Genomic DNA, 88,179 nt, shown 5'->3' with positions numbered 1-88,179 from the left:
TGGATTTTCTCGCTTATTTTGTTTTAGGTGTTACTAGAAACTAATGTAATAGTCTTTTTTTATTCTTATCTTAGAACTAGTTATACTCGTAAAGTGGCAGGAACATACAAGTACCTAACTAACTTGTTTTTGTCATGACGTGTTGCCAAAAGTGAAAGTACTCTTCTTTTAAATCGATCGTGGCTAGTTCTGTCCAATAAATAAACTGGTCGTTTACATAAAAACCTTCTTCTGTCATCATGGACTGGATTTTTCCTTGGTAATGTTTACCGCTTTTTGTCAGGAGAGCAATCTCTTGCTTGGCGATATAAGCGGTGATGATCACTGTTTCAAAATGGGTATTGATCGTTTTCATAACGAACGCTTCCTTTTTTATTTAGTCGTATAGTCATTATCGGTGGGGAATTCTTGGTAAAATTCATCTTTGATCAACTGGATCTCTTCTTGTTTGTGCAATTGAGGCATACTATTGCTGATTTTTCCCATGGTAGTATAAGTAGAGAGATGCGACCATTTCTCTTCTTGCTTTAATTCGATATGGCGAATCTCTTGCCAAGGGATTTGGATATCATTGATCGTCACCTCATCTTCATCACTCTCACCAAGAAAGACGCCTTCAATATTTTCTAAATACCTGCCAAATTCATCCTTTGTATTTAATTGAATGGTCACTTTTTGGCGATAGAGAAAGGACTGTAACAGGACTTGGTCGATTTCCTCTCTGGTCATTTGCGATTGAGGTGGGAGGTCTTTTAAGGCGGCTTCTGCATTTTCATCGATCCCTTTAACCAGCTCATCCATGGCAAAAGCGGTTCCCCATTTCAAGCCAAAGGGTCGATCGCGGTACTCGTTATAATCGAGAAATTCTTTTTTCGTGCGTCGCATGTCCTTCACCTTCAATACCAGCCATTCCGCCTGCATGACCGCCGACAAGCGAACTGCGAGCGATTGCTCGACCACCTTCCAACAAACTATGTGCATGGACGATTGCTTTAAATCCATATTTTTGGCGAATTTTATCCACGATAAAGTCAACTTTTGCATGGTTCACTTGTTCTTTCGGATCATCAAAAAGATTCAATTGTAATCCAGTTGCATAAACGAGATGCGAACAATTGACGCCAATACTGCGAATGTCCTGTCGTTTGTAATGCTGGTCAAATATGCGTAATAATGCCTCGGCTAAATCTTGGCTCGCATTGGTCGGCGGTATTTTCAATTGTTGATGGAATCCTCTTTTACCAGAGGGGTCGATATATCCTAAGGAAAAACCGACCCAAAGACTGATGACTTGAGTTTTTGTTTCCGCACGCCGTAAGCGAGTCCCTAATTGATCTGCCATTTCTTTGATGACGATCTCGATTTCTGCTCGACGGGTGTAATCTCTGTTCAATATTTGACTATTTCCCATACTTTTTGATTTCGGTGTGTATGTTTCACCTAAAAAACTACGATCGATCCCCCAAGCATGGGCGTAAAGCTGTGTACCGATCACACCGAGTGCACTTTTTAATCGATAATAGTCTGTATGAGCTAAGTCATAAACGGAATAAATTCCTAATTTGTTCAAGCGTAAAGCCATTTTTCGACCGATTCCCCAAAAGTCAGTCAAATTGGGAATCTGCCAAACGGTGCTTTTGATATCTTCATAGCGCCATTCTGCAATTCGATCTGGCGAATCTTTCGAGGCATTGTCTAGTGCCAGTTTGGCCAATAAAGGATTGTCGCCAATACCGACAGTGGTGTAGATCCCTGTTTGATCCAATACATCTTGCTGGATCATTTGCGCAAGTTCTTTTGCTGTTTTTACCCCAAATAAGTTCAAACTGTTCGTGATATCTAAAAAACTTTCATCGACCGAATAGACATGGTGATTAGCTTCGTCTGCATATTTTTTATAGATTGCATTGATTTCTTTGTTTTTCTCCATGTAATAAGCCATACGTGGTGGGGCAATGTATAAATCTTTTGGGTAAGGAAAGGGGAGATCCCTTGCACGACTGATATTTGTAATACCGTAGGCTTTTTTTGCTGCTGGACTTGAAGCTAAAATCAACCCGCTCCCTCGTTCTTCCCAAGAATTTGAAGGGTAGGACATAACAACAAGCTTTGCTTCCAACGGATTTAACCCAAGTTCGACACATTCAACAGAAGCATAGAACGACTTGCAATCAATACATAAAATATCTCTAGAAGGTTCTTTCTGATAGTCAAATACAGGATTTTGGTTTTTAAACATAACAGTCACCTCTTCTATCTGATTAGAACACATGTTCGTGTTTTTTGTCAACGAAAAAATCAATAGGAACTTTAAAAAAACATCGGTCTTCTAGAGGATCATTGGCATAAAGAGAAAAAGATTTGAAAAATCAGTTGACTTATTTCAGAAAGAAATCTATACTTAAACTAATCTTAAATCAGTTTGGAGCGATTTCTTATGAAAATCACATTGAATTCACAACTGAATACGTATTACTTTAGCTATTTTAGATAGGTTTGTATTCATGACATTCATGGGTGCAAACACAACGTTTGTATCTATGATGGCTAAGGATGTTTGAGATGACTTGTCCGCCACATAGATGAAAATCTATAGTGGCTTTTTTGTTAGAATTGGTGAAGGCCCACTGTAGATTTGTCTACGGCGGGCTTTTTTTATACCTAACGAAAGGAGAACCACAGTAGTTCATTTTCCAACGAGTTATTTTAAGTAAACAACGAACGATTTTCCATTGTCGATCAAGTGTTCAAACAGTGATAAAAAAATAAAAATAAAAAAGGATGTTATCTTATGATTTTGATTATTAAACCAGGAATTGAAGTGAACCAACTAGAACCAGTACTTTCACGTATCAAAGAAGAGGGCTTGGACGTCCAGATCAACCATGGCAAAGATCGTCTTGTTTTAGGATTGATCGGTGATCCAAAAATTATCCAAGGTGTACCATTTGAAAGATACGACATGGTGGAGCGTGCAGTAAAAATCTCGAATACGTACAAACTGACTTCTCGAGAATTTCATCCGCAAGATACAGTCGTTGATGTGGATGGTCTGAAAATCGGTGATGGTAGTTTTGTGACGATGGCTGGTCCTTGTTCGGTAGAAGGCGAAGAACAAATCATGGAAACTGCTCGTATGGCGAAAGCTGGTGGGGCAACGGTCCTACGTGGAGGAGCCTACAAACCTAGAACGTCACCATACGCTTTCCAAGGATTAGGAGAAGAAGGACTGAAAATGATGCGTAAAGCAGCGGATCATTACGGCTTAAAAGTCATTACCGAAGTCATGGATGAAGCCCATATCGATGTCGTTTGTGAATACACAGATATCATTCAGATCGGTGCCAGAAATATGCAAAACTTTCGTCTGTTAGAAGCTGTTGGGAAAACAGGTAAACCAATTGGCTTGAAACGTGGGATTTCAGGAACAATCGAAGAATGGTTGAATGCGGCGGAATACATTGCGGTACAAAACAACCCAAACATCATCTTTATCGAACGTGGTATTCGTACTTACGAAACAGCAACACGTAATACCTTCGATCTAAGTGCTGTACCGATCATCAAAAAATTAAGTCATTTCCCGATCATCGTTGACCCAAGTCATGGTACAGGAGTTTGGGATCTTGTATCACCAATGGCAAGAGCCGGTGTTGCTAGTGGCGCAGATGGAATGATCGTAGAGATCCACCCTGATCCAATCCACGCATGGTCAGATGGACAGCAATCATTGAATGAAAAGAACTACCTAAGAATGATGGAAGAAGTCGAGATTTTAGTTGAAGCAATGAATAAAATCAAAGCCTTATAGAAAAGAGGAGCGTCATGTTAGAAGTTGTCTTACCAGAAAAAAGCTATGAGATCATCATTGAACGAAATGCACTCGATCATGTGTCTGAGTGGATCGAAGGAATCTGGAAAAATAAAAAAATCGCGATTATCAGTGATACGAATGTTTTTCCGATATACGGCGAAAAAATTTGTCAACAGTTGCGGGCAAGCTACGAAGTCGTCCACTATGTTGTTCCAGCTGGGGAGAGCAGCAAATCATTCGACATGGCAGCTAACCTCTATGCGTTTTTAGCAGAAGAACAATTTACGCGTAGTGATGCGGTGATTGCGCTTGGAGGAGGAGTGATCGGCGATTTAGCCAGCTTCGTTGCTTCCACCTATATGCGAGGGATCTCATTTGTCCAGATCCCGACTTCCTTACTGGCACAAGTCGATTCAAGCATTGGAGGAAAAACAGCAATCAATGCACCTATGGCGAAAAATATGATTGGGACATTTGCACAACCAGATGGGGTATTGATCGATCCAGAGACGTTAACCACTTTATCAGAACGTAGAATCCAAGAGGGGATCGCTGAGATCATCAAGTGTGGCGCAATCAGTGATGAAACGCTATGGCAAGATTTGGCAAGTTTAACAGGAGTTGCTGACTTACTGGCTAATAGTGAAAAAATCATTGAAAAGGCGTTGCGTGTGAAGAAACAAGTTGTTGAAGAAGATCAATTCGATAACGGGAATCGTTTGTTATTGAACTTTGGCCATACGATCGGACATGCCATCGAAAATACTGCTGGTTATGGTCAAATCAGTCATGGCGAAGCCGTAGCAATCGGCATGGTGCAAATCACCAAACAAGCCGAAAAGATGGGGCAATCACCAGTGGGTATCACTGCGCAATTGATCCAAATGATCGAAAAGTATCAGTTACCGATCAAGTACCAACCTTGGGAGGAGCAATCCCTTTATGATGCGATCACCCACGATAAAAAGGCACGTGGAAAGACATTGAAAATTATTTTATTAGATAAGATCGGACAAGCAAGAATCCAAGAAATCCCGCTTGAATCCGTGAAAGATTATTTAGAGGAGGGGAACTAAATGCGTTTTTTAACAGCAGGAGAATCTCATGGTCCACAGTTAACTGCCATTATTGAAGGTATCCCGGCAGGTTTAGAAGTTTCACTTGAAAAAATCAATGAAGATCTTGCAAGGCGACAAGGTGGTTACGGTCGTGGTGGCAGAATGAAGATCGAGAAAGATCGTGTCCAGATCACCTCAGGTATTCGACATGGCAAAACGCTTGGTTCGCCAATCACAATGATCGTGGAGAATAAAGATTGGAAAAATTGGCAGACGGTGATGTCAGTCGAGCCAATCGAAGAAGAACATGTCACGCGTCGTCGAGTAGCAAAACCTCGTCCAGGACATGCGGATCTAGTTGGTGGAATGAAATACCAACATCAAGATCTTAGGAATGTATTAGAACGGTCTTCAGCTAGAGAAACGACCATGCGTGTAGCAATCGGCTCTTTAGCAAAACAGATCCTAGCAGCACTAGATATTGAAATTGCCAGTCATGTAGCGGTTCTTGGAGGAATCCAAGCAACGATACCTGAAGTGCTACCTGTGGCGGTGATCAAGGAAAAAACAACGATCTCTGAAGTCAATATGGTAGACCTTGAGATCGAAGAACAAGTCAAAACATTGATCGATGAGACGAAAAAAGCAGGTGATACCTTAGGTGGTGTCGTCGAAGTCCGGGTTGAAAATGTACCGGCTGGTTTGGGTAGCTATGTCCAATGGGATAAAAAATTAGATGGAAAATTAGCACAAGCCATGCTAAGTATCAATGCCTTCAAAGGGGTAGAATTTGGGATCGGTTTTGATGCAGCGACTTTACCAGGTTCTAAAGTCATGGATGAAATCACCTGGGATCAAGAACAAGGCTACCGCCGGACAACGAACCATTTAGGTGGCTTTGAAGGTGGAATGACAAATGGCGAACAAATCATCGTTCGTGGTGTGATGAAACCGATCCCTACACTTTACAAGCCATTGATGAGTGTGGATATCGACACGAAGGAAGCATATAAAGCAAGTGTCGAACGTTCAGACAGTACCGCTGTGCCAGCAGCTTCTGTGGTGGCTGAACACGTCATTGCAACAGCACTTGCCGTGGAGATCCTTGAACATTTCCCAGCGGATAACATGGGTGAGCTGAAAAAATCTGTTGCCAGTCATCGGCAGATGATCCAAGACTTTTAGTGAGGAGACTGATATGAAGAAAAAGGTATTTGTCTTAGGTTTAGGTCTGATTGGTGCTTCGCTTTGCCGAGCCATCAAGGGATCGAATGTGACTCTTTATGGATGGGATCATTCAGCAGAAACAAGAAAAATTGCAGAAGAAGTCCAATTAGTGGATCATCTGGTGTCTGGGATCGAAGAAGCAAGTCAAATGGATGTCATTTTATTAGCGGTTCCTGTACAAGTTAGTTTGGACTATTTGCAACGATTAGCGGCACTTCCGTTAAAGGAAACTGTGTTGGTCAGTGATACTGGCAGTACGAAAGCAGCAATCATGACAGCGGCTAAGGAATTACCTTTTACTTTTATTGGTGGACACCCAATGGCAGGCTCGCATAAATCAGGGGTCAAAGCCGGTAATCCCAATTTGTTCGAGGAAGCTTATTATATATTGACCAATGATCATGAGAGTGATCGTGTAGCTGAACTGATGGAACTATTAGAACCGACTCGAGCAAAATTTGTGTTGATGGAAGCCAAAAATCATGACGAGATCGTTGGTGTTTTAAGCCATTTGCCTCATATCGTGGCTGCTGGTTTAGTGCAAACCAGTGATGAACTCAATCAGAAACATCCAAGAGCATCCCAACTTGCCGCCGGAGGATTTCGGGATATTACCCGAATTGCTTCTTCTGATCCAAAAATGTGGACAGATATCTTATTGACAAATCAAGAAATCATGCTGTCCTTACTAGCAGACTGGCAATCCTCCATGGAAACATTGAAAACAAAACTTGCGAGCAATGATGAAGATGCCATTTATCAATTTTTTGCACAAGCGAAGCAGACAAGGGATCAGTTGCCGAAGAAACGACAAGGAACGATTCCAGCGTTCTATGATCTGTATGTTGATATTCCGGATATTTCCGGTGCAGTTGCTAAGGTGACAACGGCTTTGAGCCAAGCAGATATTTCAATCATCAATCTAAAAATACAAGAAACTAGAGAAGATATTTTCGGAGTCCTTGAATTGTCCTTCAAAAATCAAACCGATTTAGAAAAAGGACAAGCATTGATTCAAGCGGAAAATTTTCACTGTTGGATCAGGAGTTGAGACAATGAAATTACTTAACGCAACACATGGGATCAAAGGTGAACTAACGGTTCCTGCAGATAAGTCGATTTCTCATCGCAGCATCATGTTTGGTGCAATCAGTCATGGAAAAACGACGATAACGAACTTTTTAAAAGCAGAAGATTGCTTGAGTACGATGTCCATATTTAGACAATTAGGTGTGAAAATAGAAGAGGAAGAGGAGAAAATCCATGTCTATGGTCATGGCGTAGAGGGATTACAAACACCAACAGAACGTTTAGATGCAGGTAATTCTGGTACAACGATCCGTTTACTTTTAGGGATTTTAGCTGGAAGTAAGATTTCGGCAGAAGTGTCTGGAGATGACTCCTTGAATCGCCGTCCAATGGGAAGAGTGATGAATCCTTTACGTGAAATGGGGGCAGATCTTAAAGGAATCGAACATCCAGACCTACCACCTTTACGAGTGACCGGAGCATCTTTGAAACCAATCGAATACGAAATGCCAATTGCCAGTGCGCAAGTCAAATCAGCGATTTTATTCGCAGCACTTCAAGCAGACGGTGAGACAACGATCATCGAAAAAGAACGATCACGGAATCATACAGAAGAAATGATCAAACAATTTGGTGGAGAAATCAGAGTAGAAGATAAAGTGATCACACTCGCTGGCGGGCAACGGTTAGTTGGACAAAACGTGGCGGTACCTGGGGATATTTCGTCAGCAGCCTTTTATCTAGTTGCAGCAAGTATTTTGCCAGATAGTGAAGTCTTGTTGAAACAAGTAGGGATCAATCCAACACGAACAGGGATTTTAGATGTATTGATCGAAATGGGTGCTTCGATCCAAGAAATGCAGATCGATCAACAAAATCAAGCGGCTGACTTAATGGTACGTTCTGCCAACTTACGGGCGTGTACGATCGAAGGAGAAATCATTCCTCGCTTGATCGATGAATTACCGATTTTAGCATTAGCTGCAACACAAGCACAAGGCACGACGATCATTCGGGACGCGCAAGAATTGAAAGTGAAAGAAACTAACCGCATCGATGCGACAGCGGAAGAATTGATAAAAATGGGCGCAAACATCGAAACAACAGATGATGGGCTGATCATTCATGGTCCGACACCTTTACATGGGGCAATTGTTGACAGTCATGGGGATCATCGCATTGGCATGATGTTACAGATTGCCGCGTTATTGACCAATGAACCAGTTGAATTGAACCACCCAGAAGCGGTAAATATTTCTTATCCTGAGTTCTTCACTGATCTAGCTGGTCTGATCAAGGAGAAAAACTAATGGCTGCAATTGTGCTGATTGGTTTTATGGGCGCCGGTAAAACAACAATCAGTCGCAAGCTTTCTATGCAGTTAAAGAAACCATTGATCGATATGGATACAAAACTAGTCGAGGAGTTTGGCTGCTCGATCAGTGAGTATTTTGAATTACATGGCGAAGCTGCCTTTCGACAGGAAGAAACGAAGCTGTTGAAAACCTCGTTGCAAGAAGAAGCGATCATTGCGACAGGTGGGGGAGTTATCCTCCAAGAAGAAAATCAACGATTGTTAGCAGATCATCTGGTGGTTTACTTAAAAGCTGATCCCGATCTTTTGATCAAACGTATCCGCCAAGATCACAAACAAGCCCGTCCGTTGGCACTTGATAAAGATGATACAGAGTTAAAAGAATTATTTTTCTCGCGGAAAAAACACTATGAAACATTAGCAGATCTTACGATAGAAACAACTGGTAAATCACCAGCAGAAATTGTCTCAGAAATCATAAAGCAGGTGATGAATCGATGAAAATTGGTTATCTAGGTCCAAAAGGTTCCTTCACATATAGTGCAGTAAAGAATTATTTCAACGAAGGCGATTGGTCTCCGTATCAAGCGTTAACGAATTTGATTGATGCCCAAATCGACGATGCAATCGATTATGCAATGGTACCGATTGAAAATTCCATCGAAGGTTCCGTATTGCCCACATTAGACCATGTCTATGAAACCTTACCAACGATCCAAGGAGAAATCGTTTTGCCGATCAAGCAACAATTGATGGTGCATCCTGAGCATCAACAGACGTGGCAAGAGGTAACGAAAATCTGTAGTCATCCGCAAGCGTTGGCACAATCGCAAGTATTTTTGAAGCAACAGTTTCCTAACGTGGAAATCGAGCAAATGGGTTCGACTGCCCAAGGTGCTCAACAGGTTGCCGAGCATCCTGAACAAAAAATCGCGGCAATCGGACCTAAAGAAGCTGCTGAACAGTTTGGTCTGATCATCGTTCAGCAAGATATCCAATCGATCCGCAACAATGAAACCCGTTTTTGGCTACTAGGTTCCTCACCGATGTCATCTCAGTTACCAGTCAGTACTTACAAAGCAACGCTATTTGTAGACTTGCCAGAAAATCGCCCAGGTGCGTTATATCAAGTACTTGCGGTATTTGCAGAACAAAAACTTAATTTGACCAAAATCGAGTCTAGACCGCAAAAAACCTCGTTAGGTGAATATTTTTTTGTGATTGAAGTAGAGATTGAACAAGCAGATACAAAATTGAACGAAGCAATCAAACTACTGGAAAAGCGAGCATTTCCGGTCCAATTGATTGGAGAATATCCAGTGTACCGTAGCCGTGAGGATAAAAAAGCGACATGCAGAAAATAAATCAAAGCAGCCGAACTTCGATAGCTGCTTTGGTTTATTTTTTATTGAATAATTTTTCTATATTTGCTTTTACACGTATAGCACGTATTTTTCTTTTATTTGCATGTTACACGTGTTAATGTAGATATGTTAGAGGGGATTGTGACAATGCAAATGACACCACAGGAAATGGTTGATTTCCATAGGTGGAAAAGGATCTCATGTAAAAGTGGAATTACCAGGAGTAAATCGACCAATCATTGTTCCTTCCAAGCTACCTAAAGGGACAAAACATGCGATACTGAGGCAGGCAGGGTTAAAATAGCTCTGTCCCTGCTTCTTGAGGGAGGAGGAGAATCATGCTTGTTTCATATCCGGCATTATTCTATTTAGAAACAAGTAAAGGCTATGACTCGGGATTTTCTGTTTTCTTTCCAGATTTTCCGGAGATGGCTGGTACAAGCGGAACTGACATTCCTGAAGCGCTCGAAAATGCCTCTGATTACTTAGGGATTCTTTTGGCGGCTGAGATAGAAGAAGACCGAACATTACCTGAACCATCTTTTATCAGTTCATTGTCACTTATAGAAAATAACCCTTTTAAAAGTGACTCCGAATTCATATTAGAATATGATGCTGAAAAATCATTTATTTCAATGGTCTCTGTAGATCTAACAGAATATTTAGGCTCAGAGGAACCTGTAAAAAAGACGTTAACGATCCCAAAATGGGCAGATAAGTTAGGTAAAGAAATGCATCTGAATTTTTCAAAGACATTGACCGAAGCGATTGTTCGTGAAAAATTAGGTGCTTAACTCTAGAAGAAAAATATTAGTTTTTCTTTTAAATAAAATAAGTTATAAATCATAAACAGATGATTTGCACACTTTTCTGAAATCCTTTAGGCTAGAATCAAGCGATAAGAAAGGAAGAGGAAAAATGGCAAAAAAAATTGCAGCAATCGTAACTGATTTAGTCGAAGATATTGAGTTGACTTCACCAAAAGAAGCATTGGAAAATGCGGGGAATGAAGTGACAACGATTGGTTTTGAAGCAAACCAAACGATCAAAGGCAAAAAAGGTGGCGAGTTCACGATCGATCGCAGCATTGATGAAGTTTCTCCTGAAGATTTCGATGCGCTCTTGATCCCTGGAGGATTTTCACCAGATCAATTACGTAAGGACCAACGTTTTGTTGATTTCGTTACTTACTTCTTGAAAAATGACCAACCGTTATTTGCTATCTGTCATGGGCCACAATTGTTTATCCAAACAGGTCTAACAGAAGGCAGAACAATGACTGCTTACGATACTGTTCGTCCAGATGTGGCTTACGCTGGCGCCAATGTCAAAGATGAAGCAGTGGTGATCGATAACCAATTAGTTACTAGCCGTACACCAGATGACTTGCCTGAATTCAACAAAGCAATTGTTGAGATCTTAGGTTAAACGATTGAACACTTTGTAGAGTTGCAAGTCAGAATAGTGATACTAGGAATAAAGAATTTTCGAATGATTGGGACAGAAAGAATGCAGATACATTCTTTCTGTCTTTTTATTGTGAAAAAAGAAATCTGATTGACTTTAGCTATTCTTCGAGTGACTAAGTATTTTAGTTAACAATATAATGGTGGGATCAACGCTAAGAAAATGAAGTATAGTAGAAATGGATATATATCGATACTATAATACATTTCCGCCAGCCTTTTGATTAAATCTTTGAAGCATAGTATATTATGCGTATAAACCCCTCAGAGGTGCCGCTGTTGATGCTAAAAAAAGAAAGAATTCAAATTTCTATCGAAAGTGAATTGAAAGTGAAAGCTGAAGATATTTTGCAAGAATTAGGAATGACTCCTACAATGGCAATTACTTTATTTTATAAAAAAATAATTGAAAAGAAAGGTTTGCCTTTTGAAGTGAATTTGCCTGAACAAACAAAACAAGTAAGAAGAATGGTTAGGCTAGCAAACAAGTCACCTAATATAACTAGAATAGAAGACAACGAGACTTTAGAAGCTTGGTTAAATGTTGATGAATAAAATCGTATCAATGTATGATGCCGGGACAAGAAATGAAGGAGAGTGTCAATAAAAGAATGATTATTTCATATTATATATTTGAGCAAGTTGATGATGAAGAACTCTACGTTTTCAAGTCATTACATGAAGATTTGGCTACAAAAGAGTTTTATAGTCATACAAAAGGAAAGAAACTAGAAACAAATTTATTTTTTTTGAGTCAGTCGATTTTACCTTTTATTGATAATCCTCAAGTTTTCAATTTATTGCGCACAGGAGATATAAAAAGTTTACCAATCATTGAAATCGATAACAAAATTGTAAAAACTGGTAGTTACTTAAGTTTGGCTGAATTGTCTGAAATAACTGGTATAGGAATGTCTATGCAGAGAACTGATTATTTAACCTAGATTCAAAATCATGATTCAATAAAACATGCGCCTGAGTTTGGTCGTTTGCCAAACTCAGACGCATGTTTCTGTTTTTTACTAAATTTTCGTCGTACCGCTTCCGATATGTGCCACATAAAACTCTGGCTCATATCCTACCACCTCTAAATAACGTGCATGGACATTTTCTTTAAAGTCAGGGATCGCTTCTTCTTTTACTAAGGCGATGGCACATCCGCCAAATCCTGCTCCTGTCATACGTGCGCCTAAAACACCAGGTTGTGCTTGTGCTGCGTCTACAAGTGTATCTAATTCGATGCCTGTGACTTCGTAATCATGACGCAGTGAGTAATGAGAGTCATTCAATAATTGACCAAATGCTTCTAAGTTTCCTTGCTCTAATTCAGCTTTTGCTTTTAATGTTCGTTGATTTTCAGTGACTGCGTGACGTGCGCGACGGATCAAGGTATCATCACCGATCAAGTCGGTATTCGCTTCGAAAGTCGCTTCATCCAATTCGCCTAAAGCTTTGATGTCTAGCTTCGTTTGTAGACGTTTCAAGGCTTCTTCACATTCACTGCGGCGTTCATTATACTTCGATTCTGCTAATTCACGTCGCTTATTCGTGTTCATGATAACCACAGCGTAGCCATCTAATTTAACTGGCACCATTTCATAGTGTAATGTATTCGTATCTAGCAAGATGGCATGGTCGATCTCACCAAAACCGATCGCAAATTGATCCATGATCCCTGAATTGACACCAATGAATTCATTCTCTACTTTTTTACCAGTTTGAACGAGCGTCAAACGATCGATGGCTAAATCAAATAAATATTCCAAAACAACCCCAACTAATAATTCTAATGAAGCGCTACTAGAAAGTCCGGCACCATTAGGGATCGTTCCTTCAATCACCAATTCAAAGCCATTTTCGATGGTATAGCCTGCTTCTTTTAATTTCAAGATCATTCCTTTGACATAATTTGCCCAGTTGTCTTTTTTATCAAATGACAGGTCATCAAGCGTGAATTCGATCACGCCGATTTCCTCAAAGTTTGTTGAGTAAACTAATACTTTGTTGTCTTCTCGGCGAGCAGCAACTCCGTAAGTGCCATAAGTGATCGATGCAGGAAAAACGTGTCCACCGTTGTAGTCCGTGTGTTCACCGATCAAGTTGATTCGACCCGGTGAAAAATAGTTTGTTGTTGGTTTTTCACCAAATAATTCGTTGAATTTCGTTGTTAAATGTGCTGTTTTATTCATCTGTCTTGTTCCTCTCTTGCTTCAAGTTTGAATTCTGTAATCGTCTCAAATGGTGTTTCCGGTGCCAAAGATATGTCGCCGAAAGAAGGGTAACGTTCTGCTCCTGGAGCGATTTGTGTTTCAAAAGTGATGCCGCCATGGTTCGCTAAACGTTGCCCGCGCATTTCAGGTGCATCTTCCCTAAAGTTGGCAGTGAAAATGACGATACTCGATGCATCCGTCCTGACGTTGACTTTGATTGTTTCATCTGGACTTAAAAGAGAAGCAACTGTTTTATCTAAGCCTGTTTCCTTTAAGAAGAATGGATGATCGATTCCATCAAATAATTCTTTTTGGGGAAAGTCACTGGTGAAAACAGTCGTGAGTTTTGTTGGTGTTTGAAAATCAAAAGGTGTTCCAGTCACTTCTATTTGTTCACCTGTCGGAATGCTGTCTGGTCGTAATTCAGCAAAGGCTTGACTGTTGACCCACAAAGTATGGTCATCGATTGGTTGCGTCACATCACCACTCAAGTTGAAATAAACATGATTGGTTGGGTTGAATAGTGTCAATTGATCACTGACCGCTTTCGTTGTTACACGCCAAATATTATCTTCTGTAAGGGTATAGCGAACTTCTACGGATAAATTCCCTGGAAAACCACGTTCTTTGTCGGGACTAGTCGTGGTAAAGATCACAGTGGCTTCTTGTTCGCCATCAATGATTTCGTATTGCCAGATTTTTTCTTCAAAACTTGGCGCACTGCCATGTAAGGAGTGACCAGTTGCGGGATCGACAGGTAGTTGATACGTCTGGCCGTCGAGGGTGAATTTGCCTGCATCGATCCGCCCAGCAGTTCGTCCGATCGTTGCTCCGATAAAGGCATCTTTTTCGAGATATTCTTCTGCTGAATCAAAACCTAGAATCAACTCTCTATCCATGAATGTCAAACTGACGATCCGTGCGCCTAAATCGGTAACAGCGAGGGTCGTACCCTGTTGATTGGTTAAAGTAATCAAATGTGCAGATTTTCCAAATGTTTTTTTAGTAATGTCCATTTAAGTAGTCCTTTCTTGGTGCTGGATTAGTAGTTGGTGTAGGCGTAATTTATACCTAGTCAAATTAACTATACCATTAAATGAAGCGTTTACAATCAGGTAGTTACTATTTTTACCATTCAATCATATCAAAGAAGAGCACTTACTTGAATGTATTTCTGTGAGCAGTATTTAACTTTTTGTTGCATCTATAGTAGAATAAAGAAAATACGAAAGAGGGTGCGTCAATGGAAAAAGCGATTTTTTTAAAAAAAGAACATCAATCCATCTCACAAGAACTATACTTTGATTTTTGCGGTTTTTCTAAAACATTGCCCTTTCATTCATTTGGACCAGCTATTCGTCAAGATTATATTTTGCATATCGTGATGGAAGGAAAAGGGGTCTATCGCGTAAAAGATCAGCAATATCAATTAAAAAAAGGCGATCTTTTTTTGATTAGACCGGGAGATTCTACTTTTTATTTGGCGGATGGTGAAGATCCTTGGGTCTACTGTTGGATTTCCTTTGGTGGGTCAGTAGCGGATAAAATCATTCAACATTCTTTATTCAAAGACGATCAATACACGATGGTTTCTTCAGAGATTGCTAGATATGTGGAGATTATCTTAGCATGTATGAATTACTCGACAAAAAATCTAGTCGATGAGCTGCAATTAAATGCGTTGACGTATCAATTGCTCGCTCTTTTATTAGAAGATGGTGGCTATGTTCATTTGGGAGAACAAAAAAGTTATTCAGCCCTCGCTGTTGATGCGGTCCAGTATATCGAAGAACATTACAGCGAGCGTTTGACTGTTGAAGAGATCGCCAAAAAATTATCCGTTAATCGAAGTCATCTCTCTCGTGTGTTCAAAAATCACATGGGGATCAGTATCAAAGAATATATGATCGGTGTTCGTATCAATCGGGCAGCGTTTCTCTTATCTCTGACGGAAGAATCCGTGGAAGCAATCGCTTATCAAGTCGGCTTTAATAGTTTGGTCGTATTTAGCCGCATGTTCAAGAAATTCACTGGTGAGACGGCGACAAACTATCGTAGACGAATGAATAACGAAAAGATCAAAGGAGTTTCCGCAGAACAATTAAAAAAGCAATTAGAAGAACAAGCCATCATTTCTTGGGCAACCTAAGCCATAAAGGCATCGTTGACTGGGTTTTTCTTGGGATATGCTAGACTAGAAAACGGGAGGAAAAAGCTATGAAAACATTGATTATTGTCAGCCATCCGACAATTGACACATCGTTGAACCAACAGTTTTTTAAAGAAGCATCCAGCCATTTATCGACTACTTGGCATCATCTAGAAGCTTGTTATCCAGATGGGGAAATTGATCTTCAAGCAGAACTTTCTTTATTGAAAGAGCATGACCGGATCATCTTCCAATTTCCTTTCTATTGGTATAGCGCGCCAGCCCATTTGAAAATGTGGCAAGACCAAGTGTTAGAAGCAGCAACAGAAGTCTTATCAGGTAAAGAATTAGGGATCGTCTTAACAACCGGCGTGAGTGAAAAAGAATACCAAGCAGGTGGGAAAGAAGAGTATACGATCTCGGAGTATTTGCGTCCGTACCAACGAATTGCCCATAAATTCCAGATGACCTTTTTACCTCCGTTTGTTTTAGCACAGTTCATGTACTTGACTCAAGAACAACGATTTGAACGCTTGATCAGTTATCAGCAATATCTCACATTAGTCGAAAAACCTTCATTGATCAATCGGATCGATTGGTTTATCGAACGATTTGCGCAAAATGAACGCATCAAGGAAAAAGCACCGATGAAGCAACAGATGATCGAAACGATGTTAGAAGAAGCCAAAGAAAACATTGAAGATCTGACATTTATACTACAAGAGATGAAAGGAAGGACCTTATAATGGATCAATGGTTAACAGAACAATTAGCCGAATTGAGTACACAAGCGGATTATGAGGGCAAAGCCTTACTTCATGAAATGTCACGCTTATTTGTCGAAATCAATGAACGGATCGAGCAGTTGCAAGGAGAAATCGATGGAGAATCTTGGAATCATCAAAAATGGTGATTTTTCTTCAGTAATAACATAATAAAAAATGTTCATAACGCTTATTATTTGCTACAATGGAACTACAAGAAAGTTGGTAACGCTATTTTTTTTACAGAAATAACAGGTGGTGAATGAAATGAATGAAGAAAATGAACAGCGTGGCAATGTTCGATCAGCTCGACGACAACAACAGAAACAAGCATCACGCATGCGTATGATGAAAATCGGTGCCGCTGTTGCAGTAGTCTTACTACTGGTTGGTGCAGGTACTGGATTATATCTCCATAGTAGAAACAATGCCAGTGAAAACTCGGTAGCAAAGACGAGTGAAACGACGCAATCGTCGACAGCTTCAACTACTGCTTCATCTGAAACTGAAGCAACACAAGAAAGCAGCGAAGCAACAGAACCTTCAGGAGCTATTTCTGAACAACTACAAGCAGTCGTTGCAGATTATTCGAAGAAAATCGAAGATAAAACCCCAGTGTTGATTGAAGAATACCAAGCAGAGATCCAAAACAATCAAGACGGTGTCAATGGTCTTTCGGTCATTGCCAACCGAAAAGCAAGAGAACTTCAAGCTTTATCGGATGAAGGAATCAGTAAATTAAGAGGGATGTACCAAGATGCTTCCAACAAGAAGGATATCGACCTAGATACCATGATCAATCAGCTATCTGCAAGTTACACGGCGCAGGTCGCTCGGATCTCCGACATTTATCTGCGAACAAGTGCGGAACTTCAAGCAGCGACACCTAGTAGCGAATCCTCTTCGGAAGCGACGACACCTTCGACGGAAGCGACACCAGAAACAACAGAAACGTCGGAGTCACAAGCCAATCAGTACACGGCACAGTCCACAGAAGATACAAGCAATCAAGCCAATCAAGCAGCTACAACCGTTGTACGTGAAGGCGAAGGTCCAAATCAAATTGCGCAACGGACGGGTGTGCCAGTTGAGACGATTTTGTCCTTGAATGGCATGACGATGGATGATTTCTTCTTTAACCCTGGTCAAGAATTACGTTTGAATTAGGAAAATCAAGAAGAAAGATTCAACTTCAATTGATTAGATGAAGTCACAAAAATGGTTCTTTTTGCCAATTTTTGTGGCTTTTTTGTTCTAAATACATTTTGTTCTCCACTGGCTCGTCATGAGTGGGTTGTGATTGGTTGTTTTTTTGTTAAGATAAAGAAGTGAAAGTAACCCGTAAAGGAGAAGATCATGAAAAAACGAGAATTCATCGTCCAAGATTTATTGAGTAAAATCTATCAAGAAGAATTTAAAGATGGAAAATTACCGAATCAACGAAAACTAGCGGAAATCTATCATGTTTCTCGCTTTACGATCCAACAAGCGATCAAAAATCTAGAAGAAATCGGTATTGTCCGTGTCGTTCAAGGATCAGGTATCTTTATCCATGAAAAATGGGTCAAAAATCCCTTGATCTTCAACTCGTTGACACGTACCCCTTATGATCGGATCCATTCAAAAATGATCAGTTTAAACAAAGCGCCAGCAACGGCTGATGAGCAAAAAATCTTTCAACTTGATGAAGGAGCCGAAGTTTGGACATTTGAACGTATTCGAATCGTTGATTATAAAATCGAGCAGTTAGAAATGTCAAAAATGCCGGTAGCAATGTTTCCCGACCTGTCCCAAGAAGTCATCGAGCATTCCATCCAAAAATATGTGGAACAAAAAGGCTATCGAATTTCTCACTATATCACGAGCTATGACCCAATCACGACTTCCAAAGAACAATCAAAAATATTGCTATGTAAACGCGGTACACCAGCCATGCAAATCACGAACCGAGCCATATTAGAAGATGGACAAGTCTATGAATACAGCAGTATCATTGCCATCGACTACTCAGTGACTTACATCCGCCCCTTTGACCGTGAGATCCATCGATCGAGGATTGATTGAGGGTTTGAGTAGTCTCAAAATAGCTTAAGGAAAAAACTTCTGTAAAAATATAGCTTTTTTGAAAGTTAAGGGAGAAAACATTAAAGCGAATTAGTTGATAGTGATTGTGAAGAAAGCACTGATGAAGCGTAAAACGCAATCATCAGTGCTTTTATTACAAGTGCTTGATAAGTGAAGTAAGTTATATCTATTATTTATAATAGAAAATATAAAACACAAAAAAATAACTTACAATAAGTATGAACCAAATAAGTCTTTCAACTATTTGAGCTATTGTTGATTGATTGTATGTAAAGATAATACCAAATTTATAGTTCCTGTTACTGCGTATAAAAATACTCTGTAAACCTAGAGAGAGCATGATAAGTAACTTCATGATCAGATTCGATAGCTGGTAGGATTGATCGTTAGTTGTTAGGAAAAAAGTATACAAAGTTAAAAGTTGTAACAACCAAATAACTTGAATAAGTTTACTCCCAGCTTGGGTTTTATTCGACATAGATGTTCATTCTCCTTAAAATTATTATTGTGATTTAAGTTGATTATATGCCTTTTTTAAGTCAATATTCAATAAGTTTTTAATGAGAATAGGGCGTTAAATAAAAGATTAAGAAGGTCTGAGACACTCTATTGATTTATTTTTGTATTAGTATCTTTTACGTTATAAAATTAGGTTTTACATAATAAAATTTGCTGTGTGAGGAGTGATAAATGATGTTTAATGTAAAAGCTCGTAAAGTAGGGAATTCTATCTCTATTTCAATTCCTAAACAGTATCAGGTTGAAGCTGGATCAGAATATGTCGTATATAAAACTAAGAATGGAGGATTAATATTCACATCCAAAATAGAAAATCCATTTTTATCGGATGAACCATTTCAAAAGGATGAAGATGAGGAATGGCAAACAATAGCAAAAGAGGAGATTGGGAAAAATGTATGAACCTCAACAAGGTGATTTGATCTGACTTAATTCTACGCCTTCTTTTAGCAGGTAAATAAGAGGGAAGCACCCAGCTTTAGTTGTTTCCTCAAATGCTTACAATAAAAAAGCGAACTATATTATTGTCTGTCCGGTAATGACTAGGGGAACAACTTTTCTGGGTATGTTTCTTTGAATGATTACAAGATACGTGGAAGAGTGAACGCTACACAAATTCATAGTTTTGATACTGACCGGATTATTAGTAAAGAATTTATTGATCGTCTAAGAGGAGACGATTTTCTTCAAGTCAAACAGATTTTAGATTATTCTTTAGAAACTGATTTTTGAAAAGTATGTTTTACATAAAAAGCTACTAAGGTTTACACGTGTATTCATTATTGTAATAATAGGAATATAGCGGAACCAAAAAAAGCTATCCTTACATGTTTCGTGTAAGGATAGCTTTTTTGGGAATTACGGTGTCACGATCGTGCCGTCTGGTGTACGGCTTTGTGTCCATTCGTGTGGGCGATAGACAACTGGAAATTCTGCTGCTTGTTCTTCATTGAATGTGACACCGATCCCGCTTTGTTCGATCGGGTAGAAAAAGCCTTTTTTTGGTATGGGGATATTTCCGAAAAGTTGTTTCGTATTTTCAGGAACATCGATGTTTTCTTGGATCGCCGCATTGTGCAAGTGGATGTTCAAATGCGTATTCACTGCTAAACCGATCGGTGTGATATCAGATGGCGTATGCCAAGCGATTCGTATCCCCATTGCTTCGCAAAAGTGTGCCAATTTCAAGGCAGGAGTGATCCCGCCGATTTGTGAGACATGGGCACGCATATAGTCGATTTGGCGATTGCGAACTAATTCTTTCCATTCCATGGGATTATTGAACAATTCCCCAGTAGCAATCGGTGTTGTCGATTGACTTCGTAATTGAGTCAACCATTCATTTTGGTTGGGCGGTAGAATATCTTCTAAAAAGAAAAGATTGTACTTTTCTGCTTTTTTTGCAAAACGGATCGCTTGGTTAGGATGCAAGCGTTCGTGAACATCATGTAACATTTGGAAACGATCGCCATATTTGTTTTGGATATGCTCAAACATGGATAGCGTAGTGCCCATGTATTCTTCTTGATCGAAATAAGAGCCGGCAAGTGGTTGTTCAGGTGTTGCTAAATTCGTTGGATTTCCCCCATAAAAACCTAATTGACAACGAATATAGCGATACCCTTGTGCGAGAAATGTGTCGATTTCACGATCGAGGTCCTCTAGATTATCTGCGACAGCATGCGTATACGCAGGAATTGCTGTTCGAGCTTTTCCGCCGAATAACTGATACAATGGCATATCAGCGATTTTTCCTTTGATATCCCAGAGCGCCATATCGACACCTGAAATAGCGTTATTTGTGATTGGACCATTCCGCCAGTAAGAATTGACATTCATGACTTGCCAAAGGTCTTCGATTTGATTTGCATCGCGACCAATCAGTAAAGGTTTTAAGTATTCTTCAACCACTGTCTGGACAGCCAAAGGACGAAATTGGAAAGTGCCGCAACCGAAGCCGGTCACGCCTTTATCTGTTTCAACTTTTACGACTAACAAGTTGTGACGATCTGGTTTGATTGCGTAACTTTTTATATTTGTAATGATCGTAGGTGTCATTTTTTTCACTCCAATATACATAAATATGAATCATGTGCATCCTCATTGAAACATGTGAAAGAACATCCTGTCAATTTGGTCTAATAAAAATATCTAAATCAACTAAAAAACAGTCCAATTTCCTTATCATTTATATTTAAACGTTGATTTAAAGGTGTTTGTCGCGTTTTTTATGCAAAAAGGACTGGTTTTACAAGTTGAGTTCCACATGCTACTATTTGGGTGAAAGCGGAAACAAGAATCATTGTTTGATGAGAATAAGGGGGAGAACAAGTGAAGCATGAAGAAATAGCAAAACAAATCATACAACACGTGGGTGGAGCAAGCAATATCAATAACGCTTGGCATTGTATGACACGATTACGGTTTGATTTAAAAGATGAGAAAAAAGTGGATTATGCTGCGTTGGAAAAAACACCTAAAGTGGTGGGAACAAAATATCAAAGTGAACAACTGCAAGTTGTGATCGGTACAGAAGTCGCTGACTATTTTGCGCCAATTGCGAAAGAATTAGGGTTAGATGAAACTAGTGAACGAAGTGAAGGAGAGAAAAAAGGGGTCGTATCCTTATTTATGGATACTGTTTCCGGTGTATTTGGTCCAATCGTACCAGCAATTGCTGGAGCAGGAATGATCAAAGGTTTGATGGCCGGTTTAGTGGCATTGAATGTCATTTCGAATCAGACGGATACGTATTTGATCATTGATATGATTGCGAGTGGTGTATTTACTTTCTTGCCATTTTTCGTTGCTGCTTCTGCCGCTCGAATCTTCAAAACGAATCCATATTTAGCGATTGCAATCGCTGCAACTTTACAATTTCCAACAATGACGACAGCGGTTGCTGAAGGTTCGATCTCTGCTTTCCAACTGTTTGGCATTATTCCAGTTCCTGTCTTTAATTATGCAGGAACAGTTATCCCAATCATTTTTGCAGTATTAGCACTTAGTTACATTTATCGTTGGGTGGATAAGCTATTACCACAAGTGTTACGAACGGTGTTCACACCAACCATTTCACTATTCGTTGCAGGTTTATTGACACTAACAGTGATTGGTCCGATCAGTATCCATCTCGGTAACCTCTTAGCAGCTGGTGTGGCATGGTTGTTCTCGATTTCGCCAGTGTTAGCTGGTATCGTGGTCGGTGCGATTCGCCCGATTGCGATCTTTACTGGGTTGCATCATGCAATGACGCCAATTGCCTTGCAGAATTTTGCGAATCAAGGCTATGACATGTTGATGCCAATGATGTTTATGGCAAACATGGCGATCACTGGGGCGACAGCGGCTATTTACTTGAAAGTGAAATCAAAAGAAGAAAAATCATTGGTTCTATCTTCTGCTGTTTCTGGTCTATTAGGGATCACTGAACCTGCGCTTTTCGGGATCTTATCAAAATACAAGAAAGCGTTTATGGCAGCTACGATCGGTAGCTCGATCGCTTCAGCGTTTATCAGTTTCTTCGGTGTTCGGATCTATGGCTATATTTTATCAAGTATTTTTAGCTTACCCGCCTATATTGGTCAGTATTTTGTTTTTGCGGTACTTGGGATAGTGATTGCCTTGGTTTCCTCTTTTGCGATCACTTATTTCTTAGTACCAAATGAACAAGCAGAAGATACTGAGTACACGAACGAAGTGAATCTACACGCTGTAGCTAAAGGGGAGTATATTCCTTTAGAAGATGTGCCAGATGAAGTTTTTTCAACGAAAATGATGGGGGATGGTTTTGCAATCGAGTCAATCGATGGCGCCATCTTTGCACCGGTCAGCGGAAAAGTCACTACGATTTTCCCTTCCAAACATGCGTTAGGAATTAAAACGAGTAATGGCGTCGAAGTATTAGTCCATATGGGAATCGACACTGTCAACTTGAATGGGGCAGGATTCGATGTACTTGTAAAGGTCGGTGATCAGGTGACCGTTGACACCAAAATCGCTCAAATGGATTTGCCGTATATCCATAGTCAAGGGAAAAAGAGTATGGTCATCGTCGTGATCACGAACATGGATCGCGTGTCGAAATTTTCAGGTGAACGAAACTTAGAAGGGCAGCACCAAGCTGGAGCGCTCTTAGAACGTGCTTTGTTGAATGGATAAATAAAAAATAGTATAAACAAAAAGGACATACATCGTCTTCAAAGGTCGATGTATGTTTTTTCTGTCGATAAGTCCAAGGAGAGAGGCGACTTGCCTGGTATGGTGGTAAATTATCCAGATCATTGATCGATTAGGATGAGAATTTACAACTTTTATTAAATTGTTATATATTTTATTTTAAATAGTTATTTAATTGGATGTGTTGAACGTGAGTGGATTTTTTGCTGTTTCATGATTCGACTAGTTCTTTCGCCCGTTATTGGCAATGATTTACTCGTTAATATTCATTTTAATATGTAGATAATTGGTTTTTTGTGCAGTTCTGAATGATATGATAAATTGGTGGGTAAGGGAAAACAGGGGAACAATCTATTTAGCCTGTGGTCCTCTTGAGTTGTTTTATTTGATGTTTTTTTAAAAATAAATTATCCTTATTTTAAGAAGCGGTAAGCGCTTTTTAAAATAATCTTAGGAGGAGATATGTATGACTGAAATTGACGGAGGGATCACTATCCCAGAATCGCCAACAATTACTGATGAACACAAGAAGCTGGTAGAAGAAGCTCGCAAAACGTTAGATGACAGTAGTGAAGCTATACCATTTGCGCTATTAGGAACACAAGTAGTTGCTGGGACAAACTATTGGATCTTGTGCAAAGTCAACATGTTTGGTCCCACACAGAGTGAAAAATTAGTGACTTACAAAATCAACAAAAATCTACAAGATGAAGTGACGCTTTTAGAAGCGACAACATTCGAATTTTGATTGACCCAACTTTTTAAAATACTTCCCCACTTTCCCATGCAGTCGATAAGAGAAGATGTTCATTCTACTATCAACTATATGGGATTTTTATTGTCTCAAGAACTGTCTCTACTGTGATAGAAAGGTCATCCTTCCATCATTTACAGAATCAATCTGCTATATCAGCTGAAAGACCCTCAACGACTTCATAATAATGGTCGCCCCAATCACAGATATGTTGTACGATCGTTGAGAGTTCACGCCCGATCTCAGTCAATTGATACTCTACTTTTGGCGGGACTACGGGATAGACTTTACGTGTGAGTAAATGATCGCTTTCTAATTCTCTTAATTGCCGAATCAACATCCGTTGGTTGATATCTGGTAACATTTTTTCGATCTCACTTAGTCGCAAAATCGGTTGTTGTAAAAAACACCAAATCAAGACGATCTTGTATTTTCCACTAAGGACATGCATGGCTAAGTCTTTCGTATTGGTAAACTCTTTTTCATGGTATTGATACATAAAGAACCTCACTTTGTTTTATTTATTCGAGAACAATAGTTGTTATTATACAAAGCTCACCAATAGAAGTAAAGAAATTGAGGATACTGACAAGTTTGTCAGTTTTGTTTCTCAGCACAGCCTATGATACGATGAGGTGGAAAGATTGCGGATTCGCTCAATAACTAAGAACCAGACGAGCGGAATAAGAAAGAAGGAAGAAAAATGAAAAGTAGAGCTGCCGTAGCATTTGAACCAGGAAAACCGTTAGAAATCGTTGAAATCGATGTGGCTGATCCAAAACCGACGGAAGTCATGGTAAAAATTTTGTACACTTCTGTTTGTCATACAGATGCGTTTACGTTATCAGGGGAAGATCCAGAAGGTGTTTTTCCTGCGGTCTTAGGTCATGAGGGTGCAGGGATCGTTGTCAAAGTTGGGGATGATGTGACTTCTGTTGAAGTGGGTGATCATGTGATCCCGTTGTATACCCCAGAATGTGGGAAATGTGAATTTTGTTTATCAGGAAAAACCAATTTATGCTCTGCTGTCCGTGAAACACAAGGAAAAGGTCTAATGCCAGATGGTACGACTCGTTTTTCTTACAAAGGCGAACCGATTTATCACTATATGGGTACGAGTACGTTTAGTGAGTATACCGTCGTCAATGAAATCAATTTGGTGAAAATCACAGAGGATGCTCCGTTAGATACCGTTCCACTATTAGGGTGTGGTGTAACAACAGGATTAGGCGCTGTGGAAAACACTGCGAAAGTCGAAGAAGGAGCGGTCACAGCTGTCTTTGGGCTAGGAGCGATTGGGTTAGCAGTGATCCAAGGCTTGAAAAAAGCCAACGCCAAACGAATCATTGCAATCGATATGAATCCAGAAAAATGGCCATTAGCGCAAAAAATGGGTGCAACGGACTTTGTTGATCCTAAAACACACGATCGTCCGATCCAAGAAGTCATTGTAGAAATGAGCCAAGGTGGCGTGGATTATAGTTTTGAGTGTATTGGTAATGTAGAAGTGATGCGTTCTGCGCTTGAAGCGTGTCATAAAGGCTGGGGCGAAAGCATCATTATCGGAGTAGCTGGAGCTGGAAAAGAAATCCACACGCGTCCGTTCCAACTGGTGACTGGTCGTGTCTGGCGTGGTTCTGCTTTTGGCGGTGTCAAAGGTCGAAGCCAATTGCCAGGTATGGTGGAGGATTACTTGAACGGTGGAATCGATTTAGATTCATTCATCACCCATCGTTTGGATTTTACACAAATCAATGAATCACTTGAATTATTGCATCGTGGTGAATCGATTCGCACCATGCTTACTTATGGAGGTGACACGGATGGAACTACAGAAAATTGAAACACATCGGTCGTTTGGCGGGCAACAAATCAAATACCGTCATCGGTCAGAAACGCTACATTGTGAGATGACATTCAGCGTGTATCTACCAGAAACCACCGTTGAAAATCAAGAAATCCCACTCATTTGGTGGTTAGCTGGTTTAACAAGTACAGATGATAACTTCAGTATCAAAGGTGGATTCCAACGCTATGCAGCAGAACAACAAATTGCCTTCGTCATGCCGGACACATCGCCTCGGGGAGATGTGGCTGACAGTGAGGATTGGGATCTCGGTCAAGGGGCTGGCTTTTACTTGAATGCCACACAAGAACCTTGGAAGAAAGACTTCCGGATGTACGACTATCTCACGAAAGAACTGACTGAGATCATCTACTCCTTAATCCCCAATCTTTCTGGAAAAGAAAGTATCATGGGTCATTCCATGGGCGGGCATGGTTCGTTAGTGATCGGTCTGAAAAATCCACCACGCTTTGCTTCGATCTCTGCTTTTGCACCGATTTCGACCCCCTCAAACGTACCATGGGGACAAAAAGCATTCACCGCTTATCTAGGTACCGACCAATCGGCATGGCAGGAGTGGGATGCAACTGAACTGATCAAAAAAGAAACAACCAGTCAACCGCCTATCCTGATCACACAAGGAACGGCTGATCCATTCTATGAAGTCCAGCTCAATGAAGAAGCTTTTTTAACAGCAGCAGAATCAGCGAAACACGAAGTTTTCTACCAAAAAGAAGAAGGCTATGATCATAGCTACTTCACCATTGCTACATTTGTAGAACAACATATTGCTTTTCATGCAAGCTATCTTAAATAGTCAAAAGATCATTGTAAGAGATGGAATATGAGTTAGGTGAACGAGCAACTAACTGGAAAATCAAAAGAAGACAGAAAGATGCAGCTATAAGCAATAAGCAGTGAAAACTGGAAATGCTTTTGAGAGATACCTATTTAGTTTGTCCAGATCGTGTACAGAGCCACGAAAGCCAATTAGTAAAAGTAGTTCTGCCGATACTAGCTTCAATTGTTTATATGGGTGTAATTCTGTGATTTAAAAATATAAAATAAAATTAACAGGTTTACTTTTTAGAATAGATGTGTTAACTTAATTAAAGTTTCGGAGGATCCAAAGGGATTAGATAAGAATATTCTTATCTAATCCCTTTTTGTGTTCTTGCATTAAAAATATTAGGAGGCTCATATGAAAAATCTATTCAAATATTTAACGATTACTTTGGGGCTATTGATACTATCAATTAGTATCAATATGTTTTTTGGCCCGCATTATATTGCTGCTGGAGGAACGAGTGGTCTAGGAATATTACTTGAATACCTTGTTCAAGTAGATCGTTCACTCATAGTGCTTGCGTTAAATTCGCTTATGTTGCTATTAGCAATCGTTTATTTAGGTAAACAAGTATTTATGAAAGTTTTATATGGTAGTTTAGTTCTACCGTTATTGTTAACTTATGTACCTAAAATAATGTTTACTGAAAATAAAATTGCATCGATCGTTTTGGGAAGTCTGATTTTTTCTATAGGTATGTCCATTGTCTATTCACAAAATTCTTCTAGTGGAGGAACGTCCATTCCAACAATAATTTTAAAAAAATATTTTAATATAAAACTTTCTACAGGTCTATTTCTCATAGATGGTATAGTCATACTGCTAAATTGGAGTATTTTTGGTTTCGATCAATTTTTACTTGCGTTGTCCTCGAATATTCTAGTTTTTCTAACGATGAATCTATTCTCTAAGATGTTCTATAAATCTATTGAGAGTAGACAAACTTCTTAGAGATAGATATTTTGATTATTCTTGGAGCTTAGGAAATACTGTAACGTTCTTTGACAATTTCGAGTGGCTCACCAAAGCGTTCAGCGATTTCTGAGTCAGAAGTGATTTTTTCACCCAATAATCTAGATCTTCTACTAAGTTTTTTCAGTCGTATGAGGTTTGGTCAGTATTTCTAAGTAGTACTGAAAACGTAATGTGGTCAACATCAGTTTTGGTAAAATGCCATGCAAGCTATTTGAAACAATGAATCACTGAGATAAAGTTTAATCCATCAGAAAAAAATATAGTCGCCAATGCTAAAAAACGGTATGTGGCGGCTAATCTTTTCATATGATCAGGCTAGTATGGCTTCGATAGATAAAGTTATGATAGTATACATATAAAAGTAGATAGAAAGGACTGGTTATTTGCTAAAAGGCTTTACTAGAGTGTTCATAAAAGACCAATCAGGCGACATTCTCGTATTAAAAGATAGAAAGGAACGTGGAATCTTCCAGGCGGAAAGCAAGAAGATGATGAAAGTCCAATGGAATGTGCGATACGAGAAGTAAAGGAAGAGCTTGCTTTAGAAATCTCAAATGTAGAAGAAATTTTCTGTGAGAAATTAACGTTTGCAGGAACTGACTGGTTGGGACATATTTATTTTGCGGGTTCGGCGAAAGGAAAACCAACATTGAATGAACCGAATAAAATCAAAGGTGTTCAATTCATCAGTGATTTTGATGTCGTTCAATTCCATGAAGGCTTAGATCCATTGTTTGAATATTTGGCCGAGAATAAGATACTAGATCAAAAATCGACAAAATGGATGTAGGTCAGATAGATTCTTTCGGGAGGGTATCAGTATATTGGAAAACAAAAAAGAGCAATCCAATAATTCTTAACTCGTGAATGAAGCGATTGGATTGCCTAGATATTCTAATTTTTATTATTCAAATGTTGACTGAAGATTCGTGCAGCAGATAGTTGATCGTTTATTGATTCATAAACTGCTTTTGGATCGTTTCTATTGAGTTGCCAAAGCGTTCAGCGATTTCTGGAAGGCTCAAACCTTGCGCATATAGACGATTGAAGACACCTTGAATGCTTTCTGAAACTTCAACGATATGTTTATCGTAGTCGTAAAAACGAAACACTTTTTGTCCCCAGTCATAGGTCAATGTATCGTGGATCACTTCGATTTCTGAATCAGAAGTAATTTTCTTCACCCAATAATCTAATTCTTCCACTTCAAAGTATAATTGGAAATTGTTTGGTTGAGATGTTACTCTCAGATTTCTACCAGTAGCTCTTTCTGCTTGATCGCCGGCAACGATCTGAATATAGGCATCTTTGTCATACAAAGTAAAACCACCTTCAAATTCAATCATGTCTTCAACTGCACTAATGACTTCTAGACCTAAGACATGTTCATAGAAATTTTTTGATTTTTTGATATCAGAAGTTGTAAGTAAAAAGCCTTCCCACTTGATTTTATTCATGATTTCATCTCCCTTAACTTGATAGAGCAACTATAGCATGAGAATTTTAGGCTGTATTGTAAAAACACGACATACCATCTAATCCAAAGGTTGTGCTTTGATCTCTTTACAAAGTTGGACAAATTCGAGTGGTGTGAAGCCGATATGCTTTTTGAAATCTTTGATCAAGTGAGACTGATCGTAGTAATGCAACTCGATTAACTCTTTTTCACTAGCGTTAGGATCAGTTAGTATTTTCAAGCAGTACTGAAAACGCAATGTAATCAACATCAGTTTCGGAGAAATGCCGTAATGCTTCTTAAATAACCGTTGACATTGCCGTGTGCCTACAGCTAATTCCTGACACAAATCTTGAATTGTAGAAGCAGGGATTTGACTAAATCGATCAATCAATTGGATAAACTGGTTTGGTGTATGCCCTTCAACCAATTGATGGAGGTAATCAATAAAATATTCTTTTTGTTGAGAATAGGATAAGGAGAAGAAATAGTCGAGGTTGAAAGGTATCTTAAACTCACTAATAGAAAGAAAAGAATCCATTACCTCAGTCGTCGGTCGTCCAGTAAGTTGTTCAAAAGCGCCAGGTTTCAGTGTAGCCGCTAAGTAAGATTCAGACGTATGGCTATAAAAATCATACTCTGTCTTACTGATACCTGAAAATTCGATCGATTGCTTTTTGAAATCAATGAAAAGATCAATACATCCATCTGGAATGATCAAATCATTCACTTCGTAGGAATCCTGAGTCAAGGATTGGTGTTCCCATAGACAAATCACAAAGTTTTGTAATGAGGGAATGACAGTTGCTGTATACTTGAAATATTTCTGATAGATCGGATTGACGATATAGGGTACTTGAATTGGAGAATACATAGCTCACCTACTTGTTTATGATTCTGTTCCTTTCTATCAATTATAGCATGTTGATGAGATGTATCTATCTATATCACTAAAGTAAGTACGCAATTGGGACTGTCGGTGATAGTGTCAGCGCATCGACAGGCGAAATGAAAAAAACGATGGATTGCTATTTGTCACTAAATAGAATGCTGGTGTGGAAAAAATCAAAGAGATAAGCAGAGATCTGTTAATTGCTAGAGGGATAAATGAGTGAATTGGCTAAGAAAAAAAGTATGTATGATTATGACCGAGGAAGACAGTAAAAACCTAGGATAGATACCACGGTGATCTCTGGTTCTTATCCTAGGTTTTTGACTATTCTAACTGGTGATAAGGTTACGCATTTGCCGTTCTGATTTCTCGTCTTCTGTTCAATAGGTAAGTGATCATTAAAGTGAATAAAATAGTCGTTGTTAATGTTAACAATATTGGTGGAAGAGAAAACTCTCCAGACTGATACCCAATCATTTTTTGTAAGACACGAACGATGTTTGTTTGAAAACCAGTACCACTTAGTTGCATAAATGTACTTATCGGAATAGGAAGTATTAGCAATACAAGAAGTCCAATAAATTTTACTGGCTGACTCAAGCGACCGTTTAATGTAGATAAAAGAAGCCCGATTGAACTAGGAAGGATCAATAGTAGTGAAAAAAAGAGCCAATCGACAAAAAAATTACCTTGAGAATAAAGCCTAATGAGAAAAATATCCCATTTAAGATGTGCAATCAAATTTGAGTTCAAGACCTCGATAAGTAGTAGCATGACCAAAGAAAAAATCACGGAGATAATCACATTTGTCAGTATATGGGTGAATAGAAGATGAACGCGGGATACACCGTTTTGGATAAATAGTTTGAAGTCCGAATTCATACCGATGTAAGACAAGAAAACCATGTAAATCATACATTCAATGATCCCATCTGAATTGATCATACGAGAAAAATCACTGACTAAGAAAATACCGATAAGTGGGAGGATGATCCCTAATAGGGTGAATAGCGCTAAGAATGCGGATAAAGCTAGTAATTGATATTTGAATCGATAAAGAAATGCTGCGCGGAACTTCATTCGATCATTCCTCCTCTCCGCTAGTAAGTTGAATAAAGTATTCTTGCAAGGTTGAAGGTAAGATAGAAATACCCTCTATTGGTTTTTCAGGCAACCGACCGTATACATAAGCAGTGAGGGAACCACCTAGTGGCTTTTGACCAAGAACCTGTAATGTTTCAATGTAAGATCCAACTAGTTCTTTTGGCCCAGAGACTATTCGCGCATACTGTAAGATTGTTTCGACGGAAGCTGCTTGGAGCAGTTTTCCTTCATATAAGATAATGACCTCTTCTAATAAATTAGCGATTTCTTCAATCAAATGAGTCGAGATCACAAAGGTACAAAAACGTTGTTGGTAAACTTCAATCAAGTAGGAATAAAAGATTTCACGATGTGTCGCATCCAGACCTAAAACAGGCTCATCAAGGAAGATGTATTCACAAGGAACGGATAATGCAATGATCAATTTTGTGATCGTACGGTAACCTGTTGATAGGTTTTTGAATCTCTGATCGGCGTTTAAACCGAATTTATGTAGCATTTCATCAGCAAGCGCCCAATCAAATGTACCGTAAAAGCGCTCAGTGATTTTGAATAGTTCTTTGATTTTAAAAAAAGAGGGGAATAAGTGATCTTCGCTCATCAAGTATAGCTGGTTTAAGGCAACTTCACTATCTGCGACAGGTACACCATTTAATAGTACTTCCCCTGAGGTAGCGAAACTCCGATTGTTGATAATATTCAATAGTGTGCTTTTTCCAGCGCCGTTTCTTCCTAATAGACCATAAATTTTTCCCTGTTCAAATTGAACAGAGATATTATCTAGAACGTTTTCATTTTTATGATTTTTACTTATGGATTTGACAACTAGGCTCATTCGGCATATCCCCTTTCAATTAACTCTTTTAGTTGTTCAGCGCTAATACCGATTTTTTTTGCTTCTATAATCAATGCCGAAACTTCTTTATTTAAAAATTCTTCTTTTCGTTGATGCCGAATTTTTTCTTGTGCGCCAGGTAAAACAAACATACCTAGGCCACGTTTCTTTTCAATCAAATGTTCAGCTACCAATAAGTTCATACCTTTTAAAACAGTCGCGGGATTTAGGTGATAAACTTTAGCGATTTCCGTAGTGGAAGGAATCTGGGTACCCTCTGCATAAGAGTTATTAAGTATTCCCTCGGAAATTTGATTGGCAACTTGTTGAAATAACGGTTTGTCTCCTGAAAAATCAAATTGCATGTTTACACCTCACTACACCTGTTAGCTACTTATTTAATTAACTATACAGACTTGTATTTGCTCTGTCAATTCAAGCTATAAAAGGGTACATACCAGCGACAAGCTCTTTTTAAAACTTATTTTACCGATCTGGCATTCCAATGAATGGAAAACTACTTTTTTTACTTATATATAATAGAAGAAAAAATATCGGAACTTCACATAAGGCATGTAGAAGTTCTGATATTTTTTTGCTGATTTACTCGATAAATCTATGTAAAAAACCAAGAGGTCTTTATTCAAAAGAATAGCTGTTTCAAAAAGTGTATCAAATCATTGGAGTTTCACTTGCTGTTCCATCCTCATCTATATATATAAAAGTTGCCTTAAATCAATCAACTGCTAAAAGGGAAAGTTCGAACTGATGAGGCATGAGGAATATTTGATTCTAAATAAATACACTACTTCCTGTGAGAATACGATAATCAATTTGCTATCAATAATAGACAAGTAGCTTTCTATTTTTTTTAGGATGTTCAATAGGCAGTTCACTTTATACACTAGGAAGCAAGAGAGAATATGATAATAATGAGTATTTCCTCAACAAAACCTCAATCAAACGAACTATAAAAGTTTTCGGAGTTCTAGAAAAATCAAATGATCTAGAAGATGAACTTCCGCGCTAACTATATAAATGTTTGAAGAGATTTTTTTTGATGATCGCTAGATCATTTAAAAAATTTTCGCCACCAGATGCAACAAAAACATGCTAGTTGATAATATTCAACAGTGCACTTTTACTGCAACGATTATGCTCTATTTGAGTATAAATCGTTTCTGGTTAAAAAATCATTCGAGTGTTTGATCCTCTTACAATAGCTTTTACTCAGTACTATTCAATCCAACTTTCCATTCCTTCTCTAAGGTTGTCGCATACTTCTTTGCTTAATATACTTGATTGTTTGTTAGCCATTGTATTTCCTCCTAGTATTTGTTTTCTTAAAGTTGGTTAACTACTCATGTAATTAACTATATAAGCAAAATTGTTTTGTGTCAAACAAAAAGTAGACCAGTGATGAATGATGTTGTTGGAACAATGAACTCCTCTGCTATCTATCGATATTATTTGCTCGCTATATGTGTAGTGCCTGTCAATTTATAGTGAGCCAAGGGGCGCTATAAAAATTTACAATCCATTTTTTTAAAGTTAATGAATGACTGGAAATAAATATCTGTCAGTTTTTCTCTACATCTGGAAAAATGATTTATTATTTTATCTTCAATTTGTTTCTATAGAAATAAATAAAAAATAATTTTCATTATTTGTTATTTATTGTGTATGCAGCAATTAGCTTTTAATAGTTTTAAAAAGCTTTTAGTCCAGAAAAATTTCAATCCAAGACAAAAATTACAAATTGATTTGTAGTTTGTTGGTGTTATACTTTGTTCAGGGGATGTCGATTTTAATTTATCGCTGATTTGAAAAATTAAAATAGGCATTCTTTTTAATCCTTTATTTAAAAAGGTTTTAAGGTTTGTTTTTTAAAAAAAGATGAATTGAGGTGAGTTTGATGTGGCGGATACGTCTGATTAAAAATTTTTTTGTTGTAATTTTATTGGGAGGGTCAATTATTTTTCCAACTTCAGTACAGGTAATGTCTAATCATATATATGAGAAGGAAGTACATCCTGGCTTTACGGGATATGAGTTATTTAAAAGTAACGATTTGCTCGATTCGATAGCTATTCCGGAAGTTTTTGAAGAGAATGAAGAACTACAAGAAGATGATCCTCTATGGCTAGAAGAAATCGAGGAGGAAGAAGAACTCATCGAATTGCCAGTGCCAGAAGACGCTCAAGAAGAACAGAAACAAGAGGAGGAAAGGCAACAGCAGGAGAATGAGACACAACTGGATGAAGAGTCAATAGAATCAGAAAGCGGTTTAACGAAAGAAAAAATACTAGAAGAAGTGCAAGATGAAGGGATTGCTAGGGAATTAATACCTGGAGCAAGAACTTTGTTTTCCGGACAGTTAGGTTCCATTCCTTGGGTAGTCGATGCACAAGGGAAGCTGATCCTTGGATCTGGTGTCTTTGATGAGACGAACAATATTGGAGGACGGTATGCAGCGACAGATTATTTCAACCATCCCATGTATAGCCAAGCGATTACAAGCGTGCAATTAACTGGACCAATCGCATTGCGTGAGTTAAACGGTAGTTTGAATATAAGTGGTGATATACGCAGAGGATTTTTTACTGACCTACGCAATGTAAGAGAAATTGAGGGAATCGAATTTCTAGATACAAGTGGATTACGTGAAATGTCATTCATGTTTGCGAATATGTCAGCATTGACCAGCCTAGATGTATCTGGTTTTGATACAAGTAATGTAAGGAATATGCAGGAAATGTTCCAAAATATGAGTAGTCTAACCGAGCTAGATGTGTCTGGCTTTGATACGTATAATGTCTGGTCCATGCAAGGAATGTTCCAAAATATGAGTAGTCTAACCGAACTAGATGTTTCTAGCTTTGATACAACGAATTTATTTAGCATGACAAGAATGTTTGAAGGAGCAACTGGTTTGACGAGATTAGACGTGTCAGGACTGGATACAGGTAATGTAGTAAGTATGATAGATATGTTTCGAAATGTGAGTAGAGTAACAGAACTAAATGTGTCTGGCTTTGATACAAGTCAAGTGATACTTATGCAAGGGATGTTTGATGGAGCAACGAACTTAATGAAATTAGATGTGTCTAACTTTGACACAAGCCTTGTAGAAAACATGCAAGGGATGTTTCGAAATGTAAATAGTATAAGAGAATTAGACGTTTCAGGATTTGACACAAGTAGTGTAAGAAACATGTCCAATATGTTTCAAAATATGAGAAGTGTCAGAGAATTAGATGTTTCCAGTTTTGATACAAGTCTGGTAGAAAACATGACAAACATGTTTACTAATGTGAGTAGTGTAACAGAATTAGATGTGTCTGGCTTTGATACTAGCAACGTAACAATGATGTCTACTATGTTTGCTGGAATGAGTAGTGTAAGAAAATTAGATGCCTCTAGCTTTGATACATCTAATATTGAAACTATGATCAACTTGTTCAGTGGCTTAAGTAATGCAACGGAACTAAATGTCTCTAACTTCAATACCAGTAGGGTAGTAAACATGAGCAACATGTTTAATGGAATGGGTAGTTTGGTCGAACTAGATGTGTCTAGTTTTGATACCAGTAGGGTAGTAACCATGACTAATATGTTTAATGGAATGAGTAGTTTAGTCCAACTAGATGCCTCTAGTTTTGATACCAGGAATGTAGTAAATATGAGCAATATGTTTAATGGAATGAGTAGTTTGACCGAACTAGATGTGTCTGGTTTTGATACAGGAAATGTAACAAATATGTCTCAAATGTTTATGGGAGTGAGTAGTTTGACCGACTTAGATGTGTCTAGTTTTGTTACACATAACGTGACAAATATGCAACGAATGTTTAATGGAATGAGTAGTTTAACGAAATTAGATATCTCTAGGCTAACAGACAGGGGGAACCCCTTGAATATGTTCAGTGGGGCACCAATCAAAGAACTGACAATAGGAAGTAACTTAAGCTTTATAGCTGGCCGCTTTAATGGTTTATGGGAATTGCCAACAACAGCCACTCATCGTCCTTTTTGGCGAAATGTTGGGACTGGAACCTCTGAACAGCCAAATGGTTCGTTTATGCTAAGTACTTCACAACTGATTGAGCTACAAAATACGAATCCAATGGCAGAAACATGGGTGCAACAACCACGAAATTTTGTTCCGTTGACTGTCGAAGTAGAAGGTTCTGGAGCAGTTACTCCAACAGGAAGAGAGACGGTTGAAGGTTGGGAGTATACAGATATCACTGCAATGCCCGCACAAGGTTGGCGCTTCTCACATTGGGAAGTAACTAGTGGAGATGGCAAAGTTACGGAGAACGATCAAGCTGTAACAACTGTATTGATGGGGGATACAGCGACGACTTTGACGGCTGTTTTTGAAGATTTGACACCAATGTTATCCGTAAGAATTCCTTCAGCTGCTGTGTTTGGCACCACTGCTGATACTGGTCATACCATGATTACCTCTCCAGATTATGAAGTGCAAAATCTATCTCCTTTTAAAATTGGTGTGGATATGCGGACACTAGAATCATTGGATAATATGGAGATCATACAACAATTGAATCTTGTAGTGAATAACAACGTGACAGAATTGATCAATCAAGGCATTCCAAGCAAAACAGAGGCAGTATCTTTATTCAATTTAGATACCAATGTGACGAATACTTTTTCTTTCACGGGTACTGCAAATTTGTTACCATACGGGGTCAGTCAAATAAATCCAACTTTTAATATGATTCTCCGTTTTGTGGCGGAACCTTGATCTGGCAAGAGATGGATAAATTTTTAATACACGGGGAGATAGAATTTTTATCTATAAATTGCACATAAAGTTAACGATTGATCCAGTGGTTTCTTGTTCATAGTGGAAGTCTGAGGGTGAAAAATTAATCAATAAATGGATTGGCTACTTTCGGGCAGAACTAAAACTTATGAGAATCGATTTTCGATAAAAAGTATAGTGGAAATCAGGTAGCGCTTATTTAGAAATGGAGTATAGATAGATGGAAAATAAAACAAAAAAAAGATGGCTGACATTTTTACTGCTTCTTTTCGGACTGTTAGGGATTTTACTATACGTTTCAAATGGAAAAGAAGAAGCAGTCCCGTTAGTCAGTGCAGACTTGTTACCAGGTTTAAGAGATGCAAGCGACATTGAAATTGCGGAACGAGCGCAAGAGATTGCAGATGCCAACTACTTCACCTTGCAAATTGCTCCTTTTGCTGTTTTTGATAATGGGGAATCAGAAGGGTCGATCGAGATTGTGAATCCAGGAACCAATGTCTATCCAATCGCAGTAGATCTCTCATTGGCAGACACAGAAGAGGTCATTTACTCTTCAGGTGCCATTCATCCAAATCAGCAAATCATTGGTGCAAAATTAGATAAGCCACTTGAGAAAGGGGAATATCTAGCAGTTGCTCGCATCAATATCTATGATCCAGAAACGAATGAACGCCAAGGAATCACAGAAGCAGAGATTACCATTACTATCAACAATTAAATAGTTCAAGTGATTATCTAAAGAAAGGAGGAATTGAATGCGTAAAGTGGCTCAACTTCTATTGTTTGCAGGAGTTATCTTTTTAGCAGGTTCTAGCTACTTTGTCCATGCTTCAGAAGATCGATCATTCTTCAAGCGTGTGGAAGGGCAAATCGGAAGTACCCACACACCCCAAGAACCAGATTCGGGAACAAGTAGTGAAGCAGGGGCAGATAATGGAACAAGCGGAAATAATAGAGATGTTTTAGTCGTAGACACCTCAAAATTACCGAATCGCACACAAAGTAAGCCGAGCTTATTTGCCAACCTACCGAAAACTGGAAGCAAAGGCAACTTATGGATACAACTAGCCGGAATCCTTTTAATCTTATTCAGTAGCCAATTCATTTTTTCAAAAAAGAGGAGTAAAGATAAAGATGTTCTGTACATTTAGGAACAAAATAATTATATCTATATACAACAAAATGATACGAATTTAGCACACAAATATGAAATCATCGTCCGTATCATCTAGCAGCTTCTACCAGTTTATTGCATGGTTTACGTCCAGCCAAGTAATTTTGTAACAAACCAAGTGAAGTAGCCACTTGTAGCGTCACCACACCGTCTATTTTGATCAACATCATAAGTCTATATCCACTATAAATATCATATCTTAATGGCGGTTGATCAAGATAAAATCACTTTAATCAAGTTGATAAAACAAGTTCAAAGATTAGGGAAAAACTGTATAAACTGGTAGCAGCTGTTACATGATGCGAACGATGATTTCTTGTTTGCAAATAAAAAAAGAACATAAGGAGAGAAATTTTAATGAAGACATATACTAAATTATTCGGAACAGTTGCAATGATGGGAACGTTATTAGGTGCAGGTGCTGCTTCTGTCGCAGCCACTACATTCAATGGACAGGCAGACGGGAATATTCCAGTTACAGGACGGGTTGGTTTAGATAATACCGTCGATCCTGGTGTCAATCCACCGACAAATCCAGATGAAATGATCAACGTAACAGTGCCAACATCAGCGGTCTTTTTTACAACTGGTGCATCTGGGCATACTGATATTGAATCACCAAGCTATACTGTTACAAATAATTCAGCGTGGGATGTAAATATCAATGTTACTGAATTAGCAAATCCTGTGGAGTTCCAAAGTTTAGATTCTTTGACTTTATCAGTAGACGTGGGTGGAGCATCTAGTATAGTACCAATTGTAGCAACTGGTTCACCACTCAACAATTCAGCATCATTTATGTCACTGACAAGAAATGCTGCAGAAGGTGGAACGAATCCAGTAGGAAACTTTAATTTTGTGGGGACTGCTATTCCAAATACAAATACGTCAGATGTGATCGTTCCGACGTTTGATATGGTGTTACAATTCCAAGCAGTTGTGCCAAGTCCGTAACATAAACTAGTTAATAACCATCACCCACACTAAAAGTATCTAGGGGAGGTTGCTTTTAGACAAATAGATAAAAAATAGAACAAATCTAGCAATATGTAAATCATGAATAATTGAGTGTGAAAGTAGGATGCAATGGCTCCAACAATAGCATCCTACTTTCTACATAGGAAAAAACATAAAAATGATGGACAATAAAAAAACAATATTTATTGTTCCCGTTTACTTGAATGAAAGTTATCGATATCTTTGTCTAAAAAAGAGGTTTCTTTCTTAGGTAAAATCAATAAATTTATAATTGTGACAAGCTAAAACACCTATGCAAATAGCACAGGGCAGACGACTAGGTCTCGTCCATGTAGTTCCGGTTTGAAATTCGTTGAGAATGAATTATTACGGAGATGCCATAAATGGTCATTTTAAAAGTTCAGTTCTTAAATAAGCACTTATTTATGTATTACATATCTCTCTACTATCTCAAAATAAGATTAACAAATTCTATTTTTATGAAGTGTCTGTGTTTCAATAGCGTTTTTTTCTAACTAAAACGAAATTCGTGATTAGTATCAGAAATATGTTAACAGTCACGAGAGTACCAATCCCATTGATGAAAGTAATATTAGATGATTTTAAAGGTTCAAATCCTGTGCCACCTAAAATTACTTGTTGAAAATCAACATAAGACGTTGGGAGATATTGTAGTAAACTATTATCATTGTGTTCTCCTGATGAAATATTATAATTCGTCATGAAAAGCAAAAGTAAAATACTACCTACATTAACCAAATAATTACCCGTGAATATAGATAAAAAGAAACTAATTAAAAGCAAAAGTAAAATCCATAGGATAATAAAAATGATAGTTTGAAAGAAAAAGGTGGATAGTGGAAGTATGGTTACATCATTATTAATGATTGTTGCGATTGGGTAGTTAAAGTTGCCTATACCATTTTTTATAGCAACAATCAAAGAGACCAATACTAAAGGTAAAAGAACACTTAACGAAGAAAATAGAAAGTAAGAAAAAAAGCGAACTATATTTTTGGAAACTAGTCTTTTGGGAATTATATTTATTAAAACAATGTATTGCTTCCTTTTCTCATACGAAGTGATTGTTGCAGCAAGAATGGCTGAAATAGCGAGAAACAAGATACTAGGAATAGCGCCAGAAAAAATAAGTTCATAATAATTTGCTAAAGGAAGTACCTTCGTACTTTCTAAAGGAATCAGGGGATAATTATTTTTATGTAAATATTTTAATTTAGCAACAATTTTTTTTTGTTCAATAATAGGTATCCCAACTAATTTGCCGGATAACATGTCTTCCAAATTCTTTTTTTCAAAAATATATTTGCTTTCGACAATCTTATTTGAGTCTTGCGACTGTATTGCTGATATTACTGCCTCAATATTTTTATTTGCAACTTTTAGATCTTCTATAGTTGCGAATGCTGTATCATCATTTTTTATCGCATTAATCGTCTGCTCATTAGTAAATTGATTAGCTTTTAGTTCATCAATCTCACTCCAAGGACTTTCCCTATGAAAAAATACAGGGATCAACAATAAGAGTGTTAGAACTATAAATGGTAAGTAATTTATCTTATTTTTTATTAGGTTTATACATTCAAATTTAAGTAAATTCATTTTTTATCCCCCGTATAATTGTTTATAGAGCGCCAATATATCATCCATATTTTTCGTATCTTTTTCTATTTTTCCATTTTTTAAAAAGACGACTCTATTACAGATTGCTTGAATATTAGCAATATCATGGGAGGAAAAAAGAATAATTTTCTTTTTGTAAGCTAAATTTCGAATGATTGCATTCGTGATTTCTATACTCCCGGGATCTAAACCATTTAGAGGTTCATCAAATAATAAGACTGGTGCATCACTAATTAAATACGTTGCTAACAATGCATGTTGTTTCATACCTAATGATAATTTTTTTATAGGAAGAGTTTGATATTTATGTATTTTTAAAATATTGATTACTTCATCTACAGCAATTTTGCTCTGCCAATTTTTCTTAATCAATAATAAGTGATCTAAAATGTTTAAATGCCCAAACAAATTATTTGAACTCTCTAAATAAAAAAATGAACGTTTAAAGTTTAGTGAATGGGGAGAAAAGCTATTGATTTCTAGTTTTCTATATGTAGAGGGGAATAAGTGTGCTATTCCGTTCAATAAAGTTGTCTTACCGGTACCATTTGGAGCAACTAATGCGACTATTTCGCCACCCACAATCGATAAATCTAGATCATCAATTATTTTTTTCTTTCCTCTTTTTATAGTCATATTCTCAATAAAAACCGACATAAAAGCCTCCGTTTCGACTCGCTCCGCTATTCGAGTCATATAGTAGTGAAAACGAGAGCGGATTCTCGTTATATTGGCTCCAAGACTAGGAATACGGATAAATTATTTGTTACTATGTAATAATAGAGTAGCTTGTCATCATGTAAAAAAACATTTCAACAATAAGCTATTCACAAGAATTTTGAAAATTATTTAGTCTGTCTAAAGATTTATACTAGGAGACGATAGGGTTAAAGCTTGTTTGTAAAAATCATACGACCCTTTAACTTATTGTATCAATCTAATATGAAAGCGCAATCTTTTTTTGTCTAAATTATAGAATATAGCTTAGATCAGTAGCTTATCCTAAAGAAACCTAATATTACGCTCCAAGCTATATTTTCTTTACTTCTAGTGCCGCTTTTTTTCGAGAGATAGATGGCAGAGTTTTAAAATATAAATTTATTTTCCACTAATTGATTTGTTCGATAGGGACAGGTTGATTTGAAAGAAAGCGTAAATAGTCTGGATCAAAATTTAGATCGGTAATTAGAGATTTTATCTGAGTGTAATAAAATTTTTTACTGCTAAGTTAACTAGATAAGATACAAATCAAGTAACATTCCAAGAAATGATAGAATTTATTCGTGAAGATGATATTGTTGTAGTAACTGAATTAAAAAAGGTACTTCGACAAGTAGTGTTGGTGAGTTCAAATTGAAAGAATTTCATCGTGAAGCAATCGAAGCAGGAATACGCTTCGATCAATTCTTTTTTGTTTTGGATGGATTTTGGAAAATCAAGCTCTGTACCAAGAAAATACGGTTACGAGAATGAAGGAAATTAGGATAACTATAAGGTGTTTGGAAAGCATTTTTGATTCCTTTTCTATATTTATTTAAGAAAGTGAGTTTCTTACGAAAGCACTCAGAAATCAGTGTGTCTAAGGTATTCACCAGTTCGGAAAAAGTAGATTGTATCTTTTTTGGGTGATAGAGAAGGAGTGAATAAGTGTTATAAGCTAACCTCAATGTGGAATCATAGCATAGTAATTTATTGACGATAGCTTTTTCAGTCATTGGATGCTAATTCTACCATGATTTTTTTTTTAAGCCGGGAAAGTTGCGCCACACTCTTTACATAGAAATCGATTTTTTTAGTTTTAAGATCGTTTTACGTGAATGGTTCGATAATAATTGAATCACGTAGAAGATAATGCCTCCTTCTTTCTTTTCAGAAAGCTAATTTGTGGGGAAATGATATTTTTATCTGTTAAATCGAGTAATTTTTTAATATGCTAGTCCATGGAGGTATTCTTTCTTGATGAGTTTGTTTTAGTCGACTTAATTCTATCAATTTGGATATCTCTTTTTCTGTCTTTTTTTACAAAAAATAGTGTTAGCAGAAAACAAAATTGTTTTCCATCAACACTAGATATTGTAGAATCATAATTCTTTCATAGGGTCAGAAACTTAACAGTTTCTGATCCTTATTTTTTCCTAATTTACTTGACTCAATCGACTATCTAGGAAATCCGAAAACTCTTATCTCTTTAGTAAGATTATTTTTAAATAATTTATTTTTCTTGCTCATTATTCTAAATTTGCACATCGACATGAAAATTTCGATTATTCAATTTATATAGGATCTTGTAATATAAGAGATGCAAATGAGGCTTCAAGTTGATCCTTATTTTGTTTAATGATTTGTATCGAAAACCATCGTTTTTCAGAATTTATATTCGTTATCTATATTCTGAAATAGAAAGACTAATTTAATAACTTTTTTTTAAGACATTTGATTCTATCGAATGTCTTTTTTTGTTTCCTTAAAAACGATGAGTTTTGAGAAGAACATTAAAGGAGGAGGGAATATGCGAAAAACGGTCGGCCAAATAATCGCTCTATGTTTCCTGATAATAGCGATGCAGTTTCCGTTGCTGGTTTATGGTACACAGGTCCAATCCGTTGAGTCAGAAGGATCGATTGGATTTACCGGGGCCTATGAACCAATCGGTCCGCCAGACCCACCACCTAGCACCAGCCCACAAAAGCCAGACGGTACTTTGCCGAAAACCAATATGATTGGTAGCACACTTGGACTACGGATCGGCAGTTTCTTAGTGGGTGGCGTTTTATTAGTTTTGGGGTACAAAAGAAGAAAAGCAACACAAAAAACAATTAAATGAAAGTAGGAATTTAAGAATGAAATTTATCCGTTTAGCAACTGTAGCTGCATTATCAACAACAATTTTTGCCGGAGGCGTACAAGCCTTCGCCGAAGAAACTGATCAAGAGAAGGAAACACAAGAAGTTCGCAAAACAACCACTGAGGGTCAAATCACCTTCACGCCAGGAAATGATGACACAGTCGTTGATCCTGGACCGGATGGCCCTGAGGTAACTATTCCGCCAGTCACTGGTCCTGATGGGCAAAACAAAGGACCTTTAACAATCGCAACTGTGCCAACAATGAACTTCGGTTCACAAATTATTTCAACTACAGATGAGCATTACAATATGGTCGCTGAAAGACAACAAAAAACAGGAACGGCAGGTGAAGAAAATAAAGTTCCTTATGTAAGTTTGGCACAAGTCCAAGACACCCGCGGTACTAATGAAGGATGGGAATTAAGTGTAAGTTTAACAGAATTCCAAGCTCCTACGGATACATTAAACAAGGTATTAAAAGGCGCAAAAATCACGTTATTCGATCCGGCCCTTCTTTACAGTGTTAACGATGAAAATCAGGCGCCTACTATTCACTCAAGCGGGTTAGAATTGATTCCAAACAATGATTCAGTGCCAATTATGACTGCAGCGGCTAAAAAAGGGAGTGGAACTTCGACTACTGTTTGGGGAGACCATGACGCGATCGCAAAACAAGTAGAAGATGGGGTAGATGTTGTAGAAAATGAGGCAATCCAACTGTTTGTTCCTGGCTCGACTGCCAAAGATGCAGTAACGTATACCTCTACATTGACATGGGAATTAGAACTAACACCTGATAATGAAGCACCTGATGTGGTTTAAGAAGTAACCATTTCCATGTTCCATTAGTCACTGGCAGCGTTACAGATTTCTGTGGCGTTGCTTTTTTTAGAAAGGATTATGACAAATGAGACACAAACGATCAATCCAAAGTGAGCTGTTGCTTCTAGCATTGCTTTTCTTTTTCTTGCCCGTTTCAGCCCAAGCTGAAGAGACGGCCTTAAATACACACGTCACTCCGATTTTCCCAGAAAGCCAAGTAGACGAAAGCAAAGGCTATTACGAGCTGTTACTCGCTCCTAAACAGAAAGAAATCTTGCAGCTGAAAGTCGGCAATTCCAGTTCAGAACCAATTTACGTTCAGGTGACACCACATACGGCTTATACGAATACTTTAGGGAATGTCGAGTATGGCAAAGATGCCGAAGAAGCGGATCCGAACTTGATCCACTCCTTGGATGAGCTGATGACTCCTTCGGAGGTCATTACACTCGCAGGAAAAGAAACAAAGGTCATAGACATTCCTTTACAGATGCCTAAAGACGCCTTTGAAGGGTATTTAGCTGGCGGTTTACGAATCACCGAGGTAAAAGAAGAGGAAGAAAGTGAAGCCCCAGAAGGAGAAGGGGTCGCGATCAAGAATGAATTTGCCCATGTGGTCGGTGTGGTCGTCAGTAATACCCGAGACTCGGTGCAACCGGAGTTGGAACTATTAGATGTGTTTGCGGATCAATTGAACTATCGCAATGTGATCAGTGCCACGCTACAAAACTTTACGCCCACTTTTGTCAATCAATTGGCGGTGGAAGCTACCGTGAAACGAGCAGGGGAGAACGAGGTGCTCTATAAGGCTGAGAAAGAAATGATGCAGATGGCGCCGAATTCAAACTTTAACTTTCCGATTTCTTTAGAAGGAGATCGTTTTCGTAGCGGTAACTACGTGTTAGAACTAACGGCAAAGTCAGGAGAAAATGAATGGTCCTGGACGCGTGAATTTACGATTGAAGCCGAAGAAGCCCGCAAGTTAAATCGAGAAGACGTAACGATTGATTCTGGTATCAATTGGTGGATGATTGGTGTGATTATATTGATCCTTATTTTGTTTGGTTTTATCATCTATTTGATTGTTCAAAAGAAACACAATACTGAAAAAGGACAATCCAAATAGGAGGAAACAAGATAAATGAAGAGTAAGAGAATCAAAGGAATACTTGTATTTGGGATAGCTGTTTTTTCACTGCAGCCAGTCTGTATGCCAGTAGGTATGGTTTATGCTAAAATGATGGCTACTCAAGAAGAAGCACCCGAACAAGCAGATCTGCCAGCTCTACCTAGCTTTTTAGAAACAACTGAAGAAACGAACCCACGATTTTTCTTCCAACAATCGTACATGCAAGGAACCGTCAATGAACAGATCAACGTGACGATTTCTTCTGATCAAGCAGCTTCTGAAGTACGAGTTAGATTACCCGAAGCAGGACAAGTACTTAACGAGCAACTACCAGCCGGTGTTTCAATAGAACAGGAGACCCACTCTAAAGAGTGGGTAATGCAAACGCAGCGTGCGCAAAATACGTTTATCCTTCCTCTAGTATTTGAATTCGAAGGAAACTACGAATTATCTGTGGAAGAAACGACGGCCTATCTAGAAATTAGTGAACAAGAAGATGAGCAATTAGATATTATAGACGAGCCATCGGAAGAGAATAGAACAGAAATAGTTGAAGACGACTCGACGAAAGATCTTCCAGAAGAAACACAAGGTATCCCTGGTAAAGGCGCTGCTTCATTTAAAAGCGAAAAAAATGCTACAACAATAGAAAATCCAGATTACTTACCGATTGTTCATTTGGTTAAGGACACTGAATCAGGTGTACTAGTGGCTTCTGAAATTGACACATCATACGGTATATTTTTATATCCAACTACAATTATGACAAAATCTCCAGATAATAATAATATCTTAGGAAATCAAGCTCTGCAATTTATTTCAACTACCGGTGGAGAACGGGGGGTAGAACTTAGTGCTCCTCTATACAGTAACACTAACTATACTATGCAAGTTAGAGGTCGATTGTCTAATCCTTCGCTTGGCGAGATGAGCCCCTCATCTCCTGTCAGATATGGGGTGAAAACAGGTCATACAGAGATTTATGCTTCCGATTTTACTCAAAGTTATTCTAATCGAGCAATCAGTTTCACATCAAATAATCGATTTCATAACTATCAAACAATCCCGAGTGAACGTACGATATTTTATTTATATGATAGGTCATCAAATCAAGGTGGTTTTTGGAGCAGAGTAACATTCGTGAGAATGATCCCAAATACACCGATGATCTCGTTTGTAGGTGATTCATATTTAGATGTTAATTTATCAGAAGTAATTGGAAAAACAAATGAACAAATTGTTGAAGATTTTTCAAAGGAGATTGAAGAAAAATTAAAAACAATTGCTGTAGACTCAAACAATAATAATAATATAATTTCTTCAGTGGATATAGAATCTATAGAGGACTCATTTAAAGTAGTATGTCGTAATAGTAAAGAAATCAAAGTTAATACTAAAGCTGCAAAATGGGGTGAAGTAGGTTTGAATAGCTTCACAATAAATATTATTGACGATACCATATTACCATTAGACCCATTGAATCCAGAAATCGAAGTCGATCCAGAGAACAAACCTGTGCTTGAAGAAGAACAAGGCTTATTAAGTATTGATTTTGCTTCTCAATTTCGGTTTGGTAAACAAGCAATTTCTGCTCAGGCCAAGTGCTATTATGCGCAACCACAACGTTTATTGAATCTTGATGGGACCGTCAATGACGCCGAAGAACGGCCCAATTATATCCAAGTCAGCGATCGTCGCCCAGAAGAAGAGCGCCACGGCTGGCAATTAGCAGTCACTCAAAACAGTCAATTTTCAGATCGTCAAGACAATCAACTTAGAGGCGCACGTTTGTTGCTTAATAACCAACAACTTGCATCTGTCCAAGAAACAGGCGAACCGATGCTACAAAACGAAGACGGCGTTGTATTGATCCCAGAAGAAAAGACGACCCTTGTGAGTGCACGAGAAGGCCAAGGCGTAGGGTCGTGGGTCTATCGTTTTGGTGATGGAGAAAGTGCAGGAGAAAGTGTGGCCCTTGAAGTGCCGCCAACGGCAGATCCAAGAGCAACGATCTATCAAACAACCCTCACGTGGGAATTAAGTACCGTTCCCGACAATTAGCCGAAAAAAACGATGCAGGCGTTGTTTCATCAGTTAGTCTTTACTGCTAACGATTGCAACCGTTCCAATGATGAACTTTGGTTCACAAATCATCTCGACTACGGATGAATATTACAACATGGTCGCTGAGTTGCAAAAAAAGACAGGGACCACTGGCGAAGAAAATATGATGCCTTATGTAAGTATGGTACAAGTCCAGGACACCCGCGGTACCAATGAAGGATGGGAACTACGTGTAAGTCTAAATGAATTTCAAGCACTTACGGAAAACCTAAATAAAGTACTAAAGGGTGTGAAAATCACGTTACTCGATCCGACCCTTCTTTACAGTATCAATGATGACGCTCTGGTATCGTCCATTCATGCAAGCGGGTTAGAATTGATTCCAAATACTGATGCCTACCAATTATGACAGTCGGTAACCACAAATGTAGCGGAACCTCTACTGTTGTCTGTGGGGGATATTGAGGCGATCCAACTATTCGTTTCTGGTTCGAACGCCAAAGATGCGGTAACGTATACTTTTACATTGACATGAGAGATGGGACAGATACCAGATAATACGCTTTAAGAATTAACGATTCCTATTTCTATGTTCCATTAGTCACTAGCAGCGTTACAGATTTCTTTGGCACTGCCTTTTTTAGAAAGGATTACGATAAATGAGATATAAACAAGCTATGCCAAAAAGACTGTTGTTCCTAGCAGTACTTTTGTGTTTCTTGCCACTTTCAGCCCAAGCTGAAGAGACGGCCTTAAATACACACGTCACTCCGATTTTCCCAGAAAGTCAAGTAGACGAAAGCAAAGGCTATTACGAGCTGTTACTCGCTCCTAAACAGAAAGAAACCTTGCAGCTGAAAGTCGGCAATTCCAGTTCAGAACCAATTTACGTTCAGGTGACACCACATACGGCTTATACGAATACTTTAGGGAATGTCGAGTATGGCAAAGATGCCGAAGAAGCGGATCCGACCTTGATCCACTCCTTGGATGAGCTGATGACTCCTTCGGAGGTCATTACATTAGCTGGGAATGAAACAAAGGTTATAGAAATTCCTCTTCAAATGCCTAAAGACGCCTTTGAAGGGTATTTAGCTGGCGGTTTACGAATCACCGAAGTGAAAGAAGAGGAAGAAAGTGAAGCCCCAGAAGGAGAAGGGGTCGCGATCAAGAATGAATTTGCCAATGTGGTAGGTGTGGTCGTCAGTAATAACAGAGACTCGGTGCAACCGGAGTTGGAACTATTGGATGTCTTTGCGGATCAATTGAATTACCGCAATGTGATCAGCGCCACTTTACAAAACTTTACGCCCACTTTTGTTAATCAATTGGCGGTGGAAGCTACCGTGAAACGAGCAGGAGAGAACGACGTTCTCTATAAGGCGGAAAAAGAAATGATGCAGATGGCGCCGAATTCAAACTTTAACTTTCCGATTTCTTTAGAAGGAGATCGTTTTCGTAGCGGTAACTACGTGTTAGAACTAACGGCAAAGTCAGGAGAAAATGAATGGTCTTGGACGCGAGAGTTTACGATTGATGCCGACGATGCCCGTAAGTTGAATCGTGAAGACGTGATGATCGACAATAGTCCAAATTGGTGGATGATCGGTACGATTATTTTGTTGACTCTATTGGTCGTGATTCTGCTTTATCTCACTCTAAAGAAAAGAAGGCAAGAAAAAGAGTAAGGAGGAATATAGCGTGAACTTTCGCAAACAAGCTGTGGTATGTACTACACTCTTACTATTGGCACATATGATACCATTGGGAATCACACGAGGCTATGCAGAAACGAATGGACCAGTAGATGAGCAGGCATTCACTGCTTTTCGCAGCCATCTACCAGATTATGTAGCAATGAGCACCGCTGTTGCACCAATCAAGGAAGCACAGCCAGTGGTTCAAGAGTTTTCATTTGTAGAAAAGACTTTTCAGACTGTCACGAACCAACCTGTTATTTTGCGTTTTAAAAGTACCTATCCTGCAGATGAGGTTCTGGTGCGGGTACCGAAGGAAGGACAAATACTGGCAAGTCATTTTTCTGATGGAGAGTCCATCACTCATTCTCATGGAGAGTACTGGACACTTCATACAGAAGAGAAAAAGAGAGAATTTACTCTTCCTATAGTGTTTGAGACAGCGGGACAGTATTTTATTACCGTTGATCATGACGCAGATCATTTTTATCTAGAAGTGGCAGGATCAAGTATAGATAATCCTACTAGATCAGAACTGGTTTCTGAGCAAGCTTTAGCTGTTGAGGAAGATGAATTGGATGACGCAGCAAGCTTGGAACAAGAAAGTTTTGGTGAATATAAAACCGCACAAGAAGAAAATACCTTACCATACGTGCTTCAACCGATTATGGCTGAAGAAAAAAATTTGAGGATTCCAGATGGATTACTACAGGAAGAAGATAATAGAATTCTGGAACAAATACAAGCTCCTGAAAATAGAGCGATTCGTTATGCTTCCAACTGGTCTCAGTTTCGATCTGCTTGGAATAGATCGGATACTACACAGATTATTTTCACGAATTCTATTGATCTTGGTACTTCAGGGGGATTATTGACCAGTTTAAATACGCGAACAGCTAGTGTTACACTTATTGGATCCACTAGTACATCCTTTGGGTTAGATACTCGGACACAAACTTTAAAATTATCTGGAACAGCTAATTTTACTATCTCAAATATGACTTTAAGTAGTCAGACATTTAATAGTAACATTTATACAATCGATCACTCTGGTACGGGAAAAATTTCATTCATTAATAATTCAACCGAAATGAGTTCAGCTTCTATTCAAGCTAGAAATATTTTGATTGAATCCGGAAGTTTAATATATGGAAGAGTGAATTTAACAAATCAAGGGACGTTAGAAATCTTTAGCAACGGTGGCACGACTAGATCAACAGGCATAGTTAGGAACAATAGTAGAAGTTCAGAATTAACAACATCGGGTACTGGCCATAATATATATATAAAAGGAAATGATTTCTTGGTGAGAGATGGAACTACAGTAAATGGTCGTTCTTGGGAGACAGTAGATCTCCATCTGAGTGGTATTAGTGCATCTGCAATAAATTCTGCGATAACTACCCCAGATGATTTTTCATCACGTTATTTGGGTTTGAGTGGCTCCGATAAAACGATTGTTCTGAACGGTAGATCATCTGCTGGATGGGTCAATCCACCACTTCCATCCTTCCGTCTCGCATTTCAAGCTAGTCCAAATAATGGGGGAACGCCTACCGCTGCTGCCACAATGATTACTCAAGGATCTACCACAACGATTCAAGCTAATCCCAACGAAAAATTCAACTTTGTTCATTGGAAAATTGTTTCAGGTACAGGAAGTAGTGTCGCAGAGGATACAAGCGCAACTACTACTTTTACAATGGGGACTGCTGATACGGTTGTACAAGCAGTCTATCAAAAGAAACAAGGCGGAGACATAACGGTTGAATATGTCGATAATGCTCTAAAGGAACTGACAGAACCAGAGATTATCAGCGGACTGATTGATGAAGAATATGAGACTAAGCCCAAAGAAATTGACGGGTACACTTTAACTGAAGTACCCAAAAATGCATCAGGACGATTTACCGAAGAGGCCCAGAAAGTTACTTACGTTTACACGAAAGATGCCCTAGATCCTGTGTTACCAGTCGATCCATTGGCACCCGAAAAAGAAGTTGATCCAGAAAATCCACCAGAACTTCCTGAAGATCAAGGGACACTGAGTATTGATTTTGCGTCAAGCTTTTCATTTGGAACCCAAGGCATTTCTGCGCAGACCAAGCGCTATTATGCACAACGCCAACGCTTGTTGAATCCTGATGGAACCGTTAATGAATCCGAAGAACGCCCCAACTACATCCAAGTCAGTGATCGACGGCCAGAAGATGAACGTCACGGCTGGCAATTAGCGGTTACACAGAACAATCAGTTTACGGATCTACAGGAAAATGAATTACGAGGCGCACGCTTGATGTTGACCAACCAACAATTTGCGTCCGTCCAAGGAATGGGTGAACCCATGCTCAATAATCCAGACGGTGTCACCTTAATTCCTGGGGAAAAGACCGATCTTTTGACCGCGCTCGATGGTCAAGGAGCAGGTACTTGGGTCTATCGGTTTGGTGGCGGTGAAACTGCAAGCGAAAGTGTGGCACTTGAAGTGCCGCCAACAGCGAATCCAAGAGTAACCACCTATCAAACGACCCTTACGTGGGAATTGAGTGCAGTTCCCGACAATTAGTTGAAAAAGAAAAGGGCTGCGGCTCTTTTCTTTTTCTTCACAGAAAGAAAAAATTCAGAATTTATTTTATCATTTAGTCTTTATTACCAAAGACTATGTGTGGAGTAATATTTTTAGGACTATCAGAAAAAGAGTGCATCATAGCTCAGACTCTAATCAATCAAACTGGCTTTGGACGTCGAATAATCATGTAATACATATAAGTAGAAAAAGATTATTTCGATGAGATGCTCCAATTGGTCGGTAATGAAAAAGGTTACCAATTTTCTTTTTTTACGCGAAGGAGGTATTATGATAAGAAAGAAGCACTGATTCATGAAGAAAAGCCTTTTTTTGTTTGTGGATCAGTTAACTACGGGGAAAGAACTGACCATCCTTTATAGATGATTTTAGCGAATCAATTATGTTTCCTAAGCCATATCAAAGAAATGAATCAAGTCCCAAAAAGGGTACGCACAGGAAGGTTTGAATTAACAACTTTGCACACAAGAGAAACAATCTAACGAACATTGTGTGGTTATTGTGAAGGGAAAAGGAACAAAATGAAAAAGTGAGGGGATAGGTATGCGCGAATTACAAATTGCTTTTATTACGAATGCCGAGATCCGTCGCTGGATGCGGATTTTGACTATTATTGAACGAGAACACCACTTTACGATTGTTGCGGTGAGTGAACGATTGGAGATATCCCAACGAACGATGGTCAAAGATATCCAAGAAATAAAAAATCACTTTGGTGAGACCATTGAATTGCTTTCACTTTATAATGGCTTTCATTTTGAGGAACGTGATAGGATCGGGTACCAAGAAAAGAAAGAACAGCTGTTAGAAAACGAAGTACTCTTTGAAATTGTGGGGACGATTTTTTACGGGGAATTCGTCGCACTGTCTGACTTAGCACACCAGTACAGTTACGCAGAAAGTACACTGCGTCGGTTTTTAGTAAAAATTGAACCAATTTTGGCTGAATATGACTTATCATTAACCCTGACCCCCGTTAACTTTGTAGGTGAAGAAACTAACATCCGAAAGTTCTTTTTTGATTTTTACTACAGCAGTGAACAGACGCCATTTACGATTCGTCCACCAGAAGGGTTGCATACATTGATTCTGAACGAACTATCTAGCAAACTAGGAAGTTATGAACTGGGGACAGGGACGACCGCTTCCGCTTTTTATTACCATCTGTATATCACAATGGTTCGTGTCAACCAAGACCAGTTTATTTCATTACCTGAGTGGTTGAAGAACGTCGATTATCAGGAAAAAGATTTTCAGCTACTTTATTCTTTACAAACGAGTATCCATAAGGAGTATGAGATCTATCTGCCAAAGGAAGAATTTGCTTGGGTCCATCTATCGGTCATTTCCAAGCGAACGATTAATCGTGTAGATCAAGAACGTACATTTAGCCAACGATTCAACTGTTGGAAGGGTCTCGAGCAAGTCGTGTCAGATTATTTATCGGATCCGTTCTTTGCAAAATGGGATATCGACACATTAAGCCAATTTATGACGTCATTTTTTGTCTCACGTCTGATGAATGAAGCCCTGAGTCCAATATTGAATAGAGAGCTAGAGGAAATTCGATTGATGGTCAAGAAAACATACGGTAAGATTCATGAGATCAATTCATCCTTTTTACAAAAGCATGCGCATACGCTCAGCTTTTCAACTGTTACTTTTGAAGACGTGGCAGTCAGTTTTACGCTATACATGGACATGTTATTTCATTATTATCAACCAGTTAAACATGTTTTATTTTTACTGGAAGGGGATTATTTGGTGGTGCAATCGATTCGAATACAAGCGCAAGAACTTTTAGGTGATCACTATAATTTACTATTTATTTCATTGCAAGAAATGACACAAGAACGCTTGAGTGAAGCACATATTGATCTGATCGTAACGAACTACAGGCCATATCTCTTAGACTATGCATTGGAAACTGATTATGTTCTGATGAATAGTATTCCTACGGCGCAAGATTGGAAACGAGTCAAACACCTTTTGAATCCATTGATCGATCGAATCGTTTTTTAAAAGAAAGAAGGGAAAGAACCATGGCAGGATTTACTACAACCAAGACCTATTTGCAGGGCTTTTAGAAAATTTTTGAAGAAGCAGAAAATCAAGAAAGCCAAGTGCTGAAGGACTATTTATACACACAGACACAGAGATTGGAAAATTTAGTCACACAAATCTCTCACGATAACTTCTGGCAAGTCTGGCCAGAAATCTTAGGGATTGATGCTAAGCAAGGTCTGGTTACTGATTGATCGTCTTTGATGATTTTTTTAATGAGGTTATTATTATTCGAATCGTTGAAGATGATTATCGTACCTATTTCAAAGAATTGTGTGGGTATAATCTCCATATGGAACCGAAACATTCCATGATTTTCAATGTTTTATGATTATCAGCGAAAGGAAAAGCAAATCGCTAGGAAGAAAAATGAGCATAGTAATCATTATTTAAGAAACGAATTTTTTCAGGACTACAAATTCGTACTAAATGACTTTGAAGAGAAATTTGATGTATAAATTTTCATTTAATCGATCAGTTCATAACTACCTCCTACGCTCAGTTAATTAAGCCAAATAAAACGCTATCCTAAAGCCCATCAGAGTATAATATGGTGGGCTTTTTGTGGGTATTCATAAGATAATATATTCCTAGGAACATTTTAGTTGAGAAACCCTATCTCAAGTGATACTTAATCGAAGGGAAAGATTTTACGACCAATCATAAAAGGCTGAGGATAGAATCACGATCACCTGTTATCCTAATCAAGAACTTGAACGGAAATTTATGGAGGAAAAGTATCTTTTTGTTTATCAAAGAAGTAATTGGTCAATTTATCTAGTAACATTTTCAAGACATTTGATTCTATCAAATATTTTTTTCTTCTCCTTAAAAACGAAGATTTTTGAGACATACCAAGAGGGCGGGGAATAGAACAAAAAACTAGATATGAATCGTGAGGTGGATAAAACCAGTGAAGTAGCTAAAAAGAAAACTTTAGGTTTGCTAAAAAGAAATTGTCTAATAATACTCATAAGTATAGGAGCAAGATGTACAGATGATCAATACGAATATAAACGAAGGAACGGATTGGAAATTGAACTAGGGTGAGGAATTTACATGTCAGGCTAACACTTAGTTTTTGTTTTATGGAGAAAAAATGGAAAAAGGAGATATGATGAAACTACCTACATTGTTTTCTGCAGTATTGCTAATGAGTAGTACTGAAATCAACACGACGATGGCGTTCCAGCTGAGTTGTTTATGCAGAGACAGAGTCACTTTCTGAAATGAATCAACAAACATCAACTGAGGAAACGATGGATACTACTGTAGATCAACCTGAGGAACAAGATACAACTGAGCATAGTAGTGTAGAACAGACAACAGCATCAGAAGGAACAGATGACGCCACTACCTCTAGCCAAGAGGAACCGGAGGACGATGAGGTGATGCCATAGATCAATGCAGAAGACAAAGATGAGACAGAATCTGAAAATCAGCAAGTTGAACGCTTTGATATAGAAGACGCAAGGATCAAATTGATGGTAGTTAGTATTCATCTATAAAACAATGTAAATGGCCAATAAGGGTTTCGTTCAGCTATATTATCGCTATTGATTTGGAATCAACGTTTACTCAACATTCAGTAGGAGATATAAGTAACTTATCTTTTTTTCGATAGCTTTTTTATTACAGTAGTAATTTTTATAGTTAAGTCATTGTATAATTATCTCTACTCATATCTATGCTATAAATACATTATTGATATATATGAGTTTTTTATTAGATAGCTTATTGGGGGAATTATATGACTAGAAAAATTTACGGGTATGCCCGGGTTTCAACTAAACAGCAAGATCTTTCGCGGCAATTAGATTTATTAGAAACTTATCGCTGTGAAAAAATCTATACTGAAAAAATTAGTGGTGTCCGTGCAAGTCGTCCTGAACTAAATAAACTAAAAAAACGTGTAAAGTCCGGTGATCAAATAGTTATTGAGAGCTTCTCACGGTTTGGTCGTAGCACAAAAGATTTAATTAACCTTGTTTATTTTTTTGAAAAAAAAGGAGTTAAAATAATCAGTATCAAAGAAAATTTTGATACTCAAACTCCTCAGGGGAAATTAATGATCACTGTTTTCCAAGCTTTTAGTCAATTTGAACGAGATATTATTGTTGAACGAACCCTTGAAGGATTAAACTCTGCACGAGCACGAGGAAAGGTTGGCGGTCGTCCAAAAATCGATCAAGATGTTCTTCAAGAATCACTCTCATTGCACCTTGTCAAAGGATTGCCTGTTTCAGAAGTTTGTAAAAAAACAGGAATAAAACAATCAACTTTTTATCGTTATTTAAAATTAGAAAGGGACCTTTCTTTGGACAGTTAGTACTTATAGCGAAGTATCTTTTTTTAGTCAAAAAAGTGTATTACTTTAGTGTTGAAAAAGATTTCTTTTATAATAATAATGTAAGCAATGTGTAGTCATCATTAGTTTCATATCATTTTTTTTGTATGGTTATTCTGTATCATTTTTATTAGAAAAATTAAGTTAACAACGTTTTAGAGACATTCGATATGGTCGAATGTCTCTTTTTGTCGTTTCCTAAAAATGAACTTTGATCGCAAATTCTGCTATGATTTTTCGTCTCAAATTGACAGAAATCGAACAATTTCTACTGTCTTAAGAAGTTTCAGCCGAGAAAGTTACCTCACACTTTTTACATAGAAACCTAGTTTTTTTATTTTTAGGTAGTTCTTCGTGAATAGATCGGTCATAGTTAAGTCGTGGTTTGGTCAGTCCCGTGATTAATCACTTGTCCTTCATTTTTAATCCTATATTTAGTACAACAAGAAAAGGTGTAATCTGAACGCCATGAGTCTAATGCCTCCTTCTTTCTTTGCAGGAAGCCAATTTGTAGGGAAAATGATTCCATCAATACTAGATATTTATAGAAGCGAAAATCTTTAACAAGTAACTATACGTGCTTATCACATTTTATTTCTTATATTTTTGTACTATAAACAGTTTTCTAGTTGTGCATTCCCTCGTTTTCATTTCAACATCCTCTCCTAAAAATCCCCCATCTCTGCCCTTTCCTCTCCACGTGAAAAAAACATGTTGAATAACCGTTGACTCTCCTATTATGGGAGACTATATACTTGTTTATGTGCTATAACACACGAAAGAGAAGAGGTTCGAAACAGAATGAAAGAAGTAAAGGAGTGATCAACGTGCTAAAACTATTCAAAACGGCACATTTAAGTAAATGGAAAGTAGGCTTGTTGCTACTGTTCATCACATTGCAGATGTTAGGAACATTATATTTACCTACTTTGACGGCTAATATCATCAATGAAGGTGTGGTCATGCAAGATATGGATTATGTCCAAACGACGGGGGTTATTATGTTGGGGGTTGCGATACTGACAGGTATTTTCTCAATTTTAGCCACGTATTACTCAGCAGAGATTGCGACGACTTTTTCTAAAAATATCCGCGATCGTTTGTTTAAACATACACAACAGTTATCTTATCAAGATTTCAAGCATTTTAGCGGGTCTTCGTTGATCACACGAGCAACCAATGATATCGAGCAGTTACAGTCGACGATCAGCATGTTTTTTGAAACGATGATTCCAGCACCTTTTGTAATGATCGTTGGATTGATATTGGCTTACATACGAGATGGTTATATGGCGTTGATCATTTTGATCACAGCTATTCTGTTCACGATTGTCTTCGGTTGGGTCACGTTAAAGATCTTTCCGCTTTTTGAGAAAACACAATTGGGATTGGATAAAATCAATGGGATCGTCGGGCAGTATTTGTCAGGTATTCGAGTGGTGAGAGCGTTCAATCGGACAAAACTTGAGAAGGAACGCATGGATGCTTCGTTTGTTGATTTTGCGAATTTGAATATCAAAATCAATCGACTGTTTGCAGTGATGATGCCAATCGTGATGTTGGTTATGTCCCTTTCTACGGTGGCAATCATGTGGTTTGGTGCGATGAGAGTGGATTCAGGAAACATGGCGATCGGTGATATCATGGCGATCATTGAGTATGCAATGAACATCTTGATGTATCTATTGATGGCTGTTTTTTCAGCAATCAACTTGCCAAGAGCAAAAGTATGTGCCAATCGTATTCTTGAAGTTTTAGATTATCGTCCTGAGATCACTGACGGTGAGGCTCATTTGAATGGTCGTTCTGATGTACGCTTAGAATTTAAAAATGTCAGTTTTTCTTATCGTGATGCTGAAAGTCCAGTATTGCAAAATCTTGATTTTGTTTGTGAGGCAGGAACGACAACGGCAATCATTGGTGGAACAGGCTCTGGGAAAAGTACGGTAGCAAAATTGATTCCACGGTTGTTAGAAGCTTCGGGTGGGGAAATTATCTTAAATGGTATGGATGTCAAAGATGTCCCACAAGAAGAGTTGCGTAGCAAAATTGGGTTTGTCCCACAAAAAGCTTTCTTATTCAGTGGGACGATCGCTGATAATTTAAAGCATGGTCATCCGCAAGCTTCATTAAAAGATATGGAACAGGCAGCCACGATTGCTCAAGCAAAAAGTTTTATCAATGAACTTCCTGAAAAATATGAATCAAACGTCGTGCAAGGTGGGAAAAACTTCTCTGGTGGTCAACGACAGCGGTTGTCGATCGCACGAATGATCATGAAAAAACCAGCAATCTATGTTTTTGATGATAGTTTTTCTGCATTGGATTATAAAACAGATGCTGCATTGAGACGCTCGTTGAAAGAAGTCACAAAGAAATCAGTGATGGTCGTTATTGCACAACGAATCACTTCAATAAAAGAGGCGGATCAAATCATCGTTTTAGATGAAGGTAAGGTTGTTGGAAAAGGAACCCACAGAGAGTTATTAGAAAATTGCAGTGCCTATTTTGAGATCGCAAAATCTCAGCTGAGTGAGGAGGAGCTGGAAAATGAGCTCAGAGAACAATAATACGTATGATGTCATGGATGGCGGAGGAGGAATCTCAATCGATCATGCGAAAAATAGTAAAAAAACGTTATGGCGCATGATCAAAGCATTGGCACCACAAAAATGGCTAATGCTGATTGCTTTTCTATTTGCTACTTTAGGTGTGCTGCTGAATCTATGGGCACCCAATATATTTGCTGATGCGATCAATATCATCTTTGAAGGTGTGGCGTTGTCATTTAGCGAGGGCACAGCGATTTCGATCGATTTTCGACGGTTATCTGAAGTCATTCTATTGTTGATAGGGGTCTATCTTTTCAGTTCGATCTTCTCCTATTTTCAAGAGTATGCGATGGCTTCAGTATCTCAAAAATTAGTGTTGTCTTTGAGAGAACAGGTCAGTGAAAAGTTAACGAAGGTTCCTTTGAAGTTCTATGATACTAATCAAAAAGGACAGATTTTAAGTCGTGTCACCAATGACTTAGAGCGTGTGAATGAAATTTTAAGGGATGCGATCATGCGCTTATTCACCTCAGCAATCACCATTGTTGGAGCGGTCATTTTGATGCTCCGCATTGATCGAACGTTGACGTTGATTGGCGTTGGAGCAATAGTGATCGGGTTAGTCATCACCATGCTTGTGGGGATAAAAAGTAATAAGATTTTTACAGATCGCCAACGTTCTGTGGGGATTTTTAATACCAAGATTGAAGAATATTTTTCAGGACAGGTAGAAATCAAGGCATTTAATTTAGAGCAAGAAGTCATCGGACAAACATAAGATTCGATTGATCAGTTGTATCGAGATGATAAGAAAGCACAATTCATCATGTTTGCAATCATGCCGATCATCCGATTATTCAACCAAATCGGTTATGTCATGATTGCTGGATTAGGCGCTATCTTTGTTATCCGTGGCCGCATCTCTATTGGTCAAATCTTATCCTTTTTCCAGTATATCCAGATGTCCCAAGAGCCTTTGACTGAAGCTTCATTTTTATTCAACTCACTACAATCTGCTATTGCTTCCGCGGAACGAGTGTTTGAGATCATCGATGAAGAGGAAATGGAAGAAGATAGTCAAGTAAACAGTAGGATCAAAGCACCAAAAGGGAATATCTCTTTTGAAAATGTTCAATTTGGCTATGGGAAAGAACTATTGATGAATGGAGTGGATTTTGAAGTAAAAGCTGGGCAAAAGGTGGCGATTGTTGGCCCAACTGGTGCTGGGAAAACAACGTTGATCAATTTGTTGATGCGTTTTTACGAAACAAATGCAGGATCAATCAAAGTGGATGGCGTGGATATCAAAAAAATGAGTCGCCACTATCTACGTTCGTTATTTGGAATGGTTCTTCAAGATTCATGGATGTTTGAAGGAACGGTCAGCGAAAATATTGCTTACGGGCGTCACCGTGCCTCGAAATCTGAGATCGTGGATGCCGCAAGAATGGCACGAGCGGATCACTTTATTCGAACGTTACCTAATGGCTACGATACAGTCATGAATGATGAGAATGCCTCTTTGTCTCAAGGAGAAAAACAGCTGCTGTGCATTGCACGAGCGATATTGACCAATCCGCCAATTCTTCTATTGGATGAAGCGACATCTAGTATCGATACGAGAACAGAATTAGAGATCCAAAAAGCGATGGATCATCTGATGAAAGGGAAGACTAGTTTCGTTATTGCTCATCGTCTTTCGACAATTAAAAATGCCGATGTGATTTTAGTCATGAAAGAAGGAAATGTTGTTGAGGTTGGCGATCATGAAACGCTGTTGCAAAAAGACGGTATGTATAGTGAACTATATAATAGCCAGTTTGCCTCATAGAAACGAAAATGAAGCTGTCATTTACAAAAATTGAGTTTTGTAGATGATAGCTTTTTATTGTCTAATCATTGCTTTTGAACATCTGTATTCGTGTTTTTTAGCTAAATTAATTGTATCTTTCTATTAATTTTATAATATAATAGAATGAGATTATAGTGAATTTTATATTAAAAAAAATTAAGAGGTGTGTGGATGAAAAATTATGGAGAGACCATTAAAGCGATACGCAAAGCGAAAGGGATGCTACTAAAAGAATTAGTGGATGAACAACTTTCTATTTCTTTGCTATCCCAATTTGAAAATGGTCGGCTATCTATTTCTTGTGAAAGGTTCCATCTTATATTATCAAAGTTAGAAGTGAAGTTTGAAGAATTTATTGTGTTACATTCTGAAAGTCCACATTCACCATTGCACGTGGAAATCAGTAGGTATATGCGCGCAGCAAATGTGACTTCATTAAAGGAATTAGAAAAACTACAAACGAACTACCAAGAATTACTAACCTACTATCATCATAATTATTCATTGGAGCTGGATCATTTCTTACAATTGATTCGTTTCAATTATGAGACAAAAAAATCTTTTTTCAATGGTGTTTCGATGCTTGATGCCAGTTCTACACACAGTCATCTTCTAGATTCAGCAAAGCAATATTTAGCTGATACTACTACATGGGGAGTGTATGAATTAAAATTGTTTTCTCGTATCGCCGTTTCGATGGAACCAGAACTTTTATGGCAGTATGTAAAAATGGCAAATGATAAAAGTGAACGATTTGAAAAAGTACCAGGCAACAAAGATATTTTGTATCAAACGTTTATCACCATTTTTTCCGTTTTTTGTTTATTCGGTGAAACGGACTATGCAACGAAACTTTTTGATCTTTGGAAAAGTCGTGTCATCAGAGAGGAACATATTGAACAGGCTGTTCTTTTACCATTTTATGAGGGGTGCTTAGCACATTTGAAGCACGACAAGGAGCAAGCAATCGAACTGATGGATCGCACCTTAACAACATTAGAGAATCTAGGTTTATCAAAGATTGCACGTGATTATGCAGAATTAAAGAAAGTCGTGTTAGTCCTTGGATTCGTTACGGTCATTATTATCGATCCATTGTTTGAGGACTTGATGAACGCTTAAAATCTTATATACTCGAACGTTTTTATTTGGAAATTATTCATTCGATTAAATTAGAAGATAGCTGATATTACGATAGAAAAAGCCTTCAGATCATTCATTGATCGGAAGGTTTTTTTGATTCAGTCCTCGGATAAATGAAAAAAAATAAAAAAAAAGAAATAAAAAAACGAACATCATTTTATATTGTTTGTAATGATTCTAAAGATAAAACAACCATAAAAAAATTCTATGGTTGTTGTAATGAATTTCCACGTTCTATTCTTAATCATTTATCCTTGCTGAAATAATATTCGAAAACTTCAATTTCAGTATTCTAAAAAATAAATCAGATTAAAAACTATATAGCTGGAATAAAATAACAATTAATTGGTAAACGAATGTGCAAAGGTGATAATTTTAACATGATTAGTACAGATTTTTTTCTGGATCGAGTTAAAATTATAAATAGATTAAAATATAATGTGATGCTACACTTTGTATATCAACAAAGCGCTTTGTTGTGGTTTTTATTATTGGTAAATATACCAAACATATTTTTACAGAAAAATAAATTATCTTAATCAATCATCAAATACTATTGGGGTAACAGTTGGAGGAGGGTAAAAATCGTGACGAATAAGTCTATTTTAAAAAAACGTTCATTGATTACATTGACAACGAGTATGATGCTATTTTTACCAGTTGGACAAGTACTAGCAATCGATACTCACACGCCAGATGTTCAATCAGATGGATTAGTGAATGATCAGTTAGTGACTACTGATGAATCAATTGATATAGAAGAATCAACAGCAGCTTCCGAGAGTCATCAGGAAACAACTTTGGAAGCAAATCAGGAGGAGGACAAAGGGAATCAAGCAGTTGTCTTACCAGTTCAAGAAGCAATACCAGTAGTGGATCAGCCAGAAATGGAAGAAGAGGGGGCTGATGCACCTAGCGAAATGGGAAAAATCGCACTTCCGCCTGGGATCAATGCGGTATATACAGGTCAAGTTGGTACGATTCCTTGGGTAATCGATAATACGGGGACACTGACATTAGGATCTGGTATTTTTGATGAAGTGAACGATCCTGTAGGAAATTATGAGCAAGATGCTTACTTTAATGCACCCCATTTAGCTGCGTTCATTAATCGCATCGTTTTAACAGGAGACATTCAACTAGTTGGCTCTCAACGTGGAACGAATAATTATAGTGATCAAGGTGGTTGGGGAGAACTCGGAGGACGTGGTCGTACGCGAGGTTTTTTTGAAGGAATGCAACAAGTTCAACGTGTTGAGGGGATGCATCATCTTGATACAAGTAATCTGACAGACATGAGTTACATGTTTCATTATTTATCATTAGTTACTGAACTAGACATCACCTCTCTTGATACAAGTAATGTTACATCAATGATGAGCACATTTTCTGGAATGAGAAGGGTTAGTCAACTGGATTTTTCTAACTTTGATACGAGTAACGTAGTAAACATGGCGGGTATGTTTCAGTATACAGACACACTTACCCAACTAGATCTATCCAGTTTTAATACAAGTAATGTCACAGATATGAGCTATATGTTTATTTTCATGTTGTCCCTGAAGAACTTGAATATTTCTAGTTTTGATACGAGTAATGTGGCAAGTATGACGCAAATGTTTAGTGAGTTAGATAATCTATCGATACTAGATCTTAGTCATTTTGATACGAGTAATGTAACCGATATGATGGGGATGTTCATGAATGCTTCGGCACTAACAGAACTCGATTTATCCAATTTTGATACGAGTAAGGTAACGCATATGCAATTGATGTTTTCAGGTTGTGCCAATTTAAGAGAACTTGATCTAGCAAATTTTGATTCGAGAAGCACAGCAGTGTCTACCTTGATGTTTCGCGATGCACCTTTACAAAAATTGACGTTAGGAACGGGTTTCCAATTTCCTGCCAATCATGGGCTGGCTGAACTTGGAGAGACAGATACACATTTTCCTTTCTGGCGAAATGTTGGTGCAGGAACATCTGAACGCCCACGTGGCACGCATGTGTTATCGAGTGCAGATTTAGCAACAACGTATGATGGAGCGACTATGGCTGATACATGGGTATGGCAACCGCGGATCTTCTCAAGCCTTACTATTGGAATGGAAGGTCAAGGAACTGTTTCCCAAGATGTCGCAAGTGTTGAGAGTGGTCAAATAATCGATATCAACGCAACAGCTGATGCTGGCTGGCGATTTTCTCATTGGCGTATCGAAAGCGGCGAAGGGACGATTGCAGATGAGAAAGAATCCACGACTACTTTTATGATGGGAGAAGAGCACACTAAATTGGTAGCAGTTTTTGAAGACTTGGGGGAGTTACTATCTGTAAGAATCCCAACATCTGCCGTTTTCAACACTACTTCTTCATCAAACCATCGACAAATCATTTCACCGGACTATGAGATCGGGAATGAATCTCCGTTTGCTATTTCGGTTGATGTAGTCGCACCTACAGAGCTTAAGAATATGGACATCGTTGAAGCATTGAATGTAGTGGGAGATGGGAAAGAAAATTTACTGATCCATCACGGTAGTAGCTATCAAACGGAGGCATTTCGATTATTCGATTTAGCAATTGAAGAAGTTAATACTTTCACATTTACAGGTGAAGCTGAAAAATTACCTGAAGGGAGCAGCCATGCAACACCAACCTTCAACCTAGTTCTACGATTCGGGCCAAATCTGTCAAATTAGTTCATATTAAGCGAATAGAGCAATAATCTTATCAGAGAAATGGAGAAAGATGAATGGCAAAGAAAAATCAAAAGAAATGGATCGCTTTGGGGTTGCTTCTCTTGGTCATTGGTGGTGTCTTTTTATATTTCAACAATCAAGAAAACGAGCCTGTGCCAACCGTCAGTGCAGAATTATTACCAGGTTTGAGAGATGCAAGCGACATTGAAATGGCGGAACGAGCGCAAGAAATTGCAGATGCCAACTATTTCACTTTGCAAATTGCCCCTTTTGCTGTGTTTGAGAATGGGGAATCAGAAGGGACGATCGAGATCGTCAATCCGGGGACCAATGTGTATCCAATCGCGGTCGATCTCTTTTTAGCGGAGACAGAAGAAGTGATTTATTCTTCTGGATCGATTCATCCGAATCAACAAATTGTTGGTGCAAAACTAGAGAAACCACTTGAAAAAGGCGAATATCAAGCCATTGCACGCATCAATATCTATGATCCAGAAACAAATGAACGACAAGGAGTGACAGAAGCAGAGATTGTCATCACTATCAACAATTAAAAACGTTAAATGATCATCTAAAGAAAGGAGGTACATTCATGCGTAAAGTGACACAACTTGTATTGTTTGTAGGAGTTATCTTTCTAACAAGTGCTAGCTACGCTGTTCATGCCTCAGAAAACCAATCATTTTTCAAGCGCGTGGAAGGGCAAATCGGTAGTACGCGCACACCACAAGAACCAGGTACGGGAACAAATACCGGACCAGGGGCAGGTAATGGAACAAGCGGAAATAATAGAGATGTTTTAGTCGTAGACACATCAAAACTACCGAATCGAACACAGAGTAAGCCGGGTTTACTTGCAAACTTACCGAAAACCGGCAGTGAAGGAAATTTATGGGTACAGTTAGCTGGAATTCTTTTGATTTTACTAAGTAGCCGATTCCTTTTTCTGAAAAAAGAGGAACAAGTTTAAAGACCATTGGAATATTCATTGGAATATTTATAAGAATCATGCAATTTGAACACAATGAACAAGAATCATCGTCTGTATCAACTAGCAGCTTCTATCAAATTCGCGATCGTATGATCCAGCTGGATCATAGCGAATAAACGAAGTGAAGTAGCCACCCGCAACGGTTTGTTTTTTTGCCGGACCATTTATTTTGAGCAACAGCCCAGCCTATATCCACCAAAAATACCAAAATTCAGTAAATGTTGGTCAAAATAAAGTCACTTTTCCTTAGCTGGATAGAAGAAGTCGAAAGTATTGGATATGATCGTCTGAATTGGAAGTGGCTGCTAGCTGATGCGAACGATGATTTCTTGTTTGCCAATCAATCAATAGAACATGGAGGAGAAAATTTGATGAAGAAGTATACTAAGTTATTCGGAACAGTTGCAATGATGGGAACGTTATTAGGTGCAGGTGCTGCTTCTGTCGCAGCCACTACATTCAATGGACAGGCAGATGGAAATATTCCAGTTACAGGACGTGTTGGTTTAGATAATACAGTCGATCCTGGTGTCAATCCACCAACAAATCCAGATGAAATGATCAACGTAACTGTGCCAACATCGGCAATCTTTTTTACAACCGGTGCATCCGGGCATACCGCGGTTGAATCACCAAATTACACTGTTACAAATAATTCAGCGTGGGACGTGAATATCAACATCACTGATCTAGCAAATCCAACAAATCTAGATAGTTTATCAGCGTTAGAATTAGCTGTAGTTGGTCAGAATACGACGATTCCAATCGTGACAAATGGAACGGCTCTAAGTAATCCAGCAGCATTCATGTCGTTGACAAAAAATACAGCTGAAGGTGGAACAGCACCTGTTGGGACTTTTGGCTTTACAGGAACGGCGATTCCCAACACAAATACGTCAGATGTGATCGTTCCGACATTTGATATGGTGTTACAATTCCAAGCGGTTGTGCCGACTCCGTAAGGACTATATTGAAGTAAGGATTACAACAATTCTATGAAACAACGGGTAAGATGTTACAAATCAGGACGAGTTGAGAGCTGTATAGTCAGCAATTTGGCACTTCCTAAAAAATTAAATAAGTAATATTCTAGAAATAACAATTTGGTAATGAGCCATCATCCGTAACTATTTGAAGGATAAATTTCAAGGATGATGGCTTATTTTTTTACCACTATTACTTCAGATTATTGGACTTTAAAAATAAAAATGTTGGAGGGTCAAATGAAAAAAGTAGTTGGTAGTCTATTGATCATCTTGTCTTTTGTGGTTCTAAGTGGTTGTACGAGTGGGGTCACAGTAAATGATCTACAAGCAAACGATTGGACAGTGAAAGGATTTGAGGATAGGGCAGGCAATAAGATGATTGCCTCTTTTTCCGATGATGTCATTACATTTACCATTGATAGTTCAGAGGCAAGCATAAAAGATACAGCAGATGAGTTTGTAAGAGAAATGGCGTTTGAAATCAATTATCGCTTAGAAAAAGATAGGATGACATGGGAAGATCCTGCTGGTGTTAGCGAAGAAGCAAAATATAAAGTGTCTAGAGAGGACAGTAATATCGTCTTAACACCAGATGATGAGAATAAAGAGCATGAGGAGATGATTTTGATTCCTCATACAAGCAAAGATACAGATGATTCAAAATAAAAATTAAAATCGAAAGTTACGTATACAGGAGGAAGGAATCCAATGAAAAAAAGAAGCTTAGTCCACATACTCGTTACGGTTTTATTCGTTATTACATTTGGTGCTTTTTTTAGTACGAACGTACAAGCAGATGAATCATTTTTCCAACCAAACACTGAGCGCGTAGGTGTCTGGTGGTGGGATACGAGTAATTTGAGTTTAGCACATAGTGAAAGTTATTTAGACTATGCAAAGAACAATGGGATAACAGAGATTTATTTGAATCAAACCGATTTAAGGAAGATAAATAAGTTTACTGTCAATGATGATCCAGATGTAATGAAAGACGTAATTGTTCCAACACAAAACTTTATCAGAGCGGCAAAAGTATATGGAATCGACGTTTACTTTCTTCTTAGCAACGATGGTACTTGGCTATATGAACATAGACGAAATAATTTTAATAATATCATGCAAGGCTTCACGATTTATCAAGAAATATCACAGGACGAAGAACTTTTTGCGGGCCTACACTTTAATGTGGAACCTAACCAATTAAGCGATGGAGCTGGAGGACGTTATTGGGATAAGGGAATTCCTGTGCAACAAGAATTAATGCAACGACTGGCTAACTTTGCAATATATGTCAATGACACTTATGGTAAGAATAATGAAGGGGAAGGATCAGTTATTATGTGGTCCACTGGATATTGGTGGGATCGTGATGAATACACAGTAGATTATAATAATAAAGAAGAGCTACTCTATCGTGTGATTATCGAAGAATCAGATACCACGGTGGTGATGTCTTTTAGAACTTCTGCGTACGAGATGGCTCGATTCTCTAGAAATCACCTAGCATATGCTCGATCTGTAGACAAACCGATTATTTTATCTGGTACAGTGATACTTGCTGGAAGACTTCCACATCAATCAGCCCATGCTCAGTTTATCGCGCATGGAAGAGAGCGAATGCATCGCGAGCTACAAAATGTACCTGAAGCAGCTAATTTATGGTCAAATCGTGGGAATACAGCTTCTTCTCTGAATGAATTAGATGTACATGTTGCTATTCATGAAATGATGACTTGGCGACATTGGGCAAGGAGAGAACGATAGTAATAAAGCAATAACTGTAAGGTTTTGATTAGAAAACCTTCCTCCTTCATTATTCAAATCCTTTCAAAATTCAATGATAACTATGATTTTTATTGGTCATATAACCAAATTCCCTAGATGATAGGTCCGACTGGCAGTCTATGTCAGTGGTTATTATCTAGGGATTGTTTTACTTTATGTTGTGGCTGAAAATCGAAAGTATTGACTAAGGCTACATTTTATGATTTTTAATAAATTGACAAATAAAAAGTGAATGATAGTATGTAAATGAAAATAAATGAAGGACGGAGAAAATAAATGATCAAGTTAAAAAGATTGGCAAATATGATAGACCACACACTATTGAAAGCGGATGCTCAGAAGGCAGAATTTGAACAACTTTGTAAGGAAGCGATTAACTATGGATTTAAAATGGTGGCGATCAATTCTTATCCTGTAGGGATGTGTCGCAATTTTGTACAAGATAGCGATGTGCATGTGGGCGCTGCGATTGGTTTTCCATTAGGGCAAACAACGATTGAGACAAAGGTTTTTGAAGTAAAAGATGCCATCAAAAATGGTGCAGACGAAATCGATTATGTCATCAACATCGGCAAGTTAAAAGAAGGGGATTTCGACTATATTCGTGACGAAATGAAAGCGGTTGTCAATGTTTCTCGTGAAGGTGGCATCATTAGTAAAGTCATTTTAGAAAATTGCTATTTAACGGATCAAGAAAAAATGGCTGTTTGTGAAATCGCAAAGGAAGTAAAACCTGATTATGTCAAAACATCAACAGGGTTTGGCACAGGAGGTGCGACAGTAGAAGACGTGAAGTTGATGAAACAAGTGGTAGGGGAAACAGTAAAAGTGAAGGCGGCAGGAGGGATTCGTGATTTAGACACCGCATTGCAAATGATAGAAGCTGGTGCGGAACGCTTAGGAACAAGCGCTGGGATCAAGATTATTGAAGAATACAAACAGTTAGAAGGAGCAGATTGATAACAGAAATTCGAAATCTATAATAATCAGGTTTTGTTGATTTTGATTTGACAGCAACGGATAAACAAGTGGTAATCATAGCTTTAGCTATACGGTGATAAATGGTCTTTGTCTTTTTTTAGGGTTTGCCTTAAAAAGAAGAAGTGAAATTGAATACAAATATCCTTCTCTATTAAGTGACTCGAGTAAGATCAATCAACGCAGCTTCAAGCAATTTGCGAAACCTGAAGACTGTGATTATTTAGTCACGGATGCCCATATTACGCAAGAACAGCAAAATGAAATCAATGCACTGGGCATCAATCTATTGATCGTTTAAAAAATATACTGCAAACAAAGCGACCATATTAAAAGGGTCCAACCGAAACCAAGACGACAGCTACGAAAATTGCGCGTTCAATTTTTGTGGCTGCCGTCTTAGTTTGCGTAGAAGTTGGTTCTTGCAAGCGGATTATACTATAATTGCTTTAAACTAGTTCACAGAAAATATTTCGAAAGGTTGGCCTATGTTGAAGATCAAATTAAGAACCTATCAGCAGCGAGTAATCAATCAGTTAACGGACTATTTAGAGAACGACAGTATTCATATTGTCGCTCCACCTGGATCAGGAAAAACAATTTTAGGAATAACGATCATTGAGAAAATACAGAAAAAAACGTTGATTTTAGTTCCATCTTTATTGTTGAAGCATCAGTGGATCGAAGCTATCCAGCACTTCTATCCGCAATGGGAAACTTCGGAGTCGCTTCTTCAATCGGCAGAAATCACAGTCACTACTTATCAGGACTTATACAGTAAAGGCGAGGCATTACGCGATTACTTTGAAGAACAACACATTCAATTTCTAGTATTGGACGAGTCTCACCATCTCAAAAAAAATTGGTCTGACTTTCTCTTAGATTTAAAGAACCAAACCACAGATCTGCAACTCTTAGCTTTGACTGCGACGCCACCTTTTGATGCAAGTCAAAAAGACTGGCAAACGTATATTCAATTGACAGGAGCAATCGATGAAGAAGTTTCTGTATCTGAATTGGTCAAAGAAGGGGTTTTGGCACCTTATCAAGATTTCGTTTATCTTGTTCCCGTCACAAAAGAATCAGAAGCGACATTTGGCGCTTTTTTAGAAACACAAAATCAAATCGTGACGATCCTTTTTAGTAACGAGGAAGTCACAACGTTCTTGTTAGACCAGCCATTCATTCAGGAGCCGCTAAGCCATACTGAATTTATTTATAAAAATTTTTCAGTGTACTTGGCTTGTCTGTTCTATCTAAATGAGCAAGAGTATCAACTGTCGAAAGATCATTGGCAGGTACTAGGGGTTAAACGTAAACGCATGACTGTTCCGTCACAATCCAAAGACAGTATCATTGATTTGTACCAGTATTTGTATCAAGTCGCGCCACAATTAGCTATTTTCCCTTATCTAGAAAAAGTAGGTTGGCTCTCGAATCAGAAGCTGACTTTTTACCCCGCATTCAATGGCAAAGAATCAATGAATGTGCCATTGATGAAAACCGCGATTGAACAGATCCTTGTAAAGGAAGAATTCTATCAAGGAACAAACTTACGTTGCGTGATTTTATTTGATCGCATCAAGAAAGCAGTGCTGGAGGGACAAGAAGGGTATTTGGAATATGGTCTTGGACCCGCTTTTTTAGACTTGAAGAATCTGATCCAGGCAGAAACAGTTTTAGCGGCTATTTGTGGTGAGTTTCTTATCATTGATCAAGAAATCTATCACAGTCATTTTTTGACGTACCAAGAATATCGTAGAGAGCTCCAGGTTTCTGGATATGTCTATTTACAGATGACGCAACAAAATCGTGGTAGCTTATTGGCGCTAACTACTCAACTGCTTGATTCTGGAAAAATACATGTATTGATAGGTACAGTCAGTTTATTAGGCGAGGGCTGGAATTGTCCAGCAATCAATACGATCATTATGGGGAATCAAGCTGGTTCATATGTACAGACTCAACAAATCAGAGGACGTGGATTGAGGAAATTTGGAGAGGCAAAATTGGCGAATATATGGCATATTGCACCCATTATTCCCAATATCCCACTAAGTGAACAGCCTTTCTTTCGTTTTGTTCGAAAACGTTTAGGTTTCATTGAGGGCTTGAATCTTCTTGATATCCCTTTGATTTCAACAGGAAGTGAACGATTTGAATTGCCAGATTTTCCTGATCTTCAGACGATTGCTAACTATACTCAACATCAACTTTATCAGGCAAAAGAACGCGATAAGCATTTACGATTGTGGCGAGAAGCATTGGAAAGAGGGACACATCTATCCATGCCGTTGTTCGTTCGGAAACAAACATCAGAAAAGAATGAGAAAAATGAGAGCTCGCTTTACGAAACCAAAAATAGTCAGAGGCAATCATTCGTTCAAGCGATTATTACAGGGAACTTACTGGCCTATTTCCAATTGAAGAAAAAAAGAAAACAGTGGCAAAAATATTGCCAGATGCAGCAAAAACTAGTGGAGACCAATTATCAATTACTCGTTCATGAAGGTATCTTAAATAAAACTATTCCATTAAACATTACTTGGGATGATGACCGCTTCTCCTGTGAGATCATCGCTAGTTACTATCAAGAAAAGATATTCAATGGCGTAGTCAAGGAGACACTAGGAGTCATAGACGATCCACGATACTTATTGAAAATCGGGACTACTTATTTTGCATTACCTGCTCGTTATGGTAAAAACAAAAACGACGCCCAATCTTTTGTAAAAGAAATCAAGAAATCGTATCCCTCTGCCGAGATCCACTATACAAAAAATCTTTCAGGACGCAAACACTTGATGAATGCACGAATGAACAGTTTACTGACAAGCGATCAGTTAGAGATCAAAGAGCAGAAAATGTGGCATTAGTTTGAAACAAGGGTGGGAGAAGGAGGATTTTTCTTCCACCACAAATTGATAAGACGGTGCCACCAACCCACTCGCATTCCTTAAATCGGATAAAAGTGTGCCAGAAGTAACCATTAATTTTGATAAGGAAAAATGATATCCAAGTCATGATTATCAAAAGTAGCTAAATAATTTTTGCTAGGCTCACAATTTGTAACTAAAGCGTTATAATCAAGGAAATCACCAATTTTAAAGAAGTGACTGGAACCAAATTTCGTATAATCAATCAAAAGAATGGTTTGTTTCGATTGCTTCATCATTTCTTTTTTTACTTGTGCTTGACTGAAACTTGCTTCATAAACGCCCTCTAGATCCAACCCTCTACACGAAAAAAAGGCTAAGTCAAATTGAAAAGAATCAAAGAGTGACTCATAGGAATTATTAATAACTGCACTAGAGTTTATTTTGACTTCCCCGCCGATAATAAAAACCTTCAATGCTTCGCTTTTCCCTTCACTTAAATCCAAAGCGATTTTTAAGCCATTTGTGATCACCACTAAATTTGGGATTGTTTTCAATAATGGCACAAGCTGTTGGACGGTACTACTCGAATCTAAAAAAATACACATACCGGGGGCAATAAAATCTTGAGCTAAATCAGCGATGATCTGTTTTTCTTTGATGTTCGAGGCTTCTCGTATGATGTGGGAAAATTCGGTATTCGTTGTTTTCGTTAAAATGGCTCCGCCGTGAGTACGCTTGATCGCACCACGTTCTTCTAGTTTCAATAAATCTCTCCTAAGTGTAGAAATACTACAGTGTAGATGTTGGCAGAGATCTTTATTTGAAGCTTGTTTTTTTTTGCTCAGAAACTCCATGATATCATTCAACCTTAATTCCGATTCCATGTAAGCGCCTCCTTTTGGTTTAGTCGAGTATAGCATGTGCTTGAACACTTTTGAACATATCTGAATAAAAAAGAACGAAAATAATGATAAAAAATCAATCTTCGGTTTAAATCATCACAAACAAATGATAGCAACTATAATGGTGTTGTAAACGGTAACAAATAAAATCATGGAGGTCAATGATGAATGAAGAATTAGTAAAACAACAGATTTGTGATGTATGTAACAAGATGTGGCACCTGGGTTGGGTAGCAGCCAATGATGGGAATGTTTCAGCAAAATTAGCTGATGACATCTTTATCTGTACGCCAACTGGCATTAGTAAAAGTTTTATTACACCGGACAAGTTGATCAAAATCAATCGTAAGGGAGAAGTTTTAGAAGCAAATGGTGACTACAAGCCTTCAAGCGAAATCAAAATGCACTTACGCGTATATCAAGAAAGAGAAGATGTTGGCTCAGTCGTTCATGCCCATCCTCCTGTAGCAACAGCGTTTGCCTTAGCTCAAATCCCATTAGATACGTATTCTTTGATTGAGAATGCGATTGTTATTGGTTCCGTGCCAATCACGCCATTTGGGACTCCTTCGACTGAGGAAGTGCCAGAAGCGATTACCCCCTATTTACCTGAGCATGATGTATTGTTACTCGAAAATCATGGGGCATTAGCGATGGGCTCAGATGTGATCACTGCATATTATCGTATGGAAACTTTGGAGTTAGTTGCTAAAACTTCTTTTCATGCAAGAATGCTTTTGGGCGGTAAAGGAGAAGCTGAGATTCCACAAGATAAACTACAAAAGCTATTTGAAATGAGAAAGAATTATGGTGTGACCGGCAAGCATCCTGGATATAAAAAATATAGCTGAGAAAGAAAGGGAAGAGCGTTGAAGAAAAATGTACTCGCTTTTGATTTTGGCGCATCGTCTGGGCGTGCCATCATTGGTATTTATGAAGACGGTAGATTGACATTAAAAGAAATCCATCGATTCCCAAACTATCCTTTGGAAGAAAATGGCACGCTTTACTGGGATATTGATTATTTATTTGAACAAATAAAAATAGGCATTCGACGAGCAACAGATGAATATTCGATCGATAGTCTAGGAATCGATACATGGGGCGTCGATTTTGGCTTATTGGATCGCGCGGGTCAATTGATCAAACGACCAGTGAACTACCGTGATCCTCGAACGCAGGGAATTCTGGCGGAGGCCGAAAAGTATATGCCACTCAAAGATATTTATCAACAAACGGGGAACCAAATGATGGAGATCAATTCGCTTTATCAGCTGTTAGCAGAACGGCAAAACAATCCGGAGTTTGATCAAGTGGCGACTATTTTGTTTATGCCTGATTTATTCAACTATTTACTCACGGGGAAAATCGTTGCAGAACGAAGTATTGCCTCAACTTCCCAATTAGTCAACCCGAGGACTGGTCGTTGGGATGAGAAAGTGCTGGAATCATTTGCTTTTTCGGAGAGCATATTTCCACCATTGGTATCTTCCGGGAAGCCTTTAGGAATGATAAAAAAAGATCTAGGATTACCACCAATAAAAGTGGTGAATGTCTGTGGTCATGATACCGCTAGTGCAGTAGTTAGTGTACCTTGCAACCAAGAATTTCTGTTTATCTCTTGCGGAACCTGGTCGTTGGTCGGTACAGAATTAGCTAGACCGATCATTAACGAAAAGGCATATAACTATAATTTAACAAACGAAGCTGGGATCGATCACACGACACGCTTTTTAAAAAACTGTACTGGACTCTGGATCATTCAAGAAGTGAAGCGAAATTTAGCAGAATCAGGTCGGGTGTATTCCTATTTTGAACTTGCCAATTTGGCGAATGAAGCACCGGAATTTAAATGTTTGATCGATACTGACGATCTGACATTCATTCCCCCGGGAAACATGATCGAGCGGATTCAACAATACGCTGCAAAAACGAAGCAAGCGATTCCGCAAACAGATGGCGAATTGGTGCGGTGCGTCTATGAAAGCTTAGCAATGAAATACAAGTATTGTATTTTAGAAATCATCGATGCTGTTGGAAAAGAGTTTGATACGGTCAACATCGTCGGTGGTGGTTCCCAAGCTGAGATCCTTTGTCAAATGGTGGCTGATGCTTCAAACATGCGAGTAAGCGCAGGTCCAGTGGAAGCGACTGCCATTGGAAATATTTCGGTGCAATTATTGGCAGAAGGCGTATTTAAAGATGTGAAGGAAGTGAGAGAGTGGATCAAAGAATTGATAGCGGTCAAATCCTATTTTCCGAGTGCCAAAAAAAGGGGATGGGATAAACAGTTTTCTAAGTATCAACAACTTTTAAAATCGGGGGAGAAAGCAAATGCTTAAAAAAATTCCTAAAAATTTATCACCAGACTTAGTCAAAGTTCTGATGGAGATGGGGCATGGGGATGAGATCGTTCTCGCTGACGGAAACTATCCAGCGGCTTCTAATGCGAAAAAGCTCATACGCTGTGATGGTTTAGCGATGCCACAACTCTTAAAAAGCATCTTAGAATTATTTCCTTTGGATCAATACGTCGAAGAGCCGGTAGCATTGATGGCTGTTGCTGAAGGCGACGAGAATAAGCCTGCGATTTGGGAGGAATATAAGGCGCTTATTGATCAAGGAGTATCGATTGGATCAATCGAACGACAGGCCTTTTATGAAAGAGGGAAACAAGCATATGCTATTGTCGCAACTGGGGAAGAAGCAATCTATGCGAACATTCTTTTGAAGAAAGGCGTTGTGAAATAATTTTAGGAAGTGGGGAATAATATGGAGACGATATTGGATATGAAAGATGTTTCCAAGAATTTTGGTCCTGTACAAGCGTTAAAGAATGCTGAACTTCAGTTGAGAAAAGGAGAAGTTCACGCATTGATGGGGGAAAATGGCGCTGGCAAATCGACACTCATGAAGATTTTAACAGGAATTCATGGGAAAGATACTGGCTCGATCGTTTACGATGGAAAAGAAGTGGCATTCAAAAGTCCAAAGGAATCAATGGATGCCGGAGTGGTCATCGTTCATCAAGAGTTGAACATGATCAATCATCTGACAGTTGCGCAAAATGTATTTATCGGTAGAGAATCAATGAGAGGTTTTTTTACGAATGATGATGAAATAAACAAACAGACGCAAGCTTTGTTCGATCGGCTGAATATGGATATCGATCCAAAAGAGAAGGTTGGAAATCTAACCGTAGGAAAAATGCAGATGGTAGAAATTGCCAAAGCAATCTCAATGAATGCGAAAATCGTTGTTTTTGATGAGCCAACAGCGGCCCTTACTGATTCAGAAATAAAAGAACTGTTTAAAATCATCGATGATTTAAAAAAACGTCAAATTGGAATCGTATACATTTCTCATCGGATGGATGAGATAAAACAAATCACTGATCGAGTAACGGTTATGCGAGATGGCGAATACATCGGGACGATCGACACCAAATCTTCTACAAAGGACGAGATCATCAATATGATGGTCGGCCGCGTCATTTATGAAGATCCCAAATCTGATTCTGAGATACCGGATGATGCCGAAACGGTACTTGAAGTTAAAAACTTGAGCATCGGAAAGCGTGTAAAAGACTTGAACTTCCAGTTGAAAAAAGGAGAAATTCTTGGTTTTTCTGGTTTGATGGGAGCCGGACGTACGGAAATGGCCAGATTGATTTTCGGAGCCGATACACGAGACAATGGAGAAATTTTTATCCATGGAGAGAAAGTTGAGATCCAAGAGCCAAAAGATGCAGTGGCACATGGTATCGGCTATCTATCAGAAGACAGAAAACAATATGGAGTGATCGTTGGTATGTCTGTGGCAGATAATATTGTCATGACCGATTTAGATAAGTATGTTCGTGGTGCATTGATCGATGATCGATCGATTGAACAAGAAAGTCAAAAATATATCAAATCTCTTCAGATCAAAACACCCTCAGGCAAACAACTGATTCGCAATCTATCTGGAGGAAACCAACAAAAAGTTGTCATTGCAAAATGGTTGGAACAAGACAGTGACATTCTGATTTTTGATGAACCAACACGAGGGATCGATGTGGGCGCGAAGAGTGATATTTATGAGTTAATGACAGAGTTAACGAAAATGGGTAAATCGATCATCATGATCTCTTCTGAATTGACAGAGATCTTGCGAATGAGCGATCGAGTCATTGTCATGTGTGAAGGTAAGAAAACAGCTGAATTGGCAATATCGGAAGCAACACAAGAAAAGATTCTATATTATGCAACATTGAGAGAGGAAGTTGTTTAGATGGAAAATCAACTAGAAAATGTACCATCTCAAAAAAATAGTTGGCTAAAATCGATCATTGGTCGTATCGGATTGCAGCAATTGATCATTTTGATCGTCTTATTTTTGATTTATGGATTCTTTGCTTTTATGAGTCCAGCTTTTCGTACGAGCAACACATTGACCAGTATATTAGACGCCTCTTATTACGTTGGATTTTTAGCTTTAGGGGTAACATTCGTCATCATCACTGGAGGAATCGATCTGTCGATTGGTACGAATATGATGTGTGCAGCGATAACAGGAGGTGTCATCTATAACCGTTTTGGCGCTCCGCTGTGGCTCGCCTTAGTAGCCATCATTGCAATGGCTACGACATTCGGTCTGTTGAATGGTCTATTGGTGGCGAAACTAAAGTTACCAGCTTTTATCGCTACTCTAGGAACGATGATGATCACCCGAGGGTTAAGTTCAATTCTTTCAAACGTCCAAACCGAAACATTCCCGTTACGGGATAGCGGGGATGGTTGGTACAAGTCGATTTTTCGGACGGGAAATAATTTCCCGACTGGTGTCATCTTATTACTCGTAATGGGCATTATTGCAGCAATCGTTTTGAATAAGACAAAAATCGGTCGATATATCTTTGCAATAGGGAGTAATAGTGAAGCAACTCGCCTATCAGGAGTGAACATTGTCCGAAGTGAAGCAACCGCGTATGTGATTGCCGGTTTCTTTGCAGGACTTGCAGCAATTGCTTATGCCGCAACATACACCACGATCATGCCAGGAGCAGGCGCGGGATTTGAGATGGATGGTATTGCGGCTGTAGTAGTCGGAGGTACTTCTTTAAGCGGAGGGGTCGGTTCGATTTTAGGAACGATGATCGGTGTATTCATCATGACTGTGTTAAAAATTGGTTTGCCTTATCTTGATTTACAACCTCATTACCAAATTTTTATCACTGGGTTTGTTGTGATAATTGCCGTTTATGTCGATATCTATCGTAACCGCAAAAAAGCAAAATAATCGATTATCTATTTTTTAGAACAAAAAAACGTTTGGAGGAAATCAAATTGAAAAAACGTATGTGGAGTTTCGTTCTAGGAGTAAGTGTCTTGTTGGGGATCGTTGGTTGTAGTAATGGGGATAGCGCATCTGGCTCTGGGAATTCAGGTGATGGCACAGTAATCGAAGTCGTTGCCAAAGGCTTTCAACATGATTTTTGGAAAGCAGTACAGTCTGGTGCCCAACAAGCTGCAGATGAACATGGTGTTCGGATGAACTTCGTTGGACCAAAGGATGAAACAGCTATCGCGGAACAGCTTGAAATGTTGAATAATTCGATCAATAAAAATCCAGGAGCCATTGCATTAGCAGCGTTAGATACCAATGCGCAATTGGATGCGATACGACAAGCACAAAGTAAAGGGATTCCAATCATTGGCTTTGACTCTGGTGTACCTGATGCTCCAGATGGGGCAGTAAAGGCAACCGCTGCCACTGACAATTATAAGGCTGGTGCGATTGCCGCAGAACATGCGTATGAAGCAATCAAAGAGCGAATTGCGGCAAATGATGTCTCTCGAATCGGCATTGTTTCTCAAGAAGTGAATTCACTTTCGATCTCACAAAGAACGGGTGGATTTATTGATAAGATGGTCGAATTGCTAGAAGAAGATAGTGGGGTTGGTCAGGGAAAAATAGCAGTCACTGGGCATGATAAATTTAGAAATGACATCCAAGAAAAGGATGCAAAAGTAGTGATCGAATTACGTGTACCCGCTGAAGTAACTGATGCTGCCGGAAAAACAGAGGCGCAAGCATTACTTGAAAAATCGGACATCATCTGTGTTTATGGCTCGAATGAATATGGCGCAAAATCAATCATCAATGCGGATGATGGGCTAGGTGGACGCATTGGTATCACAGAGGATAAAGTGATTGCCATTGGCTTTGATTCAGGAGCATTGCAACAAGATGCGATTCGAAATGAGCGGTTTTACGGATCAGTCACACAAAACCCTGTAAAAATAGGTTATGAGGCGGTGTCCTTAGCAGTGAAAGCAGCCAAAGGAGAACCAGCAAGTGATGTCGATACCGGTGTGGAATGGTACAACAAAGACAATATTGATTCTCAAGAGATCCAAGATTTACTTTATCAATAAATAGGAGGAATAGATCATATGAAGAATTATCCTAAAATCGGTATCAGACCAGTGATTGACGGACGCCAAGGAGGAGTCAGAGAATCCTTAGAAGAAAAAACAATGACCATGGCGCAAGAAGCAAAGCAATTGATTGAGAGTAGCTTGTATTATGCCGACGGAACCCCCGTACAATGTGTGATTGCAGACCGAACAATTGGTGGGCGCGGAGATGCAGGAAAAGTACGTGACCAATTCTCTAAAGAGAACATCATAGCGACATTATCTGTGACGCCAAGTTGGTGTTATGGAACGGAAACGATGGATCTGGAATCAGATACGATCAAAGCGATTTGGGGCTTCAACGGGACAGAAAGACCAGGAGCAGTCTATCTTGCTGCCGCGATGTCAGGATATGCACAAAAAGGCTACCCAGCATTTAAAATCTATGGTCATGATGTCCAGGAATTAGATGACAACACCATTCCAATTGATGTGAAACGTAAAATCCTATCGTTCGCACGTGGCGCATTTGCTGTCGGTCAAATGAAAGGGAAATCATACGTAAATATTGGCTCATCATGTATGGGGATCGCCGGTTCACAAGTGGATAGCAAATTTTTTACAGAGTATTTAGGGATGCCAATCGAATTTGTGGATATGACGGAAATACTACGTAGAATGTCACTTGAGATCTATGATCCAGAAGAATACAAAAAAGCATTGGGTTGGATAAAAGAGAATTGCCAAGAAGGAATCGATATCAACGAAGGTAAAAGCTTCCCAGACATCATCACCAAATCTAAAGTCGTACCTGCGGATCAAGATTGGGAATTTATTGCCAAACAAGCAATCATCATTCGCGATATCATGTTTGGGAATGAAAAGTTAGCAGAACTCGGCTGGGAGGAAGAAGCTCGAGGACGAGATGCCATCGCTGGCGGCTTCCAAGGACAGCGGCAATGGACAGATTGGCTACCGAATGGTGATTTTACGGAAGCAATCATGGCTTCGACTTTTGACTGGAACGGCCCACGACCAGTGACAGCTTTTGCGACTGAGAATGACACCTTGAATGCAGTTTCTATGCTATTTGGGACACTATTGACAAACAAATCACCTATTTTTTCAGATGTTCGAACCTACTGGAGCCCAGAGTCTGTGGAGAAGACAACTGGCAAAAAATTAACCGGTCACGCTAGGAATGGTATTCTTCATTTGATCAATTCAGGTGCATCTGCCTTAGATGGAACAGCAGCAGCTAAAGATGAAACCGGCCATGGAACGATGAAAGAATTCTGGAATATGACAGAAGAAGATATCACTAACTGTCTAAAAGCCACAGATTGGTGTCGAGCAAATTATGAGTATTTCCGTGGTGGCGGTTTTTCCTCCCACTTCAGAACGAATGCAGAAATGCCAGTCACCATGATCCGACTCAATATTGTAGATGGTGTCGGCCCAACACTGCAAATTGCAGAAGGATACACCTGTGTATTAGATGAAGAGATCCATCATGTTTTAGATGAACGAACAGATAAAACATGGCCGACTACTTGGTTTGCACCGATTTTAGGTTCACCAGGATTTGAAACAGTGTATGAAGTCATGAACCATTGGGGATCGAATCATTGTGCAACAGTACATGGTCATATCGGCGACGAATTGATCACACTAGCAAGTATGTTACACATTCCAGTTGCCTTGCATAATGTTTCCGAAGAACGGATTTTCAGACCACATGTCTTTAGTGGATTTGGGACAAAAGACCTCGAAAGTGCCGACTATCGTGCCTGTGAATATTTCGGTCCACGATATAAATAGAGTGAAGAAAATCGCATGAACGAAAGGATGAAACAAATGACAGTGAATCGCATGATCTTAAATGAAACCTCTTATTTTGGTAAAGGAGCTATTTCCAACATCCCTTTAGAATTTAAGAATAGAGGTTTCACAAAAGCAGTAATCGTAACTGATAAAAATCTTGTCAAGTTTGGGGTTGCAACAAAGATAACTGGATTATTGGATAATGAAGGAATCGAGTATCAAATTTATGATGGGATCATTCCAAATCCAACCATCGAAAACGTGAAGCAAGGGGTAGCATTTGTCAAAGAGACAACTGCTGACTGTATCATTGCAATCGGTGGGGGATCACCGATCGATACAGCAAAAGCAATCGGTATGATCATCACGAATCCTGAATTTTCAGATGTACTCAGTTTAGAAGGCGTTGCGAATACTAAAAATCCTTCCTTACCTATTTTTGCTGTTCCAACCACTTCTGGCACAGCAGCAGAAGTGACGATCAATTACGTGATCACAGATGAAGAAAATCACCGCAAATTCGTGTGTGTCGACCCTCATGATATTCCACTGGTTGCTTTTGTGGATAGTGACTTGATGATGAGCATGCCTAAAGAATTGGCAGCAGCAACAGGAATGGATGCGATGACTCATGCCATTGAAGGATTGATTACAAAAGGTGCTTGGGAGATGAGCGATATGCTTCACCTCAAAGCAATCGAAATCATCGGGCGCTCGTTGCGTCATTCAGTCGTCGGTGAAATAGAAGCTCGTGAAGAAATGGCTTTAGGTCAATACATTGCAGGAATGGGATTCTCTAATGTTGGGTTAGGCCTAGTCCACGGTATGGCGCATCCATTGTCCGCTTGGTACAACATACCTCATGATGTTGCCTGTGCGACATTACTACCAACGATCATGCGGTATAATAAGGAGTTTACAGCTGAAAAATATCGTGAAATAGCTAAAGCGTTGGCGATTCCAAAAGCAACTGAAATGAGCTTGTCAGAAGTACGCGATGCCGCTTGCAAGGCAGTCGCTCAATTAAGTAAGGATGTCGGAATTCCTGAAACAATTTCTGAACTAGGTGTAAAAGCTGAGGATCTGCCGAATATTGCAGAAGATGCGTTTCGAGATGTATGTACACCAGGAAATCCACGAGATACCTCAGTACCAGAAATCATTAAACTGTATAAGAGTTTGATGTAACTTCCACAATGAGAAAAGCATAAAGAATCCAGATTTTCAATACACTAATACGAACTAAAAGAATCAAGCTAAGACATTTCTGCTTAGCTTGATTCTTTCATACTTATAAAATAAACATTTCGTTGATCCATTATTTCCGTGTCTTGATCATATCAAAAACGTCATAAGCAACAAATCCCATTGCAAGCAAATAAAGCGCCCAAGTAAAGATCGAATTTGTAATGAATTGGTAGTATAGATTTAAACTGCAAAGGGTGTATAACGCCAAGCGTAGGAATGTGAATGGTTTGGAATGATAATTAGTCAAAATAAAAGCCTCCTGAAAGATACATATCCTATTTAAACAATAAAATACTAGTTAACTATAGTGTACGGTGAAAGCTATTTCATTGTCAAATTCCTGCAAGGATCAAAGCTAAATCGCTCATCAGGAGATACGAGTAAAAGCAGGTTTAATTATGAAATAAATCACGTTATCTTTTATTTATTCTGTTATGATAAGGACAGTAAAACAAACAGATAAAAAGGAGCTGAATGTATGGCAAAGAAAATTGCTTCTCCAGAGCTACCAGAACTAGTTGAAAGTCCCTTCTACCTAGAAGATGAAACAACCTTTTCAGGTATTTTTTCTGAAGGGGAAGATCAAAGTTATCTTAGTTCTCGCAATATCGTATTGAAAAATAGCCATATCAAAAAATTAGCGATGCAAAAAACTCGTTTGGAGCGGTTTGAATGTAGCGATGTCATTTTTGAGAAGTGTGATTTTTCAAATTTAGAATGGTTTGGCGCAAGTTTTCATCGTGTGCATTTCAAGCAATGCAAACTGACTGGAACCAATTTTTCTGACAGCTTTTTAAGAGACTGCGTCTTTGAAGAATGTGTGGCAAACCTGTCTTCTTTTAGCTACACGAATATGAAGTTCGTTCGATTTAGCGACAATCAATTGAAAAATACTGATTTTTTCGATAGCAATTGGAAAGATCTAGTAGTAGAAAACAATGACCTTTCAGGCTCAAATTGGGTTAATACGCCACTGAAAGGATTAGATTTTACAACGAATACATTTTCTCAAATCAACCTGTCATTGGAATTACTTCGCGGACTGATCGTCAATCAGGAACAAGCAATCATTATTTCGGCGGGGTTGGGATTGGTGATTGAGTAGATAAAACAGAACGAACAATGTTAAGAAATTAGTCAATCTGATCGAATAAATCCTAGAATCAACTTAGAGGATGGATTGAATTATTTCATGACCACTAAATTTAGTTTAATGGTAGAAAGGAGAACTGACCGATGGATTTGACAGATACACTTATCGATTTTGCTACTACCTTGGAAGGTGTCCAAATGGATCATCCTTTTGGAAAATTTCCAGATTATATCGTGTTCCGACATCAATCGACAGGTAAATGGTTTGGTTTGATCGTATCGGTTGAAAAAGACAAATTAGGTATAGAAGGCGAAGGTCAAGTTCCCCTCGTCAATGTCAAAGCAGATCCAGAAATCATCTCCATCCTGAAAAAGAGTAAAGGCTATTATCCTGCTTATCATATGAATAAACACCATTGGATAAGTGTAGCTTTGAATGGCACAGTCGTAGAAAAACAACTCTTCTATCTGCTGAAAGAGAGTTATGATTTAACAAATGGTTAATAAAAAATCAAAATAATAGTAGAATATCTCAATTTAGCCAAAACAATCCAACAATCGTTTGGATTGTTTTTTGTTTATAAAAAAGCGCTATCTTTTTGTTCAAAAAAAATTACCAAAAAAATTACACAAAAAACAGATTAGCTTTAGAAAGAGAATAGGTCTGTTATGTATGATAGTAAATATAACAAGAGAAACATAACTAAAACAAATAGAAGAGGATGGTTTTTTATGATGAAAAAAGGAACAAAGTATAAAGGTTATCTGGTATTAGTATGTTCTATCGGTCTTTTAGCAGCATGCAGTTCAGTGACCAAAGATACAAGTGAATCAGAGATGCCAAAAGTAAAAAGTGAACGAAAAATAACCGTGGATGGAAAAGAAGGAACAGAAAAAGTTTTGGATAATGGAATGATTGTTCAAGAGTTTGATGAAGAAGTGTCGGAAAAAGAAGAGTAACCATTGGATAGAAGGTGATAAGAGCACTTTTTTAATGACTGATCTGAATGAAGGAGTAGGTGTATGAAGCAAAAAAAAAGAAAAAAATTTAATCGAAAGTGGTATTTTCCAGTAGCAGTCATCACCGTTTTACTAGTGGTTGGTGCGATCAATATAGTTGCTTCTAGTGGGAAAACAAAAGAAGAAAATTCAGAAACAAATATTGAAGCCCGGTCTGTTAAATCCCTCATCGATGAAGTAAAAGCAGGGAACTTGATCTTAGCAGGAAAAGTCATGCCAAACAATAGCAACAAAATCAAAATTGATCCAGAACGAGGAACAGTGAAAGATATTCTGGTAAATGAAGGAGATGTCGTAGAAAAAGGGCAACCTTTGTTTACATACCAAACGGATCAACAGAGAAAAGTTGTGGAAGCTGAAATGGACGTAGAAATCAAAGTTAGAGCGGTAGAACAAGCACGAGTGACTGCAAATCAAAAATGGACGGCACATAACCAAAAAGTAGCAGAGCTTGGAAAAGCAAGACAGGATTATGCGAAGGAAAAATCCGAAGAGTTACAAAGTACGATCAAAGCATTAGAAGGAGAAATCACTGGTCTACATGCAGAAGCTATTGCTGGCGACAATGAAGTGAAGAATGCCGAAACAGAATTAAGAAGGGCACAGTTACTTCAGGAAAACGAAAAAGAACGACTGAATGAAGACACAGTGACAGCTGATCACTCAGGAAGAATCAAATCGTTGAATCGTGACTTAGTCAATCAATCAAAAGAACGTCAAAAAGAAGATAATTTTATGGAGATCCTTGATGATTCCAACTTGTATGTGGATGGTCAAGTCACTGAATTTGATCGTGAAAAAGTCGCTGTCGATCAACGAGTAGAAATCATGGATCGTAAAGACCCAGAGAAAACTTGGCAAGGAAATATTGTACAGGTGGCAAACTTAACTGGTGATGAAAAACAAGAGGATCAAAAAGAAGAGAATCCTAATTTATCTAAGTTTCCTTATAAAGTTAAGATCGATCCAAAAGAAGAGATGCCACTGATTGGTTCTAATGTGTATGTCAATGTTTTACCGAAAGATTTTGTGTCAGGAAAAGTGATCATCAACCAAAGATACCTCATGGAAAAAGATGGAAAATATTATGTATGGAAAGTAGAAAATGATCGGATCAAAGAGCATGAAGTAAAGGTCAATCCTATGGATGATGAACTCGCAGAAATAGTCGAAGGATTGACTGTTGAAGATCAGCTTGCTCTGCCTCAAACAGGGATGGTCGAGGGAATGGAGGTTGGTGCAAGTGTTGACGCTTAACAACATTCAGAAGTCATATTGGCAAGGCGGGAAAGAACTAAAAGTCCTTAAAGATATCTCTTTGCAAATCAATGAAGGAGAATTGGTCGCAATCATGGGGCCATCGGGGTCAGGAAAGTCGACGTTGATGAATATCATTGGTTGTCTGGACACGGCTACATCAGGGGATTATATCGTTGAAGGAACGGATGTCAAAACGTTAGCGGACAATTCATTAGCTGATTTTCGTAATGCAAAAATCGGCTTTGTTTTCCAGAATTTCAATCTCATGCCAAAATTAACCGTTTCGCAAAATGTGGAAATGCCATTAACGTATAAAAAAGTCAATAAAAAAGAGCGGCGTAAGCGTTCCTTGGATATGCTGCAATTAGTAGGGTTAGAGGATCGAAGTGAATTCAAACCGATGGAATTATCAGGAGGACAAAAGCAACGTGTCGCAATTGCGAGAGCTTTAGTGACTAACCCTAGTTTTGTTTTAGGTGATGAGCCGACAGGGGCACTTGATACAAAAACCAGTAGTCAAATCATGGATCTCTTTAAGGAATTCCACCAAGCAGGAAAAACGATTATTCTAATTACCCATGAGCCAGAAATCGCAGCGTTATGTCAGCGAACGATCACTTTACGAGATGGTCAAATAATCAGCGACGAACAAAATGAAGTGAGGTGATCGAGAATGGAAGAAATCAGATTTGCCTTACAATCGATTTTTGCTCATAAGATGCGTTCGGTATTGACTATGCTAGGTGTCATCATTGGGATTGCTGCCATTATTTCGATTTTCAGTATCATCGGCGGAAACACCGAAAAAATGAAACGAGAGATGATTGGTGGTAACAATAATACAATGAATATCCAATATGACAGAAAAAGTGCTTTCCAACAGAACCTTATGTCTGGTGGAATCCTGTCTGACAAGGAAGAAAAAAAATCCTTATATTTTCCATTTTTAGGCGAAGAGGTACTAAAGCAAATCAATGAAATACCAGAAGTCTTAGCAAGTGGTTTGTCTTACCAAAAAGATGGAAAAATCTACAGGAAAGCAAAAGGAGCCGACGCCAAAGTTTCTGCTGTCACTTCATCTGTTGAGGATTTGGAGCAATTAAATTTCATCAAAGGGGAAGGATTTGCTTCTCAAGCTTTCAAAGAGCAACAACAAGCAATTTTTCTGGAAGATTCCTTGTATGACGAATTATTTCCAAATGAAGAAGGAATCGGACAGTTTGTCGAAGTGAATGGAGTGCCATTCAAAGTTCAAGGTGTATTTCAGTTAGATCCCAATAGTAGTAATCTATTTAGCTTTGAGAAAAGAGCTTATGTTCCTTTGCAGCAAGCGCATAAACTATCTGATGAGTTGGATATTGTACCGCTTGTCACGATCCAAACAAATAATACCGATCAATTACAAGGCGCTGCAGAAAAAGCTGCAGAGATTCTCAATCAACAGGTCCCACCATCCGATTATGAGTATGGGGTGATGAATCTGAAAGAATTTGCCAGAGAATTGGAACGAATGAACCAGTCAAGTTTTATTCTTTTGTCTGGTATAGCAAGTATCTCATTATTAGTGGGTGGAATCGGTGTGATGAATATCATGTTGGTCTCTGTCACGGAAAGGACGAAAGAAATCGGAATAAAGAAAGCACTCGGCGCAAGAAGAAAAGTAATTTTAAAACAATTTTTAGTAGAAGCGGTCGTCCTGACTTTGATTGGTGGGGTACTAGGTGTGCTTATTGGTTTGCTAAGTGGCTATGCGATTACGCAATCACTGGATTATCCTTATATCGTGTCAATGATTTCCATTGTCGGTAGCTTAGTGTTTTGTTCCCTGATGGGCGTGATATTTGGTCTATTACCAGCGATGAAAGCATCGAAATTAAACCCTATCGAGGCATTACGCTTTGAATAAGGAGAGAGCTATATGGAAAGAATTTTAGTTGTTGAAGATGAATATATGATCAATCAGATCGTGACGGAATTTTTAAAAGAACGCAAGTATGAAGTTTATTCAGTAAGGAGTGGCGAACAGGCGTTGGAAGCTTTTGCTGAGCAAACATTTGATTTGATCCTATTAGACATTATGTTGCCTGGAATAAGGGGGACAGATGTTTTAAAGAAAATTCGGGAAACGTCGGATGTGCCGATCATCATGCTGACTGCCTTGGATGATGAATATACGCAGTTGCTCAGTTTTTCCCATTTGATCAGTGACTATGTCGTCAAACCTTTTTCCCCACTTATTTTGATCAAACGGATCGAAAATGTGTTTCGGATGAATCAAGGAAATCCCCACATCACTATTGGGGAGTACGCGATTGATCTCGATGGTGGTCTTGTAAAATACCAAGAGGAAGAAATCCATTTAACAAGAAAAGAGTATGATATTTTAGTGATTTTAATAAGAAACAAAGGAAAAATCATCACGCGAGAACAATTAGTGTATCAAGTTTGGTCGTATGAATATCATTTGGAAAATCGAATATTAGATAATCATATAAAAAATATCCGAAAGAAAATGCCACTTTTATCAATAAAAAC

At 38.4% G+C, this 88,179-nt stretch carries 84 protein-coding genes and 2 pseudogenes (1 of these 86 running past the window's edge); 70 read left to right on the top strand and 16 right to left on the bottom strand.

Going from position 1 to position 88,179, the window contains the following annotated elements; translation table 11 throughout:
- Positions 1–118 precede the first annotated feature (118 nt).
- From CUS89_RS01000 to CUS89_RS00990, 3 genes are read right to left on the bottom strand one after another with little or no spacing between them, the layout of a single operon-like run.
- Positions 119–355: a hypothetical protein gene (locus CUS89_RS01000; RefSeq protein WP_104870695.1), complete on the bottom strand. Its 237-nt coding sequence runs from the start codon at positions 353–355 to the stop codon at positions 119–121.
- Positions 356–372: 17 nt separating this feature from the next.
- Positions 373–885, bottom strand: coding sequence for a hypothetical protein (locus CUS89_RS00995; RefSeq protein WP_104870694.1), 513 nt, complete (start codon positions 883–885; stop codon positions 373–375).
- Positions 851–2,239 carry a Y-family DNA polymerase gene (locus CUS89_RS00990; RefSeq protein ID WP_104870693.1) on the bottom strand — a complete coding sequence of 463 codons (1,389 nt, stop codon included), beginning with the start codon at positions 2,237–2,239 and terminating at the stop codon, positions 851–853. Before CUS89_RS00990 ends, CUS89_RS00995 begins: the two co-directional genes overlap by 35 nt.
- A 552-nt stretch (positions 2,240–2,791) precedes the next feature.
- Between CUS89_RS00990 and aroF the strand changes: the two genes are divergently transcribed.
- From aroF to CUS89_RS00935, 12 genes are all read left to right on the top strand, one after another.
- Positions 2,792–3,811 carry a 3-deoxy-7-phosphoheptulonate synthase gene (gene aroF / locus CUS89_RS00985; protein ID WP_066025183.1) on the top strand — a complete coding sequence of 340 codons (1,020 nt, stop codon included), beginning with the start codon at positions 2,792–2,794 and terminating at the stop codon, positions 3,809–3,811.
- Between the two features lie 14 nt (positions 3,812–3,825).
- On the top strand, positions 3,826–4,890 hold the full coding sequence (gene aroB, locus CUS89_RS00980) for a 3-dehydroquinate synthase (protein WP_104870692.1): 1,065 nt from the start codon (positions 3,826–3,828) through the stop codon (positions 4,888–4,890).
- Positions 4,891–6,057 carry a chorismate synthase gene (gene aroC, locus CUS89_RS00975; protein WP_104870691.1) on the top strand — a complete coding sequence of 389 codons (1,167 nt, stop codon included), beginning with the start codon at positions 4,891–4,893 and terminating at the stop codon, positions 6,055–6,057.
- A gap of 13 nt (positions 6,058–6,070) precedes the next feature.
- The gene (locus CUS89_RS00970; RefSeq protein WP_104870690.1) at positions 6,071–7,150 is read left to right on the top strand and encodes a prephenate dehydrogenase; all 1,080 of its coding nucleotides are present in this window, start codon (positions 6,071–6,073) and stop codon (positions 7,148–7,150) included.
- 4 nt (positions 7,151–7,154) lie between these two features.
- Positions 7,155–8,438 (top strand): 3-phosphoshikimate 1-carboxyvinyltransferase, encoded by a 1,284-nt coding sequence (aroA, locus tag CUS89_RS00965; protein WP_104870689.1) that lies wholly within the window; start codon positions 7,155–7,157, stop codon positions 8,436–8,438.
- Entirely contained in the window at positions 8,438–8,944 is a 507-nt protein-coding gene (locus tag CUS89_RS00960) for a shikimate kinase (protein ID WP_104870688.1), read from the top strand. Before aroA ends, CUS89_RS00960 begins: the two co-directional genes overlap by 1 nt.
- A complete protein-coding gene (gene pheA, locus CUS89_RS00955) occupies positions 8,941–9,807 on the top strand; it encodes a prephenate dehydratase (protein ID WP_104870687.1) in 867 nt (288 codons plus the stop codon). The genes CUS89_RS00960 and pheA overlap by 4 nt, the downstream gene beginning before the upstream one ends.
- A 172-nt stretch (positions 9,808–9,979) precedes the next feature.
- The gene (locus CUS89_RS15955) at positions 9,980–10,111 is read left to right on the top strand and encodes a type II toxin-antitoxin system HicA family toxin (protein ID WP_146103399.1); all 132 of its coding nucleotides are present in this window, start codon (positions 9,980–9,982) and stop codon (positions 10,109–10,111) included.
- A gap of 34 nt (positions 10,112–10,145) precedes the next feature.
- Positions 10,146–10,601, top strand: a complete 456-nt coding sequence (locus CUS89_RS00950; protein WP_104870686.1) for a hypothetical protein — start codon at positions 10,146–10,148, stop codon at positions 10,599–10,601.
- 124 nt (positions 10,602–10,725) lie between these two features.
- Positions 10,726–11,235 (top strand): type 1 glutamine amidotransferase domain-containing protein, encoded by a 510-nt coding sequence (locus CUS89_RS00945; RefSeq protein WP_010736264.1) that lies wholly within the window; start codon positions 10,726–10,728, stop codon positions 11,233–11,235.
- Positions 11,236–11,555: 320 nt separating this feature from the next.
- On the top strand, positions 11,556–11,828 hold the full coding sequence (locus CUS89_RS00940; protein ID WP_258082362.1) for a type II toxin-antitoxin system RelB/DinJ family antitoxin: 273 nt from the start codon (positions 11,556–11,558) through the stop codon (positions 11,826–11,828).
- 56 nt (positions 11,829–11,884) lie between these two features.
- Positions 11,885–12,217, top strand: coding sequence for an arsenic metallochaperone ArsD family protein (locus CUS89_RS00935; protein ID WP_104870684.1), 333 nt, complete (start codon positions 11,885–11,887; stop codon positions 12,215–12,217).
- Positions 12,218–12,295: 78 nt separating this feature from the next.
- Here the strand turns inward: CUS89_RS00935 and CUS89_RS00930 are convergent, their stop codons facing one another.
- Both CUS89_RS00930 and CUS89_RS00925 read right to left on the bottom strand, forming a co-directional pair.
- A complete protein-coding gene (locus tag CUS89_RS00930) occupies positions 12,296–13,462 on the bottom strand; it encodes a galactokinase (RefSeq protein WP_104870683.1) in 1,167 nt (388 codons plus the stop codon).
- Positions 13,459–14,499, bottom strand: coding sequence for an aldose epimerase family protein (locus CUS89_RS00925; RefSeq protein ID WP_104870682.1), 1,041 nt, complete (start codon positions 14,497–14,499; stop codon positions 13,459–13,461). The genes CUS89_RS00930 and CUS89_RS00925 overlap by 4 nt, the downstream gene beginning before the upstream one ends.
- A gap of 227 nt (positions 14,500–14,726) precedes the next feature.
- Here CUS89_RS00925 and CUS89_RS00920 point away from each other — a divergent pair, with 227 nt between their 5' ends.
- From CUS89_RS00920 to CUS89_RS16575, 7 genes are all read left to right on the top strand, one after another.
- Entirely contained in the window at positions 14,727–15,632 is a 906-nt protein-coding gene (locus CUS89_RS00920; protein WP_104870681.1) for an AraC family transcriptional regulator, read from the top strand.
- Positions 15,633–15,700: 68 nt separating this feature from the next.
- Positions 15,701–16,378 (top strand): NAD(P)H-dependent oxidoreductase, encoded by a 678-nt coding sequence (locus CUS89_RS00915; RefSeq protein WP_104870680.1) that lies wholly within the window; start codon positions 15,701–15,703, stop codon positions 16,376–16,378.
- A complete protein-coding gene (locus CUS89_RS16010) occupies positions 16,378–16,545 on the top strand; it encodes a hypothetical protein (protein ID WP_010736259.1) in 168 nt (55 codons plus the stop codon). The genes CUS89_RS00915 and CUS89_RS16010 overlap by 1 nt, the downstream gene beginning before the upstream one ends.
- A gap of 118 nt (positions 16,546–16,663) precedes the next feature.
- The gene (locus CUS89_RS00910) at positions 16,664–17,563 is read left to right on the top strand and encodes a LysM peptidoglycan-binding domain-containing protein (RefSeq protein ID WP_104870679.1); all 900 of its coding nucleotides are present in this window, start codon (positions 16,664–16,666) and stop codon (positions 17,561–17,563) included.
- A gap of 189 nt (positions 17,564–17,752) precedes the next feature.
- Complete coding sequence (locus CUS89_RS00905; RefSeq protein WP_065096227.1) at positions 17,753–18,460, top strand: GntR family transcriptional regulator; 708 nt, start codon at positions 17,753–17,755, stop codon at positions 18,458–18,460.
- A 714-nt stretch (positions 18,461–19,174) separates the two neighbouring features.
- Positions 19,175–19,402, top strand: coding sequence for a type II toxin-antitoxin system PemI/MazE family antitoxin (gene mazE / locus CUS89_RS00895; protein ID WP_258082361.1), 228 nt, complete (start codon positions 19,175–19,177; stop codon positions 19,400–19,402).
- A gap of 55 nt (positions 19,403–19,457) precedes the next feature.
- Positions 19,458–19,577 carry a type II toxin-antitoxin system PemK/MazF family toxin gene (locus CUS89_RS16575; RefSeq protein WP_104870700.1) on the top strand — a complete coding sequence of 40 codons (120 nt, stop codon included), beginning with the start codon at positions 19,458–19,460 and terminating at the stop codon, positions 19,575–19,577.
- 281 nt (positions 19,578–19,858) lie between these two features.
- On the opposite strand, the gene CUS89_RS00885 is transcribed toward CUS89_RS16575, so the two are convergent.
- Complete coding sequence (locus CUS89_RS00885) at positions 19,859–21,058, bottom strand: enolase C-terminal domain-like protein (RefSeq protein ID WP_104870677.1); 1,200 nt, start codon at positions 21,056–21,058, stop codon at positions 19,859–19,861.
- A 273-nt stretch (positions 21,059–21,331) separates the two neighbouring features.
- On the opposite strand from CUS89_RS00885, the gene CUS89_RS00880 reads away from it, so the two are divergent.
- Entirely contained in the window at positions 21,332–23,161 is a 1,830-nt protein-coding gene (locus CUS89_RS00880; protein ID WP_104870676.1) for a glucose PTS transporter subunit IIA, read from the top strand.
- 484 nt (positions 23,162–23,645) lie between these two features.
- Positions 23,646–23,927: a hypothetical protein gene (locus CUS89_RS00875; protein ID WP_104870675.1), complete on the top strand. Its 282-nt coding sequence runs from the start codon at positions 23,646–23,648 to the stop codon at positions 23,925–23,927.
- Positions 23,928–24,075: 148 nt separating this feature from the next.
- Here the strand turns inward: CUS89_RS00875 and CUS89_RS00870 are convergent, their stop codons facing one another.
- Complete coding sequence (locus CUS89_RS00870) at positions 24,076–24,432, bottom strand: winged helix-turn-helix transcriptional regulator (protein ID WP_104870674.1); 357 nt, start codon at positions 24,430–24,432, stop codon at positions 24,076–24,078.
- 204 nt (positions 24,433–24,636) lie between these two features.
- On the opposite strand from CUS89_RS00870, the gene CUS89_RS00865 reads away from it, so the two are divergent.
- The 4 genes from CUS89_RS00865 to CUS89_RS00850 all read left to right on the top strand — a co-directional run bounded on the left by CUS89_RS00865 (position 24,637) and on the right by CUS89_RS00850 (position 28,391).
- Positions 24,637–25,776 carry an S-(hydroxymethyl)glutathione dehydrogenase/class III alcohol dehydrogenase gene (locus CUS89_RS00865; RefSeq protein WP_104870673.1) on the top strand — a complete coding sequence of 380 codons (1,140 nt, stop codon included), beginning with the start codon at positions 24,637–24,639 and terminating at the stop codon, positions 25,774–25,776.
- The gene (gene fghA / locus CUS89_RS00860) at positions 25,757–26,596 is read left to right on the top strand and encodes an S-formylglutathione hydrolase (RefSeq protein ID WP_104870672.1); all 840 of its coding nucleotides are present in this window, start codon (positions 25,757–25,759) and stop codon (positions 26,594–26,596) included. The genes CUS89_RS00865 and fghA overlap by 20 nt, the downstream gene beginning before the upstream one ends.
- Before the next feature lie 384 nt (positions 26,597–26,980).
- On the top strand, positions 26,981–27,577 hold the full coding sequence (locus tag CUS89_RS00855) for a YitT family protein (RefSeq protein WP_104870671.1): 597 nt from the start codon (positions 26,981–26,983) through the stop codon (positions 27,575–27,577).
- A gap of 526 nt (positions 27,578–28,103) precedes the next feature.
- Positions 28,104–28,391: an NUDIX hydrolase gene (locus tag CUS89_RS00850; protein WP_258082360.1), complete on the top strand. Its 288-nt coding sequence runs from the start codon at positions 28,104–28,106 to the stop codon at positions 28,389–28,391.
- Between the two features lie 160 nt (positions 28,392–28,551).
- On the opposite strand, the gene CUS89_RS00845 is transcribed toward CUS89_RS00850, so the two are convergent.
- The 5 genes from CUS89_RS00845 to CUS89_RS00825 all read right to left on the bottom strand — a co-directional run bounded on the left by CUS89_RS00845 (position 28,552) and on the right by CUS89_RS00825 (position 32,253).
- The gene (locus tag CUS89_RS00845) at positions 28,552–29,058 is read right to left on the bottom strand and encodes a VOC family protein (RefSeq protein WP_104870670.1); all 507 of its coding nucleotides are present in this window, start codon (positions 29,056–29,058) and stop codon (positions 28,552–28,554) included.
- A gap of 78 nt (positions 29,059–29,136) precedes the next feature.
- Positions 29,137–29,931 carry a helix-turn-helix transcriptional regulator gene (locus CUS89_RS00840; protein WP_104870669.1) on the bottom strand — a complete coding sequence of 265 codons (795 nt, stop codon included), beginning with the start codon at positions 29,929–29,931 and terminating at the stop codon, positions 29,137–29,139.
- Between the two features lie 363 nt (positions 29,932–30,294).
- Positions 30,295–31,029: a hypothetical protein gene (locus CUS89_RS00835; RefSeq protein ID WP_104870668.1), complete on the bottom strand. Its 735-nt coding sequence runs from the start codon at positions 31,027–31,029 to the stop codon at positions 30,295–30,297.
- Positions 31,030–31,033: 4 nt separating this feature from the next.
- Positions 31,034–31,888 (bottom strand): ATP-binding cassette domain-containing protein, encoded by an 855-nt coding sequence (locus CUS89_RS00830; RefSeq protein ID WP_104870667.1) that lies wholly within the window; start codon positions 31,886–31,888, stop codon positions 31,034–31,036.
- Positions 31,885–32,253 (bottom strand): GntR family transcriptional regulator, encoded by a 369-nt coding sequence (locus CUS89_RS00825; protein WP_104870666.1) that lies wholly within the window; start codon positions 32,251–32,253, stop codon positions 31,885–31,887. The genes CUS89_RS00830 and CUS89_RS00825 overlap by 4 nt, the downstream gene beginning before the upstream one ends.
- A 1,634-nt stretch (positions 32,254–33,887) precedes the next feature.
- Between CUS89_RS00825 and CUS89_RS00820 the strand changes: the two genes are divergently transcribed.
- The 4 genes from CUS89_RS00820 to CUS89_RS00805 all read left to right on the top strand — a co-directional run bounded on the left by CUS89_RS00820 (position 33,888) and on the right by CUS89_RS00805 (position 38,811).
- Entirely contained in the window at positions 33,888–36,659 is a 2,772-nt protein-coding gene (locus tag CUS89_RS00820) for a BspA family leucine-rich repeat surface protein (protein WP_146103398.1), read from the top strand.
- A 241-nt stretch (positions 36,660–36,900) separates the two neighbouring features.
- Positions 36,901–37,401 (top strand): hypothetical protein, encoded by a 501-nt coding sequence (locus tag CUS89_RS00815; RefSeq protein WP_104870664.1) that lies wholly within the window; start codon positions 36,901–36,903, stop codon positions 37,399–37,401.
- 37 nt (positions 37,402–37,438) lie between these two features.
- The gene (locus CUS89_RS00810) at positions 37,439–37,834 is read left to right on the top strand and encodes an LPXTG cell wall anchor domain-containing protein (RefSeq protein WP_104870663.1); all 396 of its coding nucleotides are present in this window, start codon (positions 37,439–37,441) and stop codon (positions 37,832–37,834) included.
- 380 nt (positions 37,835–38,214) lie between these two features.
- Positions 38,215–38,811, top strand: a complete 597-nt coding sequence (locus tag CUS89_RS00805) for a hypothetical protein (RefSeq protein WP_104870662.1) — start codon at positions 38,215–38,217, stop codon at positions 38,809–38,811.
- A 519-nt stretch (positions 38,812–39,330) separates the two neighbouring features.
- Here CUS89_RS00805 and CUS89_RS00800 read toward each other — a convergent pair.
- Together CUS89_RS00800 and CUS89_RS00795 are read right to left on the bottom strand one after the other, a co-directional pair.
- A complete protein-coding gene (locus CUS89_RS00800; RefSeq protein ID WP_104870661.1) occupies positions 39,331–40,455 on the bottom strand; it encodes an ABC transporter permease in 1,125 nt (374 codons plus the stop codon).
- Between the two features lie 3 nt (positions 40,456–40,458).
- Positions 40,459–41,133, bottom strand: coding sequence for an ATP-binding cassette domain-containing protein (locus CUS89_RS00795; RefSeq protein WP_104870660.1), 675 nt, complete (start codon positions 41,131–41,133; stop codon positions 40,459–40,461).
- Between the two features lie 483 nt (positions 41,134–41,616).
- On the opposite strand from CUS89_RS00795, the pseudogene CUS89_RS16255 reads away from it, so the two are divergent.
- From CUS89_RS16255 to CUS89_RS00685, 26 genes and pseudogenes are all read left to right on the top strand, one after another.
- Positions 41,617–41,806 (top strand): annotated as a pseudogene (locus CUS89_RS16255) (recombinase family protein); the annotation flags it as partial.
- A gap of 1,179 nt (positions 41,807–42,985) precedes the next feature.
- Positions 42,986–43,300: a hypothetical protein gene (locus CUS89_RS00790; RefSeq protein WP_104870659.1), complete on the top strand. Its 315-nt coding sequence runs from the start codon at positions 42,986–42,988 to the stop codon at positions 43,298–43,300.
- 16 nt (positions 43,301–43,316) lie between these two features.
- The gene (locus tag CUS89_RS00785) at positions 43,317–44,144 is read left to right on the top strand and encodes a WxL domain-containing protein (RefSeq protein ID WP_104870658.1); all 828 of its coding nucleotides are present in this window, start codon (positions 43,317–43,319) and stop codon (positions 44,142–44,144) included.
- A gap of 85 nt (positions 44,145–44,229) precedes the next feature.
- Positions 44,230–45,270 (top strand): DUF916 and DUF3324 domain-containing protein, encoded by a 1,041-nt coding sequence (locus CUS89_RS00780; RefSeq protein WP_104870657.1) that lies wholly within the window; start codon positions 44,230–44,232, stop codon positions 45,268–45,270.
- Between the two features lie 15 nt (positions 45,271–45,285).
- Positions 45,286–47,334 carry a WxL domain-containing protein gene (locus CUS89_RS00775; RefSeq protein ID WP_104870656.1) on the top strand — a complete coding sequence of 683 codons (2,049 nt, stop codon included), beginning with the start codon at positions 45,286–45,288 and terminating at the stop codon, positions 47,332–47,334.
- A gap of 67 nt (positions 47,335–47,401) precedes the next feature.
- A complete protein-coding gene (locus CUS89_RS00770; protein WP_104870655.1) occupies positions 47,402–47,746 on the top strand; it encodes a WxL domain-containing protein in 345 nt (114 codons plus the stop codon).
- A 250-nt stretch (positions 47,747–47,996) separates the two neighbouring features.
- Positions 47,997–49,025: a DUF916 and DUF3324 domain-containing protein gene (locus CUS89_RS00765; protein WP_104870654.1), complete on the top strand. Its 1,029-nt coding sequence runs from the start codon at positions 47,997–47,999 to the stop codon at positions 49,023–49,025.
- Between the two features lie 13 nt (positions 49,026–49,038).
- Positions 49,039–51,600 (top strand): WxL domain-containing protein, encoded by a 2,562-nt coding sequence (locus tag CUS89_RS00760; RefSeq protein ID WP_104870653.1) that lies wholly within the window; start codon positions 49,039–49,041, stop codon positions 51,598–51,600.
- Between the two features lie 564 nt (positions 51,601–52,164).
- The gene (locus CUS89_RS00755; RefSeq protein WP_104870652.1) at positions 52,165–53,643 is read left to right on the top strand and encodes a helix-turn-helix domain-containing protein; all 1,479 of its coding nucleotides are present in this window, start codon (positions 52,165–52,167) and stop codon (positions 53,641–53,643) included.
- Between the two features lie 101 nt (positions 53,644–53,744).
- Positions 53,745–53,879: a DUF7006 family protein gene (locus tag CUS89_RS16570; RefSeq protein WP_374955043.1), complete on the top strand. Its 135-nt coding sequence runs from the start codon at positions 53,745–53,747 to the stop codon at positions 53,877–53,879.
- Positions 53,876–54,016, top strand: a complete 141-nt coding sequence (locus CUS89_RS16565) for a DUF7006 family protein (protein ID WP_374955042.1) — start codon at positions 53,876–53,878, stop codon at positions 54,014–54,016. Before CUS89_RS16570 ends, CUS89_RS16565 begins: the two co-directional genes overlap by 4 nt.
- Positions 54,017–54,914: 898 nt before the next feature.
- Entirely contained in the window at positions 54,915–55,085 is a 171-nt protein-coding gene (locus tag CUS89_RS16005) for a hypothetical protein (protein ID WP_181055275.1), read from the top strand.
- Between the two features lie 350 nt (positions 55,086–55,435).
- Positions 55,436–56,014 (top strand): recombinase family protein, encoded by a 579-nt coding sequence (locus CUS89_RS00745; protein ID WP_104870651.1) that lies wholly within the window; start codon positions 55,436–55,438, stop codon positions 56,012–56,014.
- A gap of 845 nt (positions 56,015–56,859) precedes the next feature.
- On the top strand, positions 56,860–58,602 hold the full coding sequence (locus tag CUS89_RS00740) for an ABC transporter ATP-binding protein (protein WP_219843331.1): 1,743 nt from the start codon (positions 56,860–56,862) through the stop codon (positions 58,600–58,602).
- Entirely contained in the window at positions 58,583–59,362 is a 780-nt protein-coding gene (locus CUS89_RS16195) for an ABC transporter permease (RefSeq protein ID WP_219843330.1), read from the top strand. The genes CUS89_RS00740 and CUS89_RS16195 overlap by 20 nt, the downstream gene beginning before the upstream one ends.
- Positions 59,363–59,707: 345 nt before the next feature.
- Positions 59,708–60,415, top strand: a pseudogene (locus CUS89_RS16190) (ABC transporter ATP-binding protein); the annotation flags it as partial.
- Between the two features lie 192 nt (positions 60,416–60,607).
- Positions 60,608–61,558, top strand: coding sequence for an Rgg/GadR/MutR family transcriptional regulator (locus CUS89_RS00730; RefSeq protein ID WP_104870649.1), 951 nt, complete (start codon positions 60,608–60,610; stop codon positions 61,556–61,558).
- 608 nt (positions 61,559–62,166) lie between these two features.
- Complete coding sequence (locus CUS89_RS00725) at positions 62,167–64,278, top strand: BspA family leucine-rich repeat surface protein (protein WP_104870648.1); 2,112 nt, start codon at positions 62,167–62,169, stop codon at positions 64,276–64,278.
- 53 nt (positions 64,279–64,331) lie between these two features.
- A complete protein-coding gene (locus CUS89_RS00720) occupies positions 64,332–64,832 on the top strand; it encodes a hypothetical protein (protein WP_074802040.1) in 501 nt (166 codons plus the stop codon).
- Between the two features lie 38 nt (positions 64,833–64,870).
- Complete coding sequence (locus CUS89_RS00715; RefSeq protein WP_104870647.1) at positions 64,871–65,248, top strand: LPXTG cell wall anchor domain-containing protein; 378 nt, start codon at positions 64,871–64,873, stop codon at positions 65,246–65,248.
- A 392-nt stretch (positions 65,249–65,640) separates the two neighbouring features.
- Complete coding sequence (locus tag CUS89_RS00710) at positions 65,641–66,231, top strand: hypothetical protein (RefSeq protein WP_104870646.1); 591 nt, start codon at positions 65,641–65,643, stop codon at positions 66,229–66,231.
- A gap of 261 nt (positions 66,232–66,492) precedes the next feature.
- Entirely contained in the window at positions 66,493–66,921 is a 429-nt protein-coding gene (locus CUS89_RS00705; protein ID WP_104870645.1) for a peptidoglycan-binding protein LysM, read from the top strand.
- A 42-nt stretch (positions 66,922–66,963) separates the two neighbouring features.
- Entirely contained in the window at positions 66,964–68,019 is a 1,056-nt protein-coding gene (locus CUS89_RS00700) for a hypothetical protein (RefSeq protein ID WP_104870644.1), read from the top strand.
- Between the two features lie 297 nt (positions 68,020–68,316).
- A complete protein-coding gene (gene deoC, locus CUS89_RS00695) occupies positions 68,317–69,000 on the top strand; it encodes a deoxyribose-phosphate aldolase (RefSeq protein WP_104870643.1) in 684 nt (227 codons plus the stop codon).
- A gap of 94 nt (positions 69,001–69,094) precedes the next feature.
- The gene (locus CUS89_RS00690; protein WP_258082359.1) at positions 69,095–69,319 is read left to right on the top strand and encodes a hypothetical protein; all 225 of its coding nucleotides are present in this window, start codon (positions 69,095–69,097) and stop codon (positions 69,317–69,319) included.
- Positions 69,320–69,506: 187 nt separating this feature from the next.
- On the top strand, positions 69,507–71,894 hold the full coding sequence (locus CUS89_RS00685; RefSeq protein ID WP_104870642.1) for a DEAD/DEAH box helicase family protein: 2,388 nt from the start codon (positions 69,507–69,509) through the stop codon (positions 71,892–71,894).
- A 113-nt stretch (positions 71,895–72,007) separates the two neighbouring features.
- On the opposite strand, the gene CUS89_RS00680 is transcribed toward CUS89_RS00685, so the two are convergent.
- Positions 72,008–72,781 carry a DeoR/GlpR family DNA-binding transcription regulator gene (locus CUS89_RS00680; RefSeq protein WP_104870641.1) on the bottom strand — a complete coding sequence of 258 codons (774 nt, stop codon included), beginning with the start codon at positions 72,779–72,781 and terminating at the stop codon, positions 72,008–72,010.
- Between the two features lie 182 nt (positions 72,782–72,963).
- Between CUS89_RS00680 and CUS89_RS00675 the strand changes: the two genes are divergently transcribed.
- Genes CUS89_RS00675 through fucO form a run of 8 tightly spaced genes read left to right on the top strand, consistent with a single transcriptional unit; the run spans position 72,964 to position 82,212 of the window.
- Positions 72,964–73,650: a class II aldolase/adducin family protein gene (locus tag CUS89_RS00675; RefSeq protein WP_104870640.1), complete on the top strand. Its 687-nt coding sequence runs from the start codon at positions 72,964–72,966 to the stop codon at positions 73,648–73,650.
- An 18-nt stretch (positions 73,651–73,668) separates the two neighbouring features.
- A complete protein-coding gene (locus tag CUS89_RS00670; RefSeq protein WP_104870639.1) occupies positions 73,669–75,141 on the top strand; it encodes a rhamnulokinase in 1,473 nt (490 codons plus the stop codon).
- Positions 75,134–75,550, top strand: a complete 417-nt coding sequence (locus CUS89_RS00665; protein WP_104870638.1) for an RbsD/FucU family protein — start codon at positions 75,134–75,136, stop codon at positions 75,548–75,550. Before CUS89_RS00670 ends, CUS89_RS00665 begins: the two co-directional genes overlap by 8 nt.
- A 21-nt stretch (positions 75,551–75,571) precedes the next feature.
- A complete protein-coding gene (locus CUS89_RS00660) occupies positions 75,572–77,071 on the top strand; it encodes a sugar ABC transporter ATP-binding protein (RefSeq protein ID WP_219843327.1) in 1,500 nt (499 codons plus the stop codon).
- Complete coding sequence (locus CUS89_RS00655; RefSeq protein ID WP_104870637.1) at positions 77,072–78,079, top strand: ABC transporter permease; 1,008 nt, start codon at positions 77,072–77,074, stop codon at positions 78,077–78,079.
- 47 nt (positions 78,080–78,126) lie between these two features.
- Positions 78,127–79,218 carry an ABC transporter substrate-binding protein gene (locus CUS89_RS00650; RefSeq protein WP_258082358.1) on the top strand — a complete coding sequence of 364 codons (1,092 nt, stop codon included), beginning with the start codon at positions 78,127–78,129 and terminating at the stop codon, positions 79,216–79,218.
- Positions 79,219–79,236: 18 nt separating this feature from the next.
- Complete coding sequence (locus tag CUS89_RS00645; protein ID WP_104870636.1) at positions 79,237–81,021, top strand: L-fucose isomerase; 1,785 nt, start codon at positions 79,237–79,239, stop codon at positions 81,019–81,021.
- A gap of 36 nt (positions 81,022–81,057) precedes the next feature.
- Positions 81,058–82,212 (top strand): lactaldehyde reductase, encoded by a 1,155-nt coding sequence (gene fucO / locus CUS89_RS00640; protein ID WP_104870635.1) that lies wholly within the window; start codon positions 81,058–81,060, stop codon positions 82,210–82,212.
- Positions 82,213–82,342: 130 nt separating this feature from the next.
- Here the strand turns inward: fucO and CUS89_RS16000 are convergent, their stop codons facing one another.
- Positions 82,343–82,519: a hypothetical protein gene (locus CUS89_RS16000; RefSeq protein WP_019724362.1), complete on the bottom strand. Its 177-nt coding sequence runs from the start codon at positions 82,517–82,519 to the stop codon at positions 82,343–82,345.
- 231 nt (positions 82,520–82,750) lie between these two features.
- Between CUS89_RS16000 and CUS89_RS00635 the strand changes: the two genes are divergently transcribed.
- From CUS89_RS00635 to CUS89_RS00605, 7 genes are all read left to right on the top strand, one after another.
- The gene (locus CUS89_RS00635) at positions 82,751–83,377 is read left to right on the top strand and encodes a pentapeptide repeat-containing protein (RefSeq protein WP_104870634.1); all 627 of its coding nucleotides are present in this window, start codon (positions 82,751–82,753) and stop codon (positions 83,375–83,377) included.
- 131 nt (positions 83,378–83,508) lie between these two features.
- Entirely contained in the window at positions 83,509–83,868 is a 360-nt protein-coding gene (locus tag CUS89_RS00630) for an MmcQ/YjbR family DNA-binding protein (protein ID WP_104870633.1), read from the top strand.
- A 228-nt stretch (positions 83,869–84,096) separates the two neighbouring features.
- Positions 84,097–84,324 carry a hypothetical protein gene (locus CUS89_RS00625; RefSeq protein ID WP_104870632.1) on the top strand — a complete coding sequence of 76 codons (228 nt, stop codon included), beginning with the start codon at positions 84,097–84,099 and terminating at the stop codon, positions 84,322–84,324.
- 63 nt (positions 84,325–84,387) lie between these two features.
- Positions 84,388–85,641 carry an efflux RND transporter periplasmic adaptor subunit gene (locus tag CUS89_RS00620; protein ID WP_104870631.1) on the top strand — a complete coding sequence of 418 codons (1,254 nt, stop codon included), beginning with the start codon at positions 84,388–84,390 and terminating at the stop codon, positions 85,639–85,641.
- Positions 85,628–86,311, top strand: a complete 684-nt coding sequence (locus CUS89_RS00615) for an ABC transporter ATP-binding protein (RefSeq protein WP_104870630.1) — start codon at positions 85,628–85,630, stop codon at positions 86,309–86,311. Before CUS89_RS00620 ends, CUS89_RS00615 begins: the two co-directional genes overlap by 14 nt.
- Positions 86,312–86,317: 6 nt before the next feature.
- Positions 86,318–87,550 (top strand): ABC transporter permease, encoded by a 1,233-nt coding sequence (locus CUS89_RS00610; RefSeq protein ID WP_104870629.1) that lies wholly within the window; start codon positions 86,318–86,320, stop codon positions 87,548–87,550.
- A 12-nt stretch (positions 87,551–87,562) separates the two neighbouring features.
- On the top strand, positions 87,563–88,179 hold the 5' portion of the coding sequence (locus CUS89_RS00605; protein ID WP_104870628.1) for a response regulator transcription factor. 40 nt of this gene lie beyond the right edge of the window; 617 of the gene's 657 nt are visible here — the first part of the coding sequence; the start codon lies at positions 87,563–87,565; its stop codon lies off the right edge, out of view.

It is taken from the genome of Enterococcus mundtii (genome assembly GCF_002947535.1).
GTDB lineage: Bacteria > Bacillota > Bacilli > Lactobacillales > Enterococcaceae > Enterococcus_B > Enterococcus_B mundtii_B.
The sequence above is the reverse complement of the archived record's forward strand: the minus strand, read 5'-3'. Positions and strand labels throughout refer to the sequence as shown.

What these genes read in the sequence shown, in the direction of transcription:
- CUS89_RS01000 (WP_104870695.1), bottom strand. Translation starts at nt 355, where the DNA reads ATGAAAACGATCAATACCCATTTTGAAACAGTGATCATCACCGCTTAT.
- CUS89_RS00995 (WP_104870694.1), bottom strand. Translation starts at nt 885, where the DNA reads ATGCGACGCACGAAAAAAGAATTTCTCGATTATAACGAGTACCGCGAT.
- CUS89_RS00990 (WP_104870693.1), bottom strand. Translation starts at nt 2,239, where the DNA reads ATGTTTAAAAACCAAAATCCTGTATTTGACTATCAGAAAGAACCTTCT.
- aroF (WP_066025183.1), top strand. Translation starts at nt 2,792, where the DNA reads ATGATTTTGATTATTAAACCAGGAATTGAAGTGAACCAACTAGAACCA.
- aroB (WP_104870692.1), top strand. Translation starts at nt 3,826, where the DNA reads ATGTTAGAAGTTGTCTTACCAGAAAAAAGCTATGAGATCATCATTGAA.
- aroC (WP_104870691.1), top strand. Translation starts at nt 4,891, where the DNA reads ATGCGTTTTTTAACAGCAGGAGAATCTCATGGTCCACAGTTAACTGCC.
- CUS89_RS00970 (WP_104870690.1), top strand. Translation starts at nt 6,071, where the DNA reads ATGAAGAAAAAGGTATTTGTCTTAGGTTTAGGTCTGATTGGTGCTTCG.
- aroA (WP_104870689.1), top strand. Translation starts at nt 7,155, where the DNA reads ATGAAATTACTTAACGCAACACATGGGATCAAAGGTGAACTAACGGTT.
- CUS89_RS00960 (WP_104870688.1), top strand. Translation starts at nt 8,438, where the DNA reads ATGGCTGCAATTGTGCTGATTGGTTTTATGGGCGCCGGTAAAACAACA.
- pheA (WP_104870687.1), top strand. Translation starts at nt 8,941, where the DNA reads ATGAAAATTGGTTATCTAGGTCCAAAAGGTTCCTTCACATATAGTGCA.
- CUS89_RS00950 (WP_104870686.1), top strand. Translation starts at nt 10,146, where the DNA reads ATGCTTGTTTCATATCCGGCATTATTCTATTTAGAAACAAGTAAAGGC.
- CUS89_RS00945 (WP_010736264.1), top strand. Translation starts at nt 10,726, where the DNA reads ATGGCAAAAAAAATTGCAGCAATCGTAACTGATTTAGTCGAAGATATT.
- CUS89_RS00940 (WP_258082362.1), top strand. Translation starts at nt 11,556, where the DNA reads ATGCTAAAAAAAGAAAGAATTCAAATTTCTATCGAAAGTGAATTGAAA.
- CUS89_RS00935 (WP_104870684.1), top strand. Translation starts at nt 11,885, where the DNA reads ATGATTATTTCATATTATATATTTGAGCAAGTTGATGATGAAGAACTC.
- CUS89_RS00930 (WP_104870683.1), bottom strand. Translation starts at nt 13,462, where the DNA reads ATGAATAAAACAGCACATTTAACAACGAAATTCAACGAATTATTTGGT.
- CUS89_RS00925 (WP_104870682.1), bottom strand. Translation starts at nt 14,499, where the DNA reads ATGGACATTACTAAAAAAACATTTGGAAAATCTGCACATTTGATTACT.
- CUS89_RS00920 (WP_104870681.1), top strand. Translation starts at nt 14,727, where the DNA reads ATGGAAAAAGCGATTTTTTTAAAAAAAGAACATCAATCCATCTCACAA.
- CUS89_RS00915 (WP_104870680.1), top strand. Translation starts at nt 15,701, where the DNA reads ATGAAAACATTGATTATTGTCAGCCATCCGACAATTGACACATCGTTG.
- CUS89_RS16010 (WP_010736259.1), top strand. Translation starts at nt 16,378, where the DNA reads ATGGATCAATGGTTAACAGAACAATTAGCCGAATTGAGTACACAAGCG.
- CUS89_RS00910 (WP_104870679.1), top strand. Translation starts at nt 16,664, where the DNA reads ATGAATGAAGAAAATGAACAGCGTGGCAATGTTCGATCAGCTCGACGA.
- CUS89_RS00905 (WP_065096227.1), top strand. Translation starts at nt 17,753, where the DNA reads ATGAAAAAACGAGAATTCATCGTCCAAGATTTATTGAGTAAAATCTAT.
- mazE (WP_258082361.1), top strand. Translation starts at nt 19,175, where the DNA reads ATGTTTAATGTAAAAGCTCGTAAAGTAGGGAATTCTATCTCTATTTCA.
- CUS89_RS00885 (WP_104870677.1), bottom strand. Translation starts at nt 21,058, where the DNA reads ATGACACCTACGATCATTACAAATATAAAAAGTTACGCAATCAAACCA.
- CUS89_RS00875 (WP_104870675.1), top strand. Translation starts at nt 23,646, where the DNA reads ATGACTGAAATTGACGGAGGGATCACTATCCCAGAATCGCCAACAATT.
- CUS89_RS00870 (WP_104870674.1), bottom strand. Translation starts at nt 24,432, where the DNA reads ATGTATCAATACCATGAAAAAGAGTTTACCAATACGAAAGACTTAGCC.
- CUS89_RS00865 (WP_104870673.1), top strand. Translation starts at nt 24,637, where the DNA reads ATGAAAAGTAGAGCTGCCGTAGCATTTGAACCAGGAAAACCGTTAGAA.
- fghA (WP_104870672.1), top strand. Translation starts at nt 25,757, where the DNA reads ATGGAACTACAGAAAATTGAAACACATCGGTCGTTTGGCGGGCAACAA.
- CUS89_RS00855 (WP_104870671.1), top strand. Translation starts at nt 26,981, where the DNA reads ATGAAAAATCTATTCAAATATTTAACGATTACTTTGGGGCTATTGATA.
- CUS89_RS00850 (WP_258082360.1), top strand. Translation starts at nt 28,104, where the DNA reads ATGGAATGTGCGATACGAGAAGTAAAGGAAGAGCTTGCTTTAGAAATC.
- CUS89_RS00845 (WP_104870670.1), bottom strand. Translation starts at nt 29,058, where the DNA reads ATGAATAAAATCAAGTGGGAAGGCTTTTTACTTACAACTTCTGATATC.
- CUS89_RS00840 (WP_104870669.1), bottom strand. Translation starts at nt 29,931, where the DNA reads ATGTATTCTCCAATTCAAGTACCCTATATCGTCAATCCGATCTATCAG.
- CUS89_RS00835 (WP_104870668.1), bottom strand. Translation starts at nt 31,029, where the DNA reads ATGAAGTTCCGCGCAGCATTTCTTTATCGATTCAAATATCAATTACTA.
- CUS89_RS00830 (WP_104870667.1), bottom strand. Translation starts at nt 31,888, where the DNA reads ATGAGCCTAGTTGTCAAATCCATAAGTAAAAATCATAAAAATGAAAAC.
- CUS89_RS00825 (WP_104870666.1), bottom strand. Translation starts at nt 32,253, where the DNA reads ATGCAATTTGATTTTTCAGGAGACAAACCGTTATTTCAACAAGTTGCC.
- CUS89_RS00820 (WP_146103398.1), top strand. Translation starts at nt 33,888, where the DNA reads ATGTCTAATCATATATATGAGAAGGAAGTACATCCTGGCTTTACGGGA.
- CUS89_RS00815 (WP_104870664.1), top strand. Translation starts at nt 36,901, where the DNA reads ATGGAAAATAAAACAAAAAAAAGATGGCTGACATTTTTACTGCTTCTT.
- CUS89_RS00810 (WP_104870663.1), top strand. Translation starts at nt 37,439, where the DNA reads ATGCGTAAAGTGGCTCAACTTCTATTGTTTGCAGGAGTTATCTTTTTA.
- CUS89_RS00805 (WP_104870662.1), top strand. Translation starts at nt 38,215, where the DNA reads ATGAAGACATATACTAAATTATTCGGAACAGTTGCAATGATGGGAACG.
- CUS89_RS00800 (WP_104870661.1), bottom strand. Translation starts at nt 40,455, where the DNA reads ATGAATTTACTTAAATTTGAATGTATAAACCTAATAAAAAATAAGATA.
- CUS89_RS00795 (WP_104870660.1), bottom strand. Translation starts at nt 41,133, where the DNA reads ATGTCGGTTTTTATTGAGAATATGACTATAAAAAGAGGAAAGAAAAAA.
- CUS89_RS00790 (WP_104870659.1), top strand. Translation starts at nt 42,986, where the DNA reads ATGCGAAAAACGGTCGGCCAAATAATCGCTCTATGTTTCCTGATAATA.
- CUS89_RS00785 (WP_104870658.1), top strand. Translation starts at nt 43,317, where the DNA reads ATGAAATTTATCCGTTTAGCAACTGTAGCTGCATTATCAACAACAATT.
- CUS89_RS00780 (WP_104870657.1), top strand. Translation starts at nt 44,230, where the DNA reads ATGAGACACAAACGATCAATCCAAAGTGAGCTGTTGCTTCTAGCATTG.
- CUS89_RS00775 (WP_104870656.1), top strand. Translation starts at nt 45,286, where the DNA reads ATGAAGAGTAAGAGAATCAAAGGAATACTTGTATTTGGGATAGCTGTT.
- CUS89_RS00770 (WP_104870655.1), top strand. Translation starts at nt 47,402, where the DNA reads ATGATGAACTTTGGTTCACAAATCATCTCGACTACGGATGAATATTAC.
- CUS89_RS00765 (WP_104870654.1), top strand. Translation starts at nt 47,997, where the DNA reads ATGAGATATAAACAAGCTATGCCAAAAAGACTGTTGTTCCTAGCAGTA.
- CUS89_RS00755 (WP_104870652.1), top strand. Translation starts at nt 52,165, where the DNA reads ATGCGCGAATTACAAATTGCTTTTATTACGAATGCCGAGATCCGTCGC.
- CUS89_RS16005 (WP_181055275.1), top strand. Translation starts at nt 54,915, where the DNA reads ATGAATCAACAAACATCAACTGAGGAAACGATGGATACTACTGTAGAT.
- CUS89_RS00745 (WP_104870651.1), top strand. Translation starts at nt 55,436, where the DNA reads ATGACTAGAAAAATTTACGGGTATGCCCGGGTTTCAACTAAACAGCAA.
- CUS89_RS16195 (WP_219843330.1), top strand. Translation starts at nt 58,583, where the DNA reads ATGAGCTCAGAGAACAATAATACGTATGATGTCATGGATGGCGGAGGA.
- CUS89_RS00730 (WP_104870649.1), top strand. Translation starts at nt 60,608, where the DNA reads ATGAAAAATTATGGAGAGACCATTAAAGCGATACGCAAAGCGAAAGGG.
- CUS89_RS00720 (WP_074802040.1), top strand. Translation starts at nt 64,332, where the DNA reads ATGGCAAAGAAAAATCAAAAGAAATGGATCGCTTTGGGGTTGCTTCTC.
- CUS89_RS00715 (WP_104870647.1), top strand. Translation starts at nt 64,871, where the DNA reads ATGCGTAAAGTGACACAACTTGTATTGTTTGTAGGAGTTATCTTTCTA.
- CUS89_RS00710 (WP_104870646.1), top strand. Translation starts at nt 65,641, where the DNA reads ATGAAGAAGTATACTAAGTTATTCGGAACAGTTGCAATGATGGGAACG.
- CUS89_RS00705 (WP_104870645.1), top strand. Translation starts at nt 66,493, where the DNA reads ATGAAAAAAGTAGTTGGTAGTCTATTGATCATCTTGTCTTTTGTGGTT.
- CUS89_RS00700 (WP_104870644.1), top strand. Translation starts at nt 66,964, where the DNA reads ATGAAAAAAAGAAGCTTAGTCCACATACTCGTTACGGTTTTATTCGTT.
- deoC (WP_104870643.1), top strand. Translation starts at nt 68,317, where the DNA reads ATGATCAAGTTAAAAAGATTGGCAAATATGATAGACCACACACTATTG.
- CUS89_RS00685 (WP_104870642.1), top strand. Translation starts at nt 69,507, where the DNA reads ATGTTGAAGATCAAATTAAGAACCTATCAGCAGCGAGTAATCAATCAG.
- CUS89_RS00680 (WP_104870641.1), bottom strand. Translation starts at nt 72,781, where the DNA reads ATGGAATCGGAATTAAGGTTGAATGATATCATGGAGTTTCTGAGCAAA.
- CUS89_RS00675 (WP_104870640.1), top strand. Translation starts at nt 72,964, where the DNA reads ATGAATGAAGAATTAGTAAAACAACAGATTTGTGATGTATGTAACAAG.
- CUS89_RS00665 (WP_104870638.1), top strand. Translation starts at nt 75,134, where the DNA reads ATGCTTAAAAAAATTCCTAAAAATTTATCACCAGACTTAGTCAAAGTT.
- CUS89_RS00660 (WP_219843327.1), top strand. Translation starts at nt 75,572, where the DNA reads ATGGAGACGATATTGGATATGAAAGATGTTTCCAAGAATTTTGGTCCT.
- CUS89_RS00655 (WP_104870637.1), top strand. Translation starts at nt 77,072, where the DNA reads ATGGAAAATCAACTAGAAAATGTACCATCTCAAAAAAATAGTTGGCTA.
- CUS89_RS00645 (WP_104870636.1), top strand. Translation starts at nt 79,237, where the DNA reads ATGAAGAATTATCCTAAAATCGGTATCAGACCAGTGATTGACGGACGC.
- fucO (WP_104870635.1), top strand. Translation starts at nt 81,058, where the DNA reads ATGACAGTGAATCGCATGATCTTAAATGAAACCTCTTATTTTGGTAAA.
- CUS89_RS00635 (WP_104870634.1), top strand. Translation starts at nt 82,751, where the DNA reads ATGGCAAAGAAAATTGCTTCTCCAGAGCTACCAGAACTAGTTGAAAGT.
- CUS89_RS00630 (WP_104870633.1), top strand. Translation starts at nt 83,509, where the DNA reads ATGGATTTGACAGATACACTTATCGATTTTGCTACTACCTTGGAAGGT.
- CUS89_RS00625 (WP_104870632.1), top strand. Translation starts at nt 84,097, where the DNA reads ATGATGAAAAAAGGAACAAAGTATAAAGGTTATCTGGTATTAGTATGT.
- CUS89_RS00620 (WP_104870631.1), top strand. Translation starts at nt 84,388, where the DNA reads ATGAAGCAAAAAAAAAGAAAAAAATTTAATCGAAAGTGGTATTTTCCA.
- CUS89_RS00610 (WP_104870629.1), top strand. Translation starts at nt 86,318, where the DNA reads ATGGAAGAAATCAGATTTGCCTTACAATCGATTTTTGCTCATAAGATG.